Source organism: Streptomyces sp. NPDC059679 (assembly GCF_042734105.1).
GTDB lineage: Bacteria > Actinomycetota > Actinomycetes > Streptomycetales > Streptomycetaceae > Streptomyces.
This window is the reverse complement of record NZ_JBHWES010000032.1, coordinates 1-115049: the sequence shown is the minus strand read 5'-3', so window position 1 is coordinate 115049 and position 115049 is coordinate 1. Positions and strand designations below refer to the sequence as shown.

102 protein-coding genes, 1 pseudogene and 1 riboswitch (1 of these 104 running past the window's edge) are annotated in these 115049 nt (G+C 72.0%); of the genes and pseudogenes, 23 read left to right on the top strand and 80 right to left on the bottom strand.

The features are described from left to right. Both ACFV2X_RS30335 and ACFV2X_RS30330 read left to right on the top strand, forming a co-directional pair. Window positions 1-1018 carry the 3' portion of a glycoside hydrolase family 18 protein gene (locus ACFV2X_RS30335; RefSeq protein WP_385622417.1) on the top strand. It extends 254 nt beyond the left edge of the window, so only the last 1018 of its 1272 coding nucleotides appear in the window; the start codon falls outside the window, past its left edge; the stop codon is at window positions 1016-1018. Between the two features lie 149 nt (window positions 1019-1167). Next, window positions 1168-2361 carry a PP2C family protein-serine/threonine phosphatase gene (locus ACFV2X_RS30330; protein ID WP_385622414.1) on the top strand — a complete coding sequence of 398 codons (1194 nt, stop codon included), beginning with the start codon at window positions 1168-1170 and terminating at the stop codon, window positions 2359-2361. Between the two features lie 170 nt (window positions 2362-2531). On the opposite strand, the pseudogene ACFV2X_RS30325 reads toward ACFV2X_RS30330, so the two are convergent. Then, window positions 2532-3134 (bottom strand): annotated as a pseudogene (locus tag ACFV2X_RS30325) (sigma-70 family RNA polymerase sigma factor); the annotation flags it as partial. 16 nt (window positions 3135-3150) lie between these two features. On the opposite strand from ACFV2X_RS30325, the gene ACFV2X_RS30320 reads away from it, so the two are divergent. Further along, on the top strand, window positions 3151-3327 hold the full coding sequence (locus tag ACFV2X_RS30320) for a zf-HC2 domain-containing protein (protein ID WP_078610878.1): 177 nt from the start codon (window positions 3151-3153) through the stop codon (window positions 3325-3327). A gap of 129 nt (window positions 3328-3456) precedes the next feature. Here the strand turns inward: ACFV2X_RS30320 and ACFV2X_RS30315 are convergent, their stop codons facing one another. Continuing rightward, window positions 3457-4146: a hypothetical protein gene (locus tag ACFV2X_RS30315; RefSeq protein WP_385622445.1), complete on the bottom strand. Its 690-nt coding sequence runs from the start codon at window positions 4144-4146 to the stop codon at window positions 3457-3459. A gap of 206 nt (window positions 4147-4352) precedes the next feature. Here ACFV2X_RS30315 and ACFV2X_RS30310 point away from each other — a divergent pair, with 206 nt between their 5' ends. From ACFV2X_RS30310 to ACFV2X_RS30300, 3 genes are all read left to right on the top strand, one after another. After that, window positions 4353-5687: a GAF domain-containing protein gene (locus ACFV2X_RS30310; protein WP_385622411.1), complete on the top strand. Its 1335-nt coding sequence runs from the start codon at window positions 4353-4355 to the stop codon at window positions 5685-5687. Window positions 5688-5750: 63 nt separating this feature from the next. After that, window positions 5751-7274, top strand: a complete 1524-nt coding sequence (gene adh, locus ACFV2X_RS30305; protein ID WP_385622409.1) for an aldehyde dehydrogenase — start codon at window positions 5751-5753, stop codon at window positions 7272-7274. After that, window positions 7274-7660, top strand: coding sequence for a DUF779 domain-containing protein (locus ACFV2X_RS30300; RefSeq protein ID WP_385622406.1), 387 nt, complete (start codon window positions 7274-7276; stop codon window positions 7658-7660). Before adh ends, ACFV2X_RS30300 begins: the two co-directional genes overlap by 1 nt. A gap of 62 nt (window positions 7661-7722) precedes the next feature. Here the strand turns inward: ACFV2X_RS30300 and ACFV2X_RS30295 are convergent, their stop codons facing one another. The 5 genes from ACFV2X_RS30295 to ACFV2X_RS30275 form a co-directional block, all read right to left on the bottom strand. After that, window positions 7723-9948 carry a putative bifunctional diguanylate cyclase/phosphodiesterase gene (locus ACFV2X_RS30295; RefSeq protein WP_385622404.1) on the bottom strand — a complete coding sequence of 742 codons (2226 nt, stop codon included), beginning with the start codon at window positions 9946-9948 and terminating at the stop codon, window positions 7723-7725. Window positions 9949-10271: 323 nt separating this feature from the next. Continuing rightward, window positions 10272-10700, bottom strand: a complete 429-nt coding sequence (locus tag ACFV2X_RS30290) for a DUF2267 domain-containing protein (protein WP_089510307.1) — start codon at window positions 10698-10700, stop codon at window positions 10272-10274. Between the two features lie 134 nt (window positions 10701-10834). Beyond that, window positions 10835-11335 (bottom strand): Hsp20/alpha crystallin family protein, encoded by a 501-nt coding sequence (locus tag ACFV2X_RS30285; protein WP_385622401.1) that lies wholly within the window; start codon window positions 11333-11335, stop codon window positions 10835-10837. Then, on the bottom strand, window positions 11332-13098 hold the full coding sequence (locus tag ACFV2X_RS30280) for an FAD-dependent oxidoreductase (RefSeq protein WP_385622398.1): 1767 nt from the start codon (window positions 13096-13098) through the stop codon (window positions 11332-11334). The genes ACFV2X_RS30285 and ACFV2X_RS30280 overlap by 4 nt, the downstream gene beginning before the upstream one ends. Window positions 13099-13296: 198 nt before the next feature. Further along, window positions 13297-14688, bottom strand: a complete 1392-nt coding sequence (locus tag ACFV2X_RS30275) for a peptidase C39 family protein (protein ID WP_385622395.1) — start codon at window positions 14686-14688, stop codon at window positions 13297-13299. Between the two features lie 218 nt (window positions 14689-14906). On the opposite strand from ACFV2X_RS30275, the gene ACFV2X_RS30270 reads away from it, so the two are divergent. After that, complete coding sequence (locus ACFV2X_RS30270; protein WP_385622393.1) at window positions 14907-15593, top strand: uridine kinase; 687 nt, start codon at window positions 14907-14909, stop codon at window positions 15591-15593. A 425-nt stretch (window positions 15594-16018) separates the two neighbouring features. Beyond that, window positions 16019-17917: an AAA family ATPase gene (locus ACFV2X_RS30265; protein ID WP_385622391.1), complete on the top strand. Its 1899-nt coding sequence runs from the start codon at window positions 16019-16021 to the stop codon at window positions 17915-17917. Window positions 17918-17939: 22 nt separating this feature from the next. Here ACFV2X_RS30265 and ACFV2X_RS30260 read toward each other — a convergent pair whose 3' ends face one another. From ACFV2X_RS30260 to ACFV2X_RS30210, 11 genes are all read right to left on the bottom strand, one after another. After that, window positions 17940-19070 (bottom strand): hemolysin family protein, encoded by a 1131-nt coding sequence (locus tag ACFV2X_RS30260; RefSeq protein ID WP_385622389.1) that lies wholly within the window; start codon window positions 19068-19070, stop codon window positions 17940-17942. Continuing rightward, a complete protein-coding gene (locus tag ACFV2X_RS30255; RefSeq protein WP_385622387.1) occupies window positions 19067-20464 on the bottom strand; it encodes a hemolysin family protein in 1398 nt (465 codons plus the stop codon). The genes ACFV2X_RS30260 and ACFV2X_RS30255 overlap by 4 nt, the downstream gene beginning before the upstream one ends. A 224-nt stretch (window positions 20465-20688) precedes the next feature. Beyond that, complete coding sequence (locus tag ACFV2X_RS30250) at window positions 20689-21156, bottom strand: PH domain-containing protein (protein WP_385622385.1); 468 nt, start codon at window positions 21154-21156, stop codon at window positions 20689-20691. A 58-nt stretch (window positions 21157-21214) separates the two neighbouring features. After that, window positions 21215-22063 carry an ATP phosphoribosyltransferase gene (gene hisG, locus ACFV2X_RS30245; protein WP_089510315.1) on the bottom strand — a complete coding sequence of 283 codons (849 nt, stop codon included), beginning with the start codon at window positions 22061-22063 and terminating at the stop codon, window positions 21215-21217. A gap of 47 nt (window positions 22064-22110) precedes the next feature. Further along, a complete protein-coding gene (locus tag ACFV2X_RS30240) occupies window positions 22111-22383 on the bottom strand; it encodes a phosphoribosyl-ATP diphosphatase (RefSeq protein WP_014174926.1) in 273 nt (90 codons plus the stop codon). Between the two features lie 71 nt (window positions 22384-22454). Then, window positions 22455-22928: a 6,7-dimethyl-8-ribityllumazine synthase gene (ribH, locus tag ACFV2X_RS30235; protein ID WP_385622382.1), complete on the bottom strand. Its 474-nt coding sequence runs from the start codon at window positions 22926-22928 to the stop codon at window positions 22455-22457. Window positions 22929-23000: 72 nt separating this feature from the next. Beyond that, a complete protein-coding gene (locus ACFV2X_RS30230) occupies window positions 23001-24320 on the bottom strand; it encodes a bifunctional 3,4-dihydroxy-2-butanone-4-phosphate synthase/GTP cyclohydrolase II (RefSeq protein ID WP_385622443.1) in 1320 nt (439 codons plus the stop codon). A gap of 80 nt (window positions 24321-24400) precedes the next feature. Beyond that, window positions 24401-25030, bottom strand: coding sequence for a riboflavin synthase (locus tag ACFV2X_RS30225; RefSeq protein ID WP_385622380.1), 630 nt, complete (start codon window positions 25028-25030; stop codon window positions 24401-24403). Further along, complete coding sequence (ribD, locus tag ACFV2X_RS30220; protein WP_385622378.1) at window positions 25031-26140, bottom strand: bifunctional diaminohydroxyphosphoribosylaminopyrimidine deaminase/5-amino-6-(5-phosphoribosylamino)uracil reductase RibD; 1110 nt, start codon at window positions 26138-26140, stop codon at window positions 25031-25033. Between the two features lie 146 nt (window positions 26141-26286). Further along, window positions 26287-26417: riboswitch (FMN riboswitch) on the bottom strand. Between the two features lie 81 nt (window positions 26418-26498). Then, complete coding sequence (locus tag ACFV2X_RS30215) at window positions 26499-27806, bottom strand: alginate lyase family protein (RefSeq protein WP_385622376.1); 1308 nt, start codon at window positions 27804-27806, stop codon at window positions 26499-26501. A gap of 196 nt (window positions 27807-28002) precedes the next feature. Continuing rightward, entirely contained in the window at window positions 28003-29208 is a 1206-nt protein-coding gene (locus tag ACFV2X_RS30210) for an ROK family transcriptional regulator (RefSeq protein WP_385622374.1), read from the bottom strand. Window positions 29209-29349: 141 nt separating this feature from the next. Between ACFV2X_RS30210 and ACFV2X_RS30205 the strand changes: the two genes are divergently transcribed. The 3 genes from ACFV2X_RS30205 to ACFV2X_RS30195 all read left to right on the top strand — a co-directional run bounded on the left by ACFV2X_RS30205 (window position 29350) and on the right by ACFV2X_RS30195 (window position 32912). Next, on the top strand, window positions 29350-30561 hold the full coding sequence (locus ACFV2X_RS30205) for an MFS transporter (protein WP_385622371.1): 1212 nt from the start codon (window positions 29350-29352) through the stop codon (window positions 30559-30561). A gap of 115 nt (window positions 30562-30676) precedes the next feature. Next, the gene (locus ACFV2X_RS30200; protein WP_385622368.1) at window positions 30677-31393 is read left to right on the top strand and encodes an ArsR/SmtB family transcription factor; all 717 of its coding nucleotides are present in this window, start codon (window positions 30677-30679) and stop codon (window positions 31391-31393) included. A 115-nt stretch (window positions 31394-31508) separates the two neighbouring features. Next, complete coding sequence (locus ACFV2X_RS30195; protein ID WP_385622441.1) at window positions 31509-32912, top strand: uracil-xanthine permease family protein; 1404 nt, start codon at window positions 31509-31511, stop codon at window positions 32910-32912. Window positions 32913-32976: 64 nt separating this feature from the next. Here the strand turns inward: ACFV2X_RS30195 and ACFV2X_RS30190 are convergent, their stop codons facing one another. Then, entirely contained in the window at window positions 32977-33822 is an 846-nt protein-coding gene (locus ACFV2X_RS30190) for a helix-turn-helix transcriptional regulator (RefSeq protein ID WP_385622365.1), read from the bottom strand. A gap of 130 nt (window positions 33823-33952) precedes the next feature. Here ACFV2X_RS30190 and ACFV2X_RS30185 point away from each other — a divergent pair, with 130 nt between their 5' ends. Both ACFV2X_RS30185 and ACFV2X_RS30180 read left to right on the top strand, forming a co-directional pair. Beyond that, window positions 33953-34816 carry an NAD-dependent epimerase/dehydratase family protein gene (locus ACFV2X_RS30185; protein ID WP_385622363.1) on the top strand — a complete coding sequence of 288 codons (864 nt, stop codon included), beginning with the start codon at window positions 33953-33955 and terminating at the stop codon, window positions 34814-34816. Window positions 34817-34936: 120 nt separating this feature from the next. Continuing rightward, window positions 34937-35692 carry a DUF5995 family protein gene (locus tag ACFV2X_RS30180; RefSeq protein ID WP_385622361.1) on the top strand — a complete coding sequence of 252 codons (756 nt, stop codon included), beginning with the start codon at window positions 34937-34939 and terminating at the stop codon, window positions 35690-35692. Here the strand turns inward: ACFV2X_RS30180 and ACFV2X_RS30175 are convergent. From ACFV2X_RS30175 to ACFV2X_RS30160, 4 genes are all read right to left on the bottom strand, one after another. Continuing rightward, on the bottom strand, window positions 35653-37368 hold the full coding sequence (locus ACFV2X_RS30175; protein WP_385622359.1) for a flavin monoamine oxidase family protein: 1716 nt from the start codon (window positions 37366-37368) through the stop codon (window positions 35653-35655). The two genes, ACFV2X_RS30180 and ACFV2X_RS30175, sit on opposite strands and share 40 nt — an antisense overlap. Before the next feature lie 60 nt (window positions 37369-37428). After that, window positions 37429-38244: a carbon-nitrogen hydrolase family protein gene (locus ACFV2X_RS30170; RefSeq protein WP_385622357.1), complete on the bottom strand. Its 816-nt coding sequence runs from the start codon at window positions 38242-38244 to the stop codon at window positions 37429-37431. Window positions 38245-38454: 210 nt separating this feature from the next. Then, window positions 38455-38910, bottom strand: coding sequence for an Lrp/AsnC family transcriptional regulator (locus ACFV2X_RS30165; protein ID WP_089510329.1), 456 nt, complete (start codon window positions 38908-38910; stop codon window positions 38455-38457). A gap of 10 nt (window positions 38911-38920) precedes the next feature. Further along, on the bottom strand, window positions 38921-40369 hold the full coding sequence (locus ACFV2X_RS30160) for an amino acid permease (protein WP_385622355.1): 1449 nt from the start codon (window positions 40367-40369) through the stop codon (window positions 38921-38923). A 210-nt stretch (window positions 40370-40579) separates the two neighbouring features. Between ACFV2X_RS30160 and ACFV2X_RS30155 the strand changes: the two genes are divergently transcribed. Both ACFV2X_RS30155 and ACFV2X_RS30150 read left to right on the top strand, forming a co-directional pair. Continuing rightward, window positions 40580-40786 (top strand): hypothetical protein, encoded by a 207-nt coding sequence (locus ACFV2X_RS30155; protein WP_385622353.1) that lies wholly within the window; start codon window positions 40580-40582, stop codon window positions 40784-40786. Next, a complete protein-coding gene (locus tag ACFV2X_RS30150; protein WP_385622350.1) occupies window positions 40783-41658 on the top strand; it encodes a DUF2637 domain-containing protein in 876 nt (291 codons plus the stop codon). The genes ACFV2X_RS30155 and ACFV2X_RS30150 overlap by 4 nt, the downstream gene beginning before the upstream one ends. A 51-nt stretch (window positions 41659-41709) precedes the next feature. Here ACFV2X_RS30150 and ACFV2X_RS30145 read toward each other — a convergent pair whose 3' ends face one another. From ACFV2X_RS30145 to rpe, 3 genes are all read right to left on the bottom strand, one after another. Continuing rightward, the gene (locus ACFV2X_RS30145) at window positions 41710-43149 is read right to left on the bottom strand and encodes a GuaB1 family IMP dehydrogenase-related protein (RefSeq protein WP_385622348.1); all 1440 of its coding nucleotides are present in this window, start codon (window positions 43147-43149) and stop codon (window positions 41710-41712) included. A 171-nt stretch (window positions 43150-43320) separates the two neighbouring features. Then, window positions 43321-44310, bottom strand: coding sequence for a sugar-binding transcriptional regulator (locus ACFV2X_RS30140; RefSeq protein WP_385622438.1), 990 nt, complete (start codon window positions 44308-44310; stop codon window positions 43321-43323). A 114-nt stretch (window positions 44311-44424) separates the two neighbouring features. Then, window positions 44425-45126 carry a ribulose-phosphate 3-epimerase gene (gene rpe, locus ACFV2X_RS30135; RefSeq protein ID WP_385622346.1) on the bottom strand — a complete coding sequence of 234 codons (702 nt, stop codon included), beginning with the start codon at window positions 45124-45126 and terminating at the stop codon, window positions 44425-44427. Window positions 45127-45181: 55 nt separating this feature from the next. Here rpe and ACFV2X_RS30130 point away from each other — a divergent pair, with 55 nt between their 5' ends. Further along, window positions 45182-46057, top strand: coding sequence for a serine hydrolase (locus tag ACFV2X_RS30130; protein ID WP_385622344.1), 876 nt, complete (start codon window positions 45182-45184; stop codon window positions 46055-46057). A gap of 22 nt (window positions 46058-46079) precedes the next feature. Here ACFV2X_RS30130 and ACFV2X_RS30125 read toward each other — a convergent pair whose 3' ends face one another. From ACFV2X_RS30125 to fmt, 3 genes are all read right to left on the bottom strand, one after another. Further along, complete coding sequence (locus ACFV2X_RS30125) at window positions 46080-47537, bottom strand: RsmB/NOP family class I SAM-dependent RNA methyltransferase (RefSeq protein ID WP_385622342.1); 1458 nt, start codon at window positions 47535-47537, stop codon at window positions 46080-46082. A gap of 102 nt (window positions 47538-47639) precedes the next feature. Next, complete coding sequence (locus tag ACFV2X_RS30120) at window positions 47640-49580, bottom strand: ABC transporter ATP-binding protein (protein ID WP_385622340.1); 1941 nt, start codon at window positions 49578-49580, stop codon at window positions 47640-47642. A gap of 152 nt (window positions 49581-49732) precedes the next feature. Further along, window positions 49733-50665 carry a methionyl-tRNA formyltransferase gene (fmt, locus tag ACFV2X_RS30115; protein ID WP_385622338.1) on the bottom strand — a complete coding sequence of 311 codons (933 nt, stop codon included), beginning with the start codon at window positions 50663-50665 and terminating at the stop codon, window positions 49733-49735. Between the two features lie 422 nt (window positions 50666-51087). Here fmt and ACFV2X_RS30110 point away from each other — a divergent pair, with 422 nt between their 5' ends. Next, the gene (locus ACFV2X_RS30110) at window positions 51088-51603 is read left to right on the top strand and encodes a hypothetical protein (RefSeq protein ID WP_385622335.1); all 516 of its coding nucleotides are present in this window, start codon (window positions 51088-51090) and stop codon (window positions 51601-51603) included. A 99-nt stretch (window positions 51604-51702) separates the two neighbouring features. On the opposite strand, the gene ACFV2X_RS30105 is transcribed toward ACFV2X_RS30110, so the two are convergent. The 14 genes from ACFV2X_RS30105 to pyrR all read right to left on the bottom strand — a co-directional run bounded on the left by ACFV2X_RS30105 (window position 51703) and on the right by pyrR (window position 68554). After that, on the bottom strand, window positions 51703-53850 hold the full coding sequence (locus ACFV2X_RS30105; RefSeq protein WP_385622332.1) for a primosomal protein N': 2148 nt from the start codon (window positions 53848-53850) through the stop codon (window positions 51703-51705). 92 nt (window positions 53851-53942) lie between these two features. Next, window positions 53943-55151 carry a methionine adenosyltransferase gene (metK, locus tag ACFV2X_RS30100; RefSeq protein WP_385622329.1) on the bottom strand — a complete coding sequence of 403 codons (1209 nt, stop codon included), beginning with the start codon at window positions 55149-55151 and terminating at the stop codon, window positions 53943-53945. A 291-nt stretch (window positions 55152-55442) separates the two neighbouring features. Beyond that, window positions 55443-56651: a bifunctional phosphopantothenoylcysteine decarboxylase/phosphopantothenate--cysteine ligase CoaBC gene (gene coaBC, locus ACFV2X_RS30095; RefSeq protein WP_385622327.1), complete on the bottom strand. Its 1209-nt coding sequence runs from the start codon at window positions 56649-56651 to the stop codon at window positions 55443-55445. Window positions 56652-56758: 107 nt separating this feature from the next. Then, a complete protein-coding gene (gene rpoZ / locus ACFV2X_RS30090) occupies window positions 56759-57031 on the bottom strand; it encodes a DNA-directed RNA polymerase subunit omega (RefSeq protein ID WP_014174956.1) in 273 nt (90 codons plus the stop codon). A gap of 105 nt (window positions 57032-57136) precedes the next feature. Then, a complete protein-coding gene (gene gmk, locus ACFV2X_RS30085) occupies window positions 57137-57730 on the bottom strand; it encodes a guanylate kinase (RefSeq protein WP_358642459.1) in 594 nt (197 codons plus the stop codon). Window positions 57731-57768: 38 nt separating this feature from the next. Then, the gene (locus ACFV2X_RS30080; RefSeq protein ID WP_009713618.1) at window positions 57769-58092 is read right to left on the bottom strand and encodes an integration host factor; all 324 of its coding nucleotides are present in this window, start codon (window positions 58090-58092) and stop codon (window positions 57769-57771) included. 205 nt (window positions 58093-58297) lie between these two features. Beyond that, on the bottom strand, window positions 58298-59146 hold the full coding sequence (gene pyrF, locus ACFV2X_RS30075; RefSeq protein ID WP_385622321.1) for an orotidine-5'-phosphate decarboxylase: 849 nt from the start codon (window positions 59144-59146) through the stop codon (window positions 58298-58300). Further along, complete coding sequence (locus tag ACFV2X_RS30070) at window positions 59143-60297, bottom strand: quinone-dependent dihydroorotate dehydrogenase (protein WP_385622317.1); 1155 nt, start codon at window positions 60295-60297, stop codon at window positions 59143-59145. Before ACFV2X_RS30070 ends, pyrF begins: the two co-directional genes overlap by 4 nt. Before the next feature lie 110 nt (window positions 60298-60407). Then, complete coding sequence (gene carB / locus ACFV2X_RS30065) at window positions 60408-63719, bottom strand: carbamoyl-phosphate synthase large subunit (RefSeq protein ID WP_385622314.1); 3312 nt, start codon at window positions 63717-63719, stop codon at window positions 60408-60410. Further along, window positions 63712-64851 (bottom strand): glutamine-hydrolyzing carbamoyl-phosphate synthase small subunit, encoded by a 1140-nt coding sequence (gene carA, locus ACFV2X_RS30060; RefSeq protein WP_385622311.1) that lies wholly within the window; start codon window positions 64849-64851, stop codon window positions 63712-63714. Before carA ends, carB begins: the two co-directional genes overlap by 8 nt. Then, on the bottom strand, window positions 64848-65486 hold the full coding sequence (locus tag ACFV2X_RS30055) for a hypothetical protein (protein ID WP_385622308.1): 639 nt from the start codon (window positions 65484-65486) through the stop codon (window positions 64848-64850). The genes carA and ACFV2X_RS30055 overlap by 4 nt, the downstream gene beginning before the upstream one ends. Continuing rightward, a complete protein-coding gene (locus tag ACFV2X_RS30050; RefSeq protein WP_358642470.1) occupies window positions 65483-66778 on the bottom strand; it encodes a dihydroorotase in 1296 nt (431 codons plus the stop codon). The genes ACFV2X_RS30055 and ACFV2X_RS30050 overlap by 4 nt, the downstream gene beginning before the upstream one ends. A gap of 2 nt (window positions 66779-66780) precedes the next feature. Continuing rightward, a complete protein-coding gene (locus tag ACFV2X_RS30045) occupies window positions 66781-67758 on the bottom strand; it encodes an aspartate carbamoyltransferase catalytic subunit (RefSeq protein WP_385622304.1) in 978 nt (325 codons plus the stop codon). A 211-nt stretch (window positions 67759-67969) separates the two neighbouring features. Continuing rightward, on the bottom strand, window positions 67970-68554 hold the full coding sequence (gene pyrR, locus ACFV2X_RS30040; RefSeq protein ID WP_385622301.1) for a bifunctional pyr operon transcriptional regulator/uracil phosphoribosyltransferase PyrR: 585 nt from the start codon (window positions 68552-68554) through the stop codon (window positions 67970-67972). Between the two features lie 197 nt (window positions 68555-68751). Here pyrR and bldD point away from each other — a divergent pair, with 197 nt between their 5' ends. Further along, the gene (bldD, locus tag ACFV2X_RS30035) at window positions 68752-69252 is read left to right on the top strand and encodes a transcriptional regulator BldD (RefSeq protein ID WP_014056259.1); all 501 of its coding nucleotides are present in this window, start codon (window positions 68752-68754) and stop codon (window positions 69250-69252) included. Window positions 69253-69396: 144 nt separating this feature from the next. On the opposite strand, the gene nusB is transcribed toward bldD, so the two are convergent. From nusB to rpsD, 15 genes are all read right to left on the bottom strand, one after another. Next, the gene (gene nusB / locus ACFV2X_RS30030) at window positions 69397-69849 is read right to left on the bottom strand and encodes a transcription antitermination factor NusB (protein WP_385622298.1); all 453 of its coding nucleotides are present in this window, start codon (window positions 69847-69849) and stop codon (window positions 69397-69399) included. A gap of 2 nt (window positions 69850-69851) precedes the next feature. Next, window positions 69852-70418, bottom strand: coding sequence for an elongation factor P (gene efp / locus ACFV2X_RS30025; protein WP_089510370.1), 567 nt, complete (start codon window positions 70416-70418; stop codon window positions 69852-69854). Window positions 70419-70475: 57 nt separating this feature from the next. Continuing rightward, window positions 70476-71591, bottom strand: coding sequence for a M24 family metallopeptidase (locus ACFV2X_RS30020; RefSeq protein WP_385622295.1), 1116 nt, complete (start codon window positions 71589-71591; stop codon window positions 70476-70478). A 93-nt stretch (window positions 71592-71684) separates the two neighbouring features. Continuing rightward, entirely contained in the window at window positions 71685-72629 is a 945-nt protein-coding gene (locus tag ACFV2X_RS30015) for an AAA family ATPase (RefSeq protein WP_385622292.1), read from the bottom strand. Between the two features lie 149 nt (window positions 72630-72778). Beyond that, on the bottom strand, window positions 72779-73219 hold the full coding sequence (gene aroQ, locus ACFV2X_RS30010; protein ID WP_385622289.1) for a type II 3-dehydroquinate dehydratase: 441 nt from the start codon (window positions 73217-73219) through the stop codon (window positions 72779-72781). Further along, window positions 73216-74310, bottom strand: a complete 1095-nt coding sequence (gene aroB / locus ACFV2X_RS30005; RefSeq protein ID WP_385622286.1) for a 3-dehydroquinate synthase — start codon at window positions 74308-74310, stop codon at window positions 73216-73218. The genes aroQ and aroB overlap by 4 nt, the downstream gene beginning before the upstream one ends. Continuing rightward, window positions 74307-74810: a shikimate kinase gene (locus ACFV2X_RS30000; RefSeq protein WP_089510375.1), complete on the bottom strand. Its 504-nt coding sequence runs from the start codon at window positions 74808-74810 to the stop codon at window positions 74307-74309. Before ACFV2X_RS30000 ends, aroB begins: the two co-directional genes overlap by 4 nt. 35 nt (window positions 74811-74845) lie before the next feature. Beyond that, a complete protein-coding gene (aroC, locus tag ACFV2X_RS29995; RefSeq protein ID WP_385622282.1) occupies window positions 74846-76030 on the bottom strand; it encodes a chorismate synthase in 1185 nt (394 codons plus the stop codon). Between the two features lie 151 nt (window positions 76031-76181). Further along, window positions 76182-77030: a shikimate dehydrogenase gene (locus tag ACFV2X_RS29990; protein WP_385622280.1), complete on the bottom strand. Its 849-nt coding sequence runs from the start codon at window positions 77028-77030 to the stop codon at window positions 76182-76184. A 6-nt stretch (window positions 77031-77036) separates the two neighbouring features. Next, window positions 77037-78881, bottom strand: coding sequence for an endolytic transglycosylase MltG (gene mltG / locus ACFV2X_RS29985; RefSeq protein WP_385622278.1), 1845 nt, complete (start codon window positions 78879-78881; stop codon window positions 77037-77039). Between the two features lie 103 nt (window positions 78882-78984). Further along, on the bottom strand, window positions 78985-79458 hold the full coding sequence (ruvX, locus tag ACFV2X_RS29980; RefSeq protein ID WP_089510379.1) for a Holliday junction resolvase RuvX: 474 nt from the start codon (window positions 79456-79458) through the stop codon (window positions 78985-78987). Next, window positions 79455-82124, bottom strand: coding sequence for an alanine--tRNA ligase (gene alaS, locus ACFV2X_RS29975; protein ID WP_385622275.1), 2670 nt, complete (start codon window positions 82122-82124; stop codon window positions 79455-79457). The genes ruvX and alaS overlap by 4 nt, the downstream gene beginning before the upstream one ends. Next, window positions 82124-82453, bottom strand: coding sequence for a DUF6167 family protein (locus ACFV2X_RS29970; protein ID WP_014174978.1), 330 nt, complete (start codon window positions 82451-82453; stop codon window positions 82124-82126). Before ACFV2X_RS29970 ends, alaS begins: the two co-directional genes overlap by 1 nt. A gap of 9 nt (window positions 82454-82462) precedes the next feature. After that, window positions 82463-82909, bottom strand: coding sequence for a DUF948 domain-containing protein (locus tag ACFV2X_RS29965; RefSeq protein ID WP_385622273.1), 447 nt, complete (start codon window positions 82907-82909; stop codon window positions 82463-82465). 252 nt (window positions 82910-83161) lie between these two features. Then, window positions 83162-83776, bottom strand: a complete 615-nt coding sequence (gene rpsD, locus ACFV2X_RS29960) for a 30S ribosomal protein S4 (RefSeq protein ID WP_385622270.1) — start codon at window positions 83774-83776, stop codon at window positions 83162-83164. A 170-nt stretch (window positions 83777-83946) separates the two neighbouring features. On the opposite strand from rpsD, the gene ACFV2X_RS29955 reads away from it, so the two are divergent. Beyond that, window positions 83947-84705: a DUF2470 domain-containing protein gene (locus ACFV2X_RS29955; RefSeq protein ID WP_385622268.1), complete on the top strand. Its 759-nt coding sequence runs from the start codon at window positions 83947-83949 to the stop codon at window positions 84703-84705. A gap of 582 nt (window positions 84706-85287) precedes the next feature. Here the strand turns inward: ACFV2X_RS29955 and ACFV2X_RS29950 are convergent. The 4 genes from ACFV2X_RS29950 to ACFV2X_RS29935 all read right to left on the bottom strand — a co-directional run bounded on the left by ACFV2X_RS29950 (window position 85288) and on the right by ACFV2X_RS29935 (window position 89776). Then, window positions 85288-86802, bottom strand: coding sequence for a replication-associated recombination protein A (locus ACFV2X_RS29950; protein WP_385622265.1), 1515 nt, complete (start codon window positions 86800-86802; stop codon window positions 85288-85290). 49 nt (window positions 86803-86851) lie between these two features. Then, a complete protein-coding gene (locus tag ACFV2X_RS29945; RefSeq protein ID WP_385622263.1) occupies window positions 86852-87511 on the bottom strand; it encodes a vitamin K epoxide reductase family protein in 660 nt (219 codons plus the stop codon). Between the two features lie 269 nt (window positions 87512-87780). After that, window positions 87781-89043 carry a histidine--tRNA ligase gene (gene hisS, locus ACFV2X_RS29940; protein ID WP_385622260.1) on the bottom strand — a complete coding sequence of 421 codons (1263 nt, stop codon included), beginning with the start codon at window positions 89041-89043 and terminating at the stop codon, window positions 87781-87783. 13 nt (window positions 89044-89056) lie between these two features. Beyond that, window positions 89057-89776 carry an MBL fold metallo-hydrolase gene (locus ACFV2X_RS29935; RefSeq protein ID WP_014174985.1) on the bottom strand — a complete coding sequence of 240 codons (720 nt, stop codon included), beginning with the start codon at window positions 89774-89776 and terminating at the stop codon, window positions 89057-89059. Window positions 89777-89922: 146 nt separating this feature from the next. Here ACFV2X_RS29935 and ACFV2X_RS29930 point away from each other — a divergent pair, with 146 nt between their 5' ends. Together ACFV2X_RS29930 and ACFV2X_RS29925 are read left to right on the top strand one after the other, a co-directional pair. Further along, window positions 89923-90801: a peptidylprolyl isomerase gene (locus ACFV2X_RS29930; protein WP_385622258.1), complete on the top strand. Its 879-nt coding sequence runs from the start codon at window positions 89923-89925 to the stop codon at window positions 90799-90801. Between the two features lie 208 nt (window positions 90802-91009). After that, a complete protein-coding gene (locus ACFV2X_RS29925) occupies window positions 91010-92239 on the top strand; it encodes a DUF349 domain-containing protein (protein ID WP_385622256.1) in 1230 nt (409 codons plus the stop codon). 61 nt (window positions 92240-92300) lie between these two features. Here the strand turns inward: ACFV2X_RS29925 and ACFV2X_RS29920 are convergent, their stop codons facing one another. The 18 genes from ACFV2X_RS29920 to pgsA all read right to left on the bottom strand — a co-directional run bounded on the left by ACFV2X_RS29920 (window position 92301) and on the right by pgsA (window position 110757). Next, window positions 92301-93542 carry a caspase family protein gene (locus tag ACFV2X_RS29920; protein WP_385622253.1) on the bottom strand — a complete coding sequence of 414 codons (1242 nt, stop codon included), beginning with the start codon at window positions 93540-93542 and terminating at the stop codon, window positions 92301-92303. Further along, window positions 93526-93930 carry a hypothetical protein gene (locus ACFV2X_RS29915; protein WP_385622251.1) on the bottom strand — a complete coding sequence of 135 codons (405 nt, stop codon included), beginning with the start codon at window positions 93928-93930 and terminating at the stop codon, window positions 93526-93528. The genes ACFV2X_RS29920 and ACFV2X_RS29915 overlap by 17 nt, the downstream gene beginning before the upstream one ends. Further along, entirely contained in the window at window positions 93923-95194 is a 1272-nt protein-coding gene (locus ACFV2X_RS29910) for a protein kinase (RefSeq protein WP_385622249.1), read from the bottom strand. Before ACFV2X_RS29910 ends, ACFV2X_RS29915 begins: the two co-directional genes overlap by 8 nt. Window positions 95195-95235: 41 nt before the next feature. Next, window positions 95236-97734, bottom strand: coding sequence for a RelA/SpoT family protein (locus tag ACFV2X_RS29905; RefSeq protein WP_385622246.1), 2499 nt, complete (start codon window positions 97732-97734; stop codon window positions 95236-95238). A 166-nt stretch (window positions 97735-97900) separates the two neighbouring features. Continuing rightward, window positions 97901-98482 (bottom strand): adenine phosphoribosyltransferase, encoded by a 582-nt coding sequence (locus ACFV2X_RS29900; RefSeq protein ID WP_089510395.1) that lies wholly within the window; start codon window positions 98480-98482, stop codon window positions 97901-97903. After that, window positions 98479-99615: a protein translocase subunit SecF gene (gene secF, locus ACFV2X_RS29895; protein ID WP_385622243.1), complete on the bottom strand. Its 1137-nt coding sequence runs from the start codon at window positions 99613-99615 to the stop codon at window positions 98479-98481. The genes ACFV2X_RS29900 and secF overlap by 4 nt, the downstream gene beginning before the upstream one ends. A gap of 1 nt (window position 99616) precedes the next feature. Further along, entirely contained in the window at window positions 99617-101446 is a 1830-nt protein-coding gene (gene secD, locus ACFV2X_RS29890) for a protein translocase subunit SecD (RefSeq protein ID WP_385622240.1), read from the bottom strand. A 148-nt stretch (window positions 101447-101594) separates the two neighbouring features. Further along, a complete protein-coding gene (gene yajC, locus ACFV2X_RS29885; protein WP_385622434.1) occupies window positions 101595-102083 on the bottom strand; it encodes a preprotein translocase subunit YajC in 489 nt (162 codons plus the stop codon). A gap of 238 nt (window positions 102084-102321) precedes the next feature. Continuing rightward, window positions 102322-103398, bottom strand: coding sequence for a Holliday junction branch migration DNA helicase RuvB (gene ruvB, locus ACFV2X_RS29880; protein ID WP_385622237.1), 1077 nt, complete (start codon window positions 103396-103398; stop codon window positions 102322-102324). A 105-nt stretch (window positions 103399-103503) separates the two neighbouring features. Next, the gene (gene ruvA / locus ACFV2X_RS29875) at window positions 103504-104118 is read right to left on the bottom strand and encodes a Holliday junction branch migration protein RuvA (RefSeq protein WP_385622234.1); all 615 of its coding nucleotides are present in this window, start codon (window positions 104116-104118) and stop codon (window positions 103504-103506) included. Continuing rightward, window positions 104115-104648: a crossover junction endodeoxyribonuclease RuvC gene (gene ruvC / locus ACFV2X_RS29870; RefSeq protein ID WP_385622432.1), complete on the bottom strand. Its 534-nt coding sequence runs from the start codon at window positions 104646-104648 to the stop codon at window positions 104115-104117. Before ruvC ends, ruvA begins: the two co-directional genes overlap by 4 nt. 117 nt (window positions 104649-104765) lie before the next feature. Then, complete coding sequence (locus ACFV2X_RS29865; protein ID WP_385622231.1) at window positions 104766-105518, bottom strand: YebC/PmpR family DNA-binding transcriptional regulator; 753 nt, start codon at window positions 105516-105518, stop codon at window positions 104766-104768. Between the two features lie 62 nt (window positions 105519-105580). After that, window positions 105581-106162 (bottom strand): pyridoxal 5'-phosphate synthase glutaminase subunit PdxT, encoded by a 582-nt coding sequence (pdxT, locus tag ACFV2X_RS29860; RefSeq protein ID WP_385622229.1) that lies wholly within the window; start codon window positions 106160-106162, stop codon window positions 105581-105583. Between the two features lie 104 nt (window positions 106163-106266). Then, window positions 106267-107181: a pyridoxal 5'-phosphate synthase lyase subunit PdxS gene (pdxS, locus tag ACFV2X_RS29855; protein ID WP_089510404.1), complete on the bottom strand. Its 915-nt coding sequence runs from the start codon at window positions 107179-107181 to the stop codon at window positions 106267-106269. Window positions 107182-107336: 155 nt separating this feature from the next. Further along, complete coding sequence (locus ACFV2X_RS29850; RefSeq protein ID WP_089510405.1) at window positions 107337-107888, bottom strand: hypothetical protein; 552 nt, start codon at window positions 107886-107888, stop codon at window positions 107337-107339. A gap of 91 nt (window positions 107889-107979) precedes the next feature. Further along, window positions 107980-109143, bottom strand: coding sequence for a glycosyltransferase family 4 protein (locus ACFV2X_RS29845; protein ID WP_385622227.1), 1164 nt, complete (start codon window positions 109141-109143; stop codon window positions 107980-107982). 10 nt (window positions 109144-109153) lie between these two features. Beyond that, a complete protein-coding gene (locus ACFV2X_RS29840) occupies window positions 109154-110092 on the bottom strand; it encodes a phosphatidylinositol mannoside acyltransferase (RefSeq protein WP_385622225.1) in 939 nt (312 codons plus the stop codon). Continuing rightward, window positions 110089-110757, bottom strand: a complete 669-nt coding sequence (gene pgsA, locus ACFV2X_RS29835; RefSeq protein ID WP_385622223.1) for a phosphatidylinositol phosphate synthase — start codon at window positions 110755-110757, stop codon at window positions 110089-110091. The genes ACFV2X_RS29840 and pgsA overlap by 4 nt, the downstream gene beginning before the upstream one ends. 180 nt (window positions 110758-110937) lie before the next feature. On the opposite strand from pgsA, the gene ACFV2X_RS29830 reads away from it, so the two are divergent. Together ACFV2X_RS29830 and ACFV2X_RS29825 are read left to right on the top strand one after the other, a co-directional pair. Continuing rightward, entirely contained in the window at window positions 110938-113151 is a 2214-nt protein-coding gene (locus tag ACFV2X_RS29830) for an elongation factor G-like protein EF-G2 (protein WP_385622221.1), read from the top strand. 184 nt (window positions 113152-113335) lie between these two features. After that, window positions 113336-114991: a hypothetical protein gene (locus ACFV2X_RS29825; RefSeq protein ID WP_385622430.1), complete on the top strand. Its 1656-nt coding sequence runs from the start codon at window positions 113336-113338 to the stop codon at window positions 114989-114991. Window positions 114992-115049 lie beyond the last annotated feature (58 nt).

Here is a 115049-nt window from a genome sequence, read left to right as displayed (position 1 = left end):
CGCCAAGCTCACCCACATCAACTACGCCTTCGGCAATGTCACCGGCGGCAAGTGCGCCATCGGCGACGCGTACGCCGACTACGACAAGGCGTACGACGCGGCGAGCAGCGTCGACGGCGTCGCCGACACCTGGGACAACGGCGCGCTGCGCGGCAACTTCAACCAGCTGCGCAAGCTCAAGAAGCTGCACCCGAACCTGAAGGTGATCTGGTCCTTCGGCGGCTGGACCTGGTCCTCCGGGTTCGGCGAGGCCGCAAAGAACCCCGCCGCGTTCGCCCAGTCCTGTTACGACCTGGTCAAGGACTCGCGCTGGGCCGATGTCTTCGACGGGATCGACATCGACTGGGAGTATCCCAACGCCTGCGGCAACACCTGTGACACCAGCGGCAAGGACGCCTTCAAGAACGTGATGGCCGCCCTGCGCGCCAAGTTCGGCAGCTCCAACCTGGTGACGGCCGCGATCACCGCGGACGCCTCCTCCGGCGGCAAGATAGACGCCGCCGACTATGCCGGCGCCGCGCAGTACGTGGACTGGTACAACCCCATGACCTACGACTTCTTCGGGGCCTGGGCGGCCCAGGGCCCGACCGCCCCGCACTCCCCCCTCAACTCCTACAACGGCATCCCGCAGCAGGGCTTCAACACCGACGCCACCATCACCAAGCTCAAGAGCCTCGGCATCCCGGCCTCGAAGCTGCTGCTGGGCATCGGCTTCTACGGGCGCGGCTGGACCGGCGTCAGCCAGGACGCCCCCGGCGGGACGGCCAGCGGCGCGGCCCCCGGCACGTACGAGGCGGGTATCGAGGACTACAAGGTGCTCAAGAACTCCTGCCCGGCGACCGGCACGGTCGCGGGGACGGCGTACGCGCACTGCGGCAGCCAGTGGTGGAGCTACGACACGCCCTCCACGATCGCCGGGAAGATGAGCTACAAGCAGCAGCAGGGCCTCGGCGGCACCTTCTTCTGGGAGCTCAGCGGCGACACGTCGAACGGCGAGCTGATCAAGTCCATCAGCTGACCCCCATCAGCTGACCGCTCCCGATCGGGGGCGGGGCGCCGGAACATACCGGCGCCCCGCCCTCGTTTTTTCGGTCCCTGTCCCGCTGGCTGGGGCGCGGGGCAGCGTGCGAGTCTTGAGACCGTCCCGATCTGGAGGCGGAGGTTCCGGTGCCCCGGAGGGAGCGCATCCGCGCATACGCCAATCGCGTCTTCGCCGTGCTCCTCGTCTATCTGGCGCTGATCGTCCTCGTCGACTCCATTACCCCCCGCTCGTTCCGCCTGGACGTCTTCGCCGCGCTGGCCCCGCTTCTCGCCGCCGCCTTCTGCACCTACCGCCAGACGCTGGTGCTCGGCCTGCTCGACCTCGCCGTCATGGCCATCACCCACGGCGTGATCCCCGACAGCCTGGTCCCCCTCAACCGCGTCGCCTCGGTCCTCGGCAACACCCTCATGGTCGGTGCCAGCATCGCCGTCGCGCGGCTGCTGCGGGACCGCGAAGAGCTGCTGACCCAGGTCCGCGCCACCGGCGAGGCGGCACAGCGCGCCCTGCTGCGCGAGCTCCCGCTGCGCGGCAGCGACGTGGTCGTGGACGGCTTCTATGTCTCCTCACAGCAGGGCGCGCTGGTGGGCGGCGACATCTACGAGGTCGTCGACACCCCGTACGGGGCCCGGGTGCTGATCGGCGACGTGCAGGGCAAGGGGCTGCGCGCCCTGGGGGCGGGGGCGGCGGTGCTGACCGCGTTCCGGGAGGCCGCCTACCACCTGCGGAGCCTGAGCGACGGGGTGGACGCCATGGAGGTGGGGCTGCGCCGCTACAACTCCTCGCATGCGCGGGAGCGGAACGGAAGCGAGGAGGAGCGGTTCGTGACGGCCCTGGTGTTCGGGGTGGAGCGGGACGATGATCCCGCCCCCGCCCCCGTGCCCGGATCCCCGGCGGACACCCAGCCCGACGCCGATTCCGATGGATCGGATCCCGGGGACACCGCGCTCATGGTGTTGATCGACTGCGGGCACGTCCAGCCGTATCTGCTCCACGCCGACGGCACGGTCAACGAGCTGGACTCGGCAGAGCCCGGTCTGCCGCTCGGCCTCGGCGATCTGACGGGCGCCCCGCGCCCCGTCCAGCGGATCCCGATCGAGCCGGACACCCGGGTGCTCGCCTGTACGGACGGGGTGACCGAGGCGCGCTGCCCCACCGGGAAGTTCTACCCCCTGGCCGACCGCCTGAGCGGCTGGGCCTCGCTGCCGACCCCCGAGCTGCTGGGACGACTGAGGAAGGACCTGGACGCCCATACGAAGGGAAGGCTCCAGGACGATGCGGCGGTGCTCGTCCTGGAGCACGTCCCTGGCCGGCCCGGCTAGCGCGAGCCCACCGGCTCGGGCGCGCCGAGGCGGGCGGGCCTGCCGGACCGGCCGGCCCGGGCCTCGCGGGTCTCCCGGGCCTCGCGGGTCTCCCGGGCCTCGCGGGCCGAGCAGGCCAACCGGGCCGGCTCGGCCACACCACGAGGCCCAGCCACACCACCCGGCAGCTCAGCCGCGCCGGAGGCGACCCGCTCCGCCGTCGCCAGCTGCTCGATCAGCGCCTCCCGCGCACGGGCGACCCGGGAGCGGACCGTGCCCACCGGACAGCCGACGACGAGCGCGGCCTCGGCGTACGGCAGCCCGAGCAGCTGGGTGAGGACGAATACCTCGCGCCGGTCGTACGGCAGCAACGCGAGCAGCTGGGTCAGGGCCACCCCCTCGTCGAAGCCGGTGTCCGGCGCCGCCCGGCGCTGGGCCCGCTCGGCCGCCGCCTGCCAGTCGTCGGTGTCGGCGGCGCGCGGCCTGGCCGCGTTGCGACGCAGCCGGTCCACGACCGCCCGGCGGGCGATCGACAGCAGCCAGGTGCGCGCCGAGGATCTGCCCTCGAAGCGGGGCAGTCCGCGCAGCGCGCGCAGATAGGTCTCCTGGACGAGGTCGTCGGCCGCGTGCGGGTCGTCGCTGAGCCGGTGGACGTACCGCCACACATCGCGCCGGGTGGCACGTACGAAGCGGTCCACGGCCTCGGGGTCGCCGCCGCGCGCGGCGAGCGCCCAGGAGGTCAGAGTCTCGTCGTCGCGGTCAGTGCGGTCAGGCATCGCGGCCCTCCGCGGCATCGGGGACCATGTGGGGGTGTGCTGTGCTCAGTTCCGGGTCGCCGTGTCGGCCCGTGTCGACGGCGAGGCGCCGCCGCCGGAGGTCCCGGACGCGGTGCTCGACGCCCATCTGCTGGAGTGCCCGGAGTGCCGCCGCTGGGGCGAGCGGGCGCGGCGGCTGCGGGAGCTCGCGGCCGGTCTCGACGGGCCGTGACCGTGCGAGCGGGGGTACCGGCCAGGGGGCCGGGATACGGGCAGAGGTCATCGCCTGCGGTCCTTCCTGGAGTCCGGACGGCCCTGCGGGCGGTCCGGTGATGTGGTGGGCCTGGTCGGCCGCCGTCCGTCACAGGACGGCGGCCCCAGGCGGTGGACCACGGGTGGCGATGACATGGGCGAGCAGCAGCCGTCGCAGCCGCTGAGGGCCGCCGTGCCGCACGGGGCGTACGCGGGGCCGCGCGGGCACGCGCGGGGCGCCGTACAGCAGGGTCAGCAGGGGTACGAAGAGGCCGACGGCCAGGGTCCGCATCAGCCGGAACGCGGCCTGTTCGCCGCCGGAGAGCCACATTCCGCACAGCAGGGCGGCCAGCAGGTGCGCGGACCACATGCCGAGCGCGCCGTACCCCTGGCCCCCGGGCAGCGGCGCCGAGGCCATGGCGTCATGGGCGTGGGCCATGTGGTGGGCATGCCCGGACGGCATGGACACCGACATGGACGGCATGGGCATGCGCATTGGCGTCGCACCGGCACCCGCACCGGCACCGGCACCGGCACCGGCCATGGCGCCCTGCGCGAGCATGAACGCGACGTGGAGCGCGGTCTGCGCGCCCACGGTCGCGGCGACGACCGTCAGCGGCCCGCGCTCGCGCCCCGTCAGGCACCAGGCCGCGCCGCTGGTGACCGGCAAGGCGGCGCCGATCACCCACCACGGGACGGCGGCCCCCGACATCAGAGCGTGGCCGAGCGCCGCGAGCAGCACGCAGACCGCTGCGAACACCGCGGTTCGCAGCGCCCGCAGTACGAGGCCCGCTTCCATGACGTCCACATCGTCGCACCCGGCCCGCCCCGGACACCGCCAGGGGCGCGGAAGTTGAGCATGTTCGGCGCGGACCACCACCGTCCGGGCTCTTGCGAGCGGGCCCGCGCGCGGGAGAGTGTGAGGAATCGGGGCGTCCGGTGCGGCTCGGCCCGCCCGCGCCGCCCGTCGCCGACCTGACCGACCGTGACCTCGAGTGAGGACCTGTGGGCAATCCCTGGCTCGCGATGGCGTCGGGCGCGGATCCGGCGGAGCGCGTCCGCGCGGTGCGCCGCGCCCATGAGGCGTTTGTGACCGAGGGGGCGGTCTCCTCGGCCGTCCGCCCGGTGGTGGCGGACTCCTGGCGGCGTTCGGCCAGAGCGCGGGTGGGCCAGGAGGGGCTGGCGCCGATCGACCTGGCGGACGCCGAGTTGGAGGCGTACCGCGCGGACCATCCGCTGGCCCGGGTGATGCCGCTGTTCCGCGAGCTGCTGGGCACCATCGCCCACGACGGCGCGCATCTGCTCGCGGTCTGTGACGAGCAGGGCCGCATGCTGTGGGTGGAGGGGCACACCGGCGTACGGCACGAGGCCGAGCGGATGAACTTCGTGGCGGGGGCGCGCTGGGACGAGCGGCACGCGGGCACCAACGCGCCGGGCACGGCGCTCACCGTGGACCACGCGGTGCAGATCTTCGCCGCCGAGCACTACCACCACGCGGTGCAGCCCTGGACCTGCGCCGCCGCCCCGGTGCACGATCCGCACACCGGGCGGCTGTTGGGCGCCGTCGACATCACCGGCGGCGACCATCTGGCGGCCCCGCACAGCCTGGCCCTGGTCCAGGCGACCGCGCGGGCCGCCGAGGCGCAGCTGGCGGCCGAGGCGCCGCGCGCGGCGGGCCCGCGGGTGCTGCTCACGGCGCTGGGGCGGGATGAGGCGCTGCTGCTGACCGAGGGTCGGCGGCTGCGGCTCGGGCCGCGGCACAGCGAGATCATGGTGCTGCTGGCCGCCCATCCGGAGGGCCTGAGCGGCGACCGGCTGGCCCTGGAGCTGTACGGGGAGCGGGCGGACCGGCTCTCCCCGGTCACCCTGCGCGCGGAGCTGTCGCGGCTGCGCCGCCTGGTGGGGCCGCTGCTGGGCTCGCGCCCCTACCGGCTGTGCGCGCCGGTGCGGGCCGATGTGGCGGCCGTGACGGAGGAGCTGGCGGCGGGGAACGCGCATGCGGCGGTGCGCGCGTACACGGGGCCGCTGCTGCCGCTGTCGGAGGCACCGGGGGTGTGCCGGATGCGCCGGATCCTGGAGGAGGACATCCGCCGCACCGTGTTGGCCTGCGGCGATCTGGAGTTGCTGCGGTGGTGGGCCCGTACGCCGTGGGGCGAGGAGGACCTGGAGGCCGGTGAGGCCCTGCTGGCGGCCCTTCCGGCGCACGCCCGGGGCCGGGCGTCGCTGCTGCCCCGGGTGCGGCGGCTGCGCGCGGCGTACGGGCTGACGGCCGACGGCGGCCCGTACCCCGCCGAGGGACTGGCGAGACGCGCAACGTCCGTGCAACGTACCGGCCTCTAACCTCGCCGCCGACGTACCACCGACCAACACGGTCGGCTACGACGAACACTGGGAGGGCCGCCCATGCCTCGTTACGCAAGCCCGGGATCCGAGGGCTCGGTCGTCAGCTACCAGCCGCGCTACGACCACTGGATCGGCGGCGAGTACGTGCCGCCCAAGCAGGGCGGGTACTTCGAGAACCCGACCCCGGTCAACGGGCAGCCGTTCACCGAGATCGCCCGGGGCACCGCCGAGGACGTCGAGCGGGCCCTGGACGCCGCGCACGCGGCGGCCCCCGCCTGGGGCCGCACCTCGCCCGCCGAGCGCGCCTCGGCGCTGCTGAAGATCGCGGACCGGATGGAGGAGAATCTCGAGGCGCTCGCGGTCGCCGAGAGCTGGGAGAACGGCAAGCCGGTGCGCGAGACGCTGGCCGCCGACATCCCGCTGGCCATCGACCACTTCCGCTACTTCGCGGGGGCGATCCGGGCGCAGGAGGGCAGCCTCTCCGAGCTCGACGACGACACGGTCGCCTACCACTTCCATGAGCCGCTGGGTGTGGTGGCCCAGATCATCCCGTGGAACTTCCCGATCCTGATGGCCACGTGGAAGCTCGCCCCGGCGCTGGCCGCGGGCAACGCGGTGGTCCTGAAGCCCGCCGAGCAGACCCCGGCCTCCATCCACCTGTGGCTGAGTCTGGTCGCCGATCTGCTGCCGCCCGGCGTGCTCAACATCGTCAACGGCTTCGGCGTGGAGGCCGGAAAGCCGCTGGCCTCCAGCGCACGCGTGGCCAAGGTCGCCTTCACCGGTGAGACCACCACCGGGCGGCTGATCATGCAGTACGCGAGCGAGCATCTGAAGCCGGTGACGCTGGAGCTCGGCGGCAAGAGCCCGAACATCTTCTTCGACGACGTCTCGGCCGAGAACGACGACTTCCTGGACAAGGCCCTGGAGGGGTTCACCATGTTCGCCCTCAACCAGGGCGAGGTGTGCACCTGTCCCTCGCGCGCCCTGGTGCAGCAGGGCCACTACCGGGACTTCATGGCCGCGGCCGTGGCCCGTACGGAGAAGATCACCCAGGGCCATCCGCTGGACACCGACACCATGCTGGGCGCCCAGGCCTCCAACGACCAGCTGGAGAAGATCCTTTCCTACCTGGACATCGGCCGTCAGGAGGGCGCCCGGGTGCTGACCGGGGGCGCCCGCGCGGACCTGGGTGGCGAGCTGGCGGGCGGCTACTACGTGGAGCCCACGGTCTTCGAGGGCGCCAACCATATGCGGGTCTTCCAGGAGGAGATCTTCGGTCCGGTGGTGGCCGTGGCTCCGTTCGCCGACTTCGACGACGCGATCAAGATCGCCAATGACACGCTGTACGGGCTGGGCGCGGGCGTATGGACCCGTAACGGCACGACCGCGTACCGCGCCGGGCGCGCCATCCAGGCGGGCCGGGTGTGGACCAACTGCTACCACGCCTACCCGGCGCATGCTGCGTTCGGCGGCTACAAGCAGTCCGGCATCGGCCGCGAGACCCACAAGATGATGCTGGACCACTATCAGCAGACGAAGAACCTGCTGGTCAGCTACTCCCCCAAGAAGCTCGGCTTCTTCTGATGGCCGACTCTGAGTGTGTCGCGGATTCCGGGGTCGCGAGGGTCGCGCTGACCCCTGCCGCGGCGGAGCTGATCCGGCGGCTGACCGAGGCGCACGGTCCGCTGATGTTCCATCAGTCGGGCGGCTGCTGCGACGGCAGCGCGCCGATGTGCTATCCGCTGGGCGAGTTCCGTACCGGGGCGGCGGATGTGCTGCTCGGATCGCTGACGGTGGAGGGCGTCGCCGAGCCGGTCGGGTTCTGGATGTCGGCCGACCAGTTCGAGCGGTGGCGGCATACGCATCTGACGGTGGATGTGGTGCCGGGCCGGGGCAGCGGCTTCTCCCTGGAGGCCCCGGAGGGCGTCCGGTTCCTGATCCGCTCCCGGCTGCTCGACCCGCCGGGCTGACGGGGCCGCCGCGGGCGGCGGGGGGGTTGTTCCATCCCCCCCGCCGCGGGCGCGTCCCCGCGTCAGCTCGCGTCGGCCAGGGCGAGGGTGTGCAGGCGCTCGGGCGGGCCCGGGCGGGCGTAGTACCAGCCCTGGGCGGTGTCGCAGCCCAGGCCCCGTAGACACTCGGCCTGAACCGCGGTCTCCACGCCCTCCACCGTCACCGCCAGATCGAGGGTGTGGGCGAGCGAGACGATGCCCTCCACGATCTTGACGTCGACCGGGTCGATCGGGGCCCGCTGCATGCCCCGGGTGAAGGAGCGGTCGAGTTTGAGCGTCGAGACCGGCAGCCGGCGCAGATACGAGAGGTTGGAGTAGCCGGTGCCGAAGTCGTCCAGGGCGATGTCCACGCCCAGGTCGGCGAGTTGGCGCAGCGGGCGCAGCGCGTCCTCGTCCACGTCGATCAGGTCGTTCTCCGTCACCTCCAGGCACAGCGCGCTCGGGCAAAGACCCGCGTCCTCCAGGACGGCCACGGTGTCGGAGACCAGGCTGGGGTGGCTCAGCTGGCAGGGCGAGAGGTTGACGTTGACCCGCAGCTGATCGCCGACACCGGCGCCGACATCGGCGTCCCGCCAGTCGCGGGCCTGCCGGGCGGCCTGCTCCAGCACCCAGCGGCCGAGCGGCACGATCAGCCCGGTGTCCTCGGCCAGCGGGATGAACTGGTCGGGGCCGAGGACGCCGTGCTTGGGGTGGAGCCAGCGGACAAGCGCCTCGGCGCCGCGTACGGTGCCGTCGGCCAGCCGCACCAGGGGCTGGTACTCGATGAAGAACTCGCCCCGCTCCAGGGCGGCGGGCAGCCCGTTGGTCAGGCTGTGGCGCGCGATGACCTGGGCGTTGGAGTCGGCGTCGGCGAGTTCGAAGCGGTTGCCGCCGGCCGCCTTGGCCCGGTACATCGTGATGTCCGCGCTGCGCAGCACCTCGGCCCGGCTGAGCTCGCCGGCCAGCCCGTCCACGACGCCGATGCTGGCGCGTACCAGCAGCTCACGGCCGTCGACGCGGACCGGCTCCGCCAGGGCGTCGAGCATCCGGCGGGCGAGCGCGGTGGAGTCCTGCTGGGCCGTGGGGCCGGTGACCAGGGCCAGGAACTCGTCGCCGCCCACGCGTGCCAGCAGCTCGCCGGGGGCGGCCGCGCAGTCCCGCAGCCGCTCGGCGACGGCCTTGAGCAGCCGGTCGCCCGCGATGTGCCCGAGGCTGTCGTTGACCGATTTGAAGCCGTCCAGGTCCAGGTAGCAGACGCCGAAGCGCTCGGCGTCGGCCTCGCCGGCCAGCACCTTGTCCAGGCGCTCCACGAACAGGGTGCGGTTGGGCAGCCCGGTCAGCTCGTCGTGGGTGGCCTCGTAGCGCAGCCGCTCGCGCAGCAGCCGGTGCTCGGTGATGTCCTCGGCGAGGGTGAGCTGGTACTGCGGGGCGCCGGTCGAGTCGCGGAGCAGGGTGACGGTGAGATTGGTCCACAGCACGCTGCCGTCGTCGCGGTAGTGGGGCTTCTCGATGCGGAAGTGCTCGCGCCGGCCGGTCACCAACTCGCGGTAGATCTCGTGGACTCCGGGCGCGTCGTCGGGGTGGACGAACTCGTTGACGTTGCGGCCGGGGCGGAAGAAGTCCATACCGCCGAACATCCGGGCCATGGCGTCGTTGACGACCAGGATCTCGCCGTCGAGGCCGCAGATCCCGACGCCGATGACCGCGCCTTCGAACACCGCCTGGAACTTGGCCTCGCTGGCGTACAGCGCCTTCTCGGCCTCGGTGCGGGCGACCTCGGCGGCGCGTGAGATGGCCTCGTGCTGATCGCGTTCGCGCTTTCTCAGCTCGCGGACGAAACCGGCGGCGAGGGCGTGCTGCAGCCGGGTGCAGCGGGCTCGCGCCTCGTCCTCCGCCATGGGCTCGGCCATGGGTCCGACCATCGGCCCGGCCACCCGGTCGCCGGGCGGGCAGTGCGACACCAGATGGCCGTCGATCGCGCCCAGGATCGCCGGCAGCGCCTCGGGTTCGGTGCACTGCGCGCCCACCAGCGCGGCCCCGACCTCGTACGCCGGGGCGGTGTCGAAGGGCTGGGAGCCGAGGGCGTCGCTCAGCCGCCGGGCCAACGGCACCAGGCGCGCCTCGAATTCGGCACGGGTCAGCGTCGTCGCCGCCACCGGGTGGACGGCGCGGCTCCAGACCTCGGCGAACCGCCTGATCCGGGCGTCATCCGCCGCCGTGCTCTCCCCCGTGTCTCTCGGTCTCCGCCCGCCGCCCGGCCCGGAAGTCATATCGCGGGCCCCGCCGCGGTGCGGCCGCCATGAGCCGCCGCGTCCTCGCCTGCTCCGTCGTCTCCGTCGTCGCCCTTTGGCCGCCAGTACACGTCCTGCACTTCCTCGCCCTCTTCCGGCTTCCGGGGCCGCCCTCAGGGTCGTCCGCGTCCTCGGGGAAGTGGAGCATGACGAATAGCGGCAGGGCAACCCGCTGCTGAGCCGAGATTACTGATCAACCGTCCGTTGTGGAGCGTGAAGTGGAAATCGCTAGTCCGCTTCTTGGTCATTTTCGGCGTCAGGAACGGAAAAGCCGGGAGGAGCCGGGCAATTACCCGGCGGCGCTAAGGTATGACGGAGGCCAGCGACGACGGCAACCGCGCCTTCAGATCATTCCACTCGCCTTCGCTGACATGGTGCTCGAGGGCTTGCAGAACGGTGCGCACCAATTGCTCGGTGTCACCTTCGATCGCGTACGGGAAGTCCGCGCGGACCCGTCTGAAGAATTCTTCACTGTTCATCTTCACCGGTGTGTGCGCGGGCCGCCACCCGTCGTAGTAGACCCCCCGCAACAAGGTCGGGAGCTGCGCGCCGAACTGCACGGCCTCGTCGACCGGGAGCCGGTCCCGCAGATGGTGCAGCACCGCGCGCAGGGCCGCGTACGACTGCTTGCGGCGCTCCTTGGGCCAGCCGTACGCCTCTTCGATCTCTTTCAGAAGCCGGTTGGCCTTGTCGACCATGGTGTCGAACGAGGAAAAGCCTGTCGCAACCATCTCGTTGTCCTTCTGCCGTCCTTACTGACGTCCTGCCGCGTTCGTCCGCGGCGTTCCGCGTTCGTCCGCCGGCCGCGGCGGAACACGCCCGAAGGGGCGGGCCCCACCGCGGGACGAAGCCTCCTTCGGCGGGCTCAGCGGCCCCCGCTCTCGCCGGCCTCGGTGATTTCGATGTGGCGGAGCTTGGTGGTCTCCGCCTTGGGGATGTCGATCGACAACACCCCCTCGGACATGCTCGCCTTGACGCGTTCGGTGTTCACTTCGCTCGGCAGCCGCATCCGGTACTCGAAGCGGCCGGTACGGCGCGTGGTGCGGCGCAGGACGCCCTTGCTCTCCCGTTCCTTGATCTCCCCCGAAACGGCCAGTTCCGGCCCGCTCACCTCGACATCGACGTCCTGCCGGCTGACGCCTGGGAGCTCGATCTGCACGTGGTAGGACTCGTCGGTCTCGGACACGTCGGCGGACGGCGTCCAGGCCGCCAGGGCGGCGCCCGGCATCGTGCCGCCGACCGTGGATTCGAGCAGACCGCCCATCTGGTTGAGCAGATCGTCGAATTCGGCCAGCGGGCTGCGGGCCCAGCCGCGCTGACGCTCCAGCGCGCCCTCGTTTCGCGTACGTCGGACGGGCATGCTCATCGCCCATCACCTCCGTCCTCTCGGTGATCCGCGGATGTGTTGTGTCCACCGTCCGGCTCGAGGGGCGGGCCGGGCGGAGCATAGGTGGCGAGGTGGCTGAGGTGTTCATGGGCGTGGTGGATCGCCATCGCCCCTTCGCCGACGGCGGAGGCCACCCGTTTGACCGAGCCGCTGCGTACGTCGCCCGCCGCGAACACCCCCGGCAAGCTGGTCTCCAGGGGCATGGAGCCGCGGTCATGGCCCTCCCAGACCGCGGGTCCCGCCCGGGCGCGCGCCGGGGCGCCGGTGACCACGAAGCCGCGGTCGTCCAGGGCGAGCGAGCCGGCCAGCCAGGCGGTGCGGGGCACCGCCCCGATGAAGCAGAACAGCGCGCGGACGTCGAGCTTGCGCCGCTCGCCGGAGAGGTTGTTCTCCACCACGACGCCCCGCAGCGCGTCCTCGCCGATCACCTCGCGCGCCTCGGTGTTGCACAGCACCTTCACCCGGGGGTGGCGCTCGATCCGGTCGATGAGGTAGCGGGACATCTTGGCCGTGAGGTCGGCGCCCCGGACCAGCAGATACGCGCGCGGCACATGGTCCGCGAGGAAGAGCGCCGCCTGGCCCGAGGAGTTGCCGCCGCCGACCACCGCGACCGGGTCGGCGCGGCACTGCTGGGCCTCGTACACCGTGGCCGCGTAGTGCACGCCGGTGGACTCCAGGCGCTCGATCCCCGGCACGTCCAGGCGGTGGTACCGGGCGCCCGTGGCCAGCACGACGCTGCGGCTGATCACCTCGCCGCCGTCGGCCAGGGCGACGCGGTACCGGCCGTCGTCCGGCGCGAGCGCGGTCGCCTCGGCCGGGACACGGACCGCAGCCCCGAACTTATGCGCCTGGAAGACGCCCAGCTCGGCGAGTTCGGCGCCCGAGATCCCGGCCGGGAAGCCGAAGTAGTTCTCGATCCGGGACGAGGTGCCGGCCTGGCCGCCGGTGGCGATCGCGTCCATCACGACGGTGGACAGCCCCTCGGAGGCCCCGTAGACGGCCGCCGCGAGCCCGGCCGGGCCGGAGCCGATGACGAGCACATCGCAGCGGCCCTCCTCGGCGGCCGGCGGGGCGGTCAGCCCGATGAGCCGGGCCAGCTCGGCGTTGCTGGGGTTGCGCAGCACCTCCCGCGCCCGCCAGATGACGATCGGCGTCTCCTCGGGCCGGACGGAGAACCGCCGCAGCGCCGCCTCGGCCTCCTGGTCCGCCTCCAGGTCGGTCCAGCGGTGCGGCAGCCGGTTGCGGGCCGCGAACTCGCGGAGCCTACCGGTGTCCGGCGAGTAGCGGGAGCCGATGACGCGGAAGCCCGCGCCCGCGCCGACCAGCAGGGCGCGGCGGCCCAGATGGGCGCGCAGGACGAGATCGCCGAGGCCGGGGTCGCGGGCGACCAGCACGCGCATCCGGTCGACCGGCACGGACAGGATCTCCCCGGCCTCGCCTGCCCGGGTGGTGGTGAAGGCGACCTGGCCGCTGAGCAGCCCCACCTCGCCGAGGAAGCGCCCTTGGCCGTGCACGCGCAGGACCCGCTCACCGGGGCCGCCGAAGTCCTCGACAACGGCCACCGAGCCGCTGAGTACCACCAAGAACTCGGCAGCCCGTTCGCCCTCGCGGATCAGCACCTCTCCGGGCTCGACGGGGAAGCGGCGCCCGTGCTCGGCCAGGGACCCGATCTGCTCCTCGGTCAGCCGCGGGAACGCGCCGTACAGGTCCGGCGTTTCGAACGGGATCGCCTCGCCGGTCATCAGGCGGGCGGCTCGGGCTGGGTGGCCATGGACATTCACCCTTCCTCGCGCTGCGGGCGACGACCTCCCCCTGTCCAGGATGGGCAGCCGGAGGGCCGCCCGCACCTCGGATCATGGCCGAGGTGCGGTCGTAGAAGGGTGCAGGGCGGAGGGCGGCGCCCGGGGCCGCGGGCCCGGGGCCGGGCGCCGCCGGTGGGCTCAGCGGATGCCCAGTTCCTGCAGCGCCCGGCGCTGGCTCGCGGTCGGCTTGGCCGGGAAGTACAGGTAGCACACGCCCCCGGTGCCGGAGGCCACCTTGCCCTGGGCGTTGTAGCGCTTGGTGCGCAGCCAGATCGTCTCGAACTCGCGCCGCTTGTAGACATGGCGGACCGCCGCGTTGTCGGCGGACGCCGGGTCGTTGGCGATGACGTCGCCGTCGGCGGTGAAGCCGATCACGGTCATCAGATGGCCCGCGGTGCCGTAACCGGCCCCGGTCAGCTCCTCCTTGAGGAAGGACTGGGAGGTGATCACCGGAATGCCGGCGGCGATCAGCTTCTCGACGTCGTTCAGCGAGCCGAGCCGGGTGACCACGCCCTGCAGATCGCGGTACGTGGCGGCGTACGCGGCGTTGAACGGCCAGTTGCCGCAGCCCTCGTACTGGTAGTCGAAGGTGTACCGGGCGGCGTGGCAGACCTGCGGATCGGCGTAGTCGGGGTTGACCCAGGCCAGGTCCTCGGCGGTGGGCTTACGGCCCCAGTACTCGACGATCATCTGGGACGAGGTGGGGCTGCACCACGCCTCGCCGCCGTTGTCGTACTCCGGGTACTGGCCCTTGTGGATCTCCTGCGAGTAGCGCGGCACGGGCAGCTCCCGGCCGCCGGCCAGACCCGGGGTGGAGGCGGGCACCTCGAAGCGGTCGGGGACGTCCGAGCCCATCGCGCCCACGCGCCAGACCTTGGGCGTCAGGCCACTGCCGGGCTTGCGGTAGAGGGTGAGCCGCAGCTGGTACGAGGCGAGCCGCAGCCCGCTCGCCGGGTCGTCGACGGAGAAGGTGTCGGTCCACACCGCGCTCTTGCCGTCGCTCTGGTCGTCGACCGAGGTCCGCCGGATGGAGTCGATCCCGTCACCGGACGTCCAGCGGCCCATCACATACCAGGGGGTGTCGGTGCCGTCGGAGTAGGTGCCCTTCAGCTCGGCCTGGATCCAGGTGGAGGCCGGGGTGCGGGCGTTCCAGGAGACGATCACCTCGGTGGCCGGATGGGCCAGGGTGTGGATCGGGGAGGTCCAGGTCGCGTACTCCCAGGCAGCGGTGGTGCCGGTGTGCGGATCGGTGTAGTCGGCGGTGCCCGCGGGGCGGGAGATGACCACGCCGGGGCGGGCTCCGGCCTCGGCGCGGATGCCGTCGCCCGCTCCGGCCCGCCAGTCGGCGAGGCTGGTCCAGCCGTGGTAGCCGATGGCGGGGGCGGCGGCTCTCCGGGCGGGCCGGGCCCCCGGGCGCACCGCCTCGGCGGCCGCGGCGCCCGTGGCGGACAGCGCGGTCGCCGAGGTGACGGCGATGGCGGCGGCGAGCACGGTGCGGCGAGGTGTGAATCCGTCTCCGGATCTGGTCATACGGGGTTCCCCCAGTCGTCGTCCGGGTGGGCCGCGGGTGCGCGACAGTCGCACAACTATGGCCGCTGCGAATGGTGTCAGGCCAGTGATTCCCGGTGCGGCACCTCATCAATATTGGTGTGGACCATTGGAGTGAGGCGGAGGGAACGACGGGGTGCGCACGGAGCCGGAAAACGGCGGCGCGACCGGGCCGGGGAGGGGCCGTAAGGTGGTCGGCGATGGACCTCTCCGACATAGCCACCGCCCCGCCCGGTCCCCTCGCCGCCCCGGACACGCCCGACACGCCAGGCGAGCCCGATGCGCTCGACGCGCTGGCCGGGCGGCTGCGCGCGCTGCCGCCCTCGTGCGGACCGGTCCGGCTGGTCGCGGTGGACGGGCACGCGGGATCCGGTAAGACCACGTTCGCCGGGCGGCTGGCGGCGGCGCTCGGCGGCGCCCCCGTGCTGCACACCGACGACCTCGCCACCCATGAGGAGCTGTTCGCCTGGACCGGGCGGCTGCGCGAGCAGGTCCTCGTCCCGTTCGCCCGCGGCGCCGCCGCCCGGTACGCCGCGTACGACTGGGTGGAGCGCCGCTTCGCGGCCGACCGGCGGCGGCTCGCCCCCGCTCCCGTGGTGCTGATCGAGGGCGTGGGCACCGGCCGCCGCTCCCTGCGCGCCCATCTCGCGCGGCTGCTGTGGATGGAGGTGCCTGACGCGGAGTCCTGGCGGCGGGGACAGCTGCGGGACGGACCGGAGCTGTCCACATTCTGGGACGGCTGGCTTCCCGCCGAGCGCGCACATTTCGCCGTGGACCCTTCGCGCCCGTATGCCGAAACTCTGGTAGTGCAGCGAAAAGAGGGGTACGAGTTGCTGGCGGGGCCTGCCGTGGCGGCCCGAACCTCCCCTCGACCTCACACTGCGTAACCGCGAGCGTCCGGGCCGCACCCGGTCGGCGCTCCAGACCCGCGACGCGCGCCCCAACTCGGCTTGACCCGGGGCCCATACAGGTCTTACGTTCTCAATGTGCGACTCGTACGAGTCGCCCCACAACGCGAAGCCCCCGGTTGTTCCCCCGTGATCGGGGGCTTCGTCCTGTCCGGGGACCCCTCCGGGGGTTCGCCGGAAGTCCCTTTCCGCCGCTTTTGCTCCACGCCCCCCTCACCCTCGGTGACCAGCGTCTTCCGGCCTTTCGCGCCCCATGTGCGCCCCCGCGCACGCCGCCCGGCCAGGCAAGTTGGACACGAACAGCCGTGCGGCACCCTCGGCCCATGCGGCCTGCGCAGGTACGATGCGAAAACGGGGCAGCCGCCCCTGCGGCAACCACGGGGGCAGGGTTTGTGGGGGACGTGATGGATTTCGGCACGCAGAGTTCGCACGCCCCAGCCGATCTCGCCTGGCTGCGCGCCGTCGACGCCTACACCATGGGCGCATACGCGCAGGCCGAGGACGAGTTCCGGGCCGCGGTGCGGCAGGACCCCGGAATGGCCGACGCCTGGCTCGGCCTGCACGCACTCCGCGCCGACACCACGACCGCGCTGCTGCGGATGTACCGGCACCGCGACCGCTTCGGCGAGCAGCGCGCCCGCCACCACCGCACCCTGAACTCCTGGTACTGGCTGGGCTGGTGGGTTCAGCCGGTGCTGGAGACCAGCCGGGACCTGCTGCTCGCGCACGCCTCCCACTGGCTCGACGGCCGCCACGTACCCGAGCTCGACCGGGCCCTGGCCGGCTGCCCGCCCGTCGAGGCCGATCCGCAGGCGCGCTTTCTGCACGCCTGCCGGGCGTATCTGGTCAAGGACTGGGAGCAGCTGGTTCGGCACACCGAACCGCTGCTGGACGATCCGTTACTGGGCATCGAGGCGGGGCTGTTCGGCGGGATGGCCCGGGTGCGCCTGGAGATGTTCGGCCAGGCCGAACCGCTGCTCGCCGCCGCCCTGATGCGCTGCCGCAGCGAGCAGCCGCAGCGCAAGGAGCTGCGCTACTGGCTGGCCCGCGCCCATGAGGGCACCGGCCGCAGCGCCGCGGCGCTGCCCCTCTACCGCGCGGTGCACCGTATCGACCCGACGTTCATGGACACCTCGGCCCGGCTGGCGGCCATAGCCGAGGGCGACGGCCTGGACGAGACCGCGGATCTGGCCGCCGTATCGCTGGCCGGACTCGGCAGCCAGGACGCCGCCGAGGGCCGCGACGCCGCCACCGACCCCGACCCGCTGGTCACGGCCGATCCGCCGGACGGCCGCGAGCTGCGCACCACCGGCCCGGATCCGGAGGGCTCGCCGCTGGTGAGCTCCCCCGTGGTGGCCTCCGACGGCCCGCGCGAGCGGGTCGGCGTGCCCCCGCAGCCCGGCCCCTCCGACCCGGTCCTGCTGGAGAACGCGCTGCAGGAGCTGGAGCGCATGGTCGGCCTGGAGCCCGTCAAACGGCAGGTGCGGGCGCTGTCGGCGCAGCTCCATATGGCCCGGCTGCGCGCCGGACAGGGCCTCCCGGTCCAGCCGCCCAAGCGGCACTTCGTCTTCTCCGGCCCCTCCGGCACCGGCAAGACCACGGTCGCCCGGATCCTCGGCCGCGTCTTCTACGCGCTCGGACTGCTGGGCGGCGACCACCTGGTCGAAGCCGGGCGCGCCGATCTGGTCGGCGAGTATCTGGGCCAGACCGCCGTGAAGGCCAATGAGCTGATCGACTCGGCGCTCGGCGGGGTGCTGTTCGTGGACGAGGCGTACTCCCTGTCCAACTCCGGCTACAGCAAGGGCGACGCGTACGGCGACGAGGCGCTTCAGGTGCTGCTCAAGCGCGCCGAGGACAACCGCGACCGCCTCGTGGTGATCCTGGCCGGCTACCCCGAGGGCATGGACCGGCTGCTGGCCGCGAACCCCGGCCTCGGCTCGCGCTTCACGACGCGCGTCGACTTCCCCAGCTACCGCCCGCTGGAGCTCACCCGGATCGGCGAGGTGCTGGCCGCCGAGAACGGCGACATGTGGGACGAGGAGGCGGTGGAGGAACTGCGCTCCATCAGCGGGCACGTCGTGGACCAGGGCTGGATCGACGAGCTGGGCAACGGGCGGTTTCTGCGGACGCTGTACGAGAAGAGCTGCGCCTACCGGGATCTGCGGCTGTCCGGCTGGACCGGCGCGCCGACCCGCGAGGACCTGGCCACGCTGCGGCTGCCGGATCTGATGCAGGCCTACGGTGAGGTCCTTTCGGGCCGCGGCCCCATGTACCGCGACCCGCAGGACCCGCCGCTGGAGTGACCCGCCGCAGGCGCCGCGAAGCTCAGCCGACCATCGCCCGCTCCTCCTCCGACGAGGCCGCAGAAGCCGACTGCGCCGAGGGCGCCAGCTCGCCGCGGGGCTCGGCCACGCGGTCACGGGGCCCGGCCCGGTGGGCGGGGTCGCGTACCTCGCCCACCAGCATCTCCAGGACGTCCTCCAGGGCGACGAGCCCCAGCACCTTGCCCGAAGCGTCGGCGACGGCCGCCAGATGCGCCGCCGCCCGCCGCATCACGGTGAGCGCGTCGTCCAGCGGCAGTTCCGCCCGCAGCGTCCCGATCGGGCGCCACAGATGCTGGGGTACGGCCCGCTCCCGGGCCTCCAGGTCCAGCACGTCCTTCACATGCAGATAGCCCATGAAGGCCCCGCCGGCCCCGCGCACCGGGAAGCGGGAGTAGCCGGTCCGTACGGTCAGCTCCTCGATCTGTCGGGGCGTGACCGAGGGGTCGACGGTGACCAGGCCCGCCGGGTCGAGCAGGACGTCCGTGACCGGGCGGCTGCCCAGCTCCAGGGCGTCGGCAAGCCGCTCGTGCTCGCCCGGGTCGAGCAGCCCGGCCTGCCGGGAGTCCTCGACGAGGTGGGTCAGCTGCTCGCTGGTGAACACCGCCTCGACCTCGTCCTTGGGCTCCACCCGGAACAGCCGCAGCACCAGCCGGGCGCAGGCGCCGAGCAGCGCGGTGACCGGCCGGCAGAGCCGGGCGAAGGTGACGAGGCCGGGCCCGAGCCACAGCGCGGTCTTCTCGGGGGCCGCCATGGCCAGGTTCTTCGGCACCATCTCGCCGATGACCAGGTGCAGGCAGACCACCACCGCGAGCGCGATGGCGTAGCCGAGGGGGTGGACAAGACCGCTGGGCAGATGGACGGCGTGGAAGACCGGCTCCAGCAGATGCGCGACGGTCGGCTCGGCGACCGCGCCGAGCGTCAGCGAGCAGATGGTGATGCCGAACTGCGCGGCCGCCATCATCTGCGGCAGGTTCTCCAGGCCGGTGAGCACCGTACGGGCGCGGGCCGAGCCCTCGGCCGCGCGCGGCTCGATCTGGCTGCGGCGGACGGAGACGAGGGCGAACTCGGCGCCGACGAAGAAGCCGTTGGCGAGGACCAGGAGAGCGGCGAAGAGAAGTTGGACCAGACTCATCGTTCCGCCCCCCGCACGGCGCCGCCGGCGGCGCCGCTAGCCGTGAGTGTGCCGGTGGCGGCGGCCGCCTCGGCTCCGGTGCCGGTGCGTATGATCCGCACCCGCTCGGCCCGGTGGTGTCCGACCTGCCGGACCGAGAGCTTCCAGCCGGGCAGCTCGGCGGTGTCGCCGACGGCCGGGATCCGCGCGAGGAGGTCGGCGACCAGCCCGGCCACCGTCTCGTACGGCCCGTCCGGCGCCTCCAGGCCGATCCGGCGCAGGGTGTCGACGCGGCAGCCGCCGTCGGCCTCCCAGGCGGGGCGGCCGTCCTCGGCCGGGGCCGGCATGAGGTCCGGGGTGTCCGCGGCCTCGTCGTCGTGCTCGTCGCGCACCTCGCCGACCAGCTCCTCGACGATGTCCTCCAGGGTGACCACGCCCGCCGTACCGCCGTACTCGTCGACGACGACGGCTATCGGCTGCTCGCTGCGCAGCCGCTCCAGGAGCGGCTGGACGGGCAGCGTCTCGGGGACGAGCACCGGGGGCTGGGCGATCCGCGCGACCGAGGTGCGCAGCCGCTCCTCCGAGCGCACCGCGAGGGCGTCCTTGAGGTGCACCATGCCGACCACCTCGTCGAGGCGGTCGCGGTAGACGGGGAAGCGGGACAGCCCGGTGGCGCGGGTGAGGTTGAGCACATCCTCCGCGGTCGCCGAGGACTGCAGGGCGCTCACCCGCACGCGCGGGGTCATCACATGCTGCGCGGTCAGGTCGCCGAGGGAGAGGGTCCGTACGAACAGGTCGGCGGTGTCCTGCTCGATCGCGCCGGCCCGCGCGGAGTGGCGGGCCAGGGAGACCAGCTCACCGGGGGTGCGGGCGGAGGCCAGCTCCTCGGTGGGCTCGACGCCGAGCGCCCGCACCAGCCGGTTGGCGACCGTGTTGAGCAGGGAGATGACCGGGCGGAAGAAGCGCGCGAAGGCGTACTGCGGCCCGGCGACGAACCGCGCGACCTGAAGCGGCCGGGAGACGGCCCAGTTCTTGGGCACGAGCTCGCCGACGATCATCTGGACGGCGGAGGCGACCAGCATGCCCACGACGACCGCGACACCGGAGACGGCGCCGTGCGGCAGCCCGGTGGCGGTCAGCGGCGGGGTCAGCAGCTCACCGAGCGCCGGCTCCGCGAGCATGCCGACCACCAGGGAGGTGATGGTGATGCCGAGCTGGGTGCCAGAGAGCTGGAAGGACAGCTCGCGCAGGGACTCGACGACGGTGCCGGCCCGGCGGTCGCCCTCGGCGGCGGCGCGCTCGGCGTCCGGCCGCTCGACGGTGACCAGACCGAATTCGGCCGCCACGAAGAAGCCGTTGGCGAGGATCAATACGAGTGCTGCGGCGAGCAGCAGGAGGGACAGGGTGGTGCTCATGCCGCCGCCATCGGTTGATGAGGGGCGGCGCAGGTACTACAGGACGATCCGTCCATCTCTGGAGGGAGTCACTCCTCGGGTCGCAGGGGCCTGCCAGGGCGCGCACAACGGCGCGCGGACAGGTGGTACGGGCCGGGGCACTGGCAGCGCCCCCGCAACAGAGTAATCAAGGATCCGGCTTTCCGGGCAGGCCCCGGTACCCGGACAGGGCCGATCGGGCGGCGTCAGTGCGTGCCGTGCTGCTCGGCGAGCGCCCGCAGAGTGCGTGCGTCGTCGATGGCGCGGGCCTTGGCGATGCCGGGCTGGATGCCCATCGCGGCCAGGCTGGTGCCGTCGGAGAGGTCCAGGTAGACCCAGGGGTCACCGGGCCGCAGATTGACCCGGAGGACCTCCGCCCACGCCAGCCGGCGCTTGGTCGTCAGGTTGACGACGGTCACCCCGTCGGCGTCGGCGACCACCTTGGGCCGGCTGAGCAGCGCCAGCACCCCGAAGAACAGCAGACCGGTGAAGACGAAGCTCAGCTTCTCCCCCGGGCTCAGCCGCTCCAGGAGCAGCCCGATCGCGCTGAGGACGACGACCAGGGCGACCCCCGTGGTCAGCAGGACGGCCCGGGTGCGGGTCGGCCGGAAGGTGACGGGGAGGGCGGGGAGCCCGGCAGGGGGCTGCGCGGGCGCCGGCTCAGAGGCGGACACGTGGCGTGGGGTCTCTCCGTGAGAGGAACGGTGGGTCTGGTGCGGGGATGTCCGGGGCTCAGAGGCGGCAGGCGTGGATGCCGGTGGTCAGGATGGCCCGCGCCCCCAGGTCGTACAGCTCGTCCATGATCCGCTGGGCGTCCTTGGTGGGGACCATCGAGCGGACCGCGACCCAGCCCTCGTGGTGCAGCGGGGAGACGGTGGGCGACTCCAGGCCGGGGGTGAGGGCCACGGCCCGCTCCACCTGCTCGACGCGGATGTCGTAGTCCATCATCACGTAGCGGCGGGCCACCAGGACGCCCTGCATCCGGCGGAGGAACTGCTGGACCTTGGGGTCGTCGGCGGGGGCGCCGGTGCGGCGGATGACGACGGCCTCGGACTCCAGGATCGGCTCGCCGATGATCTCCAGACCGGCGTTGCGCAGGGTGGTGCCGGTCTCGACGACATCCGCGATGACCTCGGCCACACCGAGCTGGATGGCGGTCTCGACGGCGCCGTCGAGGTGTACGACGGCGGCGTCCACGCCGTTGTCCGCGAGGTGTTTGGTGACCAGGCCGGAGAAGGAGGTGGCGACCGTCATACCGCCGAACTCGCTGACGTCCTTCGCCGTACCGGGCCGGGTGGCGTAGCGGAAGGTGGAACCGGCGAAGCCGAGCTGCATGATCTCCTCGGCCTGGGAGCCGGAGTCGAGCAGCAGATCACGGCCGGTGATGCCGATGTCCAGGCGGCCGGAGCCGACGTACACGGCGATGTCGCGGGGGCGCAGGAAGAAGAACTCGACGTCGTTCTCGGAGTCGACGAGCACCAGTTCCCGACGGTCCTTGCGCTGCCGGTAGCCCGCCTCATGGAGCATCGCCGACGCAGGCTCGGACAGTGAACCCTTGTTGGGGACGGCGATGCGCAGCATGAGACCTTTTTCCTTACGTGGGCGAGGGTTGGGGCTGTGGGGCGTGCTCAGAGGTGAGCGTAGACGTCGTCGAGGGTCAGGCCCCGGGCGATCATCATCACCTGGAGGTGGTAGAGGAGCTGCGAAATCTCCTCGGCGGCCGCGGCGTCGCTCTCGTACTCCGCGGCCATCCACACCTCGGCGGCCTCCTCCACGACCTTCTTGCCGATGGCGTGCACACCCGACTGAAGCAGGTCGGCGGTGCGGGAGGTGGCGGGATCGGCCGTGAGGGCCTTCTGCTGAAGCTCGGCGAAGAGCTCCTCGAACGTCTTCTTGGGCATGATGCCCGTCATCCTACTGGGGTCGCGTGACCCGACTCGGCGCCAGGGTTACCCGGCTCGAGGCGCCAGGGTCAGGAGACCGACCGCAGGGTGACGACGGTGGCGACGGCCGCGGTGACGGCCTCGTGGCCCTTGTCCTCGTTCGACCCTTCGAGCCCGGCCCGGTCCAGGGCCTGCTCCTCGGTGTCGCAGGTCAGCACGCCGAAGCCGATGGGCACCCCGGTGTCCACGCTGACCTGGGTGAGGCCCTGGGTGACGCCCTGGCACACATAGTCGAAGTGGGGGGTGCCGCCGCGGATGACGACGCCCAGGGCCACGACCGCGTCGAAGCCGCGGTCGGCGAGGGCCTTGGCGGCCACCGGCAGCTCCCAGCTGCCCGGTACGCGCAGTACGGTCGGCTCGTCGATGCCCAGCTCGCGCAGGGCGCGCCGCGCCCCGTCGACGAGCCCGTCCATCACCTGGGCGTGCCACTGGGCGGCCACGACGGCCACGCGCAGGTCTCCGCCGTTCTCCACGGACAGCTGGGGGGCTCCCTTACCGCTCACGTCTACTTCTCTCCTTGGTGCGGGTGTTGCTCTGGTGCGGGTGTCGCTGGGGCTACGGGTACGGGGCTGCGGTTACTGATTGCCGCAGGCGGACATCGGCTGGGGGCGGCCGCTCTCCAGCCACGGCAGGTCGTGGCCCATACGGTCGCGCTTGGTGCGCAGATAGCGCAGGTTGTGCTCACCGGCCTGGACGGGCATCGGCTCCCGGCCGGTGACCCGCAGCCCGTGCCGGACCAGCGCCGCGGTCTTCTCCGGGTTGTTGGTCATCAGGCGCAGCGAGCGCACACCGAGGTCGGCGAGGATGCGGGCGCCGGCGGCGTAGTCGCGGGCGTCGGCGGGCAGGCCGAGTTCGAGGTTGGCGTCGAGGGTGTCGCGGCCCAGCTCCTGCAGCTCGTATGCGCGCAGCTTGGACAGCAGCCCGATGCCGCGGCCCTCGTGGCCGCGCAGATAGACCACCACGCCGCGCCCCTCGGCGGTGATCCGCTCCAGGGAGGCGTGCAGCTGGGGGCCGCAGTCGCAGCGCTGCGAGCCGAAGACATCGCCGGTCAGGCACTCGGAGTGGATACGGACCAGGACGTCCTCGCCGTCGCCGATGTCGCCCTGGACGAGGGCGATGTGCTCGACGCCGTCGGTGGTGGAGCGGTAGCCGTACGCCTGGAAGTCGCCGAAGGCGGTGGGCAGCCGGGTCTCGGCCTCGCGCCGCACGGTGGGCTCGATGGCCCTGCGGTAGGCGATCAGGGCCTCGATGGAGATGATCGCCAGCCCGTTCCGGCGGGCGAAGGCGACCAGTTCGGGCAGGCGCAGCATGGTGCCGTCGGGGCCCGCGATCTCGCAGATCGCGGCGGCCGGGCGCAGCCCCGCCAGCCGGGCGAGGTCGACACCGGCCTCGGTGTGGCCGTCGCGGGTGAGCACGCCGCCGTCGCGGGGGCGCAGCGGGAAGATATGGCCGGGGCGCGCGAAGTCCTCGGGGGTGGAGTGCGGATCGGCCAGCAGGCGCAGGGTGGTGGAGCGGTCGGCGGCGGAGATGCCGGTGCCGACACCGTGTTCGGCGGTGGCGTCGACCGAGACGGTGAAGGCGGTGCGCATGGACTCGGAGTTCTCCTCGACCATCTGCGGCAGCCGCAGCCGGTCGAGGTCGGCGGCGTCCAGGGTGGCGCAGATCAGCCCGCGGCACTCGCTCATCATGAAGGCGACGATCTCGGGCGTGGCCTTCTCGGCGGCGACGATGAGGTCGCCCTCGTTCTCCCGGTCCTCGTCGTCCACGACCACGACGGGGCGCCCGGCGGCGATCTCGGCAATCGCCCGCTCGACGGAGTCGAGGGACAGTTCGTCGGGCCATTCGGGAGCGCTCTGCGGGCTCGGCACGGCCTGCACGCTCTGTACGGGGGTCATGTGTCGCTGCTTCCTGGTGGTCGTGCCGTCCTTGCTGTTCGTGCTGTCCAGGGACGTCTGGGCGTCGCTGACGGGGGCGGTCATGCGACGGCCTCCTCGTCCGTGCCGGCCGGGGCGCCCGCGCCCTTCCCAAGCAGCCGCTCGACGTACTTGGCGAGCACGTCCACTTCGAGGTTGACGGGGTCGCCGGCCTGCTTGACGCCCAGGGTGGTCAGGGCGAGGGTCGTCGGGATGAGGCTGACGGTGAAGTAGTCGGGGCCCGCGTCGACGACGGTCAGGCTGATGCCGTCGACCGTGATGGAGCCCTTCTCGACGACATAGCGGCTCAGATCGGCGGGGAGCGAGATCTTGACGATCTCCCAGTGCTCGGAGAGCTTGCGCTCGATGACGGTGCCGGTGCCGTCGACATGACCCTGCACCAGGTGGCCGCCCAGGCGCCCGCCGAGCGCCATCGGGCGCTCCAGGTTGACGCGGGAGCCGACGGCGAGGGCGCCGAGGCTGGAGCGGTTCAGGGTCTCGGCCATGACGTCGGCGGAGAACCGGCCGTCCTCGAGGTCGACGACGGTGAGGCAGACGCCGTTGACGGCGATGGAGTCGCCGTGCTTGGCGCCTTCGGTGACGACGGGGCCGCTGACCAGGAAGCGGGACGCGTCGCCCAGGTTCTCGACGGCGACGATCTCGCCCAGTTCTTCGACGATTCCGGTGAACATTCAGCTCTCCTCGGGTGCGGCAGGGGCGGTGGGCGCCGGCACGGCGGTGATGCGCAGGTCGGGACCGAGCCTGGTGACGTCGGTCAGCTCGAGGCGCAACGCCTGCGTGATGGTGGTGATTCCGGCGTCGGCGAGGGCGGGGGCGCCGGCGCCGAGCAGTGCGGGGGCGAGATAGCCGACGACCTTGTCGACGGCGCGGGCGGCCAGGAACGCCCCGGCGAGCGTGGGGCCGCCCTCCAGCAGGACCGAGCGGATCCCGCGGCCGTGGAGCTCGCCGAGCAGCGCCGGGATGTCCAGGCCCGGCCCGGACGCGGCGCGCGGCAGCCGTACGGTCTCGGCGCCCGCCAGCCGTACGGCGGGGGCGTCTTCGGCGACGGCGACGAGGGTGGGCGCGGTGCCGTCCAGGACCCGGGCGTCCGGGGCGATGGTGGCCTTGCTGTCGAGGACGACGCGCAGCGGCTGCCGGGCGCCGCCTCGGCCACGTACGGCGAGATGCGGATCGTCGGCGCGCAGGGTGCCGGAGCCGACCAGCACGGCGTCCGACTCGGCGCGCAGCCGGTGCACATCGGCGCGGGAGGCGGCGGAGGTGATCCACCGGCTGGTGCCGTCGGCGGCGGCGCTGCGCCCGTCCAGGGTCGCGGCGTACTTCCACAGCACGAAGGGGCGGCCGAACCGCATCGAGGTCAGCCAAGCCTCGTTGACCGCGGCGGCCTGGTCGGCGAGCAGTCCGCTCTCGACGGCGGTCCCGGCGGCGGCCAGGGTGGCGGCCCCGCCGGCGGCCTTGGCGTTGGGGTCGGCGACCGCGTAGACGACGCGGACGATCCCGGCGTCCAGCAGCGCCTGGGCGCAGGGGCCGGTGCGGCCGGTGTGGTTGCAGGGTTCGAGGGTGACGACGGCGGTGCCGCCGCGGGCCCGCTCACCGGCCGCGCGCAGGGCGTGGACCTCGGCGTGCGGTCCGCCGGCCTGCTGGTGCCAGCCCTCGCCCGCGGTACGGCCGTCGGCGTCGAGGATGACGCAACCGACCACGGGGTTGGGGCTGGTGTGGCCGAGGCCCCGGGCGGCGAGCACTACGGCACGGCGCATCGCTTCGGCTTCGGCGGTGGTGGCCACCGGGTCCTCCTGCCTCTTCGGGCACGGACTCCGGGGCTGTCGAGATGACAGAAGCGGAAAGACGACACCGGGGAACGCCTGGGCCGGGATCCGGTCCGCCACAAAAAGCGGGCCGCCGAGCACGGCGCACCGGTGCACTACTCCCGCCGCGCACTGCCTCCCATCCGGACTTTCACCGTCGGTCCAGGAATTTCACCTGGTCAACCGGCCGCTGGCAGCGGACGGGTCGCGGACTGTAACCGCCGGTTCGGATTTTCACCGACCCCGGAGTGCGCTGACGTCACTGGTACGGCCCCAGTGTGCCATGGGACATCGGCACAGCTGGGGCCGCGGGAGTGTGGCTTGCCTCACCCGTCCGTCAACCAGTGGTGGCGATGCTGTCAAGCTGCTCGACGGCCGGCCGCAGCGCCCACAGGTCGCCGCCGGGCGGTGCCTGGAGCGCGGGGAGCGCCGCCTTGGCCTTGCGGTCGCCCGCGTCGGCCGCCGCGTGCACGATGTCGCTGGCCGCGTAGGCGCGGAAGTCCAGCTCCGGGTACGGCCAGGGCTTGGCCCCGGTGGCCGCGGGGAGCAGCACGTCGACGGCCTTGAAGAGGTTCGCTCCGTCCGGCCCCGTGTAGTGCCACAGGTCCACGCCGACGTGCTCGCCGACGGCCGCGAGGCGGGTGAAGGCGACGAGGTTGAAGGTCGAGTAGTGGAAGCTGCGGGTGCGGGAGAGCTCGCCGGGCTGGGTGCCGTCCGCCGCGATCTGGGCGTCCACGCGCTCGGTGCGGGCCTCGCGGACGACCTGGCGGGCCAGGTCCCGGTCGCCCACGGCGGCGGCGATGGCGGCGATCTGCATGTCGGCGAACGTGCCGTGGTTGTTCTTGGCGGCGCTCTCCTCCTTGCCGAAGTCGCTGTTCACCAGCCAGTCCAGGAACTGCTTGTTCCAGGTGCGGAAGCCGCCGTGGTCGCCGCGGGACCAGCCGGGGGCGCCGGTGTCGAGGATGGCGGCGGCGTCCAGCAGGCTGGTGAAGCCCTGAGAGAAGTCGATGATGCCGATCGAGCGGCCGTCGTACTTGCAGGGGATGAACTGGGCGTGGTTGAGGCTGGGGTTCATCCGGGTCGCGGGGTCGACGAACCAGGTGCGCAGGATCTCGGCGGCGTGCTCGGCGTAGCCGCGCTTACCGGTGTAGTACCAGGCCAGGGAGAGCTCATAGGCGGACTCGAAGACCTTGCCCACCTCGGGACGGTCCGTCATCTTGTCCACATCGGGGTTCCGTTGGCCATCCTTCTGAACGTAGGGGCAGCCGTACGGATTGTCTTCGGTCTTCGGCTGGGTGGGCCACCAGTACGGGGCCTGGCTGAAGTAGTCGTGCTTGTCGCCGCTGGGCGGCACCTGGTCCTTGTCGGTGACCGTCCAGGGGCCCTGGTTCATCCACTGGTCGGCCTGGGCGGTCAGATCGCGTACGGTCCGCTTCAGCCGCGCGTCTCCCAACTGCAGCTTCGCCTTGGTCACGGCCAGCCGCGGGCCGTCGAGCACCACGGTCTTGGGCACCGGGGCCGGATGGCGGGCGGGTTCGGCGCCCTGGGCGGAGGGGGCGGCGGGGAGGGCGAACACTGCGAAAAGCGCGGCGAGGGCGACGGCGGCGCGGGCGATCGGCCCACGTGCCGGAGAGGATGCACCCATCGAGGGACCCCAATCAGCTATCTGAACAGAATTCAGGAGCGCGATCGTGGGTCAGGCTATGCGGAGGCCATGCTCACGACAAGGGATCGCGCATAACTCCGCGGCGGCGAGAAGAGGCGGGAGGACGGATGAGGAGAGGAGAGGCGAGGGGGCGGCGTGGCACCGGGCCGCGGACCGGCTAAGGGGCGCGGACCGGCTAAGGGGCGCCGAACAGCTGGTTCTGGGCGGCATCCGTGGCGGTCAGGACCGCGCCCCGCAGCACCCCGCCGCCGCCCACCACCCCGGCCCGCACCTGGGTGCGCAGCGGCGACATGCCCCGCAGCCGGTCCTCCACGCGGCGCGCCAGGGCGGCGCCCCCGGCCCGGCCCACCTCTCCGCCGAGCACCACACAGCCCGGGTCGAGCACCGCGCACACCGCGGCCGCCCCCACCGCGATCCGGCCCGCGAGCGCGTCCAGGAACGGCTCGCCCCGCTCCCCCTCGTTCACCGCCGCCCGCACGACCGCCTCCGCCGCGCGCGCGTCGTCCGCCGGGTCGGCCGACAGCCCCAGGTCGCGGGCGAGTTCACAGACCGCGGGGCTGCTCGCGAGCGAGTGGAAGCCGCCGTCGCAGGCGGTCGCGGACGGCAGCCCGGACGTCCACGGCACCGGCATGAAGCCGATCTCCCCCGTCCCCCCGGAGGCCCCGCGTCTGAGCACCCGGTCGAGCACGACGGCCGCGCCGACGCCATGGCCCAGCCACAGCAGTACGAAGGTGTCCCGGTCGCGGACCACACCGAGCCGCTGCTCGGCGACGGCGGCCAGATTGACCTCGTTCTCCAGTAGCACCGGCGCCCCGAGGGCGCCGTGCAGGGCCGCGCTCAGCTCACGGTGCCAGCGGGGCAGGGCGTCGGTGGCGGCGAGCTCACCGGTCGCCGGATCGACGAGCCCCGGGGCGCCGATGCCGATGTGGTGCAGCCGCTCGGCCCCGGCCTCCCGGGCGGTGCGCCGCACCAGGTCCACCGTGGCCTCGGCGGCCCGCGCGGGCTCGACGTCGGCGGCGACCGGCAGCGACGCCTCGGCGATGGTGTTGCCCAGCAGATCGGCCACGCACACCGCCACGCTCCGCGCGCGGACGTCCACGCCCGCCACATGCGCGCTGTCGGCGACGATGCCGTACACCCGGGCGTTGGGCCCCCGGCGCTCGGCGCCCGTCTCCCCCACCACGGCGATCAGCCCGGCGTCCCGCAGCCGCTCCACGAGGTCCGCGATGGTGGGCCGGGACAGCCCGGTCAGGTTCTTGAGCTGGCCGGCGGTCAGTGGCCCCTCATCCTTGAGGAGGTGCAGTGCGAGGCGGTCGTTGATCGCCCGCGCCGTACTCGGAGAGGCGATACGGCCCGCCAGGGGCACGCGCGTCGACGTCATGGCGGGATCCTTTCAGAGGCACCGCTCATATGGACTCTATCTATCAGGGAGCCTTCCTGATAGTTTCCTTGGTCGAATCGCGTCTCCAGACGGTCTCCAGAAGGTCTCCGGAAGGGTGGGCAGCGGGGTATGGACAGCGATATGGACGCGAAAGCGCTACGCCGGGCGCGGGTGGCCGTGGCGACCGTATTCGCCGTCCACGGCGCGGTCACCGGCAACTTCGCCACCCGCGTCCCCTGGATCCAGGAGCAGCTGGACCTCAGCGCGGGCCTGCTCGGCCTCGCCCTCGTCTTTCCTGCGATCGGGGCCTCCGTCGCGATGCCCCTGGCCGGGCGGATCAGCCACCGCTTCGGCGCCCGCACCGCCCTGCGCGGACTGATCGCGCTGTGGTGTCTGTCGCTGGTGCTGCCCCCGCTCGCGCCCGGCCTGGTCTGGCTGTGCGCGGCGCTGTTCGTCTACGGCGCCTCGGCCGGGATGGCCGATGTCGCCATGAACGCACTCGGCGTGGAGATCGAGACACGGCTGGGCCGCTCCATCATGTCCGGGCTGCACGGCATGTGGAGCGTCGGAGCACTCCTCGGCTCGGCGGCCGGCACGCTCGCCGCCCACGCCGACGCGGACGCCCGGCTGCATCTCGGCCTCGCCGCCGCCGTGCTCACCGTGATCGGCGCGGTCGTCTGCCGCTGGGTGCTCGATCTGCGCAGCGCCCCCCAGGAGCACCCGCCGCCCCGCTTCGCCCTGCCGCCCCGCTCGGCGCTGATCATCGGCGCGGTCGGCTTCTGCGCGGTGTTCGCCGAGGGCGCGAGCCTGGACTGGTCGGCGGTCTATCTCCGGGACGTCCTGGACTCCTCCCCCGCCCTCGCCGCCGCCTGCACCACGGCCTTCTCCTGCACCATGGCCGCGGCCCGGCTCGTCGGCGACGCGGTGGTGGGGCGCTTCGGCGCGGTGCGGACCGTACGGGTGGGCGGCGTCCTGTCCACGGCCGGCGGTGTGCTGATCGTGACCGCCAACGGCCCCGCCCTCGCCATCGCCGGATTCGGCCTGCTCGGCCTGGGCGTCGCGGTGGTCGTCCCGCTCGCCTTCGCGGCGGCCGGGCGCAGCGGGCCGAATCCCAGCCAGGCCATCGCGGGCGTCGCCACGATCACGTACACCTCGGGGCTGATCGCCCCGGCCGCGATGGGCTCGATCGCCGACGCGACATCGCTGACGGCCTCGTTCGGTGTGGTGGCGGTGCTGACGCTGGGGTTGGTGGTGGGAGCGGGCGTGCTGCGGAGCGCGTCGTCCGAGCACGCGGGCGCGGCGGCGCGCGACGGGCACACGGACGCCGCGGCGCCGAGCACTACGCCGCACTGACGGGGCGCGAGGCGCCCCTTTCCCGCTACGCCGCTCCGTCGCGTGGGGGCGTGGCCCGCCGCAGCCAGGCGTGATTTCGGCCGGGGCCGAAGTGTCCGGGGCGCATGATGGGCGTATGTCGCAGCCCCATTCCCGCGGTCCGCAGCTCGCCCGGTTCGCCGCGCTGCTCGCGGACGAGACCCGCGCGTCGTTCTGTCTGGCGCTGCTCGACGGGCGGGCCTGGACCGCCGGGGAGCTGGCGCGGCTCGCCGGGGTGGCCCCGTCGACCACGAGCGAACATCTGAGCCGGCTGGTCGAGGGCGGTCTGCTGGCGGAGGAGCGGCAGGGCAGGCACCGCTACGTACGGCTGGCGGGGCCGCAGATCGCGCAGCTGATCGAGGACCTGTCCGGCCACGCCGCTCCGCCGCCCGCGCCCCGGACGCTGGGCGCCGCCGGCGCCGGTGCGGCCATGGCGCGGGCCCGGACCTGCTACGACCATCTCGCCGGGCGGCTCGGCACGGCCATCACCGACGCGCTGCTGGAGCGGGGGCTGCTCCAGGCCGTGACGGGCTTCTCGCTGACCGACGCCGGTCTGGTGTGGTTCCGGGACCTGGGCGTCGATCTGACGGGCGCGCCGCGCGGCCGTCGGCCGATGGCCCGCAGTTGCCTGGACTGGACCGAGCGCAGACCGCATCTGGCGGGCGTGGCGGGGGCCGCGCTGTGCCGGCACGCACTGGACGCGGGGTGGTGTGTGCGGATCGGCAGCCAGCGGGCGCTGCGGGTCAGCGAGGACGGACAGCGGGCGCTGCACGACCTGCTGGGCGTGCGCGTCGCTGACCTGCAGGATCTTTAATCGTCGGCCTCCGGGATCTCTATCGCCGGCCTCCAGGATCTTTAGGGGGATGAAACACACTTTCGACCCACTAACATTGCTGCGATCCCCCTGAGCAATGAAGTGGAGCACAACCATGGGCCTCGGCGTGCGCTGGACCCTGCACGGCGACGGGCGTACGCCCGCCCCCGGAGCCGTCGTCAAGCCGGATGAGCGGCTGTCCTGGCCCAGGACGGCGGGTCTTGGCGCACAGCACGTCGTGGCGATGTTCGGGGCGAGCTTCGTGGCCCCCGTGCTGATGGGTCTCGACCCCAATCTCGCGATCATGATGTCCGGGGTCGCGACCATCCTGTTCCTGCTGGCGACCCGCGGCCGGGTGCCCAGCTACCTGGGCTGCAGCCTCTCCTTCGTCGGCGTCGCCGCCGTGATCAGGGCGCAGGGCGGTGGCAGCGCCGCCATCACCGGCGCGATTCTCGTGGTCGGCGGGGTGCTGTTCCTCAGCGGTCTGGCGGTCCGCAAGTTCGGCGCGCGCATCATCCACGCGGCGATGCCGCCGGTGGTCACGGGCGCGGTGGTGATGCTGATCGGCTTCAACCTCGCGCCGGTGACGGCGAACACATACTGGCCCGCCGACCAGTGGACCGCGCTGCTGACCATGCTCTTCACCGGTCTCGCCGTGGTCTGTCTGCGCGGCTTCTGGTCGCGTATCGCGATCTTCCTGGGCCTGGTCTTCGGCTATGCGATCTCCTGGCTCTTCGACCGCGTCTTCGGCAAGATCCACTCACTGGACGGCAGCGGACGGGCCACCGACCACTGGCGGCTCGACCTGTCCGGGGTGTCCAAGGCGGACTGGATCGGACTGCCCTCCGTCCACGCGCCCAGCCTCCAGTGGTCGGCCATCCTGGTCGCCCTGCCGGTCGTCATCGCGCTGATCGCCGAGAACGCCGGGCATGTGAAGGCGGTCAGCGAGATGACCGGCGACCCGCTCGACGACACCCTCGGCACCGCCATCGCGGCGGACGGCGCGGCCACCATGCTCTCCACGGCGGTCGGCGGCCCGGCCAACACCACGTACTCCGAGAACATCGGCGTCATGGCGGCCTCCCGTGTCTACTCCACCGCCGCCTACTGGGCCGCGGCCGGCTTCGCCCTGCTCTTCGGGCTGTGCCCCAAGTTCGGGGCGGTCGTCGCGGCGATACCCGGCGGCGTGCTGGGCGGGATCACCGTCATCCTGTACGGCATGATCGGGCTGCTCGGCGCCCAGATCTGGGTGCACAACAAGGTGGATCTGCGCAATCCGCTCAATCTGGTGCCGGTCGCGGCCGGTGTGGTCATCGGCGTCGGCGGGGTCAGCCTCAAGGTCAGCGACAACTTCGAGCTCAGCGGGATCGCGCTGGGCACGGTCGTCGTGCTCAGCGGCTACCACCTGCTGCGCGCGCTGGCCCCGGCCCATATGAAGCGGGAGGAACCGCTGCTGGACTCGGGCACCAGCGCGTACGACGACGAACCGGCGGCGGCCGAGACCGCCACCAAAGCCTGAGGGCCTGAAGGGCCTGAGGCCCTGTGCCTCTGAGGCCCTGTGCCTCTGAGGAGGGCGCGCGGCGCTATCCGTGCGCCGCGAGGTCCTGGAGGCCCACCACCCGCAGCAGCTCAAGACGCTCGTACGACTCGGTGCCCGGGCGGGCCGAGTGGACGATGAGCCGCTGGGCGTGTTCGGAGCTCAGCAGCACCTCGCACTCCAGCTCGAGCAGCCCCACCACCGGGTGCAGAAAACGCTTGACCGCCGAGCGCCGCACCGCGACCTCGTGCGCCTCCCACAGCGCGGCGAACTCCTCGCTGGCCGCCCGCAGCTCGGCGACGAGCGCCGCCGGTGCGGGGTCGTCGGGGCGGGCGGCCAGCACGGCCCGGAGGCTCGCGACATGGGACCGCGCATGCTCCTCCTGGTCCTCGGGCGGGACGAGCCGACGCATGTCCGGGTCGGTGAAGTAGCGGCGGATCATGTTCCGCCGGCCCGGCGGCCGGGCGCTGACGTCGCCGGACAGGGCGGCGGCCATCGGGTTCTGAGCCAGCACCTCGCCCCAGTCGTTGACCACCATCGCCGGGGTGTCGTACAGCCGGTCCAGGACCAGCAGCAGACCGGGCCGCACATGCCCGGAGGACGACCGGTCGCGCGGCGGCTCCTCCCCCACCAGATGGAAGAGGTGGTCCCGCTCGTCGTCGGTGAGCCGCAGCGCGCGGGCCAGCGCGGTCAGCATCTGCCGGGACGGGCGCGGGCTGCGGGCCTGCTCCAGACGGGTGTAGTAGTCGGTGGACATACCGGTCAGCTGGGCCACCTCCTCGCGGCGCAGCCCCGGGGTGCGGCGGCGCGCGCCCGGGCCGAGCCCGACGTCGGCGGGTGAGAGCCGGGTGCGGCAGCGGCGCAGGAAGTCGGCGAGTTGAGTGCGGTCCACGCCTCAAGGATCGCCGGTCCCCGGCTCCTCATCCAGGGTCTGCCAATCCCTGGATCGGCGGTGCTCTCCCGGTCGGCCGCGGACTCCCGCAGGGTCGGAGCCGACGAACACCGATAAGAGGAGTCAGGACATGCTGACGTTGGTGACCGGGGTGACCGGCCGGGTGGGACAGCGGTTCACGCCACGGCTGCTGCAGTGGCGCGCGCCCGGCGACGAGGTACGGGTGCTGGTGCGCGACGAGGCGAAGGGCGCGCCCTTCGCCGCGCTGGGCGCGCAGGTGGCGGTCGGCGATGTGCGCGAGGAGCAGGACGTGCGCAAGGCGCTGACCGGGGTGGACGCGGTGGTCAACGTGGCGGCGGCGTTCCGGGGGGCGCCGGACGAGGAGGCGTGGGCGGTCAACCGCGACGCGGCCCTCGGCCTCGCCCGCGCCGCCCTGGAGGCGGGCGCCTCGCGCTTCGTCCAGGTCAGCACCAATCTGGTCTACGGCCTCGGGCGCGGCCGGCCGCTGGTGGAGGACGACGAGTCGGTGCCGGGCGGGGATATGTGGGGCGCGTACCCCGCGTCCAAGGCCGAGGCCGAGCAGGGGCTGCTGGAGCTGCACCGCGAGCGCGGGCTCGACGTCCGGATCGGCAGCCTGCCCTTCGTATACGGCGAGGGCGACCCGCATCTGGCGGAGTCGCTGCGCTGGGCGGGGCAGTGGGCGGGCCATCAGCGGCTGCAGATGGCGCATCACGCGGATGTGGCGCGGGGGCTGGTGCGGCTGCTGACCGCGCCGGGCGTGGCCGGGCGGAAGTACAACATCGTCGATGACGCGCCCGTCACGGCGGTGGATCTGCACCGGGTCAACGGCGTTCCGCTGCCGGAGGGCATGGCGGACCGCGCCGACCCCGACCCCTGGTTCGGAGTGTGCTCCAACGCCCGGCTCCGCGCCGAGCTGGGCTGGCGGCCCCTGTACCCGACGCTGTGGACGGCCCTCGACGCGGGGGCGCTGTGACGGGGGCGCTGTACGAAGACGCCGTGACGGGGGCGCTCTGACGAGGACTCGTTAGTCCGTTTCGGGGAAGCGGCGGCGTACGGCCGGACGGGCCGCGGCTCGGCTGCGACGCTTGCGTCCATGACGACGTCGGCCGAGCGGCGCGCGCCGCGGACCGTGGAGGGTGTCGTGGCGCGGATGCGCGCGCTCGGCGCCACGCTGCCGCCCCGGGACGGGGTGGCGGTCTTCAACCGGGTGTATCTGGCGGTCACCGAGGAGGTCGGCCGCCGGCTCACGGACGGTTACTTCCAGGACCCCGCCGCCACCCAGGACCTGGATGTGCGCTTCGCCGCCCGCTATCTGGCCGCGGTCGACGCGGTGGCGGCCGGGCGGCGGCCGTCCGCCTGCTGGCGGCCGCTGTTCCAGCTGCGCCGCCATCCCGGGGTCCGTCCGCTGCAGTTCGCGCTGGCCGGGATGAACGCGCACATCGGCCATGACCTGGCCCTCGCGCTGGTGGAGACCTGCCGGGAGCGGAAGGCGGAACCGGAGGGGCTGGAAGGCGACTTCGACCGGGTCGGCACCCTGCTCGCCGGTCTCGAGGAGCGGATCCGCGAGGACCTGATGCCCGGCCCCGACCTGCTGGACGTGGCCGATCCGCTCACCCACCTCGTGGGCGCGTGGAGCCTGGACAAGGCGCGGGGCGCCGCGTGGGCGGCGTTCCGCGCCCTGTGGGGGCTGCGTGGACTGCCGGAGCTGACCGAGGAGTTCGTCGAGCGCGTCGACGAGAGCGTCGGGCTGGTGGGGCGGTTTCTGCTCACCCCGCTGCCCGGCGCCAAACTCAGTGCAAACGCACCGGCTCAGTCCTCCGGGAGTTCGACGGGCACGATCTCGTCGTAGACATCGCCCGGGCCCGGGTTCTTCGGGTCCGTCCGCCCGCCGAAGTGGGTCATCACGCCCCACACCGCGTTGAGCGCGGTCTGTATGGCGCCCTCGGCCCACCCCGCGGTCCAGGAGATGTCGTCGCCCGCGAGGAAGACACCGCGCCGGTCGGCCGGGAGCCGGTCCTGCATGAAGTGGGTGAACAGACGGCGCTGGTAGCGGTAGTGGCCGGGGAGGTTGGCCTTGAACGCGCCCATGAAGTAGGGCTCGTTCTCCCAGGAGACGGTGACCGGGCTGCCGATGATGTGCTTGCGGATGTCGACCTTCGGATAGATCTCCGACAGCGACTTGAGCATGACCTCCATACGCTCGTTCGCCGACAGCGGCAGCCACTTGAGGCTGTCGTCGCACCAGGTGTACGAGAGGCAGATGACGGCGGGCCGGTCCGGTCCGTCGTCCAGCAGATAGGTGCCACGGGTCATCCGGTCGGTGAGCGTCATGCTCATCACGTCGCGCCCGGTGACGTCGTCCTTGTCCAGCCAGAAGGGCCGGTCCACCGGCACGAACAGCTTGCTGGACTCCATGTAGTGGGTGCGCTCCATCGCCGTCCAGTGGTCGATGGGGAAGAGCGAGTCATCGCAGTCGATCTTCGAGAGCAGCATCCAGGACTGCGCCGTGAACACCACCGCCGGGTACGAGCGGATATCGCCGGCCGCGTCGGTGACGACGATGCGGTCGCCCGCCGCGCGGTGCAGCCGGGTGACGGCCGGGCGCGGCCGGCCGCCGTGCAGGGAGGCCAGCGAGGTGCCCGGGGTCCAGTGCACGAGCTTGCGCGGCTCGCGCTCCCACAGCCGCAGCGGGAGCTGCTGGCTGCCGCCGACGATGCCGCGGTGGTCGTCGTCCGCGCCGGTGTAGACGACGCGCAGGATCTCCAGGATGGAGTTGGGGAAGTCGGTGTCCCAGCCGCCGGTGCCGAAGCCGACCTGGCCGAAGATCTCGCGGTGCCGGAAGGAGGCGAAGGCCGGGGAGTCGCAGAGGTAGCCGTAGAAGGTCTGGTTGTCGAGCCGCGCGACCAGGCGGGACCAGATCTCCCGGATCCGCGGGACGTCGCGCTCGCGGATGGCGCGCTGCATGGCGGAGAAGTCGGCGCCGTCTTCCAGGCAGGCGTTCCATGCCTCCATCACCTGGTGGTAGACCTCGGGCAGATCCTCCAGGGTGCGGGCGTAGTGCGACTCGCCCTTCAGGTCGACGACGGTCGAAGGGGTGTCGGGCGCGAGGGGGTTGGGGAAGGGCCGGGTCTCCAGGCCCACCAGGTCGATGTAGTGCTGGAGCGCGGTGGAGCTGGGCGGGAAGCGCATCGCGCCCAGCTCGGCGGTCAGCGACGGATCGCTGCCCTCGAAGCCGACGGTGCGCAGCCGCCCGCCGATCCGGTCGGCCTCGTAGACGACCGGCTTCAGGCCCATCTTCATCAGCTCGTACGCGGCGACGATGCCGGAAAGACCGCCGCCGATGACCGCGACCTCGGTGCCGTGCTCGGTCGCCGGGATCTGGCCGAGGCCCGCGGGGTGGGCGAGGTAGTCGTCGTAGGCGTAGGGGAAGTCCGGGCCGAACATGGTCAGCGGCGGAGCGGGCTGCCGCTCGTTCTGCTGGTCGTCGTGCTGGTCGGGGACGGCGGTGGGCACCATGGACGTCATCGGGTACGGACTCCTTGCGGGGGTTGAACGAGGGGCGCGCGGGGCCGAGCGGGTACGGGGTCAGGTCAGGGGTGAGTACAACTCGGGCCTGCGGTCCCCCAGATACGGGTTCGCGGTACGCGAGGCGGCGAGCAGCCCCGGGTCGACCTCGCCGAAGACCAGCTCCTCGCCGCGCCCGGCGCGGGCCTTGACCGTGCCGTCGGGCCCGGCCAGACAGCTCAGCCCGACGAAGTCGAAGTCGCCCTCGGGCCCGGTGCGGTTGACGTACGCGATGTACAGCTGGCTCTCGAACGCCCGGACCGGGACGAGGGCTTCGGCCACGAACTGGAAGGGGTGCATCTGCGCGGTGGGCACCAGCAGCAGATCGGTCCCGGCCAGGGCGTGGGCCCGCACGTTCTCCGGGAACTCCACGTCATAGCAGATCATGACGCCCAGCCGTACGCCGCCGAGCGTGGCCTGGACGACGGGGGTGTCGCCGGGGGTGAACCACGCGCGCTCGAAGTCGCCGAAGAGGTGGGTCTTGCGGTAGTTCGCGAGCTCGGCGCCGTCGGGGCCGACCAGCCGGGCGGAGTTGAAGATCACGCCGCCCCTGTCCGCTGCCTCGCCCGCGCGCTCCGGGTAGCCGTAGAGGACGGCCAGCCCGTGGGTGGCGGCGATACGGGCCACCGCCCGGCCGCCCGGCCCGTCGGCCGGCTCGGCCAGCCGCCGTACGCCGTCGCCGATCGCGTATCCGGTGAGGAACAGCTCCGGGGCGATCAGCAGCCCGGCTCCGGCCGCCGCGGCACGCCCGGCCGCCTTGTCGAGGGCCTTGAGGTTCTGGGCGGTCTCGCCGGGGTGGCCGGAGCTCTGGAGCAGGGCGATGCGCAGCGGGGGCATGGGCAGACCTCGGGTGGGCGGGAGGGAGAGGCACAGCTGGGCGGGAGGGAGAGACGCAGCCGAAAGAGAGAAGGGGGGAGACGTAATGGCACAAAGACGGTACGTCGGCCCGAGATCGGCGGACAAGGCACGTCCGTTGCGCATCCGGCGTCGATTCATTACGTCTTCCGGGCCCGCGACGGCGATTCGTTGCGCCGCTCGCCCCGGGGCCTACGCAGGGGCCCCCGAGCCGTAGCGGCGCAGCAGCGGCGAGAGGACCAGGACGGACTTGGTGCGCTCCACGAAGGGCTCGCCCGCGATCCGCTCCAGTACGCGTTCGAAGTGCCGCATATCGGAGGCGAAGACCTGGACGATGGCGTCCGCGTCGCCGGTGACGGTCGATGCGGAGACCACCTCGGGGTAGCGGTTCAGGCCCCGGTGGATGTCCTCGGGCGAGGTGTTGCGGCGGCAGTAGAGCTCGATGAAGCCCTCGGTCTCCCAGCCGAGGGCGGCCGGGTCGACCCGTACGGTGAAGCCGGTGATGGCCCCCTCGGCCCGCAGCCGGTCCACCCGCCGCTTGACGGCGGGGGCGGACAGGCCGACCTCCTCCCCGATGTCGGCGTAGCTGCGGCGGGCGTCCTCGGCGAGGGCGTGGACGATTCGTTCGTCCAGATCGTTCAGTCGCACTGCGGGGATGTCACTTTTCTGCCGTGGCCAGTCGGGAGCGGCGCATGCCGTATGCGAAGTACAGCACAAGGCCGACGGCCATCCAGACGCCGAAGACCATCCAGGTCACCCGGTCCAGGCTGCCCATCATCCACAGGCACAGCCCGAGGCCGACGAGCGGGAACAGCGGCGCAAGCGGCACCCGGAAGGTGCGCTCCATCGTGGGCCGGGTCCGGCGCAGCACGATCACGGCGATGTTGACCAGCGCGAAGGCGAAGAGGGTGCCGATGCTGGTGGCGTCGGCGAGCTGGCCGAGCGGGATCGCGGCGGCCAGCACACCGCAGAAGAGGGAGACGATCACGGTGTTGGCGCGCGGCCCCCCGCTGCCCGGGTGGACCCGGGAGAAGACCTTGGGCACCAGCCCGTCCCGGGACATCGCGAAGAGGATGCGGGTCTGCCCGTACAGCACGGTCAGCACCACGGAGGCGATGGCCACCACCGCGCCGGCCGCCAGCAGCACGGCCCAGAAGCTCTGCCCGGTCACGTCCTTCATGATCCCGGCGAGCGCGGCCTCGGAGCCCGCGAACCGCTTCCAGGGCAGCGCGCCCACCGCCACGGCCGCGACCAGGCAGTACAGGGCGGTGACGATCACCAGCGAGAGCATGATCGCGCGCGGCAGGTCGCGCTGCGGGTTCTTGGCCTCCTCACCGGCCGTGGAGGCGGCGTCGAAGCCGATGTACGAGAAGAAGAGGGTGGCCCCGGCGGCGCTCACGCCCGCCATGCCCAGCGGCATGAACGGCGTGTAGTTCCCGGCGCGGATACCGGTGAAGGCGACGGCGCAGAACAGCACCAGGGCGGCGATCTTCACCCCGACCATGATCGTGTTGGCCCGGGCGCTCTCCTTGGCGCCGCCCAGCAGAAACGCCATGGCCAGCAGGACGACCAGCAGCGCGGGCAGGTTGAACAGACCGCCGTCGCCGGGCGGGGCGGCCAGCGCGTCGGGGATGGTGACGCCGAGGGTGCCGTCGAGGAGTTCGTTCAGGTACTGGCCCCAGCCGACCGCGACGGCGGCCACCGACACCCCGTACTCCAGGATCAGACACCAGCCGCAGACCCAGGCGACCAGCTCACCGAGGGTGGCGTAGGCGTACGAGTACGAGGACCCGGAGACCGGGATGGTGCCCGCCAGCTCGGCGTACGACAGGGCGGAGAACAGCGCGGTCAGCCCCGCGATCACAAAGGAGACGATCACCGCGGGCCCGGCGTCCGGCACGGCCTCGCCGAGCACCACGAAGATGCCGGTGCCCAGCGTCGCACCGATGCTGATCATGGTCAGCTGCCACATGCCGAGCGAGCGGCGCAGATTGCCGCCCTCGCCCCGACCGCCCTCGGCGACCAGCAGCTCAACAGGCTTGCGCCGCGTCAGCCGGGAGGAGAGCCGGGGTTCGGCGGTGGGCATGGCTGCGCCCTGGTCCAACAATTCAGTGGCTCCTTATCGCTGCCGGCCGGGTGGTTCGAATGACAGTGACCGGCGGCGTACACACAGCGGCCCAATTATTGCGCATATGCGTACGAACGTTGCGCATGGGGCGGCTGTACGGTGAATCGTTGCGGGAGGCCGGGCCGCGCTGAAGCGCGTTTCACCCGAATGCCACGATACGGCACCAATTTGGCCCTCGTTGGTGGGAACGTGACCCCAGACAGCCTGCAGAGCACCGATCATGACCCCCACGGCCCGGACGGCGGGTGCCGTCCAGGAGGCCACGGAGGCGCCGACGAGCGGCTTCCGCTCGAGTACTGCGCCCGGGTGTGGGAGGACTTCCTGCGCACCCTGAACCGCATCGAGACCGACTTCGTCCACCACCGCGGCACCACGGAACCGGGCGTACAGGCATGACGTACACCGAGCCGAGGCCGGGCGGCTACGGCGCCCCGCCCCCCAGCGGCCACCGGAGCGCTCCCGGCGAGCGGTTCGCTCCTGGCGAGCGGTTCGCTCCCGGCGAGCGGTTCCAGATGGCCCCCGACGACCCGCTGGGCTTCCCGCTGCCGGACCCCGAGACGATCGAGAGCCGGTGGGACCTGGAGGGGGACCTGGCCCGGCTGCTCCAGACCTCCGCCCCCGCGTCCGCCCCGGCCCCCTCCCCCGCTTCCCCCTCTTTCGACTCGCACTCCTTCGACTCGTCCTCTTTCGACTCGCCCGTCGGCTCACCCCTCGACGAGCCGCCCGAACGGACCACCGGGAGCTTCCCCGCCGCCCGCTCCCCCGCGCACGTCCGCGGGCGCGGACGGCGCCGCCGGGTCCGCTTCCGGCTGCCGACCATGCCGTGGCTCCAGCTGATCAGCCTGATCTTCGCGGCGCTGACCACGGTGATCGTGGCCATGCTGAGCGTGCTCGGCGGGATGGTCTCCTACGGACCGCTGCGCTATCTGGCCTCCCCCAGCACCTCGGAGTCCATGGCCGCGTGGTGGCCACTGCTGGTCTACGGGCCGTGGCTGGTCGCCTCGCTGTCGGTGCTGCGCGCCGCCCTGCACCGCCGGGGCGCGGCGCACTCCTGGGCGGTGGTGGTGCTCTTCTCCACCATCGCGGTCTTCCTCTGTGTCGCACACGCGCCCAAGGACCCGCCCAGCATGGCCGTCGCCGGGCTGCCGCCGGTCGCCGCGCTGGTCTCGTTCCACCAGCTGGTGCGCCAGATCACCCTGACCAGCCCACCGCGCCACGCCCTGCCCCGCACCCGGGGGGCCGAGCCGCGCGACAAGCCGCGTGCGTAACAGGCCCCCGCTCGGCCGAGCGGGGGCCACACCATGTCATCCGCCCGGTCGTCAGTCCCAGCTTGCGTGGAGCGGCTTGCCCTCCGCGTAACCGGCGGCGCTCTGCACCCCGACCACGGCCCGCTCGTGGAACTCCTCCAGCGAGTCCGCGCCCGCGTAGGTGCAGGAGCTGCGCACGCCCGCGACGATCGAGTCGATCAGGTCCTCGACGCCCGGCCGGGCCGGGTCCAGGAACATGCGGGAGGTGGAGATGCCCTCCTCGAACAGCCCCTTACGGGCCCGGTCGTACGCCGACTCCTCGCTGGTGCGGTTGCGCACGGCGCGGGCGGAGGCCATCCCGAAGCTCTCCTTGTACGGCCGCCCGTCGGCGGTGTGCTGAAGGTCGCCCGGCGACTCGTACGTCCCGGCGAACCACGAGCCGATCATCACATTGGACGCGCCCGCAGCCAGCGCCATCGCGACATCCCGCGGATGCCGGACGCCGCCGTCCGCCCATACGTGCTTGCCGGACTTCCGCGCCTCGGCGGCGCATTCGAGCACCGCGGAGAACTGCGGCCGCCCCACACCCGTCATCATGCGGGTGGTGCACATCGCGCCGGGGCCGACCCCCACCTTCACGATGTCGGCGCCCGCCTCGATCAGATCGCGCACACCCACGGCGGAGACGACATTGCCCGCGGCCACCGGCACGCCCGGGTCGAGCGCCCGGACCGCCTTCAACGCGCTGATCATCGACTCCTGGTGGCCATGCGCGGTGTCCACCACCAGCGTGTCCACCCCCGCCGCGAGCAGCCCCTTGGCGCGCCCCGCCACATCGCCGTTGACCCCGACGGCCGCGGCGATCCGCAGCCGGCCGTCCGCGTCCACCGCGGGCCGGTAGAGCGCGGCGCGCAGTGCGCCCTTACGGGTCAGAATGCCCGCCAGCCGCCCGTCCGCGTCCACGGCGGGGGCGAGCTTGCGGTGTGCGGAGTCGAGCCGGTTGAAGGCCTCGCGCGGGTCGATGTCCGCGTCGAGCAGCAGCAGCTCCCGCGACATCACCTCGCTCAGCTGGGTGAAACGGTCCACGCCGGTCAGATCCGACTCCACGACCACGCCCACCGGGCGGCCGTTCTCCACGACCACACCCGCGCCATGCGCCCGCTTGGGCAGCAGCGCCAGCGCGTCGGCGACGGTCCCGGTCGGGCCGAGCACGATCGGCGTGTCCAGCACGAGGTGTCGCTGCTTGACCCAGCCGACCACATCGGCGACCACGTCCAGCGGAATGTCCTGCGGTATGACGACCATCCCGCCACGGCGGGCGACGGTCTCGGCCATCCGGCGCCCGGCGATCGCGGTCATATTGGCCACCACGATCGGGATGCTGGTGCCGCTGCCGTCGGGCGAGGACAGGTCCACATCCTGGCGTGAGCCGACCGCGGAGCGGCTGGGCACCATGAAGACGTCGTCGTACGTCAGGTCGTAGGGCGGCTGCTGATCATTGAGGAAACGCACGCTCGGAACTTCCCAGTCGTTCGGAATTGGCCCTCGACGAAGGAAGCCGAGGAAAACGCACGTACTTCATTCTCCCACGTCGGCCCCGGTACCCGGGCCGGGACGATCATCCAGAACGGCCGGGAACCGCCTGGTCGGATCGTCCAACGCCGCCCGCGTACTCCAACCCTGTCACACCCCGTCGGGGTCTGCCCGGTCCAGCGCGGGGCGCGGGCCGGGGCCCGTCTCCAGCAGCAGGTGATCGGCGGCGGCGGTGTCCGTGACCAGGCTGGTGACCAGGCCGGAGCGGAGCACCGCGCCGATCGCGGGGGCCTTGCGGCGCCCGCCCGCGATGGCGACGACCTCCGGGATCCGCCGCAGCCTGTCGGCCTCGACCGTGATGCAGCGCTCGCCCAGGTCCCGGCCGATGCGCCGGCCCTCGGCGTCGAAGAGGTGGGCCGACATCTCGGCGGCGGCGCCGAGGCTCGCGTAATGGGCCCGCTCCTGCTCGGTCAGCATGTCGTACACCGTCGAGATACCGGCCTCCCACGAGCCGATGGAGACGGCGGCGACGGTGACCTTGTCGAAGTACTCGAAGGCGCGGGCGATACCGGTCTGGCCGCGCAGCACATCGGCGGTGGCCGTATCGGGCAGCAGCATCGGCGCGTAGATGGGGTGCGCCTCGCCGCCGGAGACGGCGGCGGCGCGCCGGACCGCCTCGACCGAGCCGCGCTCGGCGGTGCCCGCGTCGTACACGCCGGTGAGCTGGACGACGGTGCACGGGGGCAGCTGGTGCAGCGCCGCGGCCATGTGGATCGTGGACCGCCCCCAGGCCAGGCCCAGCACATCGCCCTCGGTCACCAGCTCGCCCAGCAGATCCGCGGCGACCTCGCCGAGGTTCTCCGGGTCCGGGGTGTCGGCCTCGGCCTCGGCCGGGGACTCGACCACGACTGCGTGGCGCAGCCCGTACCGGGCGCGCAGCGCGTCGGAGCGCTCCGCGTCGAGCTCGGCGGGCACTCGGATCTCGATGCGCACCAGATCGCGCTCCAGCGCGGTCTCCAGCACCCGCGCCACCTTGAAGCGGCTGACGCCGAACTCCTCGGCAATCTGGATCTTGGACTTGCCTTCGAGGTAGAAGCGGCGCGCCATGGCGGCCGCCTGCACCAGTTCGGCGGGTCCCATCCGCGTGCCTGAACGGCCCGTCGACACCGCGGTCTCCTCACTGCTTCCTATGTTCTGGACTCACCGTTCATCCTGTCAGAAACGGCGGACTTGATCTGCCCTTTACCGATGAGTTCATCGGGCGGTCGCGGGCCCGTCTTCCGCACGCCGCGCAATGGGGGTGGCCTGCCGGGCCAGACCACGCAGTTCCTCCACCGCCTTGGCCGGGTCCTGCGCCCCGTACACCGCGGACCCGGCGACGAACACATCGGCGCCCGCCTCGGCGCACCGCTCGATCGTCGAGGCGGAAACCCCGCCGTCCACCTGAAGCCACATCTCCAGGCCGTGCTTGGAGATCAGCTCGCGGGTGCGCCGGATCTTCGGCAGCATGATGTCGAGGAACGCCTGCCCGCCGAAGCCGGGCTCAACCGTCATCACCAGCACCATGTCCAGCTCGGGCAGCAGGTCCTCGTACTGGTCGATGGGGGTGGCGGGCTTGAGCGCCATCGACGCCCGGGCGCCCTTGGCCCGGATCTCACGGGCCAGCCGTACGGGGGCGGCGGCGGCCTCGGCGTGGAAGGTCACCGAGCCGGCGCCCGCCTCGACGTACTGTGGGGCCCAGCGATCCGGGTCCTCGATCATCAGATGGCAGTCCAGCGGCGTGTCCGTCGCCTTACCCAGCGCTTCGACCACCGGCACGCCGAGAGTCAGGTTGGGAACGAAGTGGTTGTCCATCACATCGACATGGAGCCAGTCGGCGCCCTCGACGGCCTTGGCTTCCTCCGCGAGGCGGGAGAAGTCGGCGGACAGGATGCTGGGGTTGATCTGCACGGCCATGGCACCAGCCTGCCACGGCCGCCGCCGGTCCATGGACCCGGGTGATCACGCACACATGACGCGACACCGAATCTCCACGACACCGGACCGCTCCCGGCTGGTCCAGGGCGTCCTGTCCGTGGCCCTGGCGGCGGGACTGCTGGTGGCACCAACCGCCGGGGGCGGGACCGCCACGGCGGCCGGTGCCTGGCGGCCGGGGTGCACCTCCGCCCGGCCGGGGCTGGCCACCAGGCTCTCCACGGACATCGCGACGGCGCTGCGCGGCCGGCCCGAGGCGGTCGCGATCGCCCTGCGCGACCCCGCCACCCACACGGTCTGCACCCTGCGCGGGAACCGGGCCTTCGACTCCGCGAGCGTGGTCAAGGTGACCGTCCTGGCCACCCTGCTGTGGGACGCGGACAAGCGGCACCGGCGGCTCACCGAGCGGGAGGCCGAGCTGGCCACCGCCATGATCACCAAGTCGGACAACGCCGCCACCAGCACGCTGTGGCGGCAACTGGGTGCCGACGAGGTGGCGGCGTTCCTCCGGGCCGCCGGGATGTCCCGGACCGTGCCCGGCGCCGACAACCACTGGGGCCTGACCCAGATCACCGCGCGCGACGAGATGAGGCTCCTGGACCTGGTGACCAGCCCGAACCCGGTGCTGAGCGGCGGCGCCCGCGCGTACGTCCTCGATCTGATGGGCAAGGTGGTGCCCTCCCAGCGCTGGGGCACCCCGGCAGGCGCCCCGCACACCGTGCAGAGCCATGTGAAGAACGGCTGGCTGTCCCGCGCCACGCACGGCTGGCGGGTGCACAGCATCGGTGTCTTCACGGGCAGCGGCCCCAGCTACACCATCACCGTGCTGACCCAGGACAACCGCACCATGGCCGCCGGAGTCGCCACCGTCGAGGCCGTCGCCCGCGCGGTGCACCGGGACCTCCGCGGCTAGCCGGTAAGGTCCCGGTCTCCCGTCAGTCCGTGCGCCGCAGCAGCGCCAGATACATCGCGTCCGTGCCGTGCAGATGCGGCCACAGCTGCACATCCGGGCCGTCCCCGAGCGCGGGCACCCCGGGCATCAGCGGCCGGGCGTCGATCCACTCGGCGGCGGGCGCGGTGCCGCCGCGGCCCTTGAGGACGTCGTCGACCACGGCCCGCGTCTCGGCGAGGTGCGGCGAGCAGGTCGCGTAGCCGACCACGCCGCCCACGCGCACCGCGCTCAGCGCCTGCCGCAGCAGCTCCCGCTGCAGCGGCGCGAAACCGGCCAGATCCTCGGGGCTGCGCCGCCAGCGCGCCTCGGGGCGGCGGCGCAGGGCGCCGAGCCCGGTGCAGGGCACGTCCACCAGGACCCGGTCGAAGGTGCCGGGGCGCCACGGCGGCCGGGTGCCGTCCGCGGCGATCACCTGGTACGGGCCGGGGTTGCCCGCCAGCGCCCGCTCGACCAGGCCCGCCCGGTGCGGCTGCTTCTCCGAGGCGAGCAGCGCCGCGCCCCGCTCCGCGGCCAGCGCGCCGAGCAGCGCGGCCTTGCCGCCGGGGCCCGCGCAGCCGTCCAGCCAGCGCTCGTCCGCCCCGGTGAGCGGCGCGTTCGCCAGCGCGAGGGCGACCAGCTGGCTGCCCTCGTCCTGCACCCCCGCGCGCGCCTCGCGGACCGCGTCCAGCGCCCCCGGCTCGCCGCCCTCGACGAGCCGCACGGCGTACGGGGACCAGCGGCCCGGCAGCGCGGAGCCCTCGCCGACCGCCGCCATCAGCTCCTCGGTCGTGCTCCGGCCCGGCCGGGCGACGAGGGTGACCTCGGGCCGTTCGTTGTCGGCCTCCAGCAGGTCCTCGACCCCGGCGCTGCCGCCGCCCAGCGCGTCCCACAGGGCGGAGACGATCCACCGCGGATGGGAGTGGACGACGGCCAGGTGCTCCTCGGGGTCCTCGTCGTACGGCGGGGCGACCTTCTCCAGCCATCCGTCGAGGTCATTGGCCGCGACCTTGCGCAGCACGGCGTTGACGAACTTCGCCCGCCCGTCGCCGAGCACCACCCGCGCCAGCTCGACGCTCGCCGAGACGGCGGCGTGGGTGGGGATACGGGTGCCGAGCAGCTGATGCGCGCCGAGGCTGAGCACGTCCAGCACGGGCGGGTCCACCTCGCGCAGCGGCCGGTCCACGCATTCGGCGATGATCGCGTCGTAGGTGCCCTGGCGGCGCAGCGTGCCGTAGACCAACTCGGTGGCCAGCGCGGCGTCCCGCGCGTCGAAGGGCTTGGCCTCGGTGCTGTCCTGGCGGGCCTTGCGCAGCAGCGGCGGCAGGACGAGGTTCGCGTACGCCTCGCGTTCGTCGACGGCCCGCAGCGCCTCGAAGGCGAGGATCCGTACGGGGTCCTTCTTCGGGCGCCGGTAGGGCTTACCGGGGGCGCTGCGGCGGGGACGGCCGGGCTGGGGACTCACGGGAAATGTGCTCCGGGGAGAAATGGGGCTCTGAGAGTCCCAGCCTACGGCCTGCCCTGTCAGTGGCTCGGTTGTCCCCCGGCTACCGCTGGGAGGTGCCCCCTAGTTCAGGGCGCCCTTGGCAGCCTGGGCCGGGCCCTCGACGAGGGCCGACTCGCTCAGGGCCGCCTCGCTCAGCGCCGACGGCTGCTCGAACTGGGTGCGGTACAGCTCCTCGTAGCGCCCGCCGGCCGCGAGCAGCGCGGTGTGCGTGCCGCGCTCCACGATCCGCCCGTCCTCGACGACCAGGATGAGGTCCGCGGCCCGTACGGTGGACAGCCGGTGGGCGATGACCACGGCGGTGCGCCCGTCCAGCGCCTCGGCGAGCGCCTCCTGGACGGCCGCCTCGGAGGTGGAGTCCAGATGGGCGGTGGCCTCGTCGAGGATCACCACGCGGGGGCGGGCCAGCAGCAGCCGGGCGATGGTCAGCCGCTGGCGCTCGCCGCCGGAGAGCCGGTAGCCGCGCTCGCCGACCACGGTGTCCAGGCCGTCGGGCAGGGCCGCGATCAGCCCGTCGAGGCGGGCCCGGCGCAGCACCTCCCACAGCTCGTCCTCCGCCGCCTCGGGCCGGGCCAGCAGCAGGTTGGCGCGGATCGAGTCGTGGAAGAGGTGGCCGTCCTGGGTGACCATGCCGAGCGTCCGGCGGATCGACTCGGCCGTCAGATCGCGGACGTCCACGTCCGACAGCCGTACGGCGCCGCCGTCGGCGTCGTAGAGCCGGGGCAGCAGCTGCGCGATGGTCGACTTCCCGGCGCCCGAGGAGCCCACCAGCGCGACCATCTGGCCCGGTTCGGCGCGGAAGGACACCGAGTGCAGCACCTGCTCCCCGCCGCGGGTGTCCAGGGTCGCGACCTCTTCCAGGGAGGCGAGGGAGACCTTGTCCGCCGAGGGGTAGCCGAAGTCCACACGGTCGAACTCCACCGCCACCGGCCCCTCGGGCACCGGCCGGGCGTCCGGCTTCTCGGCGATCAGCGGCTCGAGGTCCAGCACCTCGAAGACCCGCTCAAAGCTGACCAGGGCGCTCATCACCTCCACCCGGGCGCCGGCCAGGGCGGTCAGCGGCGCGTACAGGCGGGTGAGCAGCAGCGCGAGGGCGACGACCGCGCCGGGGTCCAGCTGGTCGCGCAGCGCGTAGTAGCCGCCGAGGCCGTAGACGAGGGCGAGGGCCAGGGCGGAGACGAGGGTCAGGGCGGTGACGAAGGAGGTCTGCACCATCGCGGTGCGCACCCCGATGTCGCGCACCCGCCGGGCCCGCGCCGCGAACTCGGCGGACTCCTCGTCCGGCCGGCCGAAGAGCTTGACGAGGGTGGCGCCGGGCGCGGAGAAGCGCTCGGTCATCTGGGTGCCCATGGTGGCGTTGTGGTCGGCCGCCTCGCGCCGCAGCCGCGCCAACTTGCCGCCGACGCGCCGGGCGGGCAGCAGGAACATCGGCAGGAGCACCAGCGCGAGCAGGGTGATCTGCCAGGAGATGCCGAACATCACCGCGAGCGTGAGCAGCAGCGTCACCAGGTTGCCGACCACCCCGGAGAGGGTGTCGCTGAACGCCCGCTGTGCGCCGATGACATCGTTGTTGAGCCGGCTGACCAGGGCGCCGGTGCGGGTGCGGGTGAAGAACGCGACGGGCAGGCGCTGCACGTGGTCGTACACGGTGGTGCGCAGGTCGAGGATGAGCCCTTCGCCGATGTTCGCCGACAGCCAGCGGGTGAGCAGCCCCAGCGCGGCCTCGGCGACCGCGATGACGGCGATGAGCGCCGCGAGACCGAGGACGGTGCCCTGGCCCGAGCGGTGCACGATCGCGTCGACGACCCGGCCGGCGAGCAGCGGGGTGGCGACCGCGAGCACCGCCGTGACGACGCTGCTGACCAGGAAGAAGGCGAGGCGGCGGCGGTGGGGGCGGGCGAAGCCGCCGATACGCCGCAGGGTTTCGCGGGAGAAGGGACGTTTGTCGTCGTTGGCCATCGCGGTCCGGTAGAGCGAATGCATGGCGGTGGCTTCCATGTCCATCGCGCACCTCCGTCGGTCTCGGGGTGCCGTCCCTGGATCGCGGCTCTTCCGGACCGGCGGCACACCTCAGGACCGTAAGACTTAAACCATTGTTGAGGTCAAATTCGCCCGGTCCCGCGCCCGGAGGCGCGGGACGGACAGGAGAGGGGTCGCTACCCGCCCAGCCGCTCACCCTGAGCGATCCGCACCCCGCGCGCCCAGTCGGCCCCGGGCATCGGCCGCTTGCCCTGCGGCCGCACCCACGTCAGCTCCACCGCGTGGCTGCCCGTGCCCACGTATACGGCCTTCTTGGTGACGGCGAGCTCGCCGGGCGCCAGGTCCGTACGGTCCGTCACCAGCGCCGCCGCGTTCACCTTCAGCCGCTCACCGCGGAAGGCGGTCCACGCCCCCGGCGCGGGGGCACAGCCCCGCACCAGCCGGTCGACGCGCAGCGCGGGCGCGGCCCAGTCGATCTCGGCGTCCTCGACGTTGATCTTCGGGGCGAGCGAAACGCCCTCGGCGGGCTGCGGCTCGGCGCGCAGGGTGCCGTCCTCGATGCCGTCCATGGTGGCGGCCAGCAGCCCGGCCCCGGCCAGGGACAGCCGCGTCAGCAGATCGCCGCTGGTGTCCGTGGGCCGTACGTCCTCCGTCACCACCCCGTACACCGGGCCGGAATCCAGGCCCTCCTCGATCAGGAAGGTCGACGCGCCGGTCACCTCGTCGCCCGCCAGCACCGCGTGCTGCACGGGCGCCGCGCCGCGCCAGGCGGGCAGCAGCGAGAAGTGCAGATTGACCCATCCGTGCGCGGGAATCTCCAGCGCCGCCTTGGGCAGCAGCGCGCCGTACGCGACCACCGGGCAGCAGTCCGGCGCGATCTCGCGGAGCCGGTCCAGGAACTCCGGATCGCGCGGCTTGGCCGGCTTCAGCACCTCGATCCCCGCCTCCGCCGCCCGCTCGGCGACCGGGCTTGCCACCAGCCGCCGACCGCGCCCGGCCGGTGCGTCCGGCCGGGTGACGACGGCCACCACCTCATGCCGGTCGGACGCGATCAGCGCGTCCAGGGCGGGCAGGGCGACCTCGGGAGTACCGGCGAAGACGAGCCTCATGGGTGGCGAACTACCTCTCACGCGCAGCGGGAACAGCGCACCAGTCTAGGACCTGTCGTCAAAGGGGGCGCCCTGCTCCCGACGCCTGGCACGCCACCTCGCTGCGTTGTCGCATCGCCCGAGTACGCCCAGTACGAGGGCGACGCTCCGCCTTGCGAGGCACCGCACCAGACGCCGCTCGCGGCCGGACGCCCCCTTTGACGACAGGCCCTAGGCGCCGCGCTCCGGGGGGGCGTACGAAAGCGGTGGCGCACGCCCCCGGACCGTGACCCGACGGGCAGGTGTCGCGTTGGTCAAGGCAGTCAAGGCAGATTGACCGCGTCGGGCCGCTGCGGCGGCCCGACGCGTTTCCGACTTCCCGTCCGCTGTCTTCGAGTACCAACTGTCTTCGAGTACCAACGCCGGATTCGAGAGGCTTGTTCATGGCCGACCACGCAACCCACGACGCCCAGGCACGGGCCAGCCTGCACCTCCTGGTCCGGGACATCGAGCGGGTCCGCCGACAGGTGGACGCGCTGCGCACGCTCACCGCCCAGCTCGGCAATGTCTACCGCCCACGGCGCACGGGCCCGTCCGCGGGCTTCGTCGTCTACGGGCGCGCCCCGGCCCCCACCGTGCGCCTCGCCCAGGAGCTGCGGGACAGCGTCGAGACACTGGTCACGGCCGCCGTGGACTTCGACCGCTCGCTCGGCTTCTCCTGGGACGCGGTGGGCTCGGCACTCGGCGTCACCAAGCAGGCGGTGCACCGCCGTTACGGGGCGCGCCGGGCCGCCGCGCAGAGCGCCGCCGCCGAGGGCACCGAGGCGCCGCCGGTGCGCACGGCGGAGCCGGGAGCCGTGCCGTCGGTGCCCGCGGCGCGCTCAATGCCGCCGCAGCCCGCCCCGGCGCTGCGCGAGGAGCCCCGCCCGGGTGCGCTGCCCAACCCGCGCAACGGCTGAACGGGCGCAACTGGCTGAGCAGACAAGGCAGTTGAGCAGGCGCACCGGCCGCAGCCCGGCTCGTCCGAGGCCCGACGCGTCCGAAGCCCGACTCAGCACTCAGCCGATGTCGAACGGATCGATCCGCACCGCCGGATCCTTCTCGCCCCGGGCCAGCCGCTGCGCCTTCGCCGCCTTGACCGCGGCCGCGAGCGCGCTGCCCTGTCCGGGGCGTACCCGCAGCAGCGCCCGCTGCCACTCCTCCCCCGGCGGCGGCTGACCGGGGCGGCGGGGGCGGCCGGGCTCCGTCAGGGGCAGCGGGACCGGGCCCAGGGTCTCGGTGCCCTCCGGCAGCGGGGCCGCGGCGATCAGTTCGGCCACCGCCTCGGCGGGGCCGGCGACCGAGGCCATCCGGGAGACCGGCGGAAAGCCCAGCTGGGCCCGCTCGGCCAGCTCCCGCGCCGCGTAACCGGCCGGGTCCCAGCGCACCAGCGCCTGCACCGGCCGCTGCGTCGGCTCGGCCGTCACCACGACAAGACCGCCGTCCCCCTGGCCCCGTACCAGCGCCGCCGCGTCCAGCCAGCGGCGCAGCGCCTCCTCGCCCGCGCGCAGATCGGGGCGGCCGAGCAGGGCCCAGCCGTCGAGCAGCAGCGCCGCCGCGTATCCGCCGTCGGCGACCGGTTCGGCGCCCGGGGTGCTGACGACGAGCGCGGGACGGTCCGGCACCCGGTCCAGCACATGGTCGCGCCCGGACGTCCGTACCGGCACGGCCGGGAAGGCCCGGCCCAGCTCCTCGGCGGTGCGCCGGGCGCCGACGATCCGCGCCCGCAGCCGTACGCCCCCGCACTCGGCGCAGTGCCAGGAGGTCTCGGCCCGGCCGCACCAGCCGCACGCCAGCCGGTCCGCGTCCCGGGCCTCCAGGGGCCCGGCGCAGTGCGCGCAGCGGGCGGGCGCTCGGCAGCGCTCGCAGGCCAGCCGGGGTACGTACCCCCGGCGCGGCACCTGCACCAGCACCGGGCCCCGGGTCAGCGCGTCCCGTACGGTCTGCCAGGCGAGCGTGGGCAGCCGGGCGGCGCGCGCCTCGGCGTCCCGGGCCACCTCGCCCTCGTCGACCGTACGGATCAGCGGGGCCGCGGCCCGCACCTGCTCGCGGTCGGCCTCCAGGGGCCTGGCCCAGCCGTTCTCGACGAGCTGGGCGGCCTCCACGGTGCGGCCGAGGTCGCCCAGCAGAAACCCCGTCCGCTCGTGGACGGCGCGCAGCAGCAGGACGTCGCGGGCGTGCGGCTGCGGTGCGTGGTCGTCGCTGTGGCTCTGGTCGCCGTCGTCCCAGATCCCCACCAGCCCCAGGCCCCTGACGGGCGCGAACATGGCCGCCCGGGTGCCCACCACGGCCCGCACCGAGCCCCGGCTGACGGCCAGCCACCGCCGGTAGCGCTCCTCCGGCCCGAGGTCAGCGGTGAGCAGCACATGCCGCCCCGCCCCGCCGAGCACTTCGGTGAGCGCCGCGTCGACCCGCGCGGCCGTCCGCCCGTCGGGGACGACGACGAGCGCGCCGCGCCCCGAGGCGAGGGTGGCGGCCACCGCGACGGCCCATTCGCGCGGCCAGTGCGGTCCGGGCAGCGCGGTCCACACCGCCCGCGGTATCCCGCCGCCCGCGAGCGCGTCCAGAAACCCGGGCCCGGCCGGATAGCGCTCCCAGCTCCCGGCCGCGGGCGCCCCCGGCGGCGGCAGCGGCGGCGCGGACGGCTCGCCCTCGGCCCGTACGTTCCGCTTGGGCACGGCCAGCTGGAGTACGTCCGCGAGCGATCCCGCGTACCGGTCGGCGACCGCCCGGCACAGCGCGAGCAGCCCGGGCCCCAGCACCGGCTCCGGCGAGACCACCTGCGCGACGGCCGCCAGCGGCCCCCGGTAGTCGGATTCGGCGACCCGCTCGACGATGTACCCGTCGAGCAGCCCCCCGCCCTCCCGGCGCCCCTCGCGCACCTTCCCCGTACCGGCCCCGAACCGGACCCGCACCCGCACACCCGGTTTGGCCTCGGCGTCCATCTCGGCGGGCACCGCGTAGTCCCACAGCTTGTCCAGGTGCACCGGGCCCTTGTCCACCAGCACCTTGGCGACCGGCAGCTCCCGCGCCAGCGCGGCCCCCCGCCACGTCCGCGGCTTGGCCTTCGGCGCCTTGGCCTTGCGCACGCTCTCCCGAATGAGCGCAAGCTGCTCGCCACCCGGCTCCCCCGCCGCGGGCTCCGGCCGCCCGTTGTCGCTGCTCACAGCTTCAGTCTTAGCAGACGACACGGACACCGGCCCGGGCTTGCCCCTTTCATCAGGGCGCCCGGGCCGGTGTCCGATTCGTACAGGGGGCCTTACAGACCCACGGCCGTGCGGAGCGCGTCCACGCGGTCGGTCCGCTCCCAGGTGAAGTCCTCAAGCTCGCGGCCGAAGTGGCCGTACGCGGCCGTCTCGGCGTAGATCGGGCGCAGCAGGTCCAGATCGCGGATGATCGCGGCCGGGCGGAGGTCGAAGACCTCGGAGATGGCCTGCTCGATCTTCTCGGGGTCGACCGTGGCCGTGCCGAAGGTCTCGACGAACAGGCCGACCGGTTCGGCCTTGCCGATCGCGTAGGCGACCTGGACCTCGCAGCGCGCGGCCAGGCCGGCCGCGACGACGTTCTTGGCGACCCAGCGCATCGCGTACGCCGCGGAGCGGTCGACCTTGGACGGGTCCTTGCCGGAGAAGGCGCCGCCGCCGTGGCGGGCCATGCCGCCATAGGTGTCGATGATGATCTTCCGCCCGGTGAGACCGGCGTCGCCCATGGGGCCGCCGATCTCGAACCGTCCGGTGGGGTTGACCAGCAGGCGGTAGCCCTCGGTGTCCAGCTTGATGCCGTCCTCGACGAGCCCGTTCAGGACGTGCTCGACCACGAACTCCCGGATGTCCGGTGCCAGCAGCGAGTCGAGGTCGATGTCGGAGGCGTGCTGCGAGGAGACGACCACGGTGTCCAGGCGGACCGGCTTGTTGCCGTCGTACTCGATGGTGACCTGCGTCTTGCCGTCCGGGCGCAGGTAGGGGATGGTCCCGTTCTTGCGCACCTCGGACAGGCGGCGGGAGAGCCGGTGGGCCAGGTTGATCGGGAGCGGCATCAGCTCGGGGGTCTCGTCGCAGGCGAAGCCGAACATCAGGCCCTGGTCGCCCGCGCCCTGCTTGTCCAGCTCGTCGTCATCACCCTCGACCCGGGCCTCGTACGCCGCGTCGACACCCTGCGCGATGTCCGGGGACTGGGAGCCGATCGACACCGAGACGCCGCACGAGGCTCCGTCGAAGCCCTTCTTCGACGAGTCGTAGCCGATCTCGAGGATCTTGTTGCGCACGAGCGTGGCGATCGGTGCGTACGCCTTGGTCGTCACCTCACCGGCCACATGCACCAGGCCGGTGGTGATCAGTGTCTCGACGGCGACCCGGGAGGTCGGGTCCTCCTTCAACAGCGCGTCGAGGATGGTGTCGCTGATCTGGTCAGCGATCTTGTCGGGATGACCCTCGGTGACAGATTCCGAGGTGAACAGGCGGCGGGACACATCGCTCCCTGGGGTTGCAGCGGCTGCTGGCTGATCATGGTTGGGACCGCTCGAGAGCTGCGCTCGGTGCGGTTCCTCGGCCAGTTTATCCGGCACGGTCACCGGTCGAGCATCCCCGTCCCACAGGGCGGGCAGGCCGTGACGTGGAACATACCTCTCTCTGACCGGAAAATCAGCCTTGTCAGGGAGGCAGGAAAGTGTCATTCCCTCCGTTGGCCCGATGGTGACCGATCAGCGGGCCCGACGTCTGCCGGGCAACGCGCCGATCGGCCGGACCGCACCGGGCGCCGATCAGCCGAGGCGGCGGGCGACCAGGTCCCAGACCGTGTCGGCCAGGACCTCCTTGGGCCCGTACGGCACCGGCGTCTCGGTGCCGTCGGCCGCCAGGACGACGGCCTCGTTGGTCTCCGAGCCGAAGGTCTTGTGCTCCCCCACCTCGTTGACGACCAGCAGGTCACAGCCCTTGCGGGCGAGCTTGGCGCGTCCGTTGGCGAGCACGTCGTCGGTTTCGGCGGCGAAGCCCACGATGACCTGGCCGGGGTGGGCGCGGTCGGCGGAGATCTCGGCGAGCACGTCCGGGTTGCGGACCAGCACGATCGGGTCGGGCTCGTGTCCGTCCCGCTTCTTGATCTTTCCCTCCGCGTAGGTCGCGGGCCGGAAGTCGGCGACTGCCGCGGCCATCACCACGGCGTCGGCGTCCGCGGCGGCCTTGACCACCGCCTCGCGCAGCTGCACCGCGGTGCCCACCCGCACCACATCGGCGCCGGCCGGGTCGGGCAGCTCGCTGTTGGCCGAGACCAAGGTCACCCGGGCGCCGCGGGCGACGGCGGCCCGGGCGAGGGCGTAGCCCTGCTTGCCGGTGGAGCGGTTGCCGAGGAAGCGCACCGGGTCCAGGGGCTCACGGGTGCCGCCGGCGCTCACCACGACATGGCGTCCGGCCAGGTCGAGGCGGCGCTCCTCGGTGCCGCGGGCGAGCACCCGGCGGCAGACCTCGAAGATCTCGCCGGGCTCGGGCAGCCGCCCCTTGCCGGTGTCCACGCCGGTCAGCCGCCCGACGGCGGGCTCGATGACGACGGCCCCGCGGCGGCGCAGCGTGGCGACGTTCTCCTGGGTGGCCGGGTGCTCCCACATCTCGGTGTGCATGGCGGGCGCGAAGACGACCGGACATCGGGCGGTGAGCAGGGTGTTGGTGAGCAGGTCGCCGGCGAGGCCGTGGGCGGCCTTGGCGAGCAGGTCGGCGGTGGCGGGGGCGACCACGACGAGGTCGGCGGACTGGCCGATGCGTACGTGCGGGACCTCGTGGACGGAGTCCCAGACCTCGGTGGTGACGGGGTTGCCGGACAGGGCCGACCAGGTCGCCGCCCCGACGAAGTGCAGCGCGGAGTCGGTCGGTACGACCCGTACCTCATGGCCGGATTCGGTGAGGCGGCGCAGCAGCTCGCACGCCTTGTAGGCGGCGATCCCGCCGCTCACCCCCAGGACGACCTTCGGCTTGTCCATCGCTCGCCTCTCCGCGCGCCGCGTCGCGCGCTGCCCCGTCACGTATGTACCCATGACACACCACGGGCCCGGCGGCCATGCCGCCGGGCCCGTGGTCGGAGTTCCGACTACTGCGCCGGGGCCTCGATGGCCTCGGAGGTCAGCAGGCCGGCGTTGATCTCGCGGAGCGCGATCGACAGCGGCTTCTCGTGGACGTGGGTGTCCACCAGCGGGCCGACGTACTCGAGCAGGCCCTCGCCGAGCTGCGAGTAGTACGCGTTGATCTGACGGGCGCGCTTGGCCGCGTAGATCACCAGGCTGTACTTGGAGTCGGTGGCCTCGAGCAGCTCATCAATCGGCGGGTTGATGATGCCCTCGGGCGCGGTGATGGGAGAGGACACTCTCTGCCTTCCGAACGGGTGATGAAGAGATGAGAAATTCGATCAGCATTCGTTCTATGGTGACCGGCGCTTCGGCCGAGACCGGCGCAATGAAACCAGTGAAGATCAAACCACTCGCATCAAGGTTAGCAGCTCTTGCGCCACGTCCTCGACGGAGGTATTGACCAGGGTCGTATCGAACTCGGGCTCGGCGGCCAGCTCGGTCCTGGCGGCCTCCAGCCTCCGCTCGATCACCTCGGGCGGCTCGGTCCCCCGGCCGGTGAGCCGGCGCACCAGCTCCTCCCAGCTCGGCGGAGCGAGGAAGACCAGCTGCGCCTCCGGCATGGAGTCGCGAACCTGACGGGCGCCCTGCAGATCGATCTCCAGCAGCACCGACTCACCCGCGGCGAGGCGGTTCTGGACCGCCTCGCGCGGGGTGCCGTAGCGGTTGCCCGCGAACTCGGCCCACTCCAGCAGCTCACCGTTGGCGATGAGCTTGTCGAATTCCCCGTCGTCCACGAAGAAGTACTGAACACCGTGGCGCTCGCCGGGGCGCGGCTTGCGGGTGGTGGCCGAGACCGAGAGCCACACCTCAGGGTGTGCCTTGCGCATATGAGCGACGACCGTGCTCTTGCCGACCCCGGAAGGGCCGGAGAGCACGGTCAGCCGCGGACGTGCGTCCGGGGGTACGGGGGTCGCCCCGCGGGAGTGTGCTGCCATGCAGCGATTATCCAGGTTCCCCGGAGTGCCTGGAAACGTCAGCCGGCGGCGCCGCCGAACTCACGCTCAAGCGATGCGATCTGGTTGGAGCCCAGACCGCGGACACGACGGCTCTCGGAAATGCCGAGCCGCTCCATGATCTGCTTGGCGCGGACCTTGCCGACGCCAGGCAGGGACTCCAGGAGAGCGGACACCTTCATCTTGCCGATGACATCGTTCTCCTGGCCCTGCTTGATGACCTCGTGCAGGGAAGCGCCGGAGTGCTTGAGTCGATTCTTGACCTCGGCGCGCTCCCGGCGAGCCGCGGCGGCCTTTTCGAGCGCGGCTGCGCGCTGTTCAGGGGTAAGGGGCGGAAGAGCCACGCCTACGTCACCTCGGATGTCGAACTTGTCGGATACGGACCGGTGAGGAACCTAGTCGCCCCTCACCTGCGGAGCAACGCGCAACGCAGCTGCGCGTTGGCTCTGGTCGGAGACTAGCGGCCGATCCCGCTCCAGTCAGCGAGAACAGACGAAAAGTCCTGGTCAGACTCGCTCGACTTGGACATTTAGGGGCAAAATACCCTGCTTATTCGGCCACAGCGCGCACTTGATCAGCCATTCGGAGCGCCGCCGAGGCGAGCGAAGCCGGGTCCGGACCGTGCCGGAGCACCCCTCGGCTGACGCTCGGGACCACATTCCGCACCGCCGCGCCGAAGACTCCCGGAAGGTCCGCGGGCGTCGCGCCCTGGGCGCCGATGCCCGGAGCCAGCAGCGGGCCGCCGATCGCCAGATCCGCCCCGGCCTCCGCCGCCGCGCCCCCCAGCGTCGCCCCGACGACCGCGCCGTACGAGCCGAGCCGGCCCGCGCGGGCCTCCTCCGCGTTCTCCGCCTTGAGGTGATCCAGCACCGTGGCGGCGACCGTCGCCCCGTCGGCCCGTACGGCGTGCTGCACCTCGGCGCCCTCCGGGTTGGAGGTCAGCGCCAGTACGAACACCCCCGCCCCGCTCGCCCGCGCCGCGTCCAGCGCCGGGCGCAGCGAGCCGAAGCCCAGGTACGGGCTGACGGTGACCGCGTCCGAGAACAGCGGGCTGCCGGGGTCCAGGTAGGCCGAGGCGTACGCGGCCATCGTGGAGCCGATGTCGCCGCGCTTGGCGTCCATCAGCACCAGCGCGCCCGCGGCCCGGGCGTCCGCGACGGCCCGCTCCAGCACCGCGATACCGCGCGAGCCGAAGCGCTCGAAGAACGCGGACTGCGGCTTGAGGACCGCGACCTTGTCGGCGAGGGCGTCGACAACCGTACGGGTGAACCGCTCCAGGCCCGCGATGTCGTCCCCGAGCCCCCAGTCGGCGAGCAGCGAGGCGTGCGGGTCGATGCCGACGCAGAGCGGGCCGCGGGCGTCCATGGCGCCGCGCAGGCGCGCACCGAAGGGGGTCATGCGTTCTCCTTGTCAGCCTTGTGGGCTTCACCAGCGTCGTCGGCCTTGCGGGCCTCGGCGCCGATCGCGTCGGCGAGCGTGGCGTACGGGCTTGCCGCGAGGCGGGCCGCGAGGCCGCGGTGGATGCGGCGGCTCCAGAACGGGCCCGCGTAGATGAAGCCGCTGTAGCCCTGGACCAGCGTGGCCCCGGCCAGGATCCGCTCCCAGGCGTCGTCGGCGGTCTCGATCCCGCCCACGCCCACCAGCGTGATCCGGTCGCCGACCCGGGCGTACAGGCGGCGCAGCACCTCCAGGGAGCGGGCCCTCAGGGGCGCCCCCGACAGACCGCCGGTCTCGGCGGTGAGCTCCGGTCCCGAGGCGAGGCCGAGGCCGTCGCGGGCGATGGTGGTGTTGGTGGCGATGATGCCGTCCAGGCCCAGTTCGACCGCGAGGTCGGCGGCCGCGTCCACGTCCTCGTCGGCGAGATCGGGCGCGATCTTGACCAGAAGCGGCACCCGGCGGCCGGGGACGGTGCGGTCCGCGGCCTCGCGTACAGCGCTCAGCAGGGGCCGCAGCTGGTCCACGGCCTGGAGGTTGCGCAGCCCGGGGGTGTTGGGCGAGGAGACGTTGACGACGAGGTAGTCGGCGTGGCCGGCCAGCCGCTCGGTGGAGGTCACATAGTCGGCGACGGCTTCCGCCTCAGGGACGACCTTGGTCTTGCCGATGTTGACGCCGACCGTGGTCCGGAACGCGGGGCGGCCGGCGCGGCGGGCCGCGAGGCGGGCGGCCACCACCGCCGAGCCCTCGTTGTTGAAGCCCATCCGGTTGATCAGCGCCCGGTCCGCGACCAGGCGGAAGAGCCGCTTCTTGGGGTTGCCGGGCTGCGGCTGGGCGGTGACGGTGCCGATCTCGACATGGTCGAAGCCGAGCATGGCCATGCCGTCGACGCCGACGGCGTTCTTGTCGAATCCGGCCGCGAGCCCGAAGGGCCCGTGCATGCGCAGGCCGAACGCCTCGGTGCGCAGCGCCCGGTGGCGCGGCGCGAGGAGGGCCGCCACGAAGGTCCGCAGGACCGGAACGCGGGCGGCCAGCCGGATCCAGCCGAAGGCCAGGTGGTGTGCCCGCTCCGGGTCCATATGGCGGAAGACGAGACGGAAGAAGAGCTGGTACATGGCGGGCTTTCTGCGACAGTGAGGGCCAAGACGGCGAGGACCAAGGCGTGCGGGCCAGGGGCGGACACGGAGCAGCGGGCGCCGGGGCGGGTGCCCCGGCGCCCCCTCCGCTACTGCGCGCGGGCCGCGGTCAAATGCTCCGCGTGCTCCTGCAGCGACCGGACGCCGACCTCGCCCCGGCCCAGCGCCTCGATGCCCTGGACGGCGGCCGCGAGGGCCTGGACCGTGGTCAGGCAGGGGACGGAGCGGGCCACGGCCGCCGTACGGATGTCGTAGCCGTCCAGCCGGCCGCCGGTACCGTACGGCGTGTTGACGATCAGGTCGACCCCGCCGTCGTGGATGAGCTGGACGATGGTCTTCTCACCGTTCGGCCCCTCGCCCTCGCTCTGCTTGCGCACCACGGTCGCGTTGATGCCGTTGCGCTTGAGGACCTCGGCGGTACCGGAGGTGGCCAGCAGCTCGAAGCCGAGGGCGACCAGTTCACGGGCCGGGAAGATCATCGAGCGCTTGTCGCGGTTGGCGACGGATACGAACGCCCGGCCCTTGGTGGGCAGCGCCCCGTACGCCCCGGCCTGCGACTTGGCGTACGCCGCGCCGAAGACCGAGTCGATGCCCATGACCTCGCCGGTGGAGCGCATCTCCGGGCCGAGGACGGTGTCCACGCCGCGCCCCGACGCGTCGCGGAACCGGCTCCACGGCATCACGGCCTCCTTGACGGAGATCGGCGCGTCCAGCGGGAGCGTGCCGCCGTCGCCGCCGCTCGGCAGCAGGCCCTCGGCGCGCAGCTCGGCGATGGTCGCGCCCAGCGAGATACGGGCGGCGGCCTTGGCGAGCGGCACGGCGGTGGCCTTGGAGGTGAAGGGGACCGTACGGGAGGCGCGCGGGTTCGCCTCCAGGACGTACAGGATGTCCCCGGCCATGGCGAACTGGATGTTGATCAGCCCGCGCACCCCGACGCCGCGTGCGATGGCCTCGGTGGAGGACCGCAGCCGCTTGATGTCGAAGCCGCCGAGGGTGATCGGGGGCAGCGCGCAGGCCGAGTCGCCGGAGTGGATACCGGCCTCCTCGATGTGCTCCATGACGCCGCCGAGGTAGAGCTCATGGCCGTCGTAGAGCGCGTCCACGTCGATCTCGATGGCGTCGTCGAGGAAGCGGTCGATGAGGACCGGGTGCTCGGAGATCAGCCCGGCGTGCCGCTCCAGATAGGCGGCCAGGGACGGCTCGTCGTAGACGATCTCCATGCCGCGGCCGCCCAGCACGTACGAGGGGCGGACCATGACCGGGTAGCCGATCTCGGCGGCGATGCCCTTGGCCTCCGCGAAGGAGAAGGCGGTGCCGTACTTGGGCGCGGGCAGCCCGGCCTCGGTCAGCACCCGGCCGAAGGCGCCGCGCTCCTCGGCGAGGTTGATCGCCTCGGGCGAGGTGCCGACGACCGGCACGCCGTTGTCCTTGAGCGCCTGGGCCAGGCCCAGCGGGGTCTGGCCGCCGAGCTGGACGATGACGCCCGCGACCGGGCCCGCCTGCTGCTCGGCGTGGACGATCTCCAGCACGTCCTCCAGGGTGAGCGGCTCGAAGTAGAGCCGGTCGGAGGTGTCGTAGTCGGTGGAGACGGTCTCCGGGTTGCAGTTGACCATGACGGTCTCGTAGCCCGCGTCGTGCAGCGCGAAGGAGGCGTGCACACACGAGTAGTCGAACTCGATGCCCTGGCCGATCCGGTTGGGGCCCGAGCCCAGGATGATCACTGCGGGCTTCTCACGCGGCGCGACCTCGGACTCCTCGTCGTAGGAGGAGTAGAAGTACGGGGTCTTGGCGGCGAACTCGGCGGCGCAGGTGTCCACGGTCTTGTAGACGGGGCGCACGCCCAGCGCATGGCGCACCTCGCGGACCACGTCCTCGCGCAGCGAGCGGATGGCCGCGATCTGGGCGTCGGAGAAGCCGTGCCGCTTGGCCTCGGCCAGCAACTCGGGCTCCAGCTTCTCGGCGGCCGCGAGCTCGTCGGCGATCTCCTTGATCAGGAAGAGCTGGTCGACGAACCACGGGTCGATCTTCGTCGCCTCGAAGACCTCCTCCTGGGTGGCGCCCGCCCGGATGGCCTGCATGACCGTGTTGATCCGGCCGTCGGTCGGGCGCCGGGCCTCGTCCAGCAGGGCGGCCTTGTCGCCGGGCTCGCCGACGAACGAGAACTGGCTGCCCTTCTTCTCCAGCGAGCGCAGCGCCTTCTGCAGCGCCTCGGTGAAGTTACGGCCGATCGCCATGGCCTCGCCGACCGACTTCATGGTGGTGGTGAGGGTGGAGTCGGCGCTCGGGAACTTCTCGAAGGCGAACCGCGGGGCCTTGACGACCACATAGTCGAGCGTCGGCTCGAAGGAGGCCGGGGTCTCCTGCGTGATGTCGTTCGGGATCTCGTCGAGGGTGTAGCCGACGGCGAGCTTGGCCGCGATCTTGGCGATCGGGAAGCCGGTCGCCTTGGACGCCAGGGCCGAGGAGCGCGAGACGCGCGGGTTCATCTCGATGACGATGACCCGGCCGTCGTCGGGGTTGACCGCGAACTGGATGTTGCAGCCGCCGGTGTCGACGCCGACCTCGCGGATGACGGCGATGCCGATGTCGCGCAGCACCTGGTACTCGCGGTCGGTGAGCGTCATCGCGGGCGCGACGGTGATCGAGTCACCGGTGTGCACGCCCATCGGGTCGAAGTTCTCGATGGAGCAGACGACCACGACGTTGTCGTGCTTGTCGCGCATCAGCTCCAGCTCGTACTCCTTCCAGCCGAGGATGGACTCTTCGAGCAGCACCTCGGTGGTCGGCGAGAGCGTCAGGCCCTGGCCGGCGATGCGGCGCAGTTCCTCCTCGTCGTGGGCGAAGCCGGAGCCGGCGCCGCCCATGGTGAAGGAGGGGCGTACGACGACGGGGTAGCCGCCGAGCTGGTCGACGCCGGCGAGGACGTCGTCCATGGAGTGGCAGATGACCGAGCGGGCGGACTCGCCGTGGCCGATCTTGGTGCGGACGGCCTCGACGACGTCCTTGAACAGGTCGCGGTCCTCGCCCTTGTGGATGGCCTCGACGTTGGCGCCGATCAGCTCGACGCCGTACTTCTCGAGCGTGCCCGCCTCGTGCAGGGAGATCGCGGTGTTGAGCGCGGTCTGCCCGCCCAGGGTGGGCAGCAGCGCGTCGGGGCGCTCCTTGGCGATGATCTTCTCGACGAACTCCGGGGTGATCGGCTCGACGTACGTCGCGTCGGCGATCTCCGGGTCGGTCATGATCGTGGCCGGGTTGGAGTTGACCAGGACGACCCGCAGCCCCTCCGCCCGTAGGACGCGGCAGGCTTGGGTGCCGGAGTAGTCGAATTCGGCGGCCTGGCCGATGACGATCGGGCCGGAGCCGATGACCAGAACGGACTGGATGTCGGTGCGCTTAGGCACGCTGGCCCTCCATCAGGGAGACAAAGCGGTCGAACAGGTAGGCCGCGTCGTGCGGACCCGCGGCGGCCTCGGGGTGGTACTGGACGCTGAACGCGGGGCGGTCGAGCAGCTGAAGGCCCTCGACCACGTTGTCGTTGAGGCACACATGGGAGACCACGACCTGCCCGTACGGGGTGTCGGAAGGCCCGTCCAGCGGGGCGTCGACGGCGAAGCCGTGGTTGTGCGCGGTGACCTCGACCTTGCCGGTGGTGCGGTCCTGCACCGGCTGGTTGATGCCGCGGTGACCGTACTTGAGCTTGTACGTGCCGAAGCCGAGCGCGCGGCCGAGGATCTGGTTGCCGAAGCAGATGCCGAACAGCGGGGTGGAGCGCTCCAGGACCGCCCGCATCACGGAGACCGGGTGGTCGGCGGTGGCCGGGTCGCCCGGGCCGTTGGAGAAGAACACCCCGTCGGGCTTGACGGCGTAGACGTCCTCGACGGTGGCGGTCGCGGGCAGGACGTGCACCTCGATGCCGCGCTCGGCCATCCGGTGCGGGGTCATGCCCTTGATGCCGAGGTCGACCGCGGCGACGGTGAACCGCTTGGTACCGATCGCGGGCACGACATAACGCTCCGTGGTGGCGACCTCACCGCTCAGGTCCGCGCCCTTCATCTCGGGCACGGCCCGCACCTTGGCCAGCAGCGCGGCCTCATCGGCGATCTGCTGCCCGGAGAAGATGCCGACGCGCATGGCGCCGCGCTCGCGCAGATGGCGGGTGAGGGCGCGGGTGTCGATACCGCTGATGCCGACCACGCCCTGGGCGGCCAGCTCCTCGTCCAGGGAGCGGCGCGAGCGCCAGTTGGAGGGCACCCGGGCGGGGTCGCGGACCACATAGCCCGAGACCCAGATCCGCTTCGACTCCGGGTCCTCGTCGTTGACGCCGGTGTTGCCGACGTGCGGGGCGGTCATGACGACGACCTGGCGGTGGTACGAGGGGTCGGTCAGGGTCTCCTGGTAGCCGGTCATACCGGTGGAGAACACCGCCTCGCCGAAGGTCTCCCCCACGGCGCCGTAGGCCCGGCCGCGGAAGGTGCGGCCGTCCTCCAGGACGAGGACTGCGGGGCTCTCGGCCCCCCTGTTGGAGGTGGTCATCGTGCGCCTTCCGTGTCGTGCGAGGTGGCGGCCGCTTCGCTGGGGCCGCCGGAGAGTTCGGTGAGGGCGTCCACCCACGCGGTGTGCTCGGCCGCGTGGTCGGAGCGGAAGCCGGAGTCGATCAGGCGGTCGCCCAGCTGCCAGGTGATCACCAGCAGGCCGCCCTCGGTGAGGACCTTGCCGGCGATGCCCTTGTCGAGCCGGGCGCCGCGCAGGCCCGCGGCCGGGATGAAGAAGTCGCTTGCCCCGGGCCGTACGACGGCCAGGCCCTGCTCGGTCAGGGTGAGCTCGGCGCGGCTGCGGGTGCCGAGTCCCTGGGCGACGATCCGGTCGAGCCACTGCCCGGCGGTGGTCGAACCGTGGTAGCGGCCGGAGAGGTGCAGCCGGGCGGGCCCGAGCTCCGCCGGGTCCGGGGCCTGGGGCAGCTCGGGCAGATCGCCCTGGAGCGTGCCCCGCCACTTCCATCCCTCGCGCATCAGCCAGTAGACGAGCGCGATGACGAGCAGCAGGCCCACGACCCAGCCGACGCGCGCGGCCCAGTCCGTCACGTCCTGCGACTTCTGCTCGGCCGCCAGGCCCACCAGGTGGCCCGCCGCCGGATGTGTCAGGTTGCTCAGACTGCTCAGAGGTGTCACGCCAGTTTCCCGTCCACGACCGTCGCCCGGCCCCGCAGGAAGGTGTACGTCACTCGGCCCGGCAGTTCACGGCCCTCGTAGGGGGTGTTGCGGCTGCGGGAGGCGAAGCCCGCGGGGTTCACCACACCACGGTATGCGGAGTCGAGCAGGGTGAGGTTGGCGGGCTCCCCCGGGGCGATGGGGCGCCCGTGGCCGGCCAGGCGGCCGATGGCCGAGGGGCGGTGCGACATCCGGTCGGCGACGCCCGCCCAGTCCAGCAGGCCGGTGTCGACCATGGTGTGCTGGACGACGGAGAGCGCGGTCTCCAGGCCGACCATGCCCATGGCCGCCGCGCCCCACTCGCAGTCCTTGTCCTCGTGCGGATGCGGGGCGTGGTCGGTGGCGACGCAGTCGATGGTGCCGTCGGCCAGTGCCTCGCGCAGCGCCATGACGTCGGCCTCGGTGCGCAGCGGCGGGTTCACCTTGTAGACGGGGTTGTAGGAGCGTACGAGCTCGTCGGTGAGCAGCAGGTGGTGCGGGGTGACCTCGGCGGTCACGTTCCACCCCTTGGACTTGGCCCAGCGGACGATCTCGACCGAGCCCGCGGTGGACAGGTGGCAGATGTGCACCCGGGAGCCGACGTGGGCGGCGAGCAGCACATCGCGGGCGATGATCGACTCCTCGGCGACGGCCGGCCAGCCGCCGAGCCCGAGCTCGGCGGAGACCACGCCCTCGTTCATCTGGGCGCCCTCGGTCAGCCGCGGCTCCTGGGCGTGCTGGGCGATGACGCCGTCGAACGCCTTCACGTACTCCAGGGCGCGGCGCATGATCACGGCGTCGTCCACGCACTTGCCGTCGTCGGAGAAGACCCGCACGCCCGCGGCCGAGTCGTTCATGGCGCCCAGCTCGGCGAGCTTCTTGCCCTCCAGACCGACGGTGACGGCGCCGACGGGCTGCACATCGCAGTAGCCGGACTCCTTGCCCAGCCGCCACACCTGCTCGACGACGCCCGCGGTGTCGGCGACCGGGAAGGTGTTGGCCATGGCGTGGACGGCGGTGTAGCCGCCGGCGGCGGCCGCGCGGGTGCCGGTGTGGACGGTCTCGGAGTCCTCGCGGCCGGGCTCGCGCAGATGGGTGTGGAGGTCGACGAGGCCGGGCAGCAGGATCTGCCCCGTGGCGTCGATCACGGTCGCGTCGCCCGCGTCGATGCCGGTGCCGACGGCGGCGATCCGCTCGCCCTCGATCAGCACGTCCCGCGGCTCGCCGCCGAGGACCTTCGCACCGCGGAGGAGGGTCTTGTGGGTGTCGCTCATGGTTACTTGCTCTCCTCGGTGGCGGTGCGGGACGTGGTGACGGCGGGCTCGTTCCCGCCGAGCAGCAGATACAGGACGGCCATGCGGATCGAGACGCCGTTGGCGACCTGCTCGACGGCGGTGCAGCGGTCGGAGTCCGCGACCTCGGCGGTGATCTCCATGCCGCGGTTCATCGGGCCGGGGTGCATGACGATGGCGTGCTCGGGCATACGGGCCATCCGGTCGCCGTCAAGCCCGTAGCGGCGCGCGTACTCGCGCTCGGTGGGGAAAAAAGCGGCGTGCATACGCTCGCGCTGGACCCGCAGCATCATCACGGCGTCGGACTTGCCGACGACCGCGTCGAGGTCGTACGAGACCTCGCACGGCCAGCTCTCGACCGCGAAGGGCACCAGGGTCGGCGGGGCGACCAGGGTCACCTCGGCCCCCAGGGTGGACAGCAGATGGACGTTGGAGCGGGCGACCCGGCTGTGCAGGACGTCGCCGACGATCGTGATCCGGCGGCCCGCCAGGTCCTGCCCGGTGCCCGAGGTCAGATGGCGGCGCATGGTGAAGGCGTCCAGCAGCGCCTGGGTGGGGTGCTCATGGGTGCCGTCCCCGGCGTTGACGACCGAGCCGCCGATCCAGCCGGAGGTGGCCAGCCGGTGCGGGGCGCCGGAGTCGTGGTGGCGGATGACGACGGCGTCGGCGCCCATCGCCTCCAGGGTGAGCGCGGTGTCCTTCAGGGACTCGCCCTTGGAGACCGAGGAGCCCTTGGCGGAGAAGTTGATGACGTCCGCGGACAGCCGCTTGGCGGCCGCCTCGAACGAGATACGGGTGCGGGTGGAGTCCTCGAAGAAGAGGTTGACGACGGTGCGGCCGCGCAGGGTCGGCAGTTTCTTGATCGGCCGGTCGGCGATACGGGCCAGCTCCTCGGCGGTGTCGAGGATCAGGACGGCGTCGTCGCGCGTGAGATCGGCGGCCGAGATGAGGTGGCGCTTCATCCGGTTGCTCCGTGGGTGAGGGAGATGTTCAGGCGTGCGGCGGGCAGGCGGGGGCGAGGGGGCGTCGTCGTGGCCGGTGCACCGGGCCCGCGGCGGTCGCCGGGGCTCCGGTCCAGTCCGTGGGCGGCCGTGGTTCCGCGGTTCCGTAGCTGTGGTTCCGTAGCCGTGGTTCCGTGGTCCGTGGTTCCGTGCCGCGACGGCTCCGTCCGGGCTACTGCCCGTCCGCGGGGGCGGTCCCGCGCACGCCGAGGAGCACGCTGTCGCGGCCGTCCTCCTCGGTGAGCTGGACCTTGACCGTCTCCCGCAGCGACGTGGGGAGGTTCTTGCCGACGTAGTCGGCGCGGATCGGCAGTTCGCGGTGGCCGCGATCCACCAGGACCGCGAGCTGCACGGCGCGCGGCCGGCCGATATCGCCCAGGGCGTCGAGCGCGGCGCGGATGGTGCGGCCCGAGAAGAGCACATCGTCGACCAGCACCACCAGACGGCCGTCGATGCCGTCGCCGGGGATGTCGGTGCGGGCGAGCGCGCGAGCCGGGCGCAGCCGCAGGTCGTCGCGGTACATGGTGATGTCGAGCGAGCCGACCGGCAGCTCGCCGGGCGCCTTGCCGGTGATCTCCTCGAGCCCTGTGGCCAGCCGCCGGGCGAGGTGCACACCACGGGTCGGGATGCCGAGGAGCACCACGTCGTCGGCGCCCTTGGCGCGCTCGACGATCTCGTGGGCGATGCGGGTCAGAACGCGGGCGATGTCCGGTGCCTCGAGCACAGAGCGCGCCGCGTCCGCAGTACGTGCGTCCATACGAAACGGACCTCCTTCTCCGCCTCACGGGACGGACCTTAAAGGACGTCGGAATTGCGCCATTCACAGTAGCAGGGGCGGCGGGCCGGTCCGGCATCGCCCCTGGCCGAGGCCCCCTGCGCTCCGTTCGGCTTGACGAATGGAGATTACGCTGCGTAACCTCACAGTGAGTTACCAGTCTTCGTCCGGGGAGCTTTATGTCCAGCGAATACGCCAAACAGCTCGGAGCCAAGCTCCGTGCCATCCGCACCCAGCAGGGCCTCTCCCTTCACGGTGTCGAGGAGAAGTCCCAGGGCCGCTGGAAGGCCGTCGTGGTCGGCTCGTACGAGCGCGGGGACCGTGCCGTGACCGTGCAGCGCCTCGCCGAGTTGGCCGACTTCTACGGCGTCCCGGTCCAGGAGCTGCTTCCGGGCACCAGCCCGGCCGGGGCCGCCGAGCCGCCGCCGAAACTGGTGCTGGACCTCGAGCGGCTGGCCCATGTGCCGGTCGAGAAGGCGGGGCCGCTGCAGCGGTACGCCGCCACGATCCAGAGCCAGCGCGGGGATTACAACGGCAAGGTGCTGTCGATCCGCCAGGACGACTTGCGCACTCTCGCCGTGATCTACGACCAGTCGCCTTCGGTGCTGACCGAGCAGCTGATCAGCTGGGGTGTGCTGGGCGCGGATGCGCGTCGGGCCGTCCAGCACGAGGACGTCTGACGCCGCGCGCGGCCTCTTTGGAAGTCACCAGAAAACCGATAGTGACCAGCAGAAACGTGCCGCCGGGGGCGGTGGAACCACTCGGTTCCACCGCCCCCGGCGGCTTTGTACGCGTAAAGCTCGGAGCGCTCGGACTCGGAGCGCTCAGGCTTCCGTGGTGGACTGCTCGCCGCCCCGTCGCAGGCTCGGCTTCAGCTCCTTGAAACGGCCGAGGAGCCCATTGACGAAGGCCGGTGAGTCATCGGTGGAGAACTCCTTGGCGAGCTGCACCGCCTCGTCGATGACGACGGCGTCCGGAGTCTCGTCCTCCCACACCAGCTCGTAGGCGCCGAGCCGCAGAATGTTCCGGTCGACGACCGGCATCCGGTCCAGCGTCCAGCCCACCGCGTAGGTGGAGATCAGCTCGTCGATCCGGGCCGTGTACTGGGCGTACCCCTCGACGAGCTGCATCGTGTATTCGCTGACCGGCGGCTGCCGGTCGTCGGTCCGGGCGTGCCGGATCCAGTCCGCGAGGACCGTCTGCACGGAGGTGCCACGCTGATCGGCCTCGAAAAGGATCTGGAAGGCACGCTTACGGGCCTTGTTGCGGGCAGCCACGGTTAGCTGTTCACCCGACCGAGGTACTCACCGGAGCGGGTGTCGACCTTGATCTTCTCACCGGTGGTGATGAAGAGCGGGACGCCGATCTCGTAGCCGGTCTCCAGCTTGGCGGGCTTGGTGCCGCCGGTGGAGCGGTCGCCCTGGACGCCGGGCTCGGTGTACTCGATCACCAGCTCGACGGCGGCCGGCAGCTCGACGTACAGCGGGTTGCCCTCGTACATCGCCACGACGGCCTCGAAACCCTCGAGCAGGTATCGGGCGTTGTCGCCGACGACCTCGGGGCTGATGTAGATCTGGTCGAAGGTGTCCATGTCCATGAACACGAAGCTCTCGCCGTCCTTGTACGAGAACTGCATGCCGCGCTTGTCGACATTGGCCGTCTCGACCTTCACGCCGGCGTTGAAGGTCTTGTCGACCACCTTGCCGGACAGCACGTTCTTGAGCTTGGTGCGGACGAAAGCAGGGCCCTTGCCGGGCTTGACGTGCTGGAACTCGACGACGGACCAGAGCTGGCCCCCGTCGAGCTTGAGCACCAGGCCATTCTTGAGGTCGTTCGTGGATGCCACGGTTGCGGGATCTCCTGGACTACAGCTGGTGGGACCGCAAAGATGCGACGCGCAGAGTCAGAGCGCCAGCAGCTCCTTGGTCGTGATGGTGAGTAGCTCGGGTCCGCCGTCCGCCTCGGGGCGGACGACGAGCGTGTCGTCGATCCGGACACCGCCCCGGCCCGGGAGGTGGACCCCCGGTTCGACAGTGACCGGCACACAAGCGTCCAGTTTACCCATGGCCGAGGGTGCGAGCCGAGGGTCCTCGTCGATTTCCAGGCCCACGCCGTGTCCCATCCGCGGTCCAAGACCCTCGCCGAACCCCGCGGAGTCCAGCACCTGACGGGTCGCGCGGTCCACATCCCGGCAGGCCGCACCGGGTACCAGCGCCTCCCGCCCGGCCCGCTGCGCCGCGAAGACCGCGTCGTACAGCTCCACCTGCCAGGTGGCGGGAGACGGTCCGATCACAAACGTGCGCCCCACCTCGCAGCGGTAGCCGCGGTAGTCGGCGCCCAGGCCGATGGCGAGGAAATCACCCTCCTCGACCCGCCGGTCGGTGGGTGTGTGCCCGGCCCGGCCCGAGTTCGGCCCGGTGGCCACGACCGTGGGGAAGGCCGGGCCGTCCGCGCCGTGATCCACCAGCCGGCGCTCCAGCTCCAGTGCCAGATGCCGCTCGGTCCGGCCGACCAGGATCGACTCGAGCAACTCGCCGAGCGCCTGATCGGCGAGCTCGGCGGCGATCCGCAGACAGGAGATCTCCTCGTCGTCCTTGATCAGCCGCAGTTGCTCCACGGCCCGGCCCAGATCCACCAGCCGCAGCCGGGGGGCCGCCGCGGCGAGCGCCCGGTGGCGGGCGACGGTCAGATGGTGCTCCTCGACGGCCAGCGACTCGGCGCCGTCCGCGGCGGCCAGGTCGGCGGCGGCCCCGGCCGGGTCCCCGCCCTCACCTGGCAGCACGAGAATCCGCAGGTCCTCGGGGTGGTACGAACCACCGGGCAGCGGCTCCCAGAACGGCGTCAGGGGCGCCACCAGCACATCCTGGACCGGCCCCAGCAGCAGCACGGCACCGGGCGGCACCCCGCCGCCGCACAGATAGCGCACATTGGCCGACCTGGAGACCAGCGCGGCCTCACCACCCGCCGCCGCGCACTGATCGCGCAGCCGGGCACGTCGGGCCGCGTACGCCTGGGACATGATCCTGAGCCTACGCAGTGCGGCCCGCCACGGCCGGTCGGGCGACCCGAATGGGGGCCCGCCCACCTTCTCCACTTACCAGCTGCCGCCCACTTACCAGCTGGGCGGGGAGGCGATGCTGCGGGCGACGACCTCGTCGAGCATGCGGGCCGTGGTCTCCACGTCGTACGTGGAGTTGTCGATGATCGGCAGGCCCGAGCCGTACCAGCCGGCCATCCGGCCGTGGATGCGGGCCACTTCCTCGTCGCTCAGCCGGCGATTGCCGCTACGGGCCGCGTTCCGCTCCAGGACGATCTCGAGGCCCGGCAGCACGACGACCGGCAGCAGGCCGGGGCCGACATGGCGCTTCCAGCCGCCGAGGCCCACGACCGGGCGGTCCGGGAAGACGGCGTCGTCCAGGATGCAGGAGATCCCGTTGGCCAGAAAGTTACGGGCGGCGAAGCCGCAGGTGCGGCGGGCGAGACGGTACTGCGCCTCGGAGTTCTCGTTCCACCCCGACTGCGGATTGGCGAAACCGGACCTGACCCATTCGCGCACATCGTCCAGGCTGATATGCGCGGTCGGCACCCGCCGGCGGTCGGCCCAATGGCGGGCGACGGTCGTCTTGCCCGCCCCGGCCGGGCCGATCAGCAGCACGGCCACCGCCGCCTGCGAGGCGTCGGCCATCGCCGCGCCGCCGGCCGGCGGATGCGGCAGCGGCACCGGGCCGCCGGGCGGAAGCTGAATATGGCCGGTGACGCCCGAGGGGTCCATGGGCGGCGGGGCCGGCGTCGGATGGAGCGGGGCCGGAGGGACGGGGGGCGGCGGGGCGGGGTGGGCCGGGTGGGAGCCAGGGGGGCTGGCCGGGTGGGAGCCAGGGGGGCTGGCCGGGTGGGAGCCAGGGGGGCCGGGCGGACTGGCCGGGTGGGGGCCGGGGTGGTGGGCCTGGTGAGGGCCCGGGTGGTGGCCGGTGCCCTGGGCCCAGCCCGCGCCGCCCGCGTCGGGGGCCGGTCCGGGCTGATGGGGCGGTGGCAGCGGAGCTCCCACTGAGTGCTGCATCCGGTGGCACTCCGTCTCGTGCAGGCGGTCTGGTACTGGCAACTGTCGCGTGAAGACGCGGCGGTGAGGCCGGTTCTACCGAACGGTACCTGCCCCGGCCGCCACTGTGTGAACGGCCGGGGAATACGGTGTGTGCCCAGCGACAGCCGTCATCCGGCCAATTCGTCGGCCAAAGCCCGCAATGCGAGGCGATACGACCCGATTCCGAACCCGGCGACGGTGCCGCTGGCGACCGCCGCGATGACAGAGTTGTGACGGAACTCCTCCCGCGCGTGCGGGTTGGAGATATGCACCTCGACCAGCGGCGCGGTGCGCTGTGCCGCCGCGTCCCGCATCCCGTACGAATAGTGCGTGAAGGCCCCGGGGTTGATGACGACCGGGATCGCGCCGTCCGCCGCCTCGTGCAGCCAGCGGATCATCTCGCCCTCGTCGTTGGTCTCCCGCACATCGACCTCGAAGCCCAGCTCAGCGCCGAGTTTCCCGCACTCCTCCACGAGCCCGGCGTAGGAGGTCGCGCCGTAGACGTCCGGCTCACGGCTGCCGAGCCGCCCCAGGTTGGGGCCGTTGAGGACGAGCACCCTGCGGGTCACGCGGACACCTCTCCGTACGCCGCGAGCAGCACGGCCGGGTCCGGGCCCTCCAGCACCGCGGGCTTGGCCAGACCGTCGAGGACGATGAAGCGCAGCAGGTCGCCGCGGGACTTCTTGTCGACCTTCATGGTCTCCAGCAGCCGGGGCCACTGGTCGCCGCGGTAGGTCAGCGGCAGGCCGACGGAGCCCAGGACCGCGCGGTGCCGGTCGGCCGTGGCGTCGTCCAGGCGCCCGGCGAGTCGGCCCAGTTCGGCGGCGAAGACCATGCCGACGGAGACCGCCGCGCCGTGCCGCCACTTGTAGCGCTCGTTCTTCTCGATGGCGTGGGCGAGGGTGTGGCCGTAGTTGAGGATTTCCCGCAGCCCCGCCTCCTTGAGGTCGGAGGAGACGACCTCGGCCTTCACCCGGATGGAGCGCTCGATGAGCTCGGCGGTGTGCGGTCCCGCGGGGGTGCGGGCCGCCTCCGGGTCCGCCTCGATCAGCTCCAGGATCGCCGGGTCGGCGATGAAGCCCGCCTTGATGATCTCGGCGAGGCCGCTGACGTAGTCGTGGACCGGCAGCGACTCCAGCGCGGCCAGGTCGCACAGCACCCCGGCCGGCGGGTGGAAGGCGCCGACCAGGTTCTTGCCCTCGGCGGTGTTGATACCGGTCTTCCCGCCGACCGCCGCGTCCACCATGCCGAGCACGGTCGTCGGGACGGCGATCCAGCGCACCCCGCGCAGCCACGTCGCCGCGACAAAGCCCGCGAGGTCGGTGGAGGCGCCGCCGCCGACGCCGATGATCACATCGCTGCGGGTGAAGCCGGTCTGGCCGAGCGCCTTCCAGCAGTACGCCGCGACCTCGGCGGTCTTGGCCTCCTCCGCGTTGGGCAGCTGGATCGCGATGGCCTCGTAGCCCTGCCCGAGCAGGTCCTGGCGGATGGCGTCGCCGGTCTCGGCCAGCGCCTCCGGGTGCAGCACGGCGACGCGCTTGGCCGCCGTGCCGATGAGGCCGGGCAGCTCGCCGAGCAGCCGGTGGCCGACCAGGACCTCGTACGGCTCGCTGCCCGCGGTGCCGCCGACCTGGATACGGGTGGGTGTGTCGGTGCTCATGCGTCCTTCAACTCCAGTGCGTCGAGGACCGCGTCGGCGACGTCCTCGGGGGTGCGGCCCTCTGTCGACACGACCGCGCGGGCCACCTCGGTGTACAGCGGACGGCGCTGCTCCATGAGCTCGCGCCAGCGCTGCCGCGGGTTGACGGCGAGCAGCGGGCGCGGCGCGTCGAGGCCGGTGCGCTTGACCGCTTCGGCGACGCCCATCTCCAGGAAGGCGACCGGCAGGTCGGCCAGCAGGGCGCGGGTCGAGTCGTCCAGGATCGCGCCGCCACCGAGGGCCAGCACCCCGCGGTGCTCGGCGACCGCGGCCCGTACGGCCTGCCGCTCCAGCTCGCGGAAGTGCGGTTCGCCCTCGTCGATGAAGATCTCTGAGATCGGCTTGCCGGCCGACTCGACGATGTCGGTGTCGGTGTCCCGGAAGCCGGTGCCCAGTCGCTCGGCGAGCACCCGTCCGACGGTGCTCTTCCCCACGCCCATGGGCCCGACCAGCACAATCACGGGCCCGCTCGCTCCCGGGCCGGTCGCCTGGCCGCTCACTTGATGGCCAGGTTGTCGAGGAAGCCCTTGACGTTGCGCCGGGTCTCGGTGACCGAGTCGCCGCCGAACTTCTCCGCGACGGCGTCCGCGAGGACGAGCGCCACCATCGCCTCCGCGACGATGCCCGCGGCCGGGACCGCGCAGACGTCCGAGCGCTGGTGGTGGGCCTGGGTCGGCTCGCCCGTCGTGACATCCACCGTGGCCAGGGCCCGCGGCACGGTCGCGATCGGCTTCATCGCGGCGCGCACCCGCAGCAGCTCGCCCGTGGTCAGCCCGCCCTCGGTGCCGCCGGAGCGGCCCGAGGCCCGCTTGATGCCGTCCTCGCCCGGCACGATCTCGTCGTGCGCCTTGGATCCCGGCACCCGGGCCAGGCCGAAGCCGTCGCCGACCTCGACGCCCTTGATGGCCTGGATACCCATCAGGGCGGCGGCCAGCCGGGCGTCGAGCCGCCTGTCCCAGTGGACATGCGAGCCCAGGCCCACCGGCACGCCGTACGCCAGCACCTCGACGACGCCACCGAGCGTGTCGCCGTCCTTATGGGCCTGGTCGATCTCGGCGACCATCGCGTCGCTCGCGTCCGCGTCCAGGCAGCGCACCGGGTCGGCGTCCAGTCGCGCCACATCCGCGGGGGTCGGGTAGACGCCGTACGGGGCCTTGGCCGCGGCCAGCTCCACGACGTGGGAGACGATCTCGATGCCCGTCGTCTCCTTCAGGTACGAGCGGGCGACCGTGCCGAGCGCGACGCGCGCGGCGGTCTCGCGGGCACTGGCCCGCTCCAGGATCGGCCGGGCCTCGTCGAAGCCGTACTTCTGCATGCCCGCCAGATCCGCGTGGCCCGGGCGGGGCCGGGTCAGCGGGGCGTTACGGGCCAGCCCGGCGAGCACGTCCGGGTCCACCGGGTCGGCCGCCATGACCTGCTCCCACTTGGGCCACTCGGTGTTGCCGACCATGATGGCCACCGGGGAGCCGAGGGTGAGGCCGTGCCGAACGCCGCCGAGGAAGGTGACCTCGTCGCGCTCGAACTTCATCCGGGCACCGCGCCCATAGCCGAGCCGCCGGCGGGCGAGGGCGTCCGCCACCATGTCGGTGGTGATCGGCACACCGGCGGGCAGTCCCTCCAGCGTCGCCACGAGTGCGGGGCCGTGCGACTCCCCCGCGGTCAGCCAGCGCAACCTGCTCAACGGTGCTCCTCATGCTCGCGCCTCGACGTACGGCGGCATGGCCCGGGCAGCGCGCGGCCCTGGCCCGCCACCTCCGATCCTCCCACGTCCGGTGACGCCCCCGAGCCCCGGTCCAGCTGGCGGACCCCATCTCTTTTAGGGCTCGGGAGAATCAGAGGGCGCGACCGGCGAGGGCCGCCTCGCCCGCTTCGCGCATGGTGGCCAGGGGGGCCGGGGTCCGGCCGGTCATCTGCTCGACCTGGAGCACCGCCTGGTGCACCAGCAGGTCCAGGCCGCTGACGACCGCGCCGCCGCGGTCCGCCCAGGCGGCCGCGAGCCGGGTCGGCCATGGGTCGTACAGCACGTCGAAGAGGGCACCGGGGCGGTCGGGGACGGACGCGGCCAGCTCGTCCGTGGTGCCCGCGGGGGTGGTGGCGATCACCAGGGGTGCGCGGAACGCCTCGGCCGCGGCGTCCCAGTCCGCCGTACGGACCGTCACCCCCAGCCGCTCTCCCCACTGCCGCATCTCCGCGGCCCGTGCCTCGCTGCGCACATACGCGGTGACCTCGCCCTCGCAGACGCGGGACAGCGCGGCCAGGGCCGAGGAGGCCGTGGCCCCGGCGCCCAGCACGGCGGCGCCCGCCACCCGCTCGACACCGCGCTCGCGCAGCGCCGCGACCATGCCGGGGATGTCGGTGTTGTCGCCGACCCGGCGGCCGTCATCCGTGAAGACAACCGTGTTGACCGCTTCCACCGACGCCGCCGTATCGCTGATCTCGTCGAGCAGCGGGATGACCGCGCGCTTGAGCGGCATGGTCAGGGACAGCCCCGCCCACGGCCGGTCACCGGCCGTCGCGTCCAGCCGCTCGAAGAAGCCGGGCAGCGCGGTCTCGTCCACCTCGTGGCGGTCGTAGGCCCATCCCGCCAGGCCCAGCTTCTCGTACGCGGCGCGGTGCAGCACCGGGGACAGGGAGTGGGCGATCGGCGAGCCGAGCACCGCGGCCCTGCGGTTTTCCGACATCTTTCCTCAGCCGTTCTTGCGCTGCCGGTTGAACTGGTCGAAGAGCTTTTTGTGCTCGGCGTACGTCTTGGTGAACTTGGTCGTCTTGCCGTCGAGCGAGATGAAGTAGTACCAACCGTCGTCGGTGGGGTTCATGGCCGCCTTCAGCGCGTCCTCCCCCGGGTTTCCGATCGGTCCTGGCGTCAGACCCCGGTAGAAGTACGTGTTGTAGGGATTGTCGTAATTCTTGATCTCTTGCAGCGAGATATCGATCTTGCTCTGGTTCTTGATGTAGTTGTACGTCGAGTCGAATTCCAGCTTGCCGTTGGTCTGGGTGTTTCCGGGCGCGAGGCGGTTGTAGACCACCTCGGCCATCTTGCGGAAGTCGTCGTGGGTGACGCCCTCCGCCTGGACCAGGCTGGCGACGGTGATGAGTTGGAGCGGCGACTTCAGGCCCAGCTCCTTGGCCTTGCCCTCGAGGTCGTAGTTGGCGTAGTGCCTCTTCGCCTGGGCGACCATCTTCCGCAGGACGTCCTCAGGTTTGGTGTCCTTGCCGGCGCTGTAGCGGGAGGGGTAGAGGAACCCTTCCAGCGGATCCTTGATCTTGGAGTTGTCGTCGGCCCAGTCCGGCAGCCCGAGGTTCTTGGCCTCCTTAAGGGCGACGTTTTTGGTCGTGCCCGCCTTGAGGCCGATCTTCTTGTCGATCGCGGCGTAGATCTGCGCGTTGCGCATGCCCTCCGCGACGATCAGGCCGTTGCTGCTGGCCGGGTCGACCATGAGCTTCACTGCCTCAGCCGCGGACATGTGCTTGCGCAGCGTGTACGAGCCCGGCTGGATGCTGCCGCCCTTCTCGTTCGCGTTGGCGGCCTCGATGAACGCGTCCGTGCTCTTCACGACGCCCTTGTCCTTGAGGATGTTCCCCATGGCGGTCACGCTCGCCTCTTCGGGGATCTCCACCGCGACCTCACCGTTGCCCGCGCCCGAGTAGTCGGGCGCCGGGCCGAAGCGGCTCTGCCAGAACTGATAGGCGAAGTAGCCGCCTCCGCCGACGACGCCGACCAGCACCACGGTCACGAACAGGCAGGCGACTCCGCTGCGGCGCTTGGCGGGCTTGTTCCGGCGCCCGCGCCCCTCGTCGTCGTCGGCGTCTTCGTCGTCGTACTCGTCGTCGGCACGGTCGTCGCGGTCGTCGCGGAGTATGTCGCCTCCGCCGTCGCCGTCCCGGAAGAAGGGGTGGTCGTCGGCCGGTTCGTCGTGCTCGGCCTGCATGGCCTGCTCGGCTACGGGCTCCTGGGGCTGGGCAGCCTGGGAGCCGTCCCAGTCGCCATTGCCGTACGGCTGCTGAGGCTGCTGGGGCTGGGCAGCCTGGGAGCCGTCCCAGTCGCCATTGCCGTACGGCTGCTGAGGCTGCTGGGGGTGCCGAGGCTGCTGCGGGTGCTGCGGGTAGCCGCCGGTGTCGTGCCCGTGTCCGTCCCAGTGGGGCTGCTGCTGAGGCTGCTGGTGCTGCTGGGGCTCCTGCGGGTAGCCCTGGGGGTACTGCTGGTGGGCGTACGGGTCCTGCGCGTACGGGTCATGGCCGTAGCCCTCGGGCCCGTAGCCGTCGTTCCCATAGCCCTGCTGGGGGTACTGCTCCTGCTGGTGACCGCCCTGGCCGTAGGGGTCCTGTCCGTAGCTGTCCCGGCCGTAGGAGTCCTGGTTGTAGCCGCCGTGCCCCTGGGAGCCGGGCTGGGCGTAGGGGTCCTGTGCGTATGCCTCCTGGGCGTACGGATCGTGACCGGTCGCCGTCTGGTGACCGCCCCATCCCTGATCCCCGTACAGCGGGTCCTGAGGATCCCACGGTTGGGAGCCGGTACCCCGGCCGTAGTCAGTCATCGAACCCCTAGCGACGCACGGCGGCAGCCGAGGTGTCACCCATGTCACACTCACGCACCAGGCGACGGCTGCCCTGGCCGCGCGGAACGTTACCGTATCGCGATCAGATGACCACTTCGACGGCCTCGCCCGGTGCCCGCCCGGAGACACGCTCGGTCTCCAGTGCGCTTTGCAGAATGACGACGGCAGCCGCCTGGTCAACGACCGAACGGCCTTTCTTCGAGGTCACGCCCGAGGCCCGCAGGCCCTGAGCAGCTGTGACAGTCGTCATACGCTCGTCGACCAGCCGCACCGGAACCGGCGCGACGCGGCGCGCCAGCTCCCGTGCGAAGGTGCGCACCTTGGCCGCGGCCGGCCCCTCCCGCCCGCTGAGCGAGCGGGGAAGGCCGACCACCACCTCGATCGGCTCGTACTCCTCGACGACGGCCGCCAGCCGCTTGTGGGCGGCCGGGATGTCCCGCCCCGGCACGGTCTCCACCGGGGTGGCGAGGATCCCGTCGGGGTCGCACGAGGCGACCCCGATCCGGGCGTCCCCGACGTCGATCGCGATGCGCCTGCCGCGTCGCACGGCGGTCAGGCGGCTTCCGAGACAAGCCGTTCGACGGCGGCCGCGGCCTCGTCGACGGCGTCCGGGTTCGTGCCGCCGCCCTGGGCGACGTCCGGCTTGCCGCCGCCTCCGCCGCCGAGGGCCTTGGCCGCGGCGCGGACCAGGTCACCGGCCTTGAGGCCACGCTCGCGGGCGGCCTCGTTGGTGGCGATGACGGTCACCGGGCGGCCGTTGGCGACGGAGAACAGGGCGACGACGGCCGGGCGGTCGCCAGGAATGCGCCCGCGCACATCCAGCACCAGCTTGCGCAGGTCGTCGGCGGCCGTGCCGTCCGGCACCTGGCCGGTGACCAGGGCCACGCCCCGTACGTCCTTGGCGCCCGCGGCCAGCCCGGCGGCGGCCTGGAGCACCTTCTCGGCGCGGAACCGCTCGATCTCCTTCTCGGCCTCCTTGAGCTTGGCCAGCATCCCGGAGATCTTCTCCGGCAGCTCCTCAGGACGGCCCTTGACCAGGTCGGTGAGTTGGGAGACGACGGTGTGCTCGCGGGCGAGGAAGTTGTACGCGTCCACGCCGACCAGGGCCTCGACCCGGCGCACGCCGGAGCCGATCGAGGACTCGCCGAGCAGCTTCACCAGACCCAGCTGGGCGGTGTTGTGCACATGCGTGCCACCGCACAGCTCCTTGGAGAAGTCGCCGATGGTCACCACGCGCACCCGGTCGCCGTATTTCTCGCCGAACTCGGCGATGGCGCCCTGCTTCTTGGCCTCCTCCATGCTCATCACCTCGGCGGTGACATCGAGCTCACGGGAAAGGACCTCGTTGATCTTCTGCTCGACGTCGGTGAGGACCGCGCCGGGCACGGCGGCCGGCGAGCCGAAGTCGAAGCGGAAGCGGCCGGGCGAGTTCTCCGAACCGGCCTGGGCGGCGGTCGGGCCCAGGGCGTCGCGCAGCGCCTGGTGGGTGAGGTGGGTGGCGCTGTGGGCGCGGGCGATGGCGCGCCGGCGCTTGACGTCGATCTGGGCGTACGCCCCGGCGCCCACGGTCACCTCGCCCACCTGGACGGTGCCCTTGTGCACGCTGACCCCGGGCACCGGCTGCTGGACGTCGCGCACCTCGACGACGGCGCCGGAGTCCAGCCGGATCCGGCCGGAGTCGGCGAGCTGGCCGCCGCCCTCGGCGTAGAACGGGGTGCGGTCGAGGACGACCTCGACCTCGTCGCCCTCGGTCGCGGCGGGCGAGGGCAGGCCGTCGACCAGCAGGCCGACGACGGTGGACTCGCCCTCGGTGTCGGTGTAGCCGGTGAAGACGGTCGAGCCGGAGGTGTCGGCGACCTCGCGGTAGGCGGACAGGTCGGCGTGGCCGGTCTTCTTGGCCTTGGCGTCGGCCTTGGCCCGCTCCCGCTGCTCCTTCATCAGGCGGCGGAAGCCGTCCTCGTCCACCGAAAGGCCCTGTTCGGCGGCCATCTCGAGGGTGAGGTCGATCGGGAAGCCCCAGGTGTCGTGGAGCAGGAACGCCTTGTCACCGGCGAGCACCGTGCTGCCCGCGGCCTTGGTGTCGGTGACGGCGGTGTCGAGGATGTTGGTGCCGGCCTTCAGCGTCTTCAGGAAGGCGGCCTCCTCGGCGAGGGCGACGGTCTCGATGCGCTTGCGGTCGGTCAGCAGCTCCGGGTACTGCTGGCCCATCGTCTTCAGGACGACGTCGACGAGCTCGTTCACGACCGGCTCGGTGGCGCCCAGGATGCGCATATTGCGGATGGCGCGGCGCATGATGCGGCGCAGCACATAGCCGCGGCCCTCGTTGCCGGGGGTGACGCCGTCGCCGATGAGCATCACGGAGGTGCGCATGTGGTCGGCGACCACGCGCAGCGAGACATCGCTGTCGTGGTGGGCGCCGTAGGCGACGCCGGTGAGCTCCGTGGCCTTGTCGATCACGGCGCGCAGGTTGTCGGTCTCGTACATGTTGTGCACGCCTTGCAGGATCATCGCGAGGCGTTCAAGGCCGAGACCGGTGTCGATGTTCTTGGAGGGCAGGTCGCCGAGGATCGGGAAGTCCTCCTTGCCCTCGCCCTCGCCCCGCTCGTACTGCATGAAGACCAGGTTCCAGATCTCCACGTACCGCTCGTCGTTGACGGCCGGGCCGCCCTCGACGCCGAACTCGGGGCCGCGGTCGTAGTTGATCTCGGAGCACGGGCCGCAGGGGCCGGGGACGCCCATGGACCAGAAGTTGGGGCCCATGCCCAGGCGCTGGATGCGCTCGGCGGGGACGCCGATGACGTCACGCCAGATGCGCTCGGCCTCGTCGTCCTCCTTGTAGACGGTGATCCACAGCTTCTCGGGCTCCAGGCCGTAGCCACCCTCCTCGACGGAGGTGGTCAGCAGCTCCCAGGCGAGCTTTATGGCGCCTTCTTTGAAGTAGTCGCCGAAGGAGAAGTTGCCGCACATCTGGAAGAACGTGCCGTGGCGGGTGGTCTTGCCGACCTCTTCGATGTCCGGCGTACGCACACACTTCTGCACGCTGACGGCACGGTCGAAGGGGGGCTTCACCTCGCCGAGGAAATACGGCTTGAAGGGGACCATTCCCGCGTTGATCAGCAGCAGGGTCGGGTCGTCCGCGATGAGCGACGCCGAAGGCACAACGGTGTGCCCGCGCTCTTCGAAGAAGCGCAGCCAGCGGCGGCGGATTTCAGCCGACTCCATCAGTGGTCCTCATTTCCGGCTTTTGGGTGGTTGTACAAGTAATTCTGCGTGAGCTGGGCGCGGCCGCGCTGGGCGGGCAGCTGCTTGCGGTCGGGCGCGGGCGCCGCGCTCAGGCCCAGGGCGTCCTTGAGCGCCGCCTCCCGGTCGGCCATACCGTCGCGTACGTCGAGCGCGAACACCTTGATCCGCCGCCCCGCGAGCACCGCCCGGTCGGCGGCCTGCGCCGCCAGACTCTCCGGGGTCAGCTGATTGAGCTTGCGGTTGACCTTGGTGGTGGCCCACACACCGGCTGCGACCCCGGTGGTGAACCAGAACGTACGGCGGAACATTCCGGTCTCTCAGCCCTTCGATGCACGGTTGCGACGGCCGCCCCGGCGGGCGGACGGCAGGGTCTTGCCGACGACGACGGTGTGCGTGGTCTCGCCGTCCGGGTGCTGCTGCCCCTTGCGGCCGATCGCGCGCCGCACGCCGTAGCCGAAGGCGGCGACCTTCACCAGCGGCCCGCCGAAGGCCGAGGAGACGGTCGAGGAGAGCGCGGAGGCGTTGGAGGTGACCTCCTGCACATCCGCCGCGATCGAGTCCACGCGGGCGAGCTGGGTGTTGGCGGAGCGCACGGTCGCGGACGCCTCGCTGAGCAGCGGTACGGCCTGCTCGGTGACCTCGGCCACCAGCTTGGTCGCGGCCTTGAGCGTCTGGGCGAGCCTCACCAGCGCGAGGGCGAGGAAGGACACGAGGATCGCCCAGAAGACGGCCACGAGGATCCCGGCCACCTCTCCACCGGACACGTTGCACGCTCCCTGCTGCTGCTCGTCTGCTGCTCGTCGTGTGGTAGATCGTCCGTCGACCGCCGTCACGGGCGGGTGGGTCGTCATCCGAGACGGGCGGCAGGTATCGACCTTATCGCGCCGGGCACCCCTGCCCGAACCGCATTACGGTCGCCCGGAAACGCCTCGCGGGTCCCCGTCGACCATGTCGAAGGGGACCCGCGGGGTGCGTATGCGCGCCGGTGCTCGTACAGCCGGCGTCGCCCGGCCGGATCAGCGGGCGTAGTACTCGACGACCAGCTGCTCGTCGCAGATCACCGGGATCTCCTTGCGGTTCGGGTCCCGGTCCAGGCGGAAGGCCAGGGCCTGCAGGTTGACCTGCAGATAGCGCGGGGTCTCGCCGTCCAGGGCGTAGCCGCCCTCGCGCGCGACCTGGAACGGGTGCTTGTCGCGGCTGCGCTCGCGGACCATCACCACGTCGTCCGGGCGGACCCGGAAGGACGGCTTGTCGACCTTGCGGCCGTTGACCTCGATGTGGCCGTGGACCACCATCTGGCGGGCCTGGTAGATGGTGCGGGCCAGCCCGGACCGCAGGACGAGCGCGTCCAGACGGCGCTCGAGCTCGATGACCAGAGCCTCGCCCGTCTTGCCTTCGGCCTTGCGGGCGCGGTCGTAGGCACGGGCCATCTGGCGCTCGCTGATGTCGTACTGAGCGCGCAGACGCTGCTTCTCGAGCAGCCGGACCTTGTAGTCGCTGTTCTGCTTGCGGCCACGGCCGTGCTCGCCCGGCGGGTAGGGGCGGGCCTCGAAGTACTTGACGGCCTTCGGGGTCAGCGCGACGCCGAGCGCTCGCGACTTCTTGACCTTGGGACGCGACTGGTTGGGCACGGGGAACGAACCTCCGATATAAGTTAGGTGAGCCTTACCTTAGCCGAGGAGGACGCATGTTTCGACCTGGGATCCCCCTGCCCAGCACTGGTCAGAGCACCGAGGAGGGTCAGCCGCGTCCCGGGGAAGAAGCTCCGCGGCCATCGGCGGCGGAGCGGGTACGTACTCTCGTGGAGTCCAAGGCTACGGCCTCGCTCACCATTCCCGGCATCGAGACCGTCGAGAGCATGGACGACCTGGGGGCGCACGCCCCCGCCGCCCGCGCCGTCTCCCCCGACGGCGATGTGCTCCTGCTGGTCCCCGGCGGCTCGGCCGCCGCCCGCGCCGCGGCATACGCCCAGGACGACGAGGTGACCTGCGTGATGGAGATCACGGACGTCGCCCCCGTCGCGGTCGCCCACCGGATCCGCGGACGCGCCTGGGTCGGAGGGTGGCTCACGCCCGTACGCGACCGGGACCGCGCGGCGGCCGCGGCCCTGCTGGCCCGCCGGCATCCGCTCGGCGAACTGCTCGGCATCGGCGAGGCGCTGGCCGGGGGCGGCGGCGGATGGGCGCTGCTGCGGCTGGAGGTCGGCGAGGCGTGCGTGGACGACCTGTGGGGCGCGGACGCGGTCGAGCCGGACGACTTCGCGACGGCCGCCCCCGACCCGCTCGCCCCGCACGAGGCCGAGCTCCTGCAGCATCTGCACGCGGCGCACGACGACCAGATGCGCGGCCTGTGCTCCCTCCTCGGCGACCACCCGGACCGCGCCTGCGGCACGCGCGGCCGCGCGATCCCCGTGGCCCTGGACCGCTTCGGCCTCCGCGTCCGCTTCCCCGACGCCCCCGGCAACCCCTTCGACGCCCGCTTCGACTTCCCGGAGCCGGTGCGGAACATCTCCGAACTCCGCCGCGCGATGCACACGCTCTTCGACGCGGCGGCGGACTAGCCCCGGCCCCCCGCCCCCGGCGGCACAGGCTGTCCATGGTGGCGCGCGGCGTGCCCGCCCGGCCCCCCACACGCCCCCGGCGGCGCCACCGCGCGGCCGACGGCCGGGCCCGGGGCCCGCGCTCGTTCCGGAAAGGCGCGGTGCGAGGCGCGGGGAGCGCCCTACCGCAAAGCCGGAAGGCCACGCACCTGCGGGCGCCGACCGGTCGTCGAGGAGCCCCACGGTACGGCGGCCGGCCGGCGGGCGGTTGCCCGCGATCGGTCAGCTACGGGGCGGTGCGTGCGGGAGTCCGAGGTCGGGGCGGCTGGCGCCGATGTGGGCGCCGGGCCGCGGTCCGGCCCGGGCCGGGCAGGGCCCAGGCCGCCGCTCGTACGGAAACCCCCGGCCACGGGCCGAGGGCCGGGGCTCGGGGCGTGCCCCCGTTCGGGAAGGGGCGGGGTGGGGGCACCATTCCGGCGCGACGGCGGGACACCGCGCCGTCACCCCTCGGGGCGGACGCGTCCGCAGGCCGAGCCGACCCGGGCGCGCGGCGAAGCCCCAACCGTGTCCGGACGGCCGAGGGGCCGTTCGGCCGACGCGCCGTTAGGCCGAACCCTCGGCAGCCGAACCGCCGGACCCCGCCCCACCGGGGCCGGCCGGGGCGGAATCATCAGGGGAATCGCCCGCCCCCGACTGCGCCGGACGGGGCGCGGGGGGCTCGGGCGTCACCGGCTGGGGTGGGCGCGGGGGCGGGGGCGGGGGCTCCCCGCGGAGGCGGGCGCGTACGCGCTCGACCACGTCCGCGTAGCGCGCCTCCGCCCCGTACCGCGTCGGCTCGTAGTACCGCTTGCCGTGGATCTTGTCCGGCGCGTACTGCTGCGCCACGATCCCCCCGGGCAGATCGTGCGGGTAGAGATAGCCCTGCGCATGGCCGAGCTTTTCGGCGCCCTTGTAGTGGCCGTCGCGCAGATGCGGTGGGACCGGACCGGCCAGCCCCGCGCGGACGTCGGCGAGGGCGTCGCCTATCGCGCGCGTGACCGCGTTGGACTTCGGGGCCAGCGCCAGCGCCACCGTGGCGTGGCCGAGGGTCAGCGCCGCCTCGGGGAAGCCGATCAGCGCGACCGCCTGGGCGGCGGCCACCGCCGTCTGCAGGGCGGTCGGGTCGGCGAGCCCGATGTCCTCGCTCGCGGAGATCATCAGCCGCCGGGCGATGAACCGCGGATCCTCGCCCGCCTCGATCATCCGGGCCAGATAGTGCAGCGCCGCGTCGACGTCCGAGCCGCGGATGGACTTGATCAGGGCGCTGGCCACGTCGTAGTGCTGGTCGCCCGCGCGGTCGTACTTGACCGCGGCGCGGTCGACCGCCTCCTCCAGCGTCGTGAGGGTGATCGCGGGCTCGCCCTTGGCCAGCGCCGCGCCGGCGCCCGCCTCCAGGGCGGTCAGCGCGCGCCGCGCGTCGCCGCCGGCGATCCGCAGCAGATGCCCCTCGGCGTCCTCGGGGAGCGTGACCGCGCCGCCGAGGCCGCGGTCGTCGGTCAGCGCGCGGCGCAGCAGCCCGCGCAGGTCGTCGTCGGTCAGCGGCTCGAGGGTGAGCAGCAGCGAGCGGGACAACAGGGGGGAGATGACGGAGAAGTACGGGTTCTCCGTCGTGGCGGCGATGAGCGTGACCCAGCGGTTCTCGACGGCGGGCAGCAGCGAGTCCTGCTGGGCCTTGCTGAAGCGGTGGATCTCGTCGAGGAAGAGTACGGTCTCCCGCCCGTACGCCCCGGAGGAGCGGCGCGCGCCGTCGATGACGGCCCGCACCTCCTTCACGCCCGCGGTGATCGCCGACAGCTCGACGAAGCGCTTCTGGGTGGCCTGGCTGACGACGTACGCCAGGGTCGTCTTGCCGATGCCGGGCGGCCCCCACAGGAAAACCGAGGACGGACCAGCCGGACCAGCCGGGCCGCCGCTGCCCTCGCCGACGAGCCGCCGCAGCGGGGAGCCGGGCCGCAGCAGATGCTGCTGGCCGACAACCTCGTCAAGCGTGCGCGGGCGCATGCGCACGGCCAGGGGACTGCTGGACGGGTCCTTCTCCTGGCGTTCCTCTGCGGCGGCGGTGAACAGGTCTGGCTCCACCCGGGAAGCCTATGTCACCGCACTGACAGCGCCTGGCGGGAAGGGCGCCTCACCCCTGGGCGCCGGTCCAGAAGCTCCACCACCGGGTCAGGATCAGCATGCCGATGACGCCGACCCACAGCACCGGCACCACCCAGTGGAACTCCAGCAGCCCGCGCCGCAGCCCGTCCGGCGCGGGCAGGAACCCGTGCTTGATGTTCTTGCCGGTGACGTAGCAGAACAGCACGATGGTGGCGACCCAGGCCAGGCAGCACCACAGGCACAGCGAGCCGATGACGTACAGCGACTGGTACTGGAGCCAGGTGCAGAATCCGACGCCGAACAAAGTGCCCGCGTTGAACGTCAGCCAATACCAGCGCGGGAAGCGGGCCCCGGCCAGCAGGGACATCCCCACGCAGATCACGATCCCGTAGGCGACCAGGCCGAGCATCGGGTTCGGAAAGCCGAAGGCATGGGCCTGGTCGCTCTCCATGATGTTGCCGCAGGAGACGATGGGGTTGAGGCTGCAGGGAGGCGAGTAGCTCTTGCCGACGGCCTTGGCCTCGAGGATCTTGTTCTTGTCGATCGTGATGACCCACGCGGCCAGCAGCCCGAGCGCACCGGTGATCACGAGCAGCAGGGCGAAGGCGCGACCGCCTCCGACCGCGACCCGCGCGTCGTCCTGCCGCGCCTCGTCGGACTGCACCTCATCCACCGCTGTCGTCGCCATATCGCCGTTCCGTCGTCCCACCGAGTCCATGTGTCGCCCCCGTCAGGCATGGACATTCTGCCGCATCGGGGACGTCCGGACCGCCCCTCGCCTAAATGCGGCACGGTCTCGGCCATCCTCCTCCGTCCCCCGTTCGGTGGGCATAAGCCGCCTCAGCGGGGCACACGCGGAGAGTTCCCGGACCGCCGCCATCGCCTCTCTTTGACAGAGTGAATCCGCGCCCGCCGAGTTGACGGCGGGCGCGGATTCGTCAGCGATTCGTCAGCGGGTCAGCCGAGGCGGGCGCTGACCGCCTCGACCAGGCCGTCCAGCGGGACCGCAGTCTGCTCACCCGACTCGAGGTCCTTGAGCTGGACGACGCCCTCCGCGAGGTCCCGCTCCCCCGCGATGACCGCGAGCCGCGCCCCGCTGCGGTTCGCGGCCTTCATCGCCGCCTTCACGCCCTTGCCGCCGTACGCGAAGTCCGTCGCGACCCCCGCCCGGCGCAGCCCGGTGACCGCGCCGAACAGCACCCTGCGCGCCTCCTCACCGAGCGGCACCGCGAAGACGCTGGTGGCGGACGGCAGGTCGAGCTCGACGCCCTCGGCCTCCAGCGCCAGCACCGTACGGTCCACACCGAGCGCCCAGCCCACCGAGGGCAGCGCCGGTCCGCCGATCATCTCCGACAGGCCGTCGTAGCGGCCGCCGCCGCCGACCGCGGACTGCGAGCCGAGCCCGTCGTGGACGAACTCGAAGGTGGTGCGGGTGTAGTAGTCCAGGCCGCGCACCAGCTTGGGATCGTCCTCGAAGGCCACGCCCTCGGCGGTCAGCAACTCGCGCACCTGCTCGTGGTACTCCTTGCACGCCTCGCACAGGTGGTCGCCCAGCATCGGCGCGCCGACCAGCTGCTTCTGCACCGCTTCACGCTTGTCGTCCAGGACCCGCAGCGGGTTGATCTCGATCCGGCGCCGGGTGTCGTCGTCCAGCTCCAGGCCGCGCAGAAAGTCCTGGAGGGCGGCCCGGTAGGCGGGGCGGCAGGTGGCGTCGCCCAGGGAGTTCAGCAGGATCCGGAAGTTCCGCAGCCCCAGCGAGCGGTACGCGTCATGGGCCAGGATGATCAGCTCGGCGTCGAGCGCCGGGTCCTCGGCGCCGATCGCCTCGGCGCCGACCTGCGAGAAGTGGCGGTAGCGGCCCTTCTGCGGGCGCTCGTAGCGGTAGTACGAGCCGGAGTACCAGAGCTTGACCGGCAGGTTGCCGACCTTGTGGAGGTTGGCCTCCAGCGCGGCGCGCAGCACGGAGGCGGTGCCCTCGGGGCGCAGCGCCAGCTCGTCGCCGCCCTTGGTGGTGAGGGTGTACATCTCCTTGGTGACGATGTCGGTGGACTCGCCGACACCGCGCGCGAAGAGCTCGACGTTCTCGAAGCCGGGCGTCTCCACATAGCCGTAGCCGGAGCGCTTGAGCGGGGCGGCGATGGCGTCGCGCACCGCGAGATAGGTCGCGGAGTCCGGCGGGATCAGGTCATACGTGCCCCGGGGGGCCTTGAAGGTGCTCACGGAAGGTCTCTCGTCACATTCCTCGTCGCGGAGCGGGCGCCGGGGCGCCGTCGTCTCCGAGGCCGGCGGCCACCTGCCGCAGAAACGGGTTGGTGGCGCGCTCGCGGCCGATGCTGGTCTGGGGGCCGTGGCCGGACAGCACCACGGTCGAGTCGTCGAGCGGCAGGACCACACGGGCCAGGGACTCGAGGATCTCGGCGTGGTCGCCGCCGGGCAGATCGGTGCGTCCGATGGAGCCGGCGAAGAGCAGGTCGCCCGCGAAGAAGACGGACGGGATGTCCGCCCGCTCGGGCAGCCTGAAGGTCACCGACCCCTTGGTATGGCCCGGGGCGTGCGCGACGGAGAACTCGAGACCGGCCAGGTCCAGCCGGGCGCCGTCGGTCAGCTCCTTGACGTCGTCCGGCTCCCCCACGGTCAGCTCGCCCATGAGCCGCAGCCCGATGGAACGCCCGAAGGCCTTCTCGGGGTCGCTCATCATGTAGCGGTCGGCCGGGTGGATCCAGGCCGGCACGTCATGGGCGCCGCAGACCGGGACCACCGAGGCGACGTGGTCGATATGGCCGTGGGTGAGGACGACGGCGACGGGCTTGAGCCGATGCTTGGCCAGTGCCTCTTCGACGCCCTGGGCCGCCAAATGGCCCGGGTCGATGATCACGCACTCCTCGCCGGCGGCAGGGGCGACCAGGTAGCAGTTGGTCCCCCAGGCCCCGGCGGGGAACCCGGCAATGAGCACGATCGTCCTTAATAGTCGTCTGGCAGAAGTGAAAGTCGGCCTCTCAGAGCCTACCGGCGGCTCTCCCGCCACAGCGAACCCGTATACGGTACGGCCGAGTCATCACATACGTCAGCGACGGCATACGGCATGAGGGAGACGACCCGGTGGTCAGTAACGAGCAGCGTCGGAGGCAGCTCGCACGGGAGAAGTACCTTCGGCAGCAGAACCGCCGGGAGGCGGCCCGGCACAAGCAGCGCCGGACCTATGTGGTGATCGCGTCCACGCTGGCCGTGGTCCTGGCGGCGGGCGGCGTGGTGACCGCGGTCAGCGCGCTGTCCGGCGGGGACGGCGACAAGAAGAAGTCCGACAAGGCCACCGAGCCCACGATGCCCACGCCCTCCCCCACCCCCACGACCAAGGCGCCGGACCCGTGCGCCAAGGGGGCCAAGGAGGCGGGGGACAAGAAGCCGAAGACCATGTCGTGGAAGAAGGAGCCGGCGCTCACCGTCGACCAGTCGGCCACGTACGCCATGAAGCTGGAGACCACCTGCGGTGACATGACCGTCACCATGGACGCGGCCAAGGCCCCGCACACCGTGAACTCCTTCAACTTCCTGGCCGGGAAGGGCTACTTCGACCACACCAAGTGCCACCGGCTGACGCCCCAGGGGATCTTTGTGCTCCAGTGCGGTGACCCGATGGGGACCGGTATGGGCGACCCGGGCTACACCATCCCGGACGAGAACCTGAAGGATTCCAGGATCAAGGGGAACAAGTACCCGGCCGGTACGGTCGCGATGGCCAACCAGTACGACCCGCAGACCAAGAAGGGCAAGAACAGCGGCGGCAGCCAGTTCTTCCTGGTCTACAAGGACAGCGAGCTCCCGCCGTACTACACGCCCTTCGGGACCCTCGACAAGGAGAGCATGCAGGTCCTCAAGAAGATCTCCGACGCGGGCGCGGCGGCGCCGGACCCCCAGACCGGGAACACCGCTCCGAACGCCACCGTGCTGATCAACAAGGCGACAGTCGGCAAGTCCTGACCGACCCCGGCGCGCGTACTGCGAAATTTCGGTCGCGCAGGATACGGACAGCCGGGCCACCGTTCGCCTATGTTGGCGTTGTGCAGGGTGTCTGCCGCAGCCGGAGCACCCTGCTGCGAGACCGGTGCGGGTGGATCCCGGCCGGAAGAAACTGTGGACGATGCCGGCGGGCCGCGCGCCCGCCCCGGCATCATGTGGAGGAGGCGCTGTGAGCAGCGAGCCTTGGGGCCGCGTCGACGAGGCGGGGACCGTGTACGTGCGTACGGCCGACGGTGAGCAGGTCGTCGGATCGTGGCAGGCGGGATCTCCTGAAGAGGCCCTCGCCTACTTCGAGCGCAAGTACGACGGCCTGGTCGTCGAGATCGAGCTCCTCGAGCGCCGGGTGCAGACCACGGACCTGTCGGCCAAGGACGCCACGGCGGCCATCGAGCACATTCGCCACCAGGTCGACGAGCACCATGTGGTCGGCGACCTGGCCGCGCTCAAGAAGCGGCTCGACAAGCTCACCGGCGATGTCGAAGCGCGCCGGGAGGAGCGCCGCGCGGCCAAGGCGGTCCAGACCGACGAGGCCCGCCGGGCCAAGGAGGCGCTGGTCACCGAGGCCGAGGAGCTGGCCGCCAGCGAGCAGTGGCGGGCCGCCGGGGAGCGGCTGCGGGCGCTGGTCGACACCTGGAAGGGCCTGCCGCGCCTGGACCGCCGCACCGACGACGAGCTGTGGCACCGCTTCTCGCATGCCCGCTCGGCGTTCTCCAAGCGGCGCAAGGCGCACTTCGCCTCGCTGGACGCGCAGCGCGAGACGGCCCGGCAGACCAAGGAGAAGCTGGTCGCCGAGGCCGAGTCGCTGTCCGACTCCACGGACTGGGGTCCGACCGCCGCCCGGTACCGCGACCTGATGTCGGAGTGGAAGGCAGCGGGCCGCGCCCAGCGCGAGGCGGAGGACGACCTGTGGAACCGGTTCCGCGGTGCGCAGGACGTCTTCTTCCAGGCACGCAGCCAGGTCTTCGCCGAGCGGGACGCCGAGCAGCGGGAGAATCTGACCCGCAAGGAAGAGCTGGTCGTCGAGGCGGAGAAGCTGCTTCCGATCTCCGATCTCAAGTCGGCTCGGGCGGCCTTCCGCTCGGTCAATGAGCGGTGGGAGGCCATCGGTCATGTGCCGCGGGACGCCCGGGCGCGGATCGAGGGCCGGTTGCACGCGGTGGAGCGCGCCCTCCAGGACGCCGAAGAGACCGAGTGGCGGCGTACCAACCCCGAGGCGCGGGCGCGCGCCCAGGGGCTGACCGGTCAGCTTCAGGACGCCGTGGACAAGCTGCGCGGGCAGATCGACGCCGCGCGCGCTGCGGGCAACAACGCCAAGGCCGACAAGCTGGCCAAGGAGCTGGAGGGCCGGCAGGCGCTGCTGGACCAGGCGCTCAAGGGCCTGGAGGAGTTCGGCGGCTGAGCCCCTTTGCGGCTAAACCGCCGCCGCTCTCGCGGAGGTGGTTGCTCGCCATCGGGGTTCCTCAATTGGTGGCTGATGTGCCAAACGGCAGTGGGCCGGGCCCCGGCAGCCGGACGTCCGGCTCGGCCACGCGACCGTAGGGGAACGGCTCCGGTGCACTGCGCACCGGAGCCGTTCGCCCGTTCTCGGCGAGGTCCAGCGCGTGCTTGAGTACTTCGCACGCCTGGATGTGGTTACCGGACTCCTGCAGCAGATCGGCCAGTCTGCGGCAGACGAGGACGGCCTCGGGGCCGAAGCTCCGGTGCGTCTGGTGGAACGCCTGCTCCAGCACCTCGATCGCCTCCCGGGTCTGCCCCGTGTCGGCGAGCAGTTCGGAGAGCTCCAGCTGCACCGCGAAGGTGCTGTCCTCCCCCTGCGGCGTACGCTCCCGCAGTGCCAGCCGCAGCACGGGCAGCGCATCGCGGTGCCGGCCCACGGCGCGGAGCCTGCGGGCCAGGCCAAGCCCCGCGGCGACCATGGCAGCGCGGACATCGGAGTCCAGTACGGGCCCGGCCGGGGAGCGCACCGTGTCGCGGGCCCGGTTGCGGACGAGCGGGAGCCGCCCGATGTGGTTCTCCTGACGGCGCTGGGGCAGTGGCCGGTTCTTCGCCCTGAGCCGCTGATGGAGCGCTCCGTAGAGGGTGTCGAGATCGATCAGCTCGGGTCCGCCGTTGATGCCGAGCCGCAGAATGTCCAGCAGTTCCCCGGTGAAGGCGGTGTGCGGTTCGCCGTCGGGCGCCAGCGCCACGCGGTCGCGGGGCGAGGCGGTGAGCACATACGCGCCGTCGACGGCCACATGGGCCGGGAGGGCGTCGTCGCCGCCGCTGAGGGTGCGGGCGGCGCGGCCGCTGAAACAGCAGTCGAGGATCAGCACCCGGCGGCGGGCGGCGGAAGCCCGGATGGCGGCGCGCAGATGCTCGTACGCCACCGCCGTATAGCCCGTGTTCTCGCGGGAGCCGCTGAGCGCGAGGAAGAGGTCGACCGAGTCGCTGTCGCGCAGGCCGTGGCCCGAGAAGTAGACGAGCAGGGTGTCGGTGGCCTCCTGCCCGGCCCGGTGCACGGGGTCGAGCATCGAGGGCGGGTCCCGGGGGTCGGCCACCACCGTCCGGTGCTCCCCGGGGAGGCCCCACAGCATGGGGTCGCCGAGCGCTTCGGCGAGGTCGCGGAGGTTGGCGGCGACGGCCGGGAGCTGTTCCAGGTGGTCGTACGCGGAGGTGCCGATGAGCACGGCTCTGGACGCGGCCGGGTCAGGCAGCTGAGTCATCGCTCCCGGTCCCCTCGCCGGTCCCGGGCGCCTCAAGCAGCGCGACGATCCGCCGTACGGTGTCCTCGTCGGCGGCCGCCTCCGGCGGGATGTCCACCTCGATATCGCCGCGGCGCAGGGTGAGCGCGGGCCGGGTGCGCCGGGCGTCGCGCCACTGGAGGATGGAGACGGCGAGGGCCGCGCTGGACAGGCCGGTGCCGAGAACGAGCTGCAGCACATCGAAGCCGGTGCCCATATGGCCGGGCACGGCCGGCCCCGCGGCACCCACCCGGCCGCCCACAAGCCGCTCCAGCGACTCGTCCTCCCGCAGCCAGCGCAGCAGCGACCGGAGCTCGTCCTCGTTGTCGGCGCCGACGGCGCCGTCGGCCGACACTCTCAGCTCAGCCACGTCCCTCGTCCCTCCCCGTTTCGATGTGGGTGCTCACCTGTGCGAACAGCGTCAGCGCCGCACCGCCCGCGCCCAGCCGCGCCAGACACACCGCCTGCCAGTACTGGCTCGTCAGGGTGGTGGGGTGGTCGTCGCCCAGCGCCCGGGAGCACACCTTGGTCACGGCGGTGAGCATGCGCACCGCCTCCTGCAGTTCGCCCCGCTGGACGAGATTGACCGCCTCGCGCAGCCGGGACACCGCGTTCTCCGCCGTCATACCGGCCATGACCACCTGCCGGGTGGCATCGCTGAGGGACAGCGGCGCCGGGTGTCCCTCGGCGGCCTCGAGGCCCAGGTAGGGCTCGACGGCCAAGGACGCGGCGGACAGCGTCTGGTCGGCCAGGGCGAGCGCCTGCTCGCGTACACAGCGCTGGACCAGCTCGACCACGCGCGCCTCCATCTCGGAGGAGGCCGCGAGCGTGGCCTGCAACCCCGCGGCGTCCTCGGGGCGCGTCTGCGGATCCCAGGCGCAGAGGATGTCGACGAGGTACGCCAGCCGGTCGGGGATCCCCCGGCGGCCGTACAGCTGCGGCACACCGTGGTCGAGGGCCCGCTCCACGACGGCCCCGATGTCCTCGACCGGGCCGAGCGGCGGCTCGCCGGTGAGCATCAGATACAGGCACAGGCCCAGGCCGTAGAGGTCCGACCGGGGCGCGGGCCGCTCGCCTCGCATGACCTCGGGCGCCATGTACTGCGGGGTGCCGACCAGCCCGCCGGCCCGGGTGATGCCCGCCCCCTCCATCAGCCTGGCCAGCCCGAAGTCCTGGAGGACCACGCGCCCCGACAGGGTGATGCGCACGTTCGACGGTTTGACGTCGCGGTGGAGCACGCCCGCCGCGTGGGCCGCGGTCAGCGCGGCGCTCATCCCCGAGGCGATCCAGCGGGCCACATCCGGCTCCAGCGGCCCGCATACGTCCACCAGCCGCTGCAGCTCCACGCCCTCCAGCAGCTCCATGACCAGATACGGCCCGCTGTCCTGGCGACCGGTGTCGTACACGGCCACCACATTGGGGTGGCTGATCCGGGCCAGGGCCTGGGCCTCCAGGCGGAAGCGCTCCAGCCGCTCGTCCCCGCCCGACCCCTCCCCCGCGGCCGACGGCAGGACCTTGACGGCCACCCGGCGGTCGAGCGTCGAGTCCAGCGCCTCGTAGACAACGCCCATCCCGCCGAGGCCGATCTTCCGTAACAGCCGGTACCGGCCGCCCAGGAGATCCCGGTCCGTCATCCCGTCCCCTCCCCCGCCCCCGTCCGCCCCGGCCCGCCGGCTCAGCGCTGGCGCGCCGAGGTCACCCGGTACACGTCGTAGACGCCCTCGACGCCCCGTACGGCCTTCAGGACATGGCCCAGGTGCTTGGGGTCGCCCATCTCGAAGGTGAAGCGCGAGGTGGCGACCCGGTCGCGGGAGGTCTGCACGGCGGCGGACAGGATGTTGACGTGCTGGTCGGACAGCACGCGTGTGACATCGGACAGCAGCCGGGACCGGTCCAGGGCCTCGACCTGGATGGCGACCAGGAAGACGGAGGACTGGGTGGGCGCCCACTCGACGTCCAGCATCCGCTCCGGCTGCTGGGAGAGCGAGTCGACGTTGACACAGTCGGCGCGGTGGACGGAGACGCCGCTGCCGCGGGTGACGAAGCCGATGATGGGGTCGCCGGGCACGGGCGTACAGCAGCGGGCCAGCTTGACCCATACGTCGTCGACGCCCTTGACCACGACGCCCGGGTCGGCGCTGGAGCGGCGCTTGGCGCGGCCGCGGATCGGCGGCGCGGTCTCGGCGATGTCCTCGTTGGCCGCCTCCTCGCCGCCGAGGGCCTGCACCAGCTTGCCGACGACGTTCTGCGCGGAGACATGGCCCTCGCCGATGGCCGCGTACAGCGAGGAGATGTCGGGGTAGCGCATCTCATGGGCCAGGGTGACCAGCGAGTCGCCCGTCAGGATCCGCTGGATCGGCAGGTTCTGCTTGCGCATGGCCCGCACGATGGCGTCCTTGCCCTGCTCGATGGCCTCGTCGCGGCGCTCCTTGGAGAACCAGGCGCGGATCTTGTTACGGGCGCGCGGGGACTTGACGAAGCCCAGCCAGTCCCGGGACGGACCGGCCCCGGGCGCCTTGGAGGTGAAGACCTCCACCAGATCGCCGTTGTCCAGGGTCGACTCGAGCGGCACGAGCCGCCCGTTGACCCGGGCCCCTATGGTGCGGTGGCCGACCTCGGTGTGCACCGCGTACGCGAAGTCCACCGGGGTGGCCCCGGCCGGCAGCGCTATGACATCGCCCTTGGGCGTGAAGACGAAGACCTCGTTGCGGGACAGGTCGAAGCGCAGCGACTCCAGGAACTCGCCCGGGTCCTCGGTCTCCTTCTGCCAGTCCAGCAGCTGCCGCAGCCACGCCATGTCGTTGATGGCGTCGTCCTTGCCGGCCCGCTTGGGCACGTCGGTACGCACCTTGGAGGCGCCGGCGACGGCTTCCTGCTTGTACTTCCAGTGCGCGGCGATGCCGTACTCGGCGCGGCGGTGCATGTCGAAGGTGCGGATCTGCAGCTCGACCGGCTTGCCGCTGGGCCCGATGACCGTCGTGTGCAGCGACTGGTACATGTTGAACTTGGGCATCGCGATGTAGTCCTTGAACCGCCCGGGCACCGGGTTCCACCGCGCGTGGATGGTCCCGAGCGCCGCGTAACAGTCGCGGACGGTGTCGACGAGCACCCGGATGCCCACCAGGTCGTAGATCTCGGCGAAGTCGCGGCCGCGCACGATCATCTTCTGGTAGACCGAGTAGTAGTGCTTCGGGCGGCCGGTGACGGTCGCCTTGATACGGGCCGCGCGCAGGTCGCCCTGGACCTGGTCGGTGACGACGGCGAGGTATTCGTCCCGTTTGGGGGCGCGCTCGGCGACCAGCCGCACGATTTCGTCGTACATCTTGGGATAGAGGATCGCGAAGGCGAGGTCCTCCAGCTCCCACTTGATCGTGTTCATGCCCAGGCGATGGGCGAGCGGGGCGTAGATCTCCAGCGTCTCGCGGGCCTTCTTCTCCTGCTTCTCCCGCTTGAGATAGCGCATGGTGCGCATGTTGTGCAGCCGGTCGGCGAGCTTGATGACCAGGACGCGCGGGTCCTTGGCCATGGCGACGACCATCTTGCGCACGGTTTCGGCCTGCGCCGCCTCGCCGAACTTGACCTTGTCCAGCTTGGTGACGCCGTCGACGAGCAGGGCGACCTGGTCGCCGAAGTCGCGGCGCAGGGTGTCCAGGCCGTACTCGGTGTCCTCGACGGTGTCATGCAGCAGACCGGCCATCAAAGTGGCCGGATCCATACCCAGCTCGGCCAGGATCGTGGTCACCGCGAGCGGATGGGTGATGTATGGATCGCCGCTCTTGCGCTTCTGGCCGCGGTGCCAGCGCTCGGCGACCTGGTACGCCCGCTCGATCTGGCGCAGGGTCGAGGCGTCGGCCTTGGGATCGTTGCCGCGCACGATGCGCAGCAGCGGCTCCAGGACGGGGTTGTACGGGCTGGAGCGCTGCACACCGAGGCGGGCGAGCCGGGCGCGGACCCGGTTGGAGGAGCCTGCTCTGGGGCTGGGGCTCTGCAGCGGGCGAGGGGCCGGCGCGGGGCGTGAGCCGCTTGTACGCTCCGCCGGGGGGCGCGGCGCGGAAGGCTCCGGCCGAGGGGGCGCCTCGCTGTTCTTGGGCACCTCGGGGGCCGCCGTGGACTTGGCGACGGCGGTCGGCTCTGCCGGCTGCGCGGCGGAGAGCGGCTGGGCCTCGTCTGGCAAGGGCACTCCTCAGGCGGTCCGGGCCTCAAAGAGGCCAGGATGCCATGGTATCGATCCCGCCACTCCAGTTGCCTCCCGGCAGCCCCAGAGGCCCCTGCAAAGCGGCATGACTGAGGGTGGGGAGCCGTGTCACCACGGCTCCCCACCCTCAAGGTGACGGCACGGCTCAGACCGTGATCAGGGCCTCCAGGGGCGCGCTGTCGAGCACCGGGAGGAGGCGGCTGCGGCCTTCGAGGAAGCCGAGCTCCAGCAGCACCGCGACCCCGGCGACCTCGGCGCCGGAGCGGCGGATGAGCCGCAGCGACGCCTCGGCGGTGCCGCCGGTGGCCAGCACGTCGTCGATCACCAGGACCCGGTCGCCGGCGACCAGCGCGTCGGTGTGGATCTCGATCTCCGCGGTGCCGTACTCCAGCTCGTACGCCTGGCCCAGGGTCGCTCCGGGGAGCTTGCCCGCCTTGCGCACGGGTACGAAGCCGATCCCGGCGCGCACCGCGGCCGGGGCGGCCAGGATGAAGCCGCGTGCCTCCAGGCCCACGACCTTGGTGGCGCCGTGCCTGGTGCACAGCTCGGCGAGCGCGTGGGTCAGCGCGCCGAAGGCCGTGGCGTCGGCCAGCAGCGGGGTGATGTCCTTGAACATCACCCCCGGCTTCGGATAGTCCGGCACATCCAGGATCCGGCTGAGCAGCAGCCCGCGCAGCTCCTCGCCGTCGAGGCCGCCGAGCGCGGGGTCGGTCGTCCCGGCGCTCATCGGCGCTTCCCCGACGGCCGGCCGCGGCCCCGGCTGCGCGAGGCCGGCTGGCGGCGCTGGCCCGCACCCGCCGCAGCGGGGGTGGGCGCGTCGCCGTCCTCGGCGCGCGGCTGCGGAGTGACGTCCTGCGGCTTCTGCTCTCCATCCCCGTCGGCCTTGGCCGCGGCGGAGGCGCGCTTGGCGCGCACCCGCTTGGCCAGGGCCTTCATCTGCGGGTCGCGCTCCTTGAGATCGGCCACCAGCGGGGTGGCGATGAAGATCGAGGAGTACGCACCGGCCGCGAGGCCGACGAACAGCGCCAGCGAGATGTCGTTGAGCATGCCCGCGCCCAGCGCCCCGCCACCGATGAACAGCAGCGCGCCGACCGGCAGCAGCGCCACGACCGTGGTGTTGATGGAGCGCACCAGGGTCGAGTTGAGGCTGCGATTGGCGATCTCGCTGTAGGTGAAGCGGGTCTGCTTGGTGAGGTCCTTCGACGCTTCCTTGAGACCGTCGAAGACGACGACGGTGTCATAGAGCGAATAACCGAGGATGGTCAGCAGACCGATCACGGTGCCCGGGGTGACCTCGAAGCCGACCAGCGCGTACACCCCGACCGTGATGGTGAGGTCGTGGATGAGCGCGATCAGTGCGGCAAGGGCCATGCGCCATTCGAAGGCGATGGCGAGATAGATCACCACCAGGACCATGAAGATCGCCAGACCCTGCCAGGCCTTGTTGGCGATCTCCTCACCCCAGCTCGGGCCGACCAGCTGGGTTTCGATCTCGCTGGTCTTGACGTCCAGCTCCTTGGCGAGCTTCTCCTGGACCGGAAGGGCCTCCTTGGTGCCCAGCTCGCTGATCTGGATCCGCAGCCCGCCGCGGCCGAGCTCCTGGACGACCGCGGTGTGGCCACCGGACGCCGACTCCGCCACCTCGCGTGCCTGGGAGGCCGACACGCTGGTCTTGGGGGTCTCGAAGACCGCTCCGCCGGAGAACTCGATGCCCAGGTTGAGCCCGCGCACCGCCAGGCCCACGATCGCCGTGATGGTGATCAGTATCGAGATGCCGTACCAGATCTTCCGTTTGGCGACGAAGTCGTAGCCGACCTCGCCTCGGTAGAGCTTGGCGCCGAGAGTTCCGAGTCGTGACATCTCACGCCTCCTTCGGGTCGGCGGGGGCGGTGGCGGTGCTGTGGCGGCTGCGGCGCAGCGGCGGCTTGGCGCCCAGACGCTGCGGATCCAGGCCGGACCACGGGTGACCGCTCGCGAAGAACTTGCGCCGGGCGAGGATCGTCATCAGCGGCTTGGTGAACAGGAACACCACCACGACGTCCAGCAGTGTGGTGAGGCCCAGGGTGAAGGCGAAGCCCTGCACCTTGCCGACCGTCACGATGTAGAGCACCGCGGCCGCGAGGAACGACACGAAGTCGGACACCAGGATGGTGCGCCGGGCGCGCGGCCAGCCGCGCTCCACGGCCGGACGCAGCGTGCGGCCCTCGCGGATCTCGTCCCTTATGCGCTCGAAGTACACGATGAAGGAGTCGGCCGTGATACCGATCGCGACGATCGCACCACAGACGGCCGGCAGGTTCAGCGCGAAGCCGATACCCGGGCCGAGCAGCACCATGATCGTGTAGCTCAGGGCGGCGGAGACCGCGAGGCTGGCCAGGGCGATCAGCGCCAGACCCCGGTAGTAGACGACCAGGTAGACCACCACGAGCGCGAGGCCGATGGCGCCCGCGATCAGACCGGCCTCCAGCTGCTCACCGCCGAGCGCGGCGGAGACGGTGGTCTCGTCCGCGATGTCGAACGACAGCGGCAGCGCGCCGTAGGACAGCACGTTGGCCAGGTCCGAGGTGTTCTTCTGGTCGAAGCCAGGGCCGGAGATCTGGGCCCGGCCGCCGACGATGGACTCGTCGACCCTGGGGTCGGAGTAGACCTCGCCGTCCAGGACGATGGCGAACTGGTTCTGCGGCGGCTGCTGCTTGGCCAGCTCGCCGGTCACCTTGGCCCACTTCTTGCCGCCCTTGCCGGTGAAGTTGAGCTCGACGATCCAGCCCCCGCCGCCCTGGCTGTCGTAGACGGACGCGGCGTCCTTGACGTCGGTGCCCTCCACCTGGGACGGGCCGAGGATGAACTTGCGCGTGCCGTCCCGGTCACAGGCGACGACGGAATCGCTCGGCTTGGCGCCGGCGGCCTTCTCCCGCGCCTTGGCCCGGTCCGCCGGGGTGGTGCACTCCAGGTCCGCGAGCTGCTTGGTCAGATCGTCGGCCTTGGCGGAGTCGCCCTTGGGGGTCTCGCTCGCCTTGGGCGTCTCGCTCGCCTTGGGGCTGCTGGAGGCGCTGGGGCTCTCCGAGGCGCTGGGCGTCTTGTCGGCCTTCAGGCCCTCGGAGACGGCCCGCCCCTGGCTGCTGCTGGAGGCACTGGATGCTGCACTCGGGGTACCAGTCGCGCTCGAGGTGGCAGTGGCCGTCGGGGTGGACGACGCCTTGCCCTTGTCGTCGCCCTTGTTGTTGCTCTTGCCCGTGCCGGTCGCGGTCGGCGTGGGGCTGGTGGTGGGCTTGGTCTTCTTGCCGTCGGTGTAGGTCACCACCGGGCGGAAGTAGAGCTGGGCGGTGGTGCCGACCTGCGTACGGGCCTGTTTCGCATCCATCCCCTTGGGGATGTTCACGATGATGTGCTTGTCGCCCTGCGTCTGGACCTCGGCCTCGGACACACCCAGACCGTTGACCCGCCGCTCGATGATGTTGACGGCGGTGTTCATGTTGTCCGAGTTGATCGCGTTGGGCTTGCCCGGTTGGTTCTTGGCCTCCAGCGTGAAGCTGGTGCCGCCTGCCAGGTCGATGCCCAGCCGTGGCTTGGTGTGACCGGAGATGAACATCCCCGCGGTGAGCGCCACGATGGCTACCAGGATCGCGACCAGGGCGCGCCCGGGCCTGCCCTGTGACCCGGAGGACCTGCGGCCCTTCTTCGGTGCTGCCACCTTCTCGTAATCTCCCTGTCCAACCGCCCGGCATCGGGTGTGCGCCGGGCGGCCACGAAGTCTTGTGGGACGAACCCCCGCCGGAGCCTAGACCGTCCGGGAACCGCGGCGCGCCGAGCGGTGGCGCGCCACGGTTCCCGGAGCGGTACTACTTGGCGTCGGCGTCGTCGTCCCGCTTGTCCTCCTTCGGCGCGTCGGCCGCGGCCGACGGCTTGCTGAGGTCGGTCTTCTTGTCCTCGTCCGCCGCCTCGGTGTCGGCCGTCTCGTCCTCGGCCTCGGTGAGCGAGGAGGCGTCGTCGGGGACGACAGGGGTGTCGTCGGCAGCGTCGTCGGCGTCCACGTCGTCGGCAGTGTCATCGGGGTCGATCCCGTGCACGATCCGGTTGTACTCGGCGTCGTCGAGGACGGCTCCCACCGCGTTCTTCGCGTAGAAGGCGTGCACGCCGGGAGCGACCTCGAGGAGGACCGCGTCCTCGTGGACCTCCTTGACCGTGGCGTACATGCCGCCGATGGTCCGCACGCCGGTGCCCGGGCCCATCTGGTCACGCATCTGTGCGGCCTGGCGCTGCTTGTTCTTGGCCGACCGGGTCATCAGGAACATGGCCCCGATGAGCACGATGAACGGCAGGAGAGTCATATACACGGGACGGAAATTCCTTCACACGACCGCGGGGACGCGGCCTGGACTATGGGGTGGTCATGCCGCACCGGTCACGGACGGCATACGAACGGCATCGGCGGAGTCTAAGCGAGCCCGCGCCTATGGAACAACGCCCGGCGCGGCATGTGGGTTCCTCACCCGACCATAATCGGCTATCAGCCGTCTCAGGCCGCTCAGCTCTCCGTCTCCGGCCTCCTCAGCCTCTCAACCCTCTTCAGCCCTCGAAAAGTCCCTGCTGGGCCGCGCCGCCCTGCTGCGGCGGGGTCAGCCCCAGGTGGGTCCAGGCCGCGGGCGTGGCGATCCGGCCCCTGGGCGTACGGGCCAGCAGCCCCTCACGGACCAGGAAGGGCTCGGCGACCTCCTCGACCGTCTCCCGCTCCTCCCCCACCGCGACCGCCAGGGTCGACAGCCCGACCGGGCCGCCGCCGAACAGCTTGAGCAGGGCGGTCAGCACCGCGCGGTCCAGCCGGTCCAGGCCGCGGCCGTCCACGTCGTACACATCCAGGGCCCGGGCCGCGATCTCGCGGGTGATCAGGCCGTCAGCCTTGACCTGGGCGTAGTCCCGCACCCGGCGCAGCAGCCGGTTGGCGATACGCGGGGTGCCGCGGGAGCGCCCGGCGATCTCGCCCGCGCCCTCGGCCTCGATGACGACGTCCAGCAGCCCGGCGGAGCGGTGGATGACGCGCTCCAGCTCGGCCGGGGCGTAGAACTCCATATGGCCGGTGAAGCCGAAGCGGTCACGCAGCGGGGGCGGCAGCAGCCCGGCCCGGGTGGTGGCGCCGACCAGGGTGAACGGCGGCAGCTCCAGGGGAATGGCGGTGGCGCCGGGGCCCTTGCCCACGATCACATCGACGCGGAAGTCCTCCATCGCCATGTAGAGCATCTCCTCGGCGGGCCGCGACATGCGGTGGATCTCGTCGAGGAAGAGCACCTCGCCCTCGGTGAGGGAGGACAGGATCGCGGCGAGGTCGCCGGCGTGCTGGATGGCGGGGCCCGAGGTGATCCGGATGGGGGCGCCCATCTCGGCAGCGATGATCATCGACAGGGTGGTCTTGCCGAGGCCGGGCGCGCCGGACAGCAGCACGTGGTCGGCCGTCCCGCCGCGCTGCCGAGCCGCCTTGAGGACCAGGTCAAGCTGGACACGAACCCGCTCCTGGCCGACGAACTCGCCCAGGTCCTTGGGGCGCAGCGCGGCCTCGACCGCCTGGTCCTCGCCGTCGGCGTCGGCGCCCACCAGCCGGCCGGCGCCGGCGTCGTCGGCGGTGGCCGGTGCGGTCTCGTCCCAGTTCACGAAAGTCTCGCCTCGCGATGTCGTATCTGGATGTCGTATCGGGCAGTGCGGCCGGCGCACGGGGCGGTCGCCGGGCCGGGTCAGGGTCTGCGGGGCGGCCTGCGGTCAGCGGGCCCGGTTCAGGGTCTGCAGGGCGGCCCGCAGCAGCTGCGCCACCTGCGGGCTGCCGCCCGCGGCCACGGCCGCCTCGGCCTGCGGGGTGACGGCCGCGACCGCGTCCTCGGCCTCCCTCGGCGCGTATCCGAGGCCGACGAGGGCGGTGTGCAGCTGATCGCTCCAGCCCGACGCGGGGGCGGCCGGCCCGCCGGGGCGGCCCACCGGCTCGCCGAGCCGGTCCTTCAGCTCGAGCAGCAGCCGCTGCGCGCCCTTCTTGCCGATGCCGGGGACGGCGGTCAGCGATTTCTCGTCGCCGGTGGCGACGGCGAGCCGCAGCGCGTCGGGCGAGTGGACGGCCAGCATGGCCTGGGCGAGCCTGGGGCCGACACCGCTGGCGGTCTGCAGCAGCTCGAAGACCTGGCGCTCGTCGTCGTCCGCGAAGCCGTAGAGGGTGAGCGAGTCCTCCCGGACCACGAGGGAGGTGGCCAGCCGGGCGGGCTGGCCGACGCGCAGCCCGGACAGCGTGTTCGGAGCGCACTGGACGGCCATGCCGATCCCGCCGACCTCGACGACGGCGGTGTCCGGGCCGACGGCCGCGACCGGGCCGGAAACGAACGCGATCATGAAATACGGCCTTTCGTGGTGCGGTGGGCGGCGACGGCCTGCTGGAGCCGGTTCATCGCGGGCGCCCGCCAGATGTGGCAGATGGCGAGCGCCAGCGCGTCGGCGGCGTCGGCGGGTTTCGGTGGGGCGTCGAGCCGCAGCAGCCGGGTGACCATCGAGCCGACCTGCGCCTTGTCGGCGCGCCCCGACCCGGTCACGGCCGCCTTGACCTCGCTGGGCGTGTGCAGCACGACCGGCAGCCCACGGCGGGCGGCGCAGAGCATCGCGACCGCGCTCGCCTGGGCGGTGCCCATGACGGTCTGCACATTGTGCTGGCTGAACACCCGCTCCACCGCCACGACTTCGGGCCGGTGGGCCTCCAGCCACTCCTCCAGGCCGCGCTCGATCTCGACGAGGCGATCGCCGATCGGGGCGTCCGCCGGAGTCCGTATGACGCCGACCCCGATCATCCGCAGCGGTCGGCCCGCGACCCCGTCGACCACGCCGACACCGCACCGGGTCAGCCCCGGGTCCACGCCCAGCACCCGCACCGCGCCCCTCCCCATCGCCGCTTTCGATCACCTGCTCGGCAGCGTATCCGGCGCCACTGACAGCGACGGGCCGGTGGGGTGTGTGTCCCCGCCGACCCGTGTGCCGCTGGTGTCGCCTCAGGCGTCCACCTTGGCCATGACCTCGTCGGTGACGTCGAAGTTGGCGAAGACGTTCTGCACGTCGTCGCTGTCCTCCAGCGCGTCGATCAGCTTGAAGATCTTCCGCGCCCCCTCTTCCTCCAGCTGGACCTGCATGGTGGGCACGAAGTTCGCCTCGGCCGAGTCGTAGTCGATGCCCTCCTTCTGGAGCGCGGTGCGGACCCCGACCAGGTCGGTGGCCTCGCTGATCACCTCGAAGGACTCGCCGAGGTCGTTGACCTCCTCGGCGCCCGCGTCCAGCACCGCGCCCAGCACGTCGTCCTCGGTCAGCTCACCCTTGGGGACGATCACCACGCCCTTGCGGTTGAACAGGTACGAAACCGAACCCGGGTCCGCCATGGACCCGCCGTTGCGCGTCATGGCGACGCGCACATCGGAGGCGGCGCGGTTGCGGTTGTCGGTCAGGCACTCGATGAGCACCGCGACACCGTTCGGCCCGTAGCCCTCGTACATGATCGTCTCGTACTCGGCGCCACCCGCCTCGAGCCCCGCGCCGCGCTTGACCGCGCTGTCGATGTTCTTGTTCGGCACGGACTGCTTCTTCGCCTTCTGGATGGCGTCGAAGAGGGTGGGGTTGCCGTCGGGGTCGGCGCCGCCGGTGCGGGCCGCGACCTCGATGTTCTTGATGAGCTTGGCGAAGAGCTTGCCGCGCTTGGCGTCGATCACGGCCTTCTTGTGCTTCGTCGTAGCCCATTTAGAGTGGCCGGACATCCGCCTGTCTCCTTCGCTTAACCCATTGCTGTACGAACGCCTGAGATCCTACCGGGACGGCGTCATCCCGCAGACCTCACGATGTCCACGAACAACGCGTGTACCCGGTGATCGCCGGTCAGTTCGGGGTGGAACGACGTCGCGAGCACATTCCCCTGCCGCACGGCGACGGCGTGGTCCCCGTATGTCGCGAGCACGTCGACCCCCGCACCCACGGACTCGACCCACGGCGCCCGGATGAAGACGCCCTCGACCGGGCCGCCCGCGATGCCCTCGACCTCGATCGCGGCCTCGAAGGACTCGTTCTGGCGGCCGAAGGCGTTGCGGCGGACGGTCATGTCGATGCCGCCGAAGGTCTCCTGGTCGTCCCGGCCGTCGAGGATCTTGTCCGCGACCATGATCATGCCCGCGCAGGTGCCGTACACCGGCATCCCGGCGCGCACCCGCTCCCGCAGCGGCTCCAGCATCCCGAAGATGACGGCGAGCTTGGACATGGTGGTGGACTCCCCGCCGGGGATCACCAGCCCTTGGACCTCGGCGAGCTCCTCGGCCCGGCGGACCGGCCGGGCCTCGGCGCCGGCCGCCGCGAGCGCGGCGAGGTGTTCGCGGACATCGCCCTGCAGGGCGAGCACTCCGATGGACATAAAACCTCTCGGGACGGAGCGGGAAAAGGGCAGACGGCCCGCGCGGGCCGTCCACCGGCAAGCGGTCGGTTCGTTACCGGCTGGTCCGTTACCAGCCGGTCCGTTTACCAGCCGCGGTTGGCGTAGCGCTCGCCCTCGGGGAGGGTGTCGCAGTTGATGCCGACCATGGCCTCGCCCAGGTTGCGGGAGACGTCCGCGACGACCTTGGGGTCGTCGTAGAAGGTGGTGGCCTTCACGATCGCGGCGGCGCGCTTGGCCGGGTCGCCGGACTTGAAGATGCCGGAGCCCACGAAGACGCCCTCGGCGCCGAGCTGGCGCATCAGCGCGGCGTCGGCCGGGGTGGCCACGCCACCGGCGGAGAACAGCACGACCGGCAGCTTGCCGAGCTCGGCGACCTCCGCGACCAGCTCGTACGGGGCGCGCAGCTCCTTGGCCGCGGCGTACAGCTCGTGGTTGTCGAGGCCCTTGAGCCGGGCGATCTCGCCCTTGATCTGGCGCAGGTGGCGGACCGCCTCGACGACGTTGCCGGTGCCGGCCTCACCCTTCGAACGGATCATGGCCGCGCCCTCGGCGATACGGCGCAGCGCCTCGCCCAGGTTGGTGGCGCCACAGACGAACGGCGTGGTGAAGGACCACTTGTCGCTGTGGTTGACCTCGTCGGCGGGGGTCAGGACCTCGGACTCGTCGATGTAGTCCACGCCGAGGGCCTGCAACACCTGCGCCTCGACGAAGTGCCCGATCCGGGACTTGGCCATCACCGGGATGGAGACCGCGTTGATGATCCCATCGATCATGTCCGGGTCGGACATACGGGCCACGCCGCCGTCCTTGCGGATATCGGCCGGGACGCGCTCGAGGGCCATGACCGCGACGGCGCCCGCGTCCTCAGCGATCTTCGCTTCCTCCGGCGTGACGACGTCCATGATCACGCCGCCCTTGAGCTGCTCGGCCATGCCGCGCTTGACGCGCGCGGTGCCGGTCTCCGGGGTCTGGGGCGTGCTGGCGGGCGTGATGGACACGTTTGACCTCACTCGATGATGAATGTGTGATGAGCCCATCGTAGGGCCGTTCGATAGACAAAAGCCGCCCGGGTGCTCCCCGGACAAGGGCCAATCGCAGGCCGGTGGCCTCAGCCCACCCGGTGTCGGCCCCTGGTATCGGCCCCGGTCTCAGCTCACCCGGCCTCAGCCCACCCAGGCCGCGCGAAGGCCGCCGGAGGCTCGTCGTCCATCTCGAAGGCCATCGGGAACGGCGCATGGCCCGCGAGCCGGAACCAGCGCACCTTGCGGTGCCGGCGCAGCGCCCGCGCTGCGCGCACCGCGTCATTGTGGAACCGCCGGGCCATCGGCACCCGCCGCACGGCCTCCGTCAGCTCGCCCAGCGCCGCCTCGCCCCCCGGCGCCTCGCGCACCACGTCGACCTGCGCATCCTCCGCGAACACCGCGCGCAGCGCCTGGCTCAGCTCGCTCTCGGCGACCTCGCGCTGCTCCTCCTCCGCCTGCCGCGCCGCATGCGCGGCCTGGTACAGCACGATCGAGGACGCCGGATCGAGCACCCCGGCGGTGGCCAGCTCCTGCGCGACCGAGGCCCGGCGCAGCAGCTGCGCGTCGAGCGCCGCCCGCGCCGCGTCCAGCCGACTGTGCAGCCGGTCCAGCCGCCCGGCGGTCCAGCTCAGATAGACGGCGACGAGGACCAATACGGACGCGATCCAGATCAAAGTGGTCACGCCGCGCCACGCTACCGCCTAGGCCCCAAACCCCCACCCACCCGGCGCCCCGGACCGCTTCAGGGCCTGTCGTCGAAGGGGGCGCCCGGCCCTAATCCCTGGCCAGCCGCCCCAGCCGGGCCCGCAGCCCGACGCGCTCATCGGCGGCCACCGACGCCGCCCCGTCCGTCACCGTCTCGTACACCGCCAGGATGTCCGCCCCGACCGTGTCCCAGTCGAAGCGGCGCACATGCCGGCTCCCCCGCTCGCGCAGTTCCGCGCGCCGCTCCGGGTCGTCCAGCAGCCGGATCGCGGCCTGCGCCAGCGCGTCCGCGTCCTCGTTCGCGAAGAGCTGCCCCGCGGCTCCGCCGTCCAGCACCTGCGCGAACGCGTCCAGGTCGCTGGCCAGTACGGGCGCGCCCGCCGACATGGCCTCGACGAGGATGATGCCGAAGCTCTCCCCGCCCGTGTTCGGCGCGATGTACACATCCACGCTGCGCAGCAGCCGCGCCTTGTCCTCGTCGCTGACCATGCCGAGGAACTCCACCCGGCCGCGCATCCGCTCGGGCAGCGTGGCCACGGCTTCCTTCTCGTCGCCGCGCCCGGCGACCAGCAGCCGCGTCCGGGGCCGGGCGGCGAGGATCTTCGGCAGGGCCCGCATCAGGACCGGCAGACCCTTCCGGGGCTCGTCGATGCGGCCCATGAACCCGATCGTCTCGCCCTGCCACTCGCTCTTGGGCTCGGCATCGGCGAAGAAGCGCACATCGACGCCGTTGGGGATGACGACCGCGTCCCCGCCCAGGTGCTCCACCAGCGTGCGTCGCGCATACTCGCTCACCGCGATCCGGGCGCTGATCTTCTCCAGTGCGGGCTGCAGGATCGGATACGCGGCGATCATCGCCCGGGAACGCGGGTTCGAGGTGTGGAAAGTCGCGACGATCGGGCCCTGGGCCGCCCAACAGGCGAGCAGGCCGAGCGACGGCGAGGCGGGCTCATGGATGTGGATCACGTCGAACGCGCCGTCGTGCAGCCAGCGCCGCACCCGCGCCGCCGAGAGGAAGCCGAAGTTGAGCCGCGCGACCGAGCCGTTGTACGGCACCGGCACGGCGCGCCCGGCGGAGACCACGTACGGCGGCAGCGGTGTGTCGTCGTCCGCCGGGGCCAGCACCGACACCCCGTGCCCGAGCCGGATCAGATGCTCGGCCAGGTCGCGGATGTGGAACTGGACGCCGCCGGGGACGTCCCACGAGTACGGGCAGACGATCCCGATTCTCATGTCCCGATCCTCACGGCTTCTCCGTTCCGGAGCTGTCGTCGGCGCCCGGAGCGCCGGCGGGACGGGGCTCGAGATCGGCCAGCCACAGCCGCTGGAGCATGTGCCAGTCCTGCGGATGTTCGGCGATCCCGGAGGCGAACACGTCGGCGAGCTCCTGCGTCATGGCCGCGGCCTGCTCCGCGCTGGTGCCCATCGAGGGGACCTCGATGGGCGGATGCACCCGTCCCCGCATGACCGGGGACGCGTCGTACCAGAGGGTGACCGGCAGCAGCAGCGCACCCGTCCTTGCCGCCAGTATGGCGGGCCCGGCGGGCATCTTGGCCGACTCGCCGAAGAACTTCACCTCAACACCGGATGCCGACAGGTCCCGGTCCGCGACCAGGCACACCAGACCGCCCTCCCGCAGCCGCCGCGCCAGCGTCCCGAAGGCGCTGCCGCCGGTGTGCGGCAGCACCTCCATGCCCAGGCCCTCCCGGTAGGCCACGAAGCGGTCGTACAGCGACTCGGGCTTGAGCCGTTCCGCGACCGTGGTGAACGGCACGCCCAGCTCGGTGGTGACCCAGGCCCCGGCCAGGTCCCAGTTGGCCAGGTGCGGCAGCGCCAGCACCACCCCGCGGCCGCTCGCCAGACCGTCCGTGAGGTTGTGCAGGCCCTCGGGGTCGAAGCCGCCGCGGACGCGCCGCTCGCTCCAGGCCGGCAGCCGGAAGGACTCCATCCAGTAGCGCAGATACGAGCGCATCCCGGCCCGGGACAGCTCGGCCAGGCGCCGCGGGGAGGCGTCGGGGACGACGCGGGCGAGATTGGCCTCCAGACGCAGCACACCCTTGCCGCGCCGCTTCCACGCCAGATCGGCGATCCGCTGCCCGAGCGCCACAGCGACCGGTTCGGGGAGCTTTTTGACCGTGCTCCAGCCAAGCCCGTACAGCGCGTCGGTCAGCTTCTCGCTCACCGCGACTCGCCTCCCTGGACCACCGCCCGGTCCGCCGCGTCCGCCTCGGCGGCCTCACGGCGCACCGTCACCACACGCTGGATCAAGGTCACCGCGCTGCCGACGGCCACGATCCACAGCGCGATCGGCAGCAGAATGTCGATACCCGGCACACCGAACTTGTGCAGCCCGGAGAAGCCGCAGGCCACCAGCGAGATCACCAGCCGCTCGGCGCGCTCCACGAGCCCGTTGACCTTGACCGGCAGCCCGATGCTCTCACCCCTGGCCTTGGTGTACGACACCACCTGACCGCTGGCCAGGCAGAAGATCGTCACCGCACACAGCGCATTGTCGTCCCCGCGCCCGGCGTACCACAGCGCCAGACCGCCGAAGATCGCGCCGTCCGCGACCCGGTCGAGCGTGGAGTCGAGAAACGCCCCCCAGCGGCTGGAGCGCCCCAGCTGCCGCGCCATATTGCCGTCGACCAGGTCCGAGAAGACGAAAAGGGTGATGACGACCGTGCCCCAGAAGAACTCACCCCGCGGGTAGAAGACCAGGGCACCCGCGACCACACCACCCGTCCCGGCGAGGGTCACCGCGTCGGGGCTGACCCCGAGGCGGATGAGCAGGGCGGCGAACGGGGTGAGAACACGCGTGAAGAATGCACGCGCGTACTTGTTCAGCATGGCCTTCCCGGGGGTCGAAACGGGCCGGGTGGTCAACAGGCCACCGGCTGGCCCATCGTAGTCACGCCCCGAGGGGCCGCCGCGCACGCATCGGGCGACGCCCAGATGTGCGACGTATGGACGCACCATGACCTCGGTGGAAAGCTCGAAGTATCGCAGATGTCGACCTGGAGGCGAGACATGGGCGACAAAACGAGCACGCAATCAGGGGCCGCCGGCAGGGCGGCGACGGCCGACCGGCCCGGCTCGGTGCGGAACGTGGTGCTGGTCGGCCACAGTGGTTCCGGCAAGACGACACTGGTGGAGGCCCTCGCGCTGGCGACCGGCGCGATCAACCGGGCGGGCAGAGTCGAGGACGGCGGATGCCTGTCCGACTACGACGAGATCGAGCACCGGCAGCAGCGCTCGGTCCAGCTGTCCCTCGTCCCCGTCGAATGGGACGGGGTGAAGGTCAACCTTCTGGATACCCCGGGGTACGCCGACTTCGTCGGGGAGCTGAGGGCCGGTCTGCGGGCAGCGGACGCGGCCCTCTTTGTCGTATCGGCGTCCCAGGACGCCCTGGGCATCGCGGGCGCGACCCGCATGGTGTGGGACGAGTGCGCGGCGGTCGGGATGCCGCGCGCCCTGGTCATCACGCATCTGGAGGCGGCGCGCGCCTCCTTCGAGGAGATGACCGAGCTGTGCCGGCAGACGTTCGGCGGCGATGACCCCGACGCGGTGCTCCCGCTGTATCTGCCGCTGCGCGGCGAGCGTGGACCAGAGGCAGGGGCAGCTGGTCACGCCCCTGTGACGGGGCTGATCGGCCTGCTGTCGCAGCAGGTGTACGACTACGCCACGGGCGTACGGACCGAGGCGACGCCGACCCCCGACCAGCTGCCGCTGATCGAGGAGGCGCGCAACCGGCTCATCGAGGGGATCATCTCCGAGAGTGAGGACGAAACCCTCATGGACCGCTATCTCAGCGGCGAGGAGATCGACGTCAAGACGCTCATCGGAGACCTGGAGAAGGCCGTCGCGCGCGCCTCCTTCCACCCCGTGCTGGCCGCCGCGCCCGCCGCCGAGGGATCCAAGCAGGGCCTGGGCACCACCGAGTTGCTCGAGCTGATCACCGGCGGCTTCCCGACCCCCCTGGAACGGGAGGCGCCCACCGTCACCACCCCACAGGGCAAGCCCTGCCCGCGACTGACCTGCGACCCCGAGGGCCCGCTGGCCGCCGAGGTCGTCAAGACCTCCTCGGACCCGTATGTCGGCCGGATCTCCCTGGTGCGGGTCTTCTCCGGGACGCTGCGCCCGGACGAGACCGTCCATGTGTCCGGGCACGGCCTGGAGGACCGCGGCCATGAGGACCACGACGTGGACGAGCGGGTCGGCGCCCTCTCCGCACCCTTCGGCAAGGCGCAGCGCATGCTCAGCCAGGCCATCGCGGGCGATCTGGCCTGCGTCGCCAAGCTGAACCGCGCCGAGACCGGGGACACCCTCTCGGCCAAGGACCAGCCGCTGCTCATGGAGCCCTGGGAGATGCCCGATCCGCTGCTGCCCGTCGCGATCCGGGCCCACAGCAAGGCGGACGAGGACAAGCTCTCCCAGGGGCTCGGGCGGCTGGTCGCCGAGGACCCGACGATGCGCCTGGAGCAGAACCAGGACACCCACCAGGTGGTGCTGTGGTGTCTGGGCGAGGCCCATATGGACGTCGCACTGGAGCGGCTGCGCTCCCGGTACGGCGTGCAGGTGGACGCGGTGCCGTACAAGGTGTCGCTGCGCGAGACGTTCGGGGCCCGGTCCGCCGGGCGCGGGCGGCACGTCAAGCAGTCGGGCGGACACGGACAGTACGCGATCTGCGAGATCGAGGTGGAGCCGCTGCCCGAGGGCTCCGGCATCGAGTTCGTGGACAAGGTCGTGGGCGGGGCGGTGCCCCGGCAGTTCATCCCGTCCGTCGAGAAGGGCGTGCGCGCACAGGCGGCGCGGGGGGTGGCCGCGGGCTATCCCCTGGTCGATGTGCGGGTGACCCTGCTGGACGGCAAGGCGCATTCGGTGGACTCCTCCGACGCCGCCTTCCAGACGGCGGGCGCGCTCGCGCTGCGGGAGGCCGCCGCCGACACCCGGATCCATCTGCTGGAGCCGGTGGTCGAGGTGTCGGTGCTGGTGTCCGACGACTACGTCGGCGCGGTGATGAGCGATCTGTCGGGGCGGCGCGGCCGGGTCGTGGGCACCGAGCAGTCGGGCGGCGGCCAGACGCTGATCCGCGCCGAGGTCCCGGAGATCGAGATCGGCCGCTACGCGGTCGACCTGCGATCGCTTTCGCACGGCACCGGACGGTTCAACCGCTCCTACGCCCGGCACGAGGCGATGCCCACGCAGGTCGCCGACCGGATCCGGGAACAGGCCGAAGCCTGAGGCACCTTCGCCTAGCGCCCGCCCCAACTCGCTTGGGGCGGGCGGCTGTCCACAGGCAGGCTCGGTGCGGCCGGGGCGATTGTGGGTAGTTGTCCACAGGGACGTGACGCCCTGGCGACAGGGACGGCACACCCCCGATACGCTGAGGTCGCAGCTCAAGCAGCATGCGGTATTGGGGGCGTTGGTGACGGCGGACGTATTCGACTTCAGCCCGGGAGCACAGATCCCGCTCTCCGGCGCGGCAGGCCAGACCGAGGTGACGCAGGCGCTCGCCTCGGCCGCCTACCGCGACAGCGAGGTGGCCAAGATTCTCGACGCCAACTCGGAGTGGACGGTCTCCGAGGTCAAGCCACCGAAGATCTCTCTGTTCGAGCCCAACCTGGGCGAGGCGTTCTCGCGCGCGGTGCAGCTTCGGATGCTCGGCAGCGGCCGCAAACAGGTGGTCCAGTCCTTCGGGATGGAGCCACAGACGGTGGTCGAGCACTGCCTGGCCGCCAACCGCATCCGCAAGACGCGGGACGCCCGGCTCACCGCCGTCATGGTGATCTTCGGGCTGCTCTTCCTCCCCGGGGTGCTGCTGTGGCTCGGCGCCTTCCAGCTGCGGCGCACCATCGCCGGGTCGAAGGACAAGCGGATGGGGGCGCTGGGCACCCTCCTGCTGGCGGCGCTCGCCGTGGTGACCCTCATCTTCCTGATCAAGCTCCCCTTCGACGGGTTCTGGGGCCTGTATCTGCGCGGCGTGGTCGTCGCCCCCATCATCGGGTGGTACGTGGCCAAGCAGATCAGCGAGCGCACGGCCAAGAATCTGCGGGAGGCATGGGACGGCCTGCTCTCGGGCGGCGGGATCGGCGCGAAGGTCCCCGAGACCGTGCCGAACCACCCCGGCCAGACCTCGGCCGAGGAGCTGCGCAAGGCGCTGCACAAGCTCACCGCGGAGCAGTACAGCAATATCGTCTTCTACGCCGGCCCCAAGGGGATACTCGGCATGGGCACGCGCTGGGGCAGCTGGCAGCTCGCCGAGGACCTGGTGTCGGCCGACCCCGACAAGGAGATCGACCCGTTCCGCAGCTGGGACGTGATACGCGCGATCCATGACCAGCTGCGGCTGCTGGAGCGCACCCCGCTGCACACCGGAGGCTTCCCCACCCCCTCCGTGCGCCACTGGGTGGTCTCGCCCATCGGCGAGGGGGCCAAGTCGGTGGAGCGCGGCGGCACCTCGGAGGAGGAGGGCTTCCAGATAAAGGGCGTCGAGCTGCAGCGGATCTGCGACGAGCAGCAGTTCAACTCCGGCGACCGGCACTACCTGGGAGTGCAGTTCGTCCTCTGGGACGGCCAGTTGGTGCTCACCCTGCTGATCACGGTGACCCTGCTGCACAAGACGATGCGGATCGAGGTCACCGGCCATGCGCTGGGGCCGGTGCACCCCTTGTTCACCACCAAGCCCTCCGCGCCCTCCAAGACGGTCAGCAAGACCTTCAAGTTCTGGGAGACGAAGTCCATACCGCTGCCGCTGGTGGACGCGAAAGAGGTGGTGCGGCTGACCGTCCGCGCCCCCTTCACCTGGTACCCGCCGCTGCTGGACTACCTGGGCGGCAAGCTGGCCCTCCCCGAGCCGTTCGGCCTGCGCCACGCCTGGGCGGACAAGCCCTGGCGGCACCGCTTCATGGCGGACGACGCGCTGCGCACCGCCACCCCGGTGCTGCGGGTGGTCCACGAGGCGGCGATCGGCGTGCTGAAGAACCACGGCGTGGACACCGAGCGCTTCGGCAACCGCTCCCTGGCGCTCAGCGGCCAGGTCCAGGACGTGGCCCCGAAGAAGGCCGACCTCTACGACGCATAAGGCTCTGCGACGTGTGAGGCTCCATGCCGCGCAAGCGGTGACGGCCCCGGGCCCCGGC

Excerpts from the sequence above, each read along its gene's own strand:
- ACFV2X_RS30315 (WP_385622445.1), bottom strand. The coding sequence starts at position 4,146 with ATGGAAGCGGGCCTCGTACTGCGGGCGCTGCGAACCGCGGTGTTCGCA.
- adh (WP_385622409.1), top strand. The coding sequence starts at position 5,751 with ATGCCTCGTTACGCAAGCCCGGGATCCGAGGGCTCGGTCGTCAGCTAC.
- ACFV2X_RS30300 (WP_385622406.1), top strand. The coding sequence starts at position 7,274 with ATGGCCGACTCTGAGTGTGTCGCGGATTCCGGGGTCGCGAGGGTCGCG.
- ACFV2X_RS30295 (WP_385622404.1), bottom strand. The coding sequence starts at position 9,948 with ATGACTTCCGGGCCGGGCGGCGGGCGGAGACCGAGAGACACGGGGGAG.
- ACFV2X_RS30290 (WP_089510307.1), bottom strand. The coding sequence starts at position 10,700 with ATGGTTGCGACAGGCTTTTCCTCGTTCGACACCATGGTCGACAAGGCC.
- ACFV2X_RS30285 (WP_385622401.1), bottom strand. The coding sequence starts at position 11,335 with ATGAGCATGCCCGTCCGACGTACGCGAAACGAGGGCGCGCTGGAGCGT.
- ACFV2X_RS30280 (WP_385622398.1), bottom strand. The coding sequence starts at position 13,098 with ATGACCGGCGAGGCGATCCCGTTCGAAACGCCGGACCTGTACGGCGCG.
- ACFV2X_RS30275 (WP_385622395.1), bottom strand. The coding sequence starts at position 14,688 with ATGACCAGATCCGGAGACGGATTCACACCTCGCCGCACCGTGCTCGCC.
- ACFV2X_RS30270 (WP_385622393.1), top strand. The coding sequence starts at position 14,907 with ATGGACCTCTCCGACATAGCCACCGCCCCGCCCGGTCCCCTCGCCGCC.
- ACFV2X_RS30265 (WP_385622391.1), top strand. The coding sequence starts at position 16,019 with ATGGATTTCGGCACGCAGAGTTCGCACGCCCCAGCCGATCTCGCCTGG.
- ACFV2X_RS30260 (WP_385622389.1), bottom strand. The coding sequence starts at position 19,070 with ATGAGTCTGGTCCAACTTCTCTTCGCCGCTCTCCTGGTCCTCGCCAAC.
- ACFV2X_RS30255 (WP_385622387.1), bottom strand. The coding sequence starts at position 20,464 with ATGAGCACCACCCTGTCCCTCCTGCTGCTCGCCGCAGCACTCGTATTG.
- hisG (WP_089510315.1), bottom strand. The coding sequence starts at position 22,063 with ATGCTGCGCATCGCCGTCCCCAACAAGGGTTCACTGTCCGAGCCTGCG.
- ACFV2X_RS30240 (WP_014174926.1), bottom strand. The coding sequence starts at position 22,383 with ATGCCCAAGAAGACGTTCGAGGAGCTCTTCGCCGAGCTTCAGCAGAAG.
- ACFV2X_RS30230 (WP_385622443.1), bottom strand. The coding sequence starts at position 24,320 with ATGACCCCCGTACAGAGCGTGCAGGCCGTGCCGAGCCCGCAGAGCGCT.
- ACFV2X_RS30225 (WP_385622380.1), bottom strand. The coding sequence starts at position 25,030 with ATGTTCACCGGAATCGTCGAAGAACTGGGCGAGATCGTCGCCGTCGAG.
- ACFV2X_RS30215 (WP_385622376.1), bottom strand. The coding sequence starts at position 27,806 with ATGGGTGCATCCTCTCCGGCACGTGGGCCGATCGCCCGCGCCGCCGTC.
- ACFV2X_RS30210 (WP_385622374.1), bottom strand. The coding sequence starts at position 29,208 with ATGACGTCGACGCGCGTGCCCCTGGCGGGCCGTATCGCCTCTCCGAGT.
- ACFV2X_RS30205 (WP_385622371.1), top strand. The coding sequence starts at position 29,350 with ATGGACGCGAAAGCGCTACGCCGGGCGCGGGTGGCCGTGGCGACCGTA.
- ACFV2X_RS30200 (WP_385622368.1), top strand. The coding sequence starts at position 30,677 with ATGTCGCAGCCCCATTCCCGCGGTCCGCAGCTCGCCCGGTTCGCCGCG.
- ACFV2X_RS30195 (WP_385622441.1), top strand. The coding sequence starts at position 31,509 with ATGGGCCTCGGCGTGCGCTGGACCCTGCACGGCGACGGGCGTACGCCC.
- ACFV2X_RS30185 (WP_385622363.1), top strand. The coding sequence starts at position 33,953 with ATGCTGACGTTGGTGACCGGGGTGACCGGCCGGGTGGGACAGCGGTTC.
- ACFV2X_RS30180 (WP_385622361.1), top strand. The coding sequence starts at position 34,937 with ATGACGACGTCGGCCGAGCGGCGCGCGCCGCGGACCGTGGAGGGTGTC.
- ACFV2X_RS30175 (WP_385622359.1), bottom strand. The coding sequence starts at position 37,368 with ATGACGTCCATGGTGCCCACCGCCGTCCCCGACCAGCACGACGACCAG.
- ACFV2X_RS30170 (WP_385622357.1), bottom strand. The coding sequence starts at position 38,244 with ATGCCCCCGCTGCGCATCGCCCTGCTCCAGAGCTCCGGCCACCCCGGC.
- ACFV2X_RS30150 (WP_385622350.1), top strand. The coding sequence starts at position 40,783 with ATGACGTACACCGAGCCGAGGCCGGGCGGCTACGGCGCCCCGCCCCCC.
- ACFV2X_RS30140 (WP_385622438.1), bottom strand. The coding sequence starts at position 44,310 with ATGGGACCCGCCGAACTGGTGCAGGCGGCCGCCATGGCGCGCCGCTTC.
- rpe (WP_385622346.1), bottom strand. The coding sequence starts at position 45,126 with ATGGCCGTGCAGATCAACCCCAGCATCCTGTCCGCCGACTTCTCCCGC.
- ACFV2X_RS30130 (WP_385622344.1), top strand. The coding sequence starts at position 45,182 with ATGACGCGACACCGAATCTCCACGACACCGGACCGCTCCCGGCTGGTC.
- ACFV2X_RS30120 (WP_385622340.1), bottom strand. The coding sequence starts at position 49,580 with ATGGACATGGAAGCCACCGCCATGCATTCGCTCTACCGGACCGCGATG.
- fmt (WP_385622338.1), bottom strand. The coding sequence starts at position 50,665 with ATGAGGCTCGTCTTCGCCGGTACTCCCGAGGTCGCCCTGCCCGCCCTG.
- ACFV2X_RS30110 (WP_385622335.1), top strand. The coding sequence starts at position 51,088 with ATGGCCGACCACGCAACCCACGACGCCCAGGCACGGGCCAGCCTGCAC.
- coaBC (WP_385622327.1), bottom strand. The coding sequence starts at position 56,651 with ATGGACAAGCCGAAGGTCGTCCTGGGGGTGAGCGGCGGGATCGCCGCC.
- gmk (WP_358642459.1), bottom strand. The coding sequence starts at position 57,730 with ATGGCAGCACACTCCCGCGGGGCGACCCCCGTACCCCCGGACGCACGT.
- pyrF (WP_385622321.1), bottom strand. The coding sequence starts at position 59,146 with ATGACCCCCTTCGGTGCGCGCCTGCGCGGCGCCATGGACGCCCGCGGC.
- ACFV2X_RS30070 (WP_385622317.1), bottom strand. The coding sequence starts at position 60,297 with ATGTACCAGCTCTTCTTCCGTCTCGTCTTCCGCCATATGGACCCGGAG.
- carA (WP_385622311.1), bottom strand. The coding sequence starts at position 64,851 with ATGACCACCTCCAACAGGGGGGCCGAGAGCCCCGCAGTCCTCGTCCTG.
- ACFV2X_RS30050 (WP_358642470.1), bottom strand. The coding sequence starts at position 66,778 with ATGAGCGACACCCACAAGACCCTCCTCCGCGGTGCGAAGGTCCTCGGC.
- ACFV2X_RS30045 (WP_385622304.1), bottom strand. The coding sequence starts at position 67,758 with ATGAAGCGCCACCTCATCTCGGCCGCCGATCTCACGCGCGACGACGCC.
- pyrR (WP_385622301.1), bottom strand. The coding sequence starts at position 68,554 with ATGGACGCACGTACTGCGGACGCGGCGCGCTCTGTGCTCGAGGCACCG.
- bldD (WP_014056259.1), top strand. The coding sequence starts at position 68,752 with ATGTCCAGCGAATACGCCAAACAGCTCGGAGCCAAGCTCCGTGCCATC.
- ACFV2X_RS30020 (WP_385622295.1), bottom strand. The coding sequence starts at position 71,591 with ATGTCCCAGGCGTACGCGGCCCGACGTGCCCGGCTGCGCGATCAGTGC.
- ACFV2X_RS30015 (WP_385622292.1), bottom strand. The coding sequence starts at position 72,629 with ATGCAGCACTCAGTGGGAGCTCCGCTGCCACCGCCCCATCAGCCCGGA.
- aroB (WP_385622286.1), bottom strand. The coding sequence starts at position 74,310 with ATGAGCACCGACACACCCACCCGTATCCAGGTCGGCGGCACCGCGGGC.
- ACFV2X_RS29990 (WP_385622280.1), bottom strand. The coding sequence starts at position 77,030 with ATGTCGGAAAACCGCAGGGCCGCGGTGCTCGGCTCGCCGATCGCCCAC.
- mltG (WP_385622278.1), bottom strand. The coding sequence starts at position 78,881 with ATGACTGACTACGGCCGGGGTACCGGCTCCCAACCGTGGGATCCTCAG.
- alaS (WP_385622275.1), bottom strand. The coding sequence starts at position 82,124 with ATGGAGTCGGCTGAAATCCGCCGCCGCTGGCTGCGCTTCTTCGAAGAG.
- ACFV2X_RS29970 (WP_014174978.1), bottom strand. The coding sequence starts at position 82,453 with ATGTTCCGCCGTACGTTCTGGTTCACCACCGGGGTCGCAGCCGGTGTG.
- ACFV2X_RS29945 (WP_385622263.1), bottom strand. The coding sequence starts at position 87,511 with ATGGCGACGACAGCGGTGGATGAGGTGCAGTCCGACGAGGCGCGGCAG.
- ACFV2X_RS29920 (WP_385622253.1), bottom strand. The coding sequence starts at position 93,542 with ATGACTCAGCTGCCTGACCCGGCCGCGTCCAGAGCCGTGCTCATCGGC.
- ACFV2X_RS29910 (WP_385622249.1), bottom strand. The coding sequence starts at position 95,194 with ATGACGGACCGGGATCTCCTGGGCGGCCGGTACCGGCTGTTACGGAAG.
- ACFV2X_RS29900 (WP_089510395.1), bottom strand. The coding sequence starts at position 98,482 with ATGAGCGCCGGGACGACCGACCCCGCGCTCGGCGGCCTCGACGGCGAG.
- secF (WP_385622243.1), bottom strand. The coding sequence starts at position 99,615 with ATGTCACGACTCGGAACTCTCGGCGCCAAGCTCTACCGAGGCGAGGTC.
- yajC (WP_385622434.1), bottom strand. The coding sequence starts at position 102,083 with ATGACTCTCCTGCCGTTCATCGTGCTCATCGGGGCCATGTTCCTGATG.
- ruvA (WP_385622234.1), bottom strand. The coding sequence starts at position 104,118 with ATGATCGCGTTCGTTTCCGGCCCGGTCGCGGCCGTCGGCCCGGACACC.
- ACFV2X_RS29865 (WP_385622231.1), bottom strand. The coding sequence starts at position 105,518 with ATGTCCGGCCACTCTAAATGGGCTACGACGAAGCACAAGAAGGCCGTG.
- pdxT (WP_385622229.1), bottom strand. The coding sequence starts at position 106,162 with ATGTCCATCGGAGTGCTCGCCCTGCAGGGCGATGTCCGCGAACACCTC.
- ACFV2X_RS29845 (WP_385622227.1), bottom strand. The coding sequence starts at position 109,143 with ATGAGAATCGGGATCGTCTGCCCGTACTCGTGGGACGTCCCCGGCGGC.
- pgsA (WP_385622223.1), bottom strand. The coding sequence starts at position 110,757 with ATGCTGAACAAGTACGCGCGTGCATTCTTCACGCGTGTTCTCACCCCG.
- ACFV2X_RS29830 (WP_385622221.1), top strand. The coding sequence starts at position 110,938 with ATGGGCGACAAAACGAGCACGCAATCAGGGGCCGCCGGCAGGGCGGCG.